The following is a 115,343-nucleotide window of genomic DNA, read 5'->3' as shown; positions in this document are numbered from 1 at the left end:
TTCGGGCATCACCACGTCCAGCAGGGCCAGTTGCGGGCGCTCCTTTTCCACCGCGGCCTCGGCGCCCTTGGCGTCGGTCAGGGTCACGCAGGAGTGGGCGCTGCCCTTGAGGGCCTCGGTCATGAAGCGGATGTCTGCGGGAGAGTCGTCAACAATCAGGATCTTTGCCATGGTCGTACCTTCCTTCTGAGGGGGAGATGGTGTGCCCGGGAACAGGAGCGCAGCGGCCATTCGCACGGGCGGGAAACGGGGTTTACGCTGCACTTAGGGGGCACTCATGTGCCCTGACCCTAGAGGCAGGCCCCGAACAGAACTCTTACAATCCGGAGAACCAAAACGCCTGTGCACACCGGTTGAAATGGTTCTTCCGGAAGTCCGGCCATTTCTGCAGGAGCGCCGCAGCAGGTCCGCGTCCTGGCCGTCCGCTTCCCCGCCGGGTCGGGAATGTCCCCAGACGTTCATAATTGACGCGCACGTAAACTTCGGCCTATGCTGAGGGCCGCTCTTCAACCTGTTGCGCTCCACGCCCCCCCGGCACGCTGCCTGCAGCCACGTCTCTCTGACACGGAGGTCCACCGATGCCCCTGAAAGAACTGTTCGACCTGAGCGGGAAAATCGCCCTTATCACCGGAGGCTCGCGCGGCCTGGGTCTGCAGATTGCCGAGGCGCTGGGCGAGTACGGCGCGACGGTGATCCTGACGGCCCGCAAACAGAACGAGCTGGACGAGGCGAAGGCCCACCTGGCCGATCTGGGCATCACGGCGCACGTCTACACCAACGACCTGAGCGATTTCGGCAGCATCGACGCCGCCGTCGAGCGGATGGTCTCGGAAGTCGGGCAGATCGACATCCTGGTGAACAATGCCGGAGCCACCTGGGGCGCGCCCACCGCCGAACACCCCCTGGACGCGTGGCTCAAGGTGATCAACGTCAACCTCAACGGCACCTTCCTGATCACCCAGAGCGTGCTCAAGCGCTGCATGCTGCCGCGTGGGGCGGGCCGCATCGTGAATGTCGCCAGCGTGGCCGGCCTCAAGGGCAACGACCCGCGCATGACCCCCACGGTGGCGTACAACACCTCCAAGGGCGGACTGGTGAACTTTACCCGTGCCCTGGCCGCCGAGATGGCAGACAAGGGCGTTACCGTCAACAGCATCTGCCCCGGCTACTTTCCCACCAAGATGACCAAGGGCACCATCGCCTACGGCGAGCAGTCCATCCTGGAGAACACGCCGATGCACCGCCTGGGCGGGGAACACGACCTCAAGGGTCTGGCCCTGCTACTCTCCAGCGACGCGAGCGCCTTCATGACCGGCCAGAACATCGCCGTGGACGGCGGCGTCACCGCCCTGTGAAGCCTGCCGAACTCAGCGCCCACCTGGGACAGCAGGTGGCCCTCTCCGAGTGGATCGAGATCACGCAGGAGCGCATCAACGCTTTTGCCGATGCCACTGGGGACCATCAGTTCATTCATGTGGACGCCGAGGGGGCGGCTGCCGGACCCTTCGGTGCTCCCATCGCCCACGGCTTCCTGACCCTTTCGCTGCTGGCCGGGGAGTTCTCGGTGCGGGGCGGGGCGGTCAGCATCGAGGGAGGGCGGATGACCGTGAACTACGGCCTGAACCGGGTGCGCTTCATCTCGCCGGTCCGGGTGGGCCGCCGCCTGCGCAACCGCGCCGTGCTGCAGTCCGCCGACCACGGGGAGGGCCACGTCCAGATCACGGTTCTGAACACCATCGAGATCGAGGGCGAGGAGCGGCCTGCCGCCACCGCCGAGAGCGTGTTCCGGGTCTACCTGTGACGGCCCTGTCCGCCACCTTTTCATGAAGACCGGTACCACCTACACCCTGGAGCGCGGCGCGGAGGTGCTCGGCACCCTGACCGTTGCCAGTACGGAGGGCTTCGCCGTCCAGGCCACATTCGATCCCACACCGGCTTTTGATTCCTACCGGCCCCTGTTCGACGAGGACGCCCGCTTTGCCCACCGGCTGGCCGCCGACCCGGACCCGGACCTGCTGGAACAGGCCGAGGCGGTCATGGAGCGCATCCTGGCCCTTGGCCTGATTCTGCGCCGGGACGGCGACCTCGGCCACCGCACCTTTCTGATCAGTATTGAGGACCAGACGGCCAGCTTCCGGCCCCTGACCCCCGAGGAGGAACCCCTATGACCGTATTCGACGTCTCCGACCGCTCGCGCGACCTGCGCGCCCGCCTGAGCTCCTTCATGGAGGAGCACATCTACCCCAACGAGGCGGAAGCGGCGCGGCAGATCAACGACGGCGACCGCTGGCATCACCTGCAGCTGATCGATGACCTCAAGCCCAGGGCGCGGGAGGCCGGGCTGTGGAACCTGTTTCTGCCGCCCGCCAGCGACCCGGACGGCACCTTCGGTCCGGGGCTGAGCAACCTGGAATACGCTCCGCTGTGCGAGATCATGGGCCGGGTATGGTGGGCGCCGGAGGTCTTCAACTGCGCCGCGCCCGACACCGGCAACATGGAGGTGCTTGCCCGTTACGGCACCCCCGAGCAGCAGGAGCAGTGGCTGATTCCGCTGCTGAACGGAGAGATCCGCAGCGCCTTTTCCATGACCGAGCCGGATGTGGCGAGCAGCGACGCGACCAACATCGAGTCCAGCATTGTGCGTGACGGCGACGACTACGTCATCAACGGCGAGAAATGGTGGACCTCGGGAGCGGGCGATCCCCGCTGCGCCATCAGCATCTTCATGGGCAAGACCGACCCGAATGCCGAGCGCCACCTGCAGCAGAGCATGATCCTCGTTCCCCTGGACGCGCCGGGCGTGACCAAGGAGCGCATGCTCACCGTCTTCGGTTACGACGACGCGCCGCACGGCCACGCCCAGATGACCTTCAAGGACGTGCGCGTGCCGGCGTCAAGTCTGCTGCTGGGCGAGGGCCGGGGATTTGAGATCGCCCAGGGCCGCCTGGGGCCGGGCCGCATCCACCACTGCATGCGCCTGATTGGACAGGCCGAGCGGGCGCTGGAACTGATGGTGGCGCGTGCCTCTGAGCGTGTGGCCTTTGGAAAACCGCTCTCGGCACACCAGCATGTCCGCGAACTGATTGCGCAGAGCCGCATGGAAATCGACCAGGCCCGCTTGCTCACCATGAACGCCGCGCACATGATGGACACGGTGGGCAACAAGGAGGCGCGCGGTCAGATCGCCGCCATCAAGGTGGTTGCGCCCAATATGGCGCTGGCCGTTATCGACCGTGCCATTCAGGTCTTCGGCGGCGCGGGCGTCAGCCAGGACACCCCGCTGGCGATGATGTACGCCCAGGCCCGCACCCTGCGTCTGGCCGATGGCCCGGACATCGTTCACATCGGTACGGTGGCGAAAGAAGAGCTGCGCCGTCAGGGCGAGGCGGCGCGTGGGCGCGAAAGCGTGTTCTCGGCCCCCAGGTGAGCTGAGCCCGGGCCGCCGTCTGAGAGGGAGCCGAGCCCCCTCGGACGGGCGGCCCGCCTTGCTCCTGACCGCAGAGCCGGCACCCAACGGCCGGCATCCTTTGCCCTCTCCCCACCACGAGGAACTCCATGGAAATCAAGAACAAGATCATCGTTGTTACCGGTTCCGCCTCCGGCATCGGGCTGGCCCTCGCCACGCGCTTTGTGCAGGAGGGGGCCACCGTGATCGCCTCGGACCGCAATGCCGAGGTGGGTGCCCAGAAGGCCGCCGAGATCGGCGCACGATTTGTGGCCGCCGATGTGGGCCAGGAAAAAGACATTCAGGCCCTGATTGACAATGTGCTGGCCGCCGAGGGACAGATTGACCTGTTCTGTTCCAATGCGGGCATCGCCATCGGTGAGGGGCCCGAAACGCCGGACCGGCAGTGGGACCTGATTCACCGCGTCAATGTGATGTCGCACGTCTGGGCGGCCCGGCACCTGCTGCCGCACATGCTCGAGCGTGGCGAGGGCCACCTGCTGAACACCGCCTCGGCGGCGGGCCTGCTCACCGAACTGCACTCCGCGCCCTATGCCGTGACCAAGCACGCCGCACTCGCCTTTGCCGAGTGGCTGGCAATCACCTACGGCGACCGGGGCATCAAGGTCGCGTGCCTGTGTCCGGAAGGCGTCTGGACCCCCATGATCCAGAACGCGCCCATCCTGCAGCAGACTGCCGTGACCACCGACGTGCTCGTCGAGGAGACGCTCAAGGTGCTGCGCGCCGACGGTTTCCTGATCACCACCCACGACACCACCCTCAAGGGCTTTCAGACCAAGGCGCGCGATTACGGCGAGTGGATCAGCAAGATGCGCCACCTGCGCACCAAGGCGATGGCGCTGCTCGGCCACGGAACGGCCTTTGAAGGTACGGCCCCCCGCACGGAGGGCCACCCTTGACCCGTCCGGAAACTTCTGCTGTCCGTCCCGGCGAGGAGCTGCCGCTGGACCGGCTGCGTGAGGTCGTGCGCGGGCGGATAGCGGGCGACCCGCAGACCCTGGAAGTGCAGCAGTTTCCGGGCGGGTTTTCCAACCTGACCTATCTGCTCCGGATGGGCGAGCACGAGTACGTGCTGCGCCGCGCACCCCTGGGGCCGGTGGCAAAGGGAGCGCACGACATGGCCCGCGAGTACCATCTGCTGGAGAAAATCCATCCGGTGCTGGCGGTGGCCCCCGAGCCGCTGCTGCTCGTCGAGGATCCGGAGGTGCTGGGATCGCCCTTCTACCTGATGGAGCGGCGGCGCGGCGTGATCGTGCGGACGAGGATTCCCGCCGAGTACGCGGCGCGGCCCGGCGCTCCCCGCGAGATGTCGCAGGCGCTGGCCGACACGCTGGCGGACCTGCACGCGGTGGATATTGACGCGGCGGGCCTGCGGTCCATCGGCAAGCCCGAGGGCTTCAATGCCCGGCAGGTGGGCGGCTGGGCCGGACGCTGGCGGCGGGCGCGCGAGCTGCTGAAGGACTCGGGAGATCTGCCCCCGGCCGCCGAGCTGCGCGATGAACTGGTGATCGCGTGGCTGGAGGCCCACACCCCCGCGGAATCGGCCCACACCCTGGTCCACAACGATTTCAAGCTGGACAACCTGATGCTCGACCCCGCCGATCCCTCGAAGGTGGTGGCCCTGCTCGACTGGGAGATGACCACCGTGGGCGATCCGCTGGTGGACCTGGGCCTGACCCTGACGTACTGGACCATGCCCGAGCAGCCGGGCCGCGATCCGAACGAGGTGGGGGCCAGTTTTCCCGGATTTCTGAGCCGTGAGGAGCTGATCGCCCGCTACGCCGAACGCTCGGGCCGCGCCGTGACCGATGATGTGGTGCGGTGGTATGAAGTGCTGGGGCACTTCAAGCTGGCGGTTATCGTGATCCAGATTTTTGCGCGCTACCGTGCCGGGCAGACCAGCGATCCCCGCTTTGCTCCGCTGGCCGGGCAGGCCGAGTGGCTGATTCGTGAAGCGTGGCTCAGGATCTCGGCGCAGGCCACGCAGGGCGGGGGAGAGGTCGCGCCGCCGGATGGGCCGGGCCAGTGAGTGAGCTGATTCTGGTCCGCCACGGCCAGGCCACGCCCTTTGAAAAGGACACCGACCGCCTCTCGGACCTGGGTGAGCAGCAGGCCCGCGCGGTGGGCCTGGGTCTGGCCGCCGAGGATTTCCGGCCCACGCATGTGTTTCACGGTCCGCTGGTGCGTCAGCGCCGCACGGCGGAACTCGCGGCGGCGGCAGCGGAATTCACGGATTCCGGGGCTCCGCCGCCCTGGCCCGGCGCACAGGAAGAGAGGCGGCTGGCCGAGTACGACGGCGACGGTCTGATCCGGACCCTCGCGCCCCTCCTCGCGGCGCAGGACCGGGACTTTGCCGGTTCGGTCCGGACCTTTCAGGAACGGCGGGATGCGCCGGACCGCAACCGCTCGTTTCAGCTGATGCTGGAGGCCCTGGCGGGGGCGTGGCAGGCCGAGGCCGTCATCCATCCGGAGGTGGAGGGCTGGTCCGCCTTCCGCGCACGGGTACACGGCGCCCTGACCGACCTGCTGCGGCTGCCCTCCGGGTCGGCCGTGCTCGCCTTTACCAGCGGCGGCGTGATCGGGCTGATGGTGGCCCTGGCCCTGGACGCCCCGGACGCGGCGGCCCTGCGTCTGAACTGGCGGGTGCGCAACGGCAGCCTGACGCGCTTTACCTTCGGCGGCGGCCGCCTCAGCCTGGACTCGTTCAACGAGGTGTCGCACCTGCCGCCGGAGCTGCGCAGCTGGCGCTGAGGCCGGAGCCGGTGCCATCCTCCGGTTCCGCTCAGTCCAGCAGCCGCATCAGCGCCGTGAAGGTCCCCAGCGCATGGGGGTGCGCGGCGAACAGCAGTTCCGGGTGCCACTGCACGCCCACCACGCCGTCGCCTTCCAGACCCTCCACAAGTCCGTCGGGCGCGTGGGCGGTGGCGCGCAGGGCGGGCGCCACCCGGTCCACCGCCTGATGGTGAGAGGAATTGACCAGCGCCCGTTCTCCGCAGCCCCACGCTGCGTGCGTCTGCGCGAGCAGGCTGCCGGGCGTAAAGGTCACCTCATGGCCCAGGGTGCCCGCGTGCCCGCGCTGGGCATGGTCGGCCCAGGCCTGCGGGACCTCCGGCAGATGCTGGTGCAGCGTGCCGCCCTCCAGCACGTTGATCAGCTGGATGCCCCGGCAGATGCCCAGCACGGGCTTGCCGTACTCGCGGGCCGCGCGGTACAGCGCGGTCTCAAAGGCGTCGCGTTCCTCGTCCACCTCGCCCAGGCCGCGCCGGGGATGCTGACCGAAATGCCGGGGATGTACGTCCACCCCGCCCGAGAGCAGCACGGCGTCCACCCGCCCGGCATATTCCGCGGCCCGGTCGGGCAGCACCGGCAGCAGCAGGGGCAGACCGCCCACCCGTTCCACCGCCTCGGCGTAGCGGCGCGACAGGCCGTTGTGGGGACGGGCGGTGGGCTCGGCAAACTGCGAGGTGCTCAGGCCGATCAGCGGGCGGGCAGACATGACCCAAAGATAGCGGCGCAACAGCCCCGACGTTCCTTCCATGCCTTCCATGACACACTGAACGCACTGACAACTCCCTGGAGGTTTTTCCGATGACCCACCCCGCTGCGTCCCACTCTGCCGCTCCCCTGCCCGCCGACGGCGTGTATTTTCGCGCCTGCAACCTGTGCGAGGCCATCTGTGGCCTGCAGATTACCGTTCAGGGGGGCCGGGTCACCGATCTGCGCGGCGACCCCCTCGACCCCCTTAGTCACGGACACATCTGCCCCAAGGGTACGGCGCTGCCCGATCTGCACGCCGATCCGGACCGCCTGAAACGTCCGCTGCGGCGCGAGGGCGAGACCTGGACCGAGATGGACTGGAACGAGGCGCTGGATTACGTGGCCGCCCGGCTGCGCGAGGTCGGGGAGCAGCACGGTGCAGACGCCGTGGCGACCTTTCAGGGCAATCCCAGCGTTCACAACAGCGGCACCCTGCTCTCGGCGGGCAGCCTCCTGAAGGCCCTGGGCAGCCGCAACCGCTTCACAGCGACGAGCATCGACCAGCTGCCGCACCACTTTGCGGGCACGGAGATGTTCGGGCATCCCTTCCTGCTGCCCATTCCCGACATCGACCGCACCGACTTCATGCTGATCATGGGAGCCAACCCGCTGGCGAGCAACGGCAGCATCATGACCGCGCCGGGCGTGCAGGGGCGGCTGAAGGCCATCCGCGAACGCGGCGGCCGGGTGGTGCTGCTCGACCCGCGCCGCACCGAGAGTGCCGACCACGCCACCGAGTTCCACTTTATCCGTCCCGGCACCGACGCCTATTTTCTGCTGGGACTGCTGAACGTGATCTTTGCCGAGGGTCTGGAGCGGCTGGGGCATCTGGCGGACGTCACAGACGGACTGGACGCGGTCCGGAGCGCCGCCGCGCCCTTCTCGCCGGAACGGGTTGAGGAGCGCACCGGCGTTGCCGCCGAGACCCTCCGCGCGCTGGCCCGCGATTTCGCCGCCGCGCCGCGCGCCGTGGCGTACGGGCGCATCGGCCTGAGCATTCAGGAATTCGGTGGGCTGTGCCAGTGGCTGCTGAACGTGCTGAACACCGTGACCGGCCACCTGGATGCCGAGGGCGGCGCGATGTTCACCCGGCCCGCCTTCGACCTGCTCGCCCGCGCGAAGAGGGGCGAGGTCCACCACGGGCGCTACCGCTCGCGCGTGCGCGGCCTGCCCGAGTTCGACGGCGAACTGCCCAACGTCACCATGACCGAGGAGATGACCACGCCCGGCGAGGGCCAGATTCGCGCCCTGGTGACGGTGGCGGGCAATCCGGTGCTGTCCACCCCGGACGGCGCGGCGCTGGACCGGGCCCTGGCGGGCCTGGACTTCATGGTCAGCATCGACCCCTACCTCAACGAGACGACCCGGCACGCCCACGTGATCCTGCCGCCTGCCTTCGGGCTGGAAGTCTCACACTACGACGCGACTTTTCATCTGCTTGCGGTGCGCAACACGGCACGTTACTCGCGGCCCGTCTTTCCCATCGCCCCCGACCAGCGCTTCGATTACCAGATCTTCCTGGGCCTGACCGAACGCCTGACCGGCAAGGCGGGCACTGTGCCCGAACAGCGCCTGGACTTTGGCCTGCGGCACGGTCCCTACCGGACCAGTGTGGAGGAACTGGACGCCCAGCCGCACGGGGTGGACTACGGCCCGCTGCAACCGTGCTTCCCGGAGCGCCTGCTGACCGCGAGTGGACGGCTTAACCTCGCTCCGGCACCCATGCTTGCCGATCTGCCCCGGCTGACGGCGGCGCTGGAGACGGCTCCGCCCCCGCTGGCGCTGATCGGGCGGCGGCAACTCCGCAGCAACAATTCCTGGATGCACAACACGCCCCGGCTGATGCGCGGCCCCGCGCGCTGCACCCTGCAGCTGAATCCTGCAGATGCGGGCGAATTCGTGGACGGTCAGGTCGTGGAGGTCCGCTCGCGCGTGGGGACGGTGACCGTGCCGCTGGAGCTGACCGACACGGTGATGCCCGGCGTGGTCTGTCTGCCGCACGGCTTCGGGCATGGGCGTGCGGGCGTGCGTCTGGGGGTGGCGCAGCAGCACGCGGGGGTCAGCGTCAACGACCTGACCGACACGGCGCGCATCGACGCCCTGACCGGCAACGCCGCCGTCAACGGCACCCCGGTCACGCTGCATGCGGTGGCGGCCAGTGAGGCGGTGGGGGAAAGCGCCGCGGACTGAGCGGCCCCTGACCCGGGAACATGCGGGCGGCCCCGCAGGCCCCCCCGCGGCCCGGACCGCTGAGGTCAGCTCCTGGCCTCCTGGGTTGCCCAACCGTGCAGGAATATTTAACTGGTCCTCAGCCGCCTGAAATGGGGTGACGGCAGGCTGGGGGCGTGACCGTGCCCTCGCCCGTTCCATCGCCGCGCGTCGGGCCGGATAATTCCCTGTCCACCGGACCGCCCCTGTTTGCATCGTTCTTCATGGGCGGGTTTGAGTGCAGCACCCAGCGCAGACCCTCGGGGCGGCGCATCGACGTGATCGACGCGACCGCGCACGACCGCTTCGCCGTGCAGGATTACGCCCGCCTCACGGCCTCAGGGCTGCAGACCGCCCGCGACGGCCTGCGCTGGCATCTGATCGAGCGCGTGCCTGGGGAATACGACTTCACCTCCGCACTGAACCAGGCGGTGGCGGCGCGGGAGGCGGGCGTGCAGGTGATCTGGGACCTGCTGCACTACGGCTACCCCGATTTCATTGACCCCTTCGCCCCCGACTTTCCGGAGCAGTTCGCCCGCTATGCGGCGGCGGCGGCGCGTTTTCTGCGCGGACATACCGACGGCCCGCTGTGGATCTGTCCGGTGAACGAGATCTCCTTCCTGGCATGGGGAGCGGGGGACGTGGGGTACCTCAATCCCTTCGCGCAGGGACGTGGCCCGGCCCTCAAAGCGGCCCTGGTCCGCGCCGCCATCCTGGGCATGGACGCCGTGCGCGCCACCGACCCCCAGGCCCGTTTCCTGCACGCCGAGCCGCTGATCAACGTGGCCGTTCATCCCGAAGCCGCCGGCGAGGGGGGGGAGCGCCGCGCTGCCGAGCTGCACGCGGCGCAGTATGAGGTCCTGGACATGCTGCTGGGCCGTCTGCACCCGGAACTCGGCGGCGCGGAGCACTATGTGGACGTGGTGGGCCTGAACTACTACCCCCACAACCAGTGGTGGCACCACGACCAGACCGGCCACCGCACCCCGGTTCCGCCCGGCCACCGGGACCACCGCCCTCTGCGCGATCTGCTCGCCGACGTGCACGCCCGTTACGGCCGGCCGCTGCTGATTGCCGAGACCGGCACCGAGGACGAGGAGCGTGCGCCGTGGTTCGAGATGGTGACCCGCGAGACGCGGGCTGCCCGCGCCGCGGGGCTGCCGCTGCACGGCGTGTGCCTGTACCCGGTGGTCAACCACCCCGGCTGGGATGACGACCGCCACTGCCACAACGGACTGTGGGATTACGCCGATCCCCAGGGCCACCGTCCGGTGTACGCGCCGCTGGCCGACGCGCTGGCCCGCGCTCAGGAGGAGGATGGCCGGGGAGAGGGGGAGCGGCCTGCGCCCTCCGTGTCCTTCAGCGTGCCGGATCTGCTTGCCCGTGTGGCCCGCGCCGCTCCCACCATCGCCGCCGAGGCCGCTGCCTGTGACGCCGCGGGCACCTTCCCCGTCGCCTCATTCCGCGCCCTCAGTGACGCGGGCCTGCTGGCGGCTCCGGGCGCCCCCGGGCTGGAGGGTGAAACGCTGCTGACGGTGCTGCGGCGGGTGGGCCGCGCCAGCCTGCCGGTGGGGCGCGTCTATGAGGGGCATGTCAACGCCCTGCACCTGATCGCCCGGTTCGGCCGCGCCGCCCAGCGTGAGCGGGCAGCCCACGACGCCCGCCACGGGGAACTGTTTGGGGTGTGGAACACCGAGGAGGCCCCGGGGCTGCAGCTGGAGCCTGCGCCGGGTGGCTGGCGGCTGGTGGGCAACAAGACCTTCACTTCCGGCGCGGACGCCGTGACCCGGCCCCTGCTGCCCGCCGAACTGCCCGGGGGCGCGGGGCGCGTGATGGTCGTGCTGCCCGCGCCCGTGCCCCGTGAGCGCTTTGACCCGGCGTTCTGGCAACCGCTGGGTATGCGGCCCACCGTGAGCCTCCGCGCCGACCTGACCGGCCTGACGGTGGAGGCGGCGGACGTGATTGGGGAGGCCGGCGACTACTACCGGCAGCCCGAGTTCGGCGGCGGCGCGCTGCGTTTTCTGGCGGTGCAGCTTGGCGGCGCGGACGCCGTGCTGGAGGCGGCCCGGAGCGTGCTGCGGGGACTGGACCGCACGGGGGATGACGCGCAGCGCCTGCGCTTTGGCGCGGTGGCGGCCCGACTGGAAGCGGCGTGGCAGGTGGTGCTGAAGGCGCAGCGTGGGCTGACCAGCGCCGGGGACGCCGGGCAGACGCGGTCCCTGGCCTACGTGGCCTTGGCCCGCGAGCTGACGGAAGACGCCTGTTTGCTCGCCTGCGAGGCCACCGAACGTGCCGTGGGGGCACGCGGTCTGCTCGCTCCCCACCCGGCCGAGCGGTTGCTGCGCGACCTGCGCATGTACCTGCGCCAGCCCGCCCCGGACGCTGCCCGCCTGCAGCTGGGGGCCTACGTGCTGGACGCCCCCGACCTGCCCGACGCCGCTGTCAGCGTGTGGGATGGGGAGGCCGGATGGTAAGCCAGACATGGGCTACGGCCCCCCCACCGCTGGACCCCCGGACCCTGCCCGGGCCGGTGTGGGTGGTCGCGCCGCATCCCGATGACGAGGCGCTGGGCTGCGGCGCCCTGCTGTGTGCCCTGACCGATCTGGGGCAGGAGGTCTGGGCGCTGCTCCTCACCGACGGAGGCTTCTCGCACCCGGCCTCCCGGGCCTATCCGCGCCCGCGTCTGGGAGAGCTGCGCCTTCACGAGTGGCGGTCTGGCCTGGCCCAACTGGGCGTGCCGCCGGACCGCACCCGCGCCCTGGGTCTGCTCGATGGAGCCCTGTCGGGGTACGACCCGGTGGAGGTCCGGGAAGCGGTGGGGCGGGCCTTTGCCGCCGCCCCACCCGGCACCGTGCTGATGCCATGGAGCCGTGATCCACACCCCGACCACCGCGCGGCCTGGAAGCTGGTGGGGGCGGCGGTTTCCTCTGAGGCCCGGCGGCTCGCCTACACCGTGTGGCTGCCCGAGCGCGGCGGCCCCGCCGACTGGCCGGCTCCCAATGAGGCCACTCCGTGGAGGTTTGCGGTGGGAGCGGCCCGCTCCCGCAAGGCCGCCGCCGTTGCCGCCCACGCCACCCAGCTGGGCCTGATTACCGATGACCCGGCCGGGTTTACCCTCGCGCCCGGGATGGTGGAGCGGGCGCTGGACGGCCCGGAACTGTATTTCGAGGTCCTGCCCCCCACCAAGGAGATTCCATGACCCTACCCGAGAGCTATTTCGAGGATGTGTACGCGGCCAATGTCGACCCCTGGAACTTCAGAAGCAGCCCCTATGAGGCCGCCAAGTATGACCGCACCCTGGCGGCGCTGCCCCGGCTGCACTACGCACGCGCGCTGGAAGTCGGCTGCTCCATCGGCGTCCTAACGTCCCGGCTGGCGGCGCGGGCAGAAGAGTTGATCGCGGTGGACATGAGCGAGCGGGCGCTGGCGCAGGCGCGCCGGGAGAATGCCGACCGCCCCAACGTGACGTTCGAGCGCCGGCAGCTGCCCCACGACCTGCCGCGCGGTCCCTTCGATCTGATCGTGCTGTCCGAGGTGCTGTATTACCTCTCACCGGAGGATTTGGAGCGGGCGCTGGACGCGGTGCTGGCCCGGCTGGTGCCGGGGGGAACCCTGTTGCTGGTTCATTGGACGCCCCACGTTCACGATTATCCACAGACCGGGGACGCGGTGCATGCGGCGACCCTGGCGCGGGTGGGGCACGGATTGTGTCACCGGCATGCCGAGCGGCACGGCGACCGGCGGGAGGGCTACCGTCTGGACGTGTTCGAGCGCACGGCCCCGTGCCGGCTGGGAGACAGAGGGATGGGCCGCTCAGGCCGGTGAGCCCCTCTGGACCTCCACCGGCTCAGCGTCCGGCCGGGCGCCGACGTACAGCAGGGCCCGGATTCCCTCCAGTGCCTGCGCCACGGGCACGGGCGGGTACTGTCTCATCCACACACCTTCTTCAAGGCGGGCCGCGTGGGCGGCTTCCAGGGCCTGGCCCAGGGTGGGCGCCTGCAAGGCCCGGCACAGCCTCTCCGGTGTGGTCAGCCACAGGGCGCACAGGTCGCCGTTACAGATTCCGCGATACCGTGCCCTGAGGGCCGCCTCCGCGCGGGCCAGGGCCGCAACCTCCGCGCCGCCGGGCACGGTCCAGGCGTCCGGGCCGCAGCGCCACTCCGCGAGCTGGGTGGACAGGCCCACCGGGACCCGGCCGGTCAGGCGGGCACTGGTATGGACCCTCGCGTGGGGCGTGTGGCGCAGCGTCAGGTCCGCGCGGCGCAGCGCCTGCACCAGCGCCACGTCCTCCAGACACGCTACGTCCGGAATGCCGCCTACGGCGCGGTAGGCCCGCACGCTCAGCGCCAGACTGGCCCCGAAGTGCTGCCAGTGGTTGGGCCAGGGATCGGCGGGGTCGGGATTCAGGCGGGCGGTGAGTTCGCAGGCGGCCAGCCGGTAGGCGTCGTCAAGCTGTTGCGTGTGGTGGATGATCGGGTCGGCAATTCCCCTGGGGTTCAGCAGAATACGTCCGGCGGCGGCGTCGGCCCCCGCCTGGATGGGGGCGAGGAGCTGCCACAGCCAGTCGGGTTCCGGACACGTGTCCGCATCGGTGCTGACGAGCACGCCGTCGTTGCCTGCCAGCACGGCGGCCCAGTCCATGGCCTGCCGGCGGGCCTCGACCACGCCTGCCCGTTCGGGTGGCAGGCACACCTCACGGACCCGCAGTTTCAGCCCAGCCGGCGTGGCCCGCCGGGCCTGCTGCGCAGTCTTGTCCCGGCAATTGTTTGCCAGCACCGCCACCGTGTAACCGCTCAGGGGCCGACCCCCGCCGTCCACTTGCTGTCCCAGCGCCCGCAGCGTCGCCCCGATTCGCTGCGCCTCATCGCGGGCAGGCAGGGCCACAACGACGTGGGAGAGATAACGGGGAAACATGGACACGGGGAATCAGCGTAGCGTTTGCCCACCGCCCCTCCACTGTGTTCGGGGGCATATTCTGGCCTTCCCAGAAAGTGGCTCTGCGTTTCATGAAAGCTTCATTCTGGGCAGAACATTGGCAAAAATTATGTGTGGATATGAACCGCGCCGGGTTAGTTTGAAGCGATCTCCTCGCCCACCTCAGCGCCCATCGGAGCGTTCGGGAAGCGATGTGACCATTCCAGATTCCGGGGGAAAATGTCATGTCCGAACTCTTGTCGTCCGTTCGCTCTGCCTGGGCCACTGCTCCCTCACTGATCGTGCTCGCACACCTGCGCTGGAACTTTGTGTTTCAGCGGCCCCAGCACCTGATGACCCACGCGGCGGCCGGGCGCGCCGTCTATTACATCGAAGAACCTGTTTTTGGCGACCATGACGACCACTGGGTTCGCCGTACCGAGCCCTCGGGGGTCATGGTCTGCACGCCGCACATCCGCGTGGGGCTGTCTCCCACCGAATCCCAGGCCCGCACGGCCCGGCTGTTAGGGGCGCTCGTCCGGGACGAGGGATTGGCGGCATATGACCTGTGGGTCTACACACCCATGGAATTGCCGGTTGCGGCGGGGTTAAGTCCGCGCCTGATCATCTACGACTGCATGGATGAACTCGCCAACTTCAAGGGCGCTCCCCCCGAACTGCGGGTGCGGGAGCAGGAGCTGTTTGCCCGTGCCGGAGTGGTCTTCACCGGCGGTCAGCGGCTCTACGAGGCCAAGGCCGAGCGGCATCCCAACGTGCATGCTTTTCCCTCCAGCGTCGACAAGGCCCACTTTGCGGCGGCGCGTGGGGGGCCGCAGGACCCGGCCGACCAGCGTGCCCTGCCGCGGCCCCGCCTGGGGTTTTACGGCGTGCTGGACGAACGCTTTGACATTGAGCTGCTGCGCGAAGTGGCCCGCCGCCGTCCGGAGTGGCAGTTTGTCATGCTGGGTCCGGTGGTCAAGATCGACCCGGCTGAGCTTCCCCGGGCCAAAAACATTCATTATCTGGGAATGAAAGCCTACGCCGATCTGCCCGCCTACCTGGCCCACTGGGACGTGGCGTTGATGCCGTTCGCGCGCAACGCCGCCACCGAGTTCATCAGCCCGACCAAGACGCCCGAGTATCTGGCGGCGGGTGTTTCGGTCGTTTCCACCGGTATCCGTGACGTGATTCGCCCCTACGGGGATCTGGGGCTGGCCCGCATTGCCGATGGCCCGGACGCCTTCGAGGCCGCCTGTGAGACTGCGCTGGCCGAGGCTGGAACGCCCGCCGCCGCCGGGCGACAGGACCGTGCCGACCGGTACCTGGAGGAGCTGTCCTGGGAGCGCACCTGGGCCGAGATGAGCGCCCTGATGGAAACGGCCGCCGAACGGATCCCCCCTGCGAGCCTCTCCGCCGCACCTGCCGCCGAGGCGCTGGCGGGTTCGCATGACTGATTCCGGCGCTGCTCGCTCCAAGGCGGGCTTCGACTATCTGATCGTCGGCGCGGGCTTCGCGGGCAGCGTGCTCGCCGAGCGCCTGGCCAGCGCCGGCAAGCGGGTGCTGATCGTGGACCGTCGGCCGCATATCGGCGGCAACGCCTACGACCGCTACGACGACGCGGGCGTGCTGATTCATCCCTACGGACCGCACATCTTCCACACCAACAGCCGCGAGGTCTTCGAGTACCTGTCGCGCTTCACGCAGTGGCGGCCGTACCAGCACCGGGTTCTGGCGAGCGTGGACGGTCAGGAACTCCCGATTCCCATCAACCTCGACACCGTCAACCGGCTGTACGGACTGAACCTCACGTCCTTTCAGGTCGAGGACTTCTTCGAGTCGGTGGCCGAGAAGGTGGAGGCGGTGCGCACCAGCGAGGACGTGGTGGTCAGCAAGGTCGGGCGCGACCTGTACAACAAATTTTTCCGGGGCTACACCCGCAAGCAGTGGGGGCTGGACCCCAGCGAACTCGACGCCAGCGTGACGGCGCGCGTGCCCACCCGCACCAACCGCGACGACCGCTACTTTGCCGATACCTATCAGGCCATGCCGCTGCACGGCTACACCCGCATGTTTGAGGAGATGCTCAGCCATCCCCACATCAAGGTGATGCTGAATACCGACTACCGCGAGATTCTGGAGCTGATTCCGCACGGTCACCTGATCTACACCGGCCCGGTGGACGCCTTCTTTGACTTTCAGTACGGCAAGCTGCCGTACCGCAGCCTGGAATTCCGCCACGAAACCCATGACCGCGCACAGTTTCAACCGGTGGGTACCGTGAACTATCCCAACGACTACGCCTACACCCGCATCAGCGAGTTCAAGCACATCACCGGCCAGCGCCACGAGCGCACCAGCGTGGTCTATGAATACCCGCAGGCGGAGGGGGACCCGTACTATCCGGTGCCGCGCCCCGAGAACGCCGAACTGTACAAAAAATACGAGGCGCTGGCCCGTGCCCGCCGGGACGTGACCTTCGTGGGCCGGCTGGCGACCTACCGGTACTACAACATGGATCAGGTGGTCGCGCAGGCGCTGGCGACCTTCCGGCGGCTGGAGCAGGAGCCTGCGCGGGTCTAGCGCTGGCGGGTGAAGAGCAACATGGAGGGGCCGCTCCGGACGAAGGAGCGGCCCCAGGTGCTGTGTTGCCCTGTGTCACAGCACTCGGGTTAACCCTGCATGCCTCCGGCCATCGCGGCGCGGGCCGCTTCCTGCAGGGGACGCCACGCCACCTTGCCCGTGGGGCCACGCGGCAGGCTGTCCACAAACTGGTAATCGCGCGGCACCTTGTAACTGGCCATCTCTCCGCGCGCCCACTGTTCGATCTCGGCGGCGGTGGCGCTGCTGCCCGGCTTGAGGACGATCAAGGCGCGGGCGCGTTCGCCGCTGCGGTCGTCGGGCACGCTGATCACACAGGCTTCCTGAACGGCGGGGTGGGCATGCAGGGCGTTTTCCACCTCGGCCGGCCAGACCTTCATGCCCGAGACATTCACCATGCGCTTGAGGCGGTCGGTGAAGAAGAAGTACCCTTCCTCGTCCATGTAGCCCAGATCGCCGCTGCGGAAGAACTTCTGCCCCTCAATCTCCAGGAAGGCCTCGGCGGTGTCCTCGGGGCGGTTCCAGTAGCCCTGCATCACCTGCGGTCCCCGGATCACGATCTCGCCGACCTGACCGGCGGGCAGTTCCTGGTGCGTGTCGAGGTCAATGATGCGCGAATCCACGTTGAACAGCGGCACCCCCAGGCACTGCAGTTTCTGACGGCCCTTGGGGTTGCTGTGCGACTGTGCCATCGTTTCCGAGAGGCCGTAGCCTTCCAGGTACAGGATGCCGGTGGAGTCCAGCAGTTTCTGGCCTACGGCCGCCGGCAGGCTGGCCCCGCCCCCGGTCACGTTGCGCAGGGACCGCAGGTCCGACGGATCGAAATTCGGCGAGGCCATCAGGTCAATGATGACGGTGGGCGTGTTGGTCCAGACGGTCACGCCGTGTTCGCGGATCAGCGTGCGGGCGGCGTCGCGGTCCCAGCGCGACATGATCACGATCTTTCCGCCGCCGGTCAGGCCCGAGAGCAGACTGTTGATAAAGCCCGTGACGTGGAAGAAGGGCAGCACGGCCAGGAACACGTCCTCCACGTTGCCGTCCACCCACACGCTGGAGCCGAACACGTTGGCCTGTACGCTGCGGTGGGTGTGCATGCAGCCCTTGGGCCGGCCTGTGGTGCCGCTGGTGTAGGGCATCACGCACAGGTCGTCCGCCGTCACGTCGGCGGCGGGCGCCGGGTCTGCCTTCAGGGCGTCTTCCAGGGTGACGTCTGTGCCCTGCAAGGTGGCCTCCACGTCCAGCCCCTCGGGCAGCGCGATTCCGGCAGCGTCGGCATCGGTGCCGCGCATGACGTTCGCGACGACCACGTGCTCCAGCCCGGCCTGCCGCGCCCGGTCATACAGTTCCGCGCCCACAAGGCCCACCCGGATTCCCGCGTCCTGCAGAAAGTAGGCGAGTTCCTGTGCCTGCAACATGGGGGCGAGCGGCACGATCACCGCGCCCAGCTGCCACGCCGCAAACGCGCTGATCGCCCACGCGGGGCTGTTCTGCATCCATACGAGCACGCGGTCGCCCTTGCCCACCCCCTGCGAGGCCAGGTGGCCGGCCAGGTGCGTGGCCTGGGTGTGCAGTTCGCGGTAGGTCAGGGCGCGCCCGTAATGCCACAGGGCAACCTTGTCCGGATAGCGTTCGGCACTCACGCGCAGGTTGTGCATCAGGCCGGTGCGGGGCAGGGTCAGCGTACGGGGCTTGAAGGGAGGCCAGTAGCGGCCTGTCGGGGCAGGGGAAGTGGAGCGGGGAGAGGTGGAACCGGTCACGTAGGGCCTCCTGTAAGGTGCGCCTCACGCCGCAGAGAAGGCGTGATGGACAGTGGGTTTAAGGTGCTTCGGAGTGTAGCAGGAGGCCGCGCGGGCGTGCGTGTTCCGCCGGCGCCGCCGCTGGGCGCGCCGTCCTGTGCCCCTCCCGTCTTAATCAATGCGCTTTTGCCGTGTACCACGCACTTGAGGGACGATGCGCGAAAAATACGTGTGGAACAGGGAATTTCTGAGCGTAAGCCCGTCGAGGGCGTGCTGGTGGGCATTCATCTGTTTCCTCCCCCTTCCCAAGCGCCTAACGATATGTCATGCTGCTCACCATGACGAAAAAGACGACGAAGGCACCCGCCAAGAAGCCTGCCGCCAAAGCGGCCCCCGCCAGCAAGGCGGCGTCCACCTCGAGCAACAAGGTCGCCAAGACCCAGCTCGTGGAAATGGTCGCTGACAAGACTGGCCTGACCAAGAAGCAGAGCGAGGAAGCGGTCAGCGCCATGCTGGAATCCGTGGTCAGCTCGATCAAGGGCGGCCAGAGCGTCGGCCTGCCCGGCCTGGGCACCCTGAGCGTCAAGCAGACCGCCGCCCGCACCGGCGTGCGCCCCGGCACCAGCGAGAAGATCCAGATTCCTGCCGGCAAGAAGGTGGCCTTCAAGGTCGCCAGCACCCTCAAGGGCACGCTCTAAACCTTTCTCCCTCAATTCAGGCGGGCGGCTTCCCTGGTGGAGCCGTCCGCCTGCCTGTGTCTGCCGTCCGGCGTCAGGTTAATCGTCGTCCTGTGCTCCTTCGGCCGTACTCAACCACTCACTCTCGCCGGGCAGCAGCGCGTAGTCACACAGGGCCAGAAAGGCGGCGTCCCCCGGCTGGGCGCTGACCCCCACGGTCAGCATGGTGTCGGGCGGCAACTGCCCCAGCACGTAGTTCACGGCGCTCTCGGGGGTCAGCTCGCGCGGCAGCAGGGTCAGGCGATCGGCTCCACGCAGCACCCGCAGGTCGGCCTGAAAAGGACCACCGTCCAGCCACGCGCGCAGCTCGCGTTCGGCCTGATCCAGCGCGAGTTCCAGTCTGTGCGGATGCGTCAGCCGCACCAGCAGCGGCAGTCCGGAGTGCCCGTCCAGCGTGACCTCCAGGCCCAGTTGCCCCAGTTGGCTGATGTGGGTGGCCGCCTGATGTGCCAGCCGCAGGCCATCCTCACGCAGGCGCTGCGTTTCGAGGGTCAGTCGCCGCCACGGAGCGTCCTCCAGACCGTCCTCGCCGATCACCACTGCGCCGTGACGCAGGATCTGCCACGAGGTGAAGGCGGCCGGAACAGACAGCAGCTCGGTCTCGTCCAGGCCCGTGACCGGTATCAGCTCGGCCTGCGCGAGCAGCTGGGACAGACCGGCGGCGGCCCGGGCCTGCTCCGGGGTGGGGTCGGCGCGGCTCAGCGTGGCCTGTGGATTGATAAAGGCGTAGATCATGCGCCCAGGGTAGGGGAGAGCGGGCGGCGGGAATGGACGTTCACCCCCAGGGCCGCCCTCCCAATGGTTCCTGCCACCGTGTCCCCAGCCGCTGCGTCCGGTGGTCAGGGGCCGACCCTCCAGCGCAGGCCCGCGACCACGTCGAGCAGCAAGCTCAGCCCCCCTGCCAGCCCCAGCCCCCACAGCAGAGCCGCAAAGTAGTCGAACACGCTCGCCCCCCAGGTGGGATTCGCCACATACTGCGTGGAGAAGCCTGAGACGACGGTAACCGAGGTCACGGCCAGGAACACCGCCGTCCCCAGCCCCCGGCGGGCCCACCGCAGGCCCCCCGCAGACCAGCGGGCCGGCGGCGCCATGCTGATCAGCAGCATGAAGCCCAGCAGCGTTGCCGTCAGCAGCAGCGGCAGCCACAGGGCCGGGAAGGTGGCGAGCAGGGCGCTCAATCCCAGCAGCCCGGCGACTGGGAGCGCGGGCCACCACGGCACGGAAGGCAGCACAGGCCGATCTGCGGCAACCGGCGCCGGGGGTGGTGCGGCAGGTGCCCAGTCCTCCAGGGACTTCAGGTCCAGGTCCAGCCGGAAGCCCTTCAACCGCTGTTCAGCGGCCTCGGCCCGTGCGGTGGCCCTGCCATATTGCCTGGTGGCCTGCTCGATCTCTTTCAGGGTGGTCGGCCGGCTGGCGAGCACCTGCGCGGCCCGGGGCAGCGGCCGGTACTTCGAGTACGGCTCGTCGAGCAGCACCTGGGTCAGGTGGAGGGCGGCCCTCAGCTCGGCCTTCAGTCCGGTCTCGCCGTCGCCCCACAGTTCGCTGGTAAAGGCACGCGGCGTCGGCTCGCCTGGATTGTGGAAGGTGCCCTCCAGCAGTTTTTCCAGCGCGGAGACCAGATTCTGGGCGTCGCTGTCCGCCACGTCGGGCGCGGTGACCCGCGTTAACCGGTCCCGGAGCCGCTCGAGCAGAACCAGCGCCTCGGTCCAGTCATGTTCGCGCTGTTTCAGGGCCGCGAGCGCCGCACGGACCTCGGCCAGTCCCTCGTGGTCTCCGGCGAGAATCCCGGCGGCCGCCGACGCCTGAGCGAGCAGTGCGTTCAGCTCGGTGAGCACCGGCTCCCGGAAGGCGTACCCGAAAGCGGCGGGAACCGTATCCTGCTCAATGTGGGTGCGGTAGGCGCGGACGCTGGCCACCACGTCCAGGCTGGTCAGCACCTGTTTGCGCAGCCAGTTGAGGCCCCAGCCCAGCGTGGCGAACAGGACCAGACACAGCCCGGCGAGCAGCGGCGATTCGCGCACCGACAGTGTGACCGGCACGGCGGCCCCTCCCGATTGAAAGGGAGAGCTGCCGCTGTAGCGGCCGGGGTGCTGCGGCGCGCTCCCGAGCCGGAGGTAGGCCCAGCCGCCCGCCACGTCCTGCACGCGGACGGTCAGCAGACGGGGGTCGTCGGTCCGGACCAGCGCGAACCGCACCTCCGTTTCCCCCACCGGAGCAGGCCCCTGGGGTTCCTGGCGGGTGATCCAGCCCAGGGCCCACGCCAGGCGCCCAGCGGGGTCACGGGGAGGGCGGCCTTTCAGCGTCGGCGGCGCGCCGTGAAGCTGGGCTGGGGAGAGCCACGCGGGAGACAGCTGTGTGCTTCCCACGTGGGCACTGAGGTTGAGGACCGGGGCCGCGACGCTGCGCGCGCCGGTCAGCGGGGTCCACTGGGCGGGGGTGGGCACCGTTCCGGAAGCCCGGGCGGTGGTCACCAGAAACAGCCGGGACGGAAGATCGGCGGCGCATAACCCGGTCTGGGCCAGCCGCAGCCGCAGTGGCCGGGCCACTCCCGGGGGGGCGGCGTCCAGGGCCGTGTCCGCCGGAGCCGAGAAGGACATGGTGACCTCGCTGGCATACGCGAGCTGCGCCCGCACGGTGATGGGCGTGCCCGGCGTGGTGTTGCGGACCATGCCCAGCGTCAGCACCCTCTGAGCCGCGGGGCGCGCGCACAGGTGTTCGCGCTGTTGCCGGAACACATCCCCGAAGCTGCCGTCCGGCGGCAGAAGTGCGTAGCTGACCGGCGGCGGGGGGGCGGGCGCGGTCTGTGCGGCACTCCACGCCCCACTGCACAGCAGGCACATCACCCAGAATCGAAGGTTCATCTGCCGACCTCCCAGCGTCTGCGAGGGTGCTCAGTCCGGCCATTCCAGCGTTTTAAAGCTCTGCAGGTAGCGGAAGTCGCGCATCAGGCCTCCGGGGAATGGGGCCCTTCCGCGACCATCCTTCAGGGCTCCCTGAAGTGGTCGGCCAGCGTGGTCGTGGCCCGGGCCAGCAGCGTCACGTCCGTTCCCACCGCGACGAAGGTGTAGCCCCAGTCCAGGTAGATGTGGGCCTGCGCCGGGTCGGTGGAGAGGATGCCCGCCGCCTTGCCCGACGTGCGGATGCGGGTGCCCGCGTCGCGGATGGCGCGTTGCACGTCCGGATGGCCGGGGTTGCCCAGCTGACCGAACGACGCCGCGAGGTCGGCTGGACCGATGAAAATTCCGTCCACGCCGTCCACCGCCGCGATTTCATCGAGCGTTGCCAGCCCGGCGACCGATTCGATCTGCAGCATCAGACAGACGCCGTCGTCGGCATGCTGCAGATACGCCGTGTCCCGCCCAAAGCCGCTTGCCCGCGCCAGGGCCGCCCCCACTCCCCGGACGCCATGGGGTGGATAGCGGGTGGCGGCGACGAGTTCCCGGGCCTGCGCCGCTGTCTCTACCATCGGAATCAGCAGGTTGCGGGCACCGATGTCCAGCAGCTGCTTGATCCTGACGGTGTCGCCGACCGGCGGACGCACCCACGGGGTTACCGGAAAGGCAGCGAGCACCTGCAGATGCTCCAGGGTGCTGCGCAGGTCGTTGGGGGCATGTTCGCCGTCGATCATCAGCCAGTCGAAGCCCGCCCCAGCACACACCGAGGCGCTGTAGGGATCGGCCAGGGCCAGCCACAGGCCATACAGGGGCTCGCCGCTTTGCAGGGTGGTCTTGAAGGAAGTCTCAGCCATGACTTTGCTCCCCCCGGGCATGGCCGGCGAACCGGCACGAGAAGGTGCCCAGCGGGCCGTAATCGAAGGTGAACACGTCGCCGCTGGCGATGTCGACCGGGCGGGTGAACGATCCGGCAAGCACCAGCTCCCCGGCCTTCAGAAACTCGCCGTGGGGCGCGAGACGGTTGGCCAGCCACGCGATGCCGTTGGCCGGATGACCCAGCACGCCCGCCGCCACCCCGGTTTCCTCGATCACGCCGTTGCGGATGCACAGCGCCGCCGCCCAGCGCAGGTCCAGGGCGTCGGGCTTCACGGCGCTGCCCCCCACGATGACCCCCGCATTGGCCGCGTTGTCGCTGATGGTGTCGAAGACCCGGCGCGGCTTGCCCGTGGCCGCGCTGACCCGCTGGATGCGGGCGTCGATGATCTCGGCGGCGGGCGTTACGTACTCGGTGGCCCGCAGCACGTCGAAGAGGGTCACATGCGGGCCGCGCAGGTCACTGCGCAGCAGAAAAGCAAGTTCCACCTCCACCTTCGGAGCCACGAAATCCGACAGCGGGATGTCTCCGTTCGGCTCGTAGAACATGCTGTCCAGCAGCGTGCCGTAGTCGGGTTCAGTGATCTGCGAGGCGAGCTGCATGGCCCGCGAGGTCAATCCGATCTTGTGGCCGCGCACCCGCCGCCCCGCCTTGAGCTTGTGGTCCACCCACGCGCGCTGCACCGCGTAGGCGTCGGCGAAGGTCATGCCGGGATAGCGTTCGGACAGCGGGGCGATCTGCTGGCCGCTGGCCTCGGCGTGTTCCAGCTGGGCGGCCAGAGCGCCCAGGTCGTTGTCGGGAATGGTGCGTGGAGGGCGCGGTTCGTGTTCGGTCATGGAGCCTCAGAAGTGGAGGAAGTGGGGGTGACGGTCACCGGCACCGGCAGAGGAAAATTGATCATGTACCCGCCCCGGCCGGGATCGTGGCCGGCACACTGGGTCCGGCCCGCCGAGTCGGTGGCGCGGGCAAGCAGGGTCACGGGGCCGGGGCGCGGGGGCACATCCCAGGAGTAGTGCCAGCGCCGCCACACGCCGGTCTCGGCCGGGTCCAGAAAATCGGCGTCGGCCCAGCTCTCGCTGCCGTCGGCGCTGACTTCCACCCGCGTCACCACGCCCTCACCGGTCCAGGCCGCGCCCGTGACCTCACAGTGGCTGCCGGCGACCACCGCGTCGTGCGGTGCGGGGCGGGCGATCTGGGCCTTGACCAGCATGGTGCTCAGGGGAACCAGCTGCGGCGGAAGGTCGTCCGTCTGCTGCCAGTACGCGTAGTCCACCGTCTGAAAAAAGCCCTGAAAGGGCCGGTCGGTGATCTGCACGGTGGTCAGCCACTTCACGGCGGCCATGCCGTACCACCCCGGCACCACGGCCCGCAGCGGAAAGCCGTGGTCGGGGGCGAGGGGCTGACCGTTCATGGCGTAGGCGAGCAGCACATCCTCTGTGGCCTTCGCAAGCGGCAGGCTGCGGGCGTAGTGGATGTCGCCGGGCGTGCGTCCCGGATCGGTCAGGGTGCCGCAGTCCGCGCCTTGCAGCACGACTTCCAGGGAGCCGGATTCCACTCCGGCGTGTTGCAGCACGTCCCGCAGCAGCACGCCGGTCCACTGCGCGGTGCCCACCGCCCCCAGGTCCCACTGCACGCCGGGCATCCGGGGCGAGAGGTGAACGCGCCCGTTGCCCGCGCACTCCATGGTGGTGGTGACGGTGGTTTCCGGCAGGGCCCGGAGGTCATCCAGGGACAGCTTCAGGGGGGACATGACCCGTCCGCGCACGGTCAGCCGCCAGCTCTCGGCCTGCAGCGTGGGCACCGGAAAGTGGCTGCGCTGGTAAAACTGCCCGTTCGCGGTAATGCGTTCGCCCAGAGCATGAAACGGGGTTTCCAGGTTGGAAGGAGAGACCTGACGGATGATCAGGCCGGCGGACCGGGCCGGAGAATGGGACATGAAGCCTCCTGGGATTTAAAACCGTGTGGCGTTCATCAGATCACATGAACCGGGATGCCCGTCAACTCTCCGGCCACCGGCGTCACCGTGCCGCCGTCAAAGGCTTCCATCTCGGACGCTTCCTCGAACCAGCTGCGCGGAGTTCGGGCTCCCCACAGGGTCTGTCGCCGGGGGTCGTCGCGCAGCCAGCGAATCGGCTCGAAGTCGGGGTCCACCGTGATGTAGTCGCTGGTATACAGCTCGATGCGGTGGCCGTCCGGGTCACGGATGTACAGGAAGAATGCATTGGAGACGCCGTGTCGCCCCGGCCCCCGCTCGATGCGCTCAGGCTGGCGTGCGCCCGCGAGGATGTCGCAGGTCCGCAGGATGGACATGGCGTCGGGCATCCAGTACGCCCAGTGGTGCAGGCGGGGGCCGGGGCCGTTGGTGAGGGCCAGATCGTGAACGCCGCCCCGGCGCTGAATCCACGCCGCCCAGTAGCGTTCCTGCTCGTCGACCGTGTATTCCGACAGCCGGAAACCCAGGCGGTCCATATACCAGCGCATGGTCTTTTCCACGTCGGGCACCATCACGTTCACGTGGTCGACCCGCTGCAGCCCCGGCCCCCGGTGCAGGTGAAAGTCCTGCAGCAGCCACGGGTATTTCTGGCTGACGTGGTAGAAGGCCACCGGCACGCCAAAGGGGTCCTGCATGCGCAGCAGGCGCGGGCGGTCGAGTTCCTCCTCCCAGCGGTAGGGCAGCCCCTCGGTCTCGGCCAGAGCCACCAGCGCGTCCAGATCGGCCTCGCCGTTCACGCGGTAGGCCAGGTGGCGCACGGCAGAGCTTCCCTCCTCGACCAGCTTCAGGGTCCACTCGCGGTCCTCGACGCCGCGCAAGTACAGCGCCCCCGGTTCCTCGTGCAGCACGTTCATGCCCAGCAGGTCCACGTAGAACTCGCGGCTGGCGTCCAGATTCTTCACCGTGAAGACGGCGTGGGCGATGCGGATGATGTTGGGCCGGGAGCGGCGCTCAGTCATCTGCCGCCACCGCCTCGCGCCGGTCCTCGCGTTCCAGGAAGGCGTGGATGCGGTCCACATACGGCTGCTTGTCGAACACCTCGTACAGCGCGGAGTGCATGCGTACCGGATCGCCGAAGAAGTAGCGCTCGTAGAGGGTCTGCCGGCCCGCGAAGCTGCTCATGGACATGTCCCACGCCAGGCGGAACAGCTTCAGGCGTTCCTCCGCCGTGGCGCGGCCCGCCTGCAGGTACTTGGCAATCTGCTCGCCCAGCGGTCCCTCGCGGTCGGCCTTGCTCGGCATCATGATGATGCCCGAGGCGCCCAGCAACTGCAGCAGCTCCGGCAGGCGGGCGTGGTTGGCCGGATAGTAGTTGCGCGCGGCGTCCAGGGGGCCCCGGGCCGGGGTCATCACACCGTACTCGTTGGGCTCGGCGCCCTCGCGGGCCGCGGCCTCCAGACCCTTCATGATCTCGAGCATCACGATGATCTCGGCAACCTTGCTCTGAACGTGCTGGAACTGCCCGCTGCCAATCGCGTCCACGATGCTCTGGGCGGTGCCCAGGAAGGCTTCCGTCTTGGCGATCTTGAGGTTGACCACCTGATATGCCATGTGCAGCACGGCGTCGGTCCGGGCGTAGGCCTTGTTCGCGAGTTCCACGTCGTACAGCAGGAAGACACGTTCCCACGGCACGAGCACGTCGTCGAAGATCACGAAAGCGTCCTGCTCGTCGAAGCGGCTGGCGAGGGGATGGTCCTCGGGGTCGCGGCCCACGTCGATGGGTTCGCGGCACTGGAAGCTCAGGCCCGGCGTGTTGGTGGGAATGCCGAAGCCCATCGCGTATTTGCTCTTGTCGGCGTTTTCCTTGAGGACCGTGGACGGAAACACCAGAATCTCGTCGGCAATCGGCAGGGTCGCCATCATCCGCGCGCCGCGCACCACGACGCCCGCGTCGGTTTCCTCCACCACGCCCAGCGCGATGTAGGGGTCAGGCATCTCGGAGGCCTGTTTGGCGCGGTTGACCTGTGGATTGGTCAGGGCGTGCGTCAGGCACAGATCATTGTCGCGCACGTGCTCGTAGTAGCGGCGCATGTTGGCGGCGAAGTCGCGCTCCCCGCTGCCGGGGCGGCTGGCATCGCACTGGCCGAAGTACTCGGCGCCCATCCCCGCCGCCATCACGTTGGCGTTCATGTAGTCCGGCGCGCGGCCCAGGAAGCCCAGCGAGTAATTGGCCCGGATGCGGTGGGCCTCGCCGATGCGCCTGAGGTCCTCCTTGCTGCGCGGCACCATGAAGCTGATGGCGTGGCGCTCGCCGCCTTCTTCGTAGGTCAGGGCGTCGCGCAGGTCCGGCTGGTGTTGCAGGTCGTACAACCCCGCCAGCGAGGCGCACATGTTGCGGGTCGAGGGATGCGTGGTGGGATCGGTGATGCGTTCACCGTCGATGTAAAGGGTGGGCGGGTTCTTCTGAAGGCGGTCCAGGAACTGCTGTCCGGTGATGGCGGCCATATCTACTGCTCCTTTCCGGCGAGGCCGGTGTAGCCCGAGTCCACGAAAATCCCGCCCTGACGCTGCTCGGTGATGTCATTCGGGTCGCCGTGGATGTCTTCAACCCCCGCTGCATACGCCTCGGCGTCGTCCTGCGGCGTGTAGCCCAGCACGTCCCAGCCCTCGGGGGACATCCAGCGCCGGGTGTTGCCGCTGATGCCCGCCACGATCAGGAAGCCCACGTCGGGGACGGTGACGGCGCGGGCAAACAGCTGCGCGGCGTCACGGGGCGAGAGCCACGTGGAAAGGTGCCGGGCGTCCTTGGGCTGCGGCTGAAACGAGCAGATGCGCACGCCCACAAACTCCATGCCGGAGCGTTCCCAGTACATCCGGCCCAGCGCCTCGCCGTACACCTTGCTCACGCCGTAGTAGGTGTCCGGGCGCACAGGCACGCTGGGGGAGATGGTTTCCGAGCGCGGATAGAAGCCGACGGTGTGGATGCTGGAGGCAAACGCGACGCGCTGCACTCCGGCCTGCCGCGCCGCTTCCAGCACGTGGTAGGTGCCGTCCACGTTCACGTCGCGGATCATCTCGTAGCTGTGTTCGTTGGCGATGCCGCCCAGGTGAATGACGGCGTCTACGCCGTCCATCGCCCGCCGGACCTCTTCAAACTTGGTCAGGTCGGCGTAGGCAATTTCCTCGCCCGCGGCGGCCTCGCCCAGATCGCGGGTGTCGCTCAGGCGCAGGGTGGGAAAGGCCTCGCCCAGGTGGTCGCGCAGGAGCCCGCGCAGGGCCGAGCCGACCTCTCCAGCGGCCCCGGTGATCAGCAGACGGCCGGAGGTCATTCCGCCAGCCTCCCGTCTGCCCGGTCCCGCTGGGGTTGCGGCTGACCCACGCCCAGCCGGGCGGTCTTGTGTGTGCCCAGGCTGATGGCGATGTTCTTCGTCTCCATGTAGAAGTCAAAGCTGTAATCGCCGCCGTCGCGGCCGATGCCGCTGTTCTTCACGCCGCCGAAGGGGGTGGGCAGGTGCCGCACGTTCTCGGAATTGACCCAGATCATGCCCGCCTCCAGCCCCTGAGCAAAGCGGTGGGCACGGGTCAGGTCATTGGTCCACAGGTAGCCGGCCAGACCGTACTGCACATCATTCGCCAGGGCCAGGGCGTCGGCTTCATCGTCAAACGGGATGGCGGTCAGCACCGGCCCGAAGATCTCCTCCTGTGCGATGCGCATGTCGTTGCGGGCGGCGGTGAACAGCGTGGGAGAGACGAAATTGCCCTCCTGACCGACGCGCTCGCCCCCGGCGGCGATGGTGGCCCCGTCCTCTTTTGCCTGACCGAAGTAGCCCATGACCTTCTCGAAATGGCGCGGGTGGACGAGGGGGCCGACCTCGGTTTCGGGATTCAGCGGATCGCCCACGCGGATGTTTCTCGCCCGCTCGGCAATCCGGGCAGTGAACTCGTCATAGATGCCCTGCTGGATCAGCACGCGGCTGGAACTGGTGCAGCGCTCGCCGTTCAGGCTGTAGATCATGAACACCACGGCGTCCAGGGCCTTTTCCAGATCGGCGTCGTCGAAGACCACCACTGGATTCTTGCCGCCCAGCTCGAAATGCACGCGCTTGAGGGTGTCGGCCCCCTGACGCATGATGTGGCTGCCGGTGGTCGTCTCGCCCACGAAGGCGACGGCCCGGATCAGCGGGTGTTCGGTCAGCGATTTGCCCGCGCTCTCGCCGAAGCCGTGGACCAGATTGTGGACCCCCTTGGGCAGCCCTGCCTCGTCCATGATCTCGGCGAGCACCGTGGCCGTGACCGGACTCCACTCGGCGGGTTTGTGGACCACCGTGCACCCGGCGGCGAGGGCCGGCGCGATTTTCCAGGTGGACAGCATGAATGGCGTGTTCCACGGGGTAATCACACCCACCGGCCCGATGGGCTGGCGCAGGGTGTAGTTGATGAAGCCGGGCGCGGGCAGGCTGTGGCCGTCCGCTGCCGAGGGGGCGCGGTCGGCGAAGAAGCGGAAGTTCTCGGCTCCGCGCGTGGCCGCCGACTTCATGAACCGGATGGCCTGCCCGGTGTCCATGCTTTCCAGCACGGCGATTTCCTGGGCGCGGGCCTCGATCAGGTCGGCAATCCGGTGCAGGATCTTCTTGCGCTCGTGTCCGCCCACCTCGCGCCAGGTCTGAAAAGCGTCGTGGGCGGCGCGGGCGGCGCGGTCAATGTCCGTGGCGTCTCCGCTCGCCACCGCCGTGAGCAGCGAGTTGTCCACGGGCGAGTGCGTCTCAAAGGTCTCGGCGCCGTGCGAGTCTGTCCACTGTCCGCCGATGAAATGCTGCAGACCCCCTTCCAGGCGGCTCTTGCGAAGCTGCGCGGCGAGGTCATGGTTGGGATGGGAGGCCGTCTGGGTCATATCCACTCCTTGATGGGCGTGTGCAGGGGCGTCACCGTCCGTCCCACTCGCCTTCCCTGCTCTCCTGTCCGGTGATCGGCTCGGCTTCCTCGTCCTCTTCCACGATGTCGTTGATCAGGGTGCCCAGGCCCTCCACCTCCAGCCGCATCACGTCTCCAGGATGCACGTGCGAGATGCCCTTGGGCGTGCCGGTCAGGATCACGTCGTCCTTCTGCAGGGTCATGAAGCGCGAGATGTGCTCGATCAGCTCGGGAATGCTGAAAATCATGTCGCGGGTGCTGCCTTCCTGACGCAGTTCGCCGTTCACATGGGCCGTGAGTTTCAGGTCATGGGGATCGGCCACCTCGTCGGCGGTGACGTAGTACGGCCCCAGCGGCCCGAAGGTGTCCCAGCCCTTGCCGCGCATGGGGGGGCGGAAGGTGTTGGTCACGTAATCACGCACCACCAGATCGTTGCCGATGGTGTAGCCGCCCACGTAATCCATGGCGTCTTTCGCCTTGACGCGCCGGGCGTCGCGCCCGATGATCACGCCGAGCTCGACCTCGTAGTGCATGAACTGCGCGCCGCGCGGATAGATCACGCTGCCCCGGTGCGGCAGCAGGGTGGTGTTCGGCTTCCAGAACAGCGCGGGTTCCTTGGGCTGGGTCAGGCCCAGTTCTCCAGCGTGGTCGTTGTAGTTCAGGGCCAGGGCGATGACCTTGGGCGGCTCGACGGGCAGCAGGAACTGAACGTCGTCGGGCGCGTGCGCGACTCCGGCGGCGTCGATCAGCTGGCCGTCGCTGAGGTGACCGTTCAGGCGGCGGCCTCCGGCAATAAAGCGGGCATATTTCATGGGGTCTCCGGCGGGATGGAAGGAACTTGAACTGTGAACGGTCCTCAGCATAGAACGCCGTCCGGCCCATGTCTTGTGCGCTGTGTGAATCTGGAAGTGCAAAGTTGTAGATTGCTCCAGATGCCCACACTTGGTGAGTTGAGGGTCCGGCTCGGACTGGACGTTGGCTCAGACGCCGCCCGGTCGTTCCGGGAGGTGGAAGAGGCTGAGGGGCTGGGGCCGGATCTGCCGCATACCGCGGTGCGGGGGGCAGCGCAGGCGCTGCTTGCGCTGGAGGCGCTGCGGGCGCCGGGCGTGGAATTCCTGCTGACGGCGCTGCGCGAAGCCGCCCTCTCGGCCACCCCTGAGCGCGAGCTGGTGCGGCTGGCGGCACGCTGGACCGGCGGCTTTGCCGAGATCCGCGCGAGCTGGGGCGATCCGGTGGCCTCTGCGGGCAAGGCCCGGGGAAGCTCCCACACCCTGCGGCTGGAACACGCCGGCCGGCATGTCGGCACGCTGGAGCTGGCCATGCCGGAGGAGTGGCAGGCCCTCGCTCCGGTGCTCGCCGAGTACGCGCTGCTTGCCCGGCTGAGGTCGGCGGCAGCGGGGGCGGCGCGGCGCCGGGTGGGAGAACGGATGCTCGACGCCCTGCTCGCCGGACAGCCGCCCCAGGAGCGTGGCCCCGCCGTGCTGGGAGGCGAGCCCTTCGCGCTGGCGGTGGCGACCCTGCCCCCCCTCCACGGTCCCCACGACACCCCGTCCCCCGATCCCCAGGCCCTGGATCTGCTTGCCGCCGTGGGCGAGGGCTACTTCAGCGAGCGGCGGCTGGCTGGCCATTCCACGGTGCTCGAGGGCCGGGCGGTGTGGCTGTGGACCACCCTGGACCTGCCGCGCGAGGCCCGCGAACTGCATCTGGCCCTGACGGCCTCCACCGCGCTGGACGTGCGCCTGGGCGTCAGTGGCCGCCATCCCGGCGGCGGAGCGGGCCTGGTGGGACAGGTCCAGGGCGCCTTCGGGGAGGCGCGGCAGGCCCTGCTTGCTACCCGACAGGCGCGCGGCCACACGGTCTTTCACGAGATGGACGCTCTACACGCGCTGCTCTCGGATGGGGCGCTGGCGGCGCTGGCGGCTCAGGTGAACTCGCAGCTCGCGGCGCTGGAAGACGGCGGCCGGATCAAGGCCACGCTGCGGGCCTATCTGGACCACCGGGGCCCCCTCTCGGAGCTGGCCACGCGGCTGGACATCCACGTCAACACCCTGCGCTACCGCCTGCGCCGGGCCGAGGAGGTCCTGGGCGGCCGATTGAGCGACCCGGCGCTGCTCGCCCGGCTGTATCTGGCCTTCCGGGCCGAGGCAGAGGGAAGCTGAGCGGCGCAGGGGTACGGTCTGCTGCGCCGCGTTCTGCTAGCATCCTCCCACCCACAACCCAGCGGTATCCCCGTCATCCTATGGAGGTTTCACCATGCAACGCACCCTGAAGTCCCGTCTTGTCCTGACCGCCCTGCTCGCCGCCTCGTCCCTGGCCCTTGCCGAGGTCCGTGTGGGCGTAATCGTCTCGGGCACCGGTCCCGCCGCCAGCCTGGGCATCCCCGAGCGCAACACCGTGGCGCTGCTGCCCCAGACCATTGCCGGCCAGAAGATCGTGTACACCATTCTCGACGACGCCTCGGACACCACCGCCGCCGTCACGGCCGCCCGCAAGCTGATCCAGGACAACAAGGTGGACGTGATCGTGGGAACCACCACCACACCCGCCTCGCTCGCGATGATCGATGTGGTGTCGGAAGCCAAGGTGCCGATGATCAGCCTGGCCGCCTCCGAGGCCATCATCAAGCCGGTGGACGCCAAACGTCAGTGGGTGTTCAAGACCCCGCAGACCGACGCCCTGATGGCGGCCGCGATTGCCCAACACATGCAGCAGAACAAGATCAAGACCGTGGGCTACATCGGCTTCAACGACGCCTACGGTGAGGGCTGGCTCGCCGAACTCAAGAAGAATGCCGCCGCCCGCGGCATCAAGGTCGTGGCCGAGGAGCGTTATGGCCGCAGCGACACCAGCGTGACCGGCCAGATTCTGAAAATCGTGGCTGCCAAGCCCGACGCCGTTCTGGTCGGGGCGTCCGGGGTGCCGGCCGTGCTGCCGCAGAAGACCCTCAACGACCGGGGCTACACCGGCAAGATCTATCAGACCCACGGGGTTGCCAACGCCGACTTCCTGCGGGTGGGCGGCAAGGATGTGGAGGGCGCAATCCTGCCCGCCGGCCCCGTGCTCGTCGCCAGCCAGTTGCCCGAGACCAGCCCCAACAAGAAAGTGGGCCTGAACTATGCCAGCCAGTACGAGGCAAAATACGGCAAGGACAGCGTCTCCACCTTCGGGGCGCACATGTGGGACGCCGGACTGCTGCTGCAAAAGGCAATTCCGGCGGCCCTGAAGAACGCCCAGCCGGGGACCCCCGCGTTCCGCAGCGCCCTGCGTGACGCGCTGGAAGGCACCCGCAACGTGATCGGCGCGCACGGCATCTTCAACATGTCGGCCACCGACCACCTGGGCCTGGATGCCCGCAGCCGCGTGATGGTGCAGGTGGTGGACGGCTCATGGAAGCTGCTGAAGTAGGTTGAAGGAGCGGCCCCAAACGAGAAGGCCCCCCAGTTTCTTCTGGGGGGCCTTCCTTGGGTTGTGGTCAGCGGCTGAAATCCATCCGGTGCTTACTTGCCGCCGCCGATCCCCACGCCCACACCGACACCGACGCCCACACCGACGCCCACGCTGACGCCGATGCCCGCGCCGCCCTGGTCACTCGAGCCGGAGGCCGTGCCGCCTGCGCTCCCGGAAGCTCCAGCCGAGGTGGTTCCACCCGCGCCGGTCGCCGTTCCCGCGCTGCTGGCGCTGCCTGCGGCGGAAGAGGAGGTGCTGACGCTTCCGGTCCCGGTGCCCGCGCCGTTTGCCGTGCCGCCCAGCAGGACATTGATCAGGGCTTCGCTGCGGTTGTTGGCCCGGACCTGCAGGCGATCGAGGCTGACCGTATTGCGGGCATCCACGGCGAGGTTCTGGGTGAGGCTGTAGGTGGCGCGCTGGCCGTTCTGGAGGGTGACGAGCACGGAGGTGGCCTGGGCGGCGCTGACGTTGCCCTTCCACTGCCCGCTGGCGTCGAAGCTGCCGACCACCTGTCCGTTGGCACCCAGCAGGGTCACCGACTTGCCCGACAGGGCGCGGGTGGCCGTCGCCTGAGCCTGCACCTCGGTGCGGATGGTCTGGGTCAGGGTCAGCGACTGGCCGCCGTCGGCGACGAGCACGCTGTCCAGGCTGGCCGTGGCCTGGGCCTGCAGGCTTCCCGACAGGTCGTAGGTGCGCTTCATGCCGTTGCGGAAGGTGACCTGCGCCCGGGTCGCGGCGCGGCTGGTGCCCTGGAACACGAACTGTCCGGTGCTGTTGGCCGTACCGACCACGCGGCCCTGGGCATCCAGCAGCACCACGGCGCTGACGCTAACCTGCGAGCTGGAGCTGGCGGCGGTGCCCACCGCACTCGCTGAGGCGGTGGCTGTACTGGTGGCGGAGGTGGTGGCGCTTCCTGCGTGCGCGGCGCCGAGCAGAAGGGTGGTCAGGGTCAGAAGACGGGTCATTGTTTTGGTCATGGAATTATCCTTTCCGGTCTGAGAACGCCGACCGGTGCTTGAACTCTGGAAAGGGGTTTTAGCATGTAGAAAACTGATTTTCTTTTATAAAGCGGGGGGCTGCTGTGGGGCTTGGCCTCATTGGAAGCGCACAGAAAACCCTTCCTGATCAGATGCTCTTCAGGAATGCCTGATTTCAGCAGGCGAAGCTCAAAAAGGACACAAAACCGTCCGGGGTGGGGTGCGTCTGTGGCGGGGGGCACCGCCCGTCCATTGAGAAGGAGAAGACGGGCAGCGGCCCACCGTGGGGTTGACGGTGGACCGCTGCTCTGTGTATGCGCCGGCACGGCAAGCTTCGGCGTTGGGTGGAGCGTGCTGGCCTAGCCTCCCAGGTAACTGGCGGTCAGGTCCGGATTCTGGGCCAGCTCTCTGGCCGGCCCGCTGAGCTTGACTTCACCGGTTTCCAGCACGTAGCCGCCGTCGCTGATGGCGAGGCTGGCGCGGGCATTCTGCTCGACGAGCAGGACCGTCACGCCCTCTTCCTGCAACCGGCGCACGATGCGCAGGATATCGCGCACGATCAGCGGCGCGAGGCCCAGCGAGGGTTCGTCGAGCAGCAGCAGCCGGGGCCGGCCCATTAGGGCTCGGCCGATGGCAAGCATCTGCTGCTCGCCGCCCGACAGCGTTCCCGCGAGCTGCCGGCGCCGTTCCAGCAGGCGCGGAAAGCGTTCGTAAACCTGATCCAGGTCACGCCGCCACGGCTGGCGGCGGCGGCTGTAGGCTCCCAGGGTCAGATTGTCGGCCACGCTCATGGAGGCGAACAGGTCGCGCCGTTCGGGCACCAGGCTGATGCCGCGGGCCACGCGGGCCTCGAGCGACACGCCCCGCAGGCTCTGGCCCTCGTACAGCAGCTCGCCGCTGCTCGGCAGGATGCCCATCACCGAGTTCATCAGGGTGGTCTTGCCCGCTCCGTTGGCCCCGATCACGCTGACGATGTGGCCGACCGGCACGTCCAGCGAAACACCGCTCAGCGCCTCCACGCTGCCGTAGCGGGTGTGCAGGTCGCGGACCTGCAGCAGCGGCTCGGGGGTGGGGACGGCCGCGGAGGCGGTACGGGAAGGCGCGGTCATGCGGCCCCCTCCTCGTCCATATCCACGCCCAGGTAGGCCTCGCGCACGTCGGCGTTGCCCTGCACCTGCTGTGGGGTGCCCTCGGCCAGCTTCTCGCCGTAGTTCATGACCACCAGCCGGTCCACCAACGTCATCACCAGTTCCATGTCATGTTCAACGAGCAAAATGGTCACTCCCTCGTCCCGCAGCCGCCGCAGCAGCGCCACGAGTTCCATCTTCTCGCCGTAGCGCAGCCCGGCGGCGGGTTCGTCGAGCAGCAACAACGCCGGATCGGCCACCAGCGCCCGGGCGATTTCCAGGATGCGCTGCTGTCCGAGGGCCAGCCCTCCGGCGGGCGCGAAGGCCTGATCACCCAGACCGACCCGCGCCAGCTGGCGCAGCGCCTCGTGCTGCAGGGCGGCCTCTTCCCGGCGTTCCAGATGCAGCATGCTGCGGATGATTCCGGCCCGTCCCCGGGCGTAGCCGCCCATCATGGTGTTTTCCAGCAGGGTGAGGTCGGGCAGCACCTTGACATGCTGAAAGGTGCGGCTCAGGCCCAGTCGGTGAATATGTCCGGCGCTGCGGCGGCTGATGTCCTGACCCAGGAAGCTGACCCGGCCGGAAGTCGCCGGATTCACGCCGGTGATCAGGTTGAACATGGTGCTCTTGCCCGCTCCGTTGGGCCCGATCAGGCCCAGGATCTCCCCGGCCCTGAGCTCAAAGGACACGTCCCCCACCGCCCGCAGGCCGCCAAACTGCTTGACCGCGTGCTGCACGCTCAACAGCGGCGTCCCCGGCTGGGGCTTGGACCGGGAACCCAGCCGCTCGCGTTCCGGCAGGACGCGCATCTGCTCCTGCGGCAGCAGCAGTTCCACCAGCGGCCACAGCCCGCGCCGCGCGAACTGCAGCACCACGATCACCAGCGCCCCGAATACGATGACCTCGAAGTTGCCCTGCTGACCGAGCAGGCCGGGCAGAATGTCGCGCAGCTGCTCGCGGATCTGGGTGATCAGTCCCGCGCCCAGGACCCCGCCCCAGACGTGTTGCGAACCGCCCACCACTGCCATGAACAGGTATTCGATGCCCGCCTGCAGGCTGAAGGGCGTGGGGTTGACGAAGCGCTGGCTGTGCGCGTACAGCCAGCCGGCCAGCGCCGCCATCAGGGCCGAGAGCACGAACACCTGCACCCGCAGGCCGAAGATGGGGACCCCGAAGGCCTCGGCCACCAGCGGTCCGCCGCGCAGCGCCCGCATGGCCCGCCCGACCCGGCTGGACAGCAGGAACTGCGCGCCCAGCGCCACCAGCCCCAGGCACACCAGCGCCAGATACGCGAACGAGCGCGGTGAAGTCAGGGCCAGCCCGAAGACAGAAATGGGTGGAATGTCGGTCAGACCGGTGAAACCGCCCAGGGCCGGGGTGTTGCCGAACACGTAGAACAGGCTGATGCCCCACGCGATCGTGGCCAGCGGCAGGTAATGACCCTGCATGCGCAGCGTGAGCAGGCCCAGCAGCCACGCGATCACGCCGGTAACGAGCAGCGAGACCGGCAGCGACAGCCACGGATTCCAGCCCATCTGCGCCGTCAGTATGGCGGTGGTGTACGCGCCGACCCCCATGAAGGCCGCCTGCCCGAAACTGGTCAGGCCCAGGATGCCGGTCAGCAGCACCAGCCCGGTCACCACGATGGAGAAGATCAGGATGTTGGTGAGCAGCGTGACCTGAAACAGCGGCAGCAGCAGCGGCAGCGACAGCGCGATCAGCGCGGCGGCCACGCCCAGGCCCAGGCGCAGCGCGGAGCGCCGGTTGGTTGGCGCGCTCATTCCTCGTCCTCCGGAATGTGGCGGGTGGTCAGCGAGCGCCACAGCAGGACCGGCAGGATCAGCGTGAACACGATGACCTCCTTCCACGCCGAGAGACTGAAGGACGCGAAGCTCTCGATCAGCCCGACGAGCACCGCGCCCGCCGCCGCCAGCGGGTAGCTGACCAGTCCGCCGATGATCGCGCCGACAAATCCCTTGAGGCCGATCAGAAAGCCGCTGTCATAGGTCACGGCGACGCTGGGGCCGATCAGGACGCCGCCCAGCGCGCCGATCAACGCGGCCAGCGTGAAGGTCAGCCGGCCCGCCGAGGACGGACTGATGCCGACCAGCCGGGCGCCCAGCCGGTTCACGGCGGTGGCCCGCAGCGCCTTGCCCGGCATGGTGCGCTCGAAGAAGAAATACAGCCCGAGCATGAGCAGCGCCGAGGCCGCGATCACCAGCAGGCTCTGGCGGCTCAGGGTGACCTGCCCCAGCGCGAGCTGGCCCTCGAAGAAGGCCGGCGTGCGCGATCCTTCCGGGCCGAAGAACACCAGTGCCAGCCCGGTCAGCAGCAGGTGCAGCGCCACCGAGGCGATCAGCAGCACGAGCACCGTGGCGTTCTGCAGCGGCTGGTACACCACCCGGTACAGCAGCGGCCCCAGCGCCGTGACCAGACCCAGGGTCAGCACCACCTGAACCCACAGCGCCGGCTTCAGGGGCGCGAGCCAGCCGGTGAGCGCCCACAGGCCCGCGCCCAGCAGCGCTGCGCCGCCCAGCGTGGTCAGCCCGCGCCGCGCCTGTCCGCCGCGGACCAGCCCCGCTGCCTCCATCACCGCCGCGACCGCCAGCAGAACGAGCAGCAGCCACAGCGTGCCCGGCGTGCGCCCCAGTTGCAAGGAAGCCAGCGTCAGGGTGCCGAACACCACGAACTCGCCCTGAGGAATGAAGATCACGCGGGTCACGGCGAAGACGAGCACCAGCGCCAGCGCGAGCAGTGCGTACACTGCTCCGTTGGTCAGACCGTCTGCTGCCAGGATCGGGAAGATGGTGGGGTCAAAAATCTGCATTTGGCCGCCAGGTGGCCCGTACGGGCCTGTCCAACACACTCTTGATTGTCATTGTCTGCCACCATACGGAGTTTCGGTCAGGGGAACAAGACGGGCGGGCCGGGGGGAACCCGACAGCAAGCGCGAAACCCCGGTTCCGGGAAGGGCCTGGCCTGTATCCCGCTCAGGCGATCTTGAGGGCCCCTTCTGGAACCGGGGTGGGCCGGGGGCGGGGGTTGGGGTTGGGGGTAACGACACCCCCTATGGCCGACAGTATGCTTTCCCAATGAAAGTCCTGGTCACCGGTGGAGCCGGTTACATCGGCAGCACCACCTGCTCTGCGCTGGAGGAGGCCGGGCACGTGCCCGTCGTGCTGGATTCACTGGTCAGCGGCCCGGAGGTCTTCACGCGGGGCCGCATTTTTTACCGGGGGGACATGGCGGACGGCGCACTGGTCCGGCGCATCTTCGCCGAGCATCCCGACATCGGGGCGACCATTCACTTCGCCGCGCGTATCGTGGTCTCCGAGTCGGTGCAGGAACCTGCCCTGTATTACCGGCAGAACGTGGTGGGCAGCCTGGAACTTTTCGAGACCCTGCTGGAACTGGGGGCGGGCCGCGTGATCTTCAGCTCCAGCGCCGCCATCTACGACAGCCCCGAGGATTTCGTGGTGAGCGAGGACAGCCCGCTGCGCCCGCTGAGTCCCTATGCCCGCAGCAAATGGATGACCGAGCTGATGCTCGAGGACCTGTGCCGGGCGAGCGAGGACCGCTCCAACGGTCTGCGGGCCATCGCCCTGCGTTATTTCAATCCCATCGGCAGCGATCCCAAGCTCAGGAGCGGGCCGTACGTCCCCGATCCGTCGCACGTGCTGGGCCGGCTGATGTCCGCGGCGCGCGGACGTGCGCCGGAGTTTCAGATCACCGGCACGGATTACCCCTCGCGGGATGGCAGTGGGCTGCGCGATTACATTCACGTCTGGGACCTGGCACTCGCACATGTCGCGGCGGTCGAGCAGTTTGATGAGGCCTTTGCGCGGGCCGCCGCGACCGGGGAGCCGTCGCCCTTTCTCGCCATCAATGTGGGCACCGGACGGGGAGTCACGGTGCGCGAACTCGTTGACGCCTTTCAGGCCCTGTCACCCACGCCCGTGCAGGTCCGGGAAGCCGGCCGCCGTCCCGGCGACAGTGCCGGAGCGTGCGCTGAGATCACGCGCGCACGCCAGTACCTGGGGTGGTCTCCCCGGCTGGGGGTGTCCGAGGCCATCGCCACGGCCCTGGCCTGGGAGGAAGTCCGGGCGCAGCGGCTGGATTCCACGGCGCCCCCCTCCGCATGAGCGGGCAGTCATACAGGGTTCTGACACGGACCCCGGAGCACCCTATGTTAAGGCGTGATCGTTTCCGTTCTCTGCTGGGCTGCCCGGCCCACCTCGCCCCCATGTTGATGCCTGGAAGCGGATCCACCATTCCTATCGGTCACCCGCCGGTCTTCATGGCCGGAATGTTCGGGCAGGTCCACCGTTGAGCATGCGGGCCATCCTGGATTTCAGCTCTCCCGTTCGCTCGGCGTCCCGTGAGCGGCGCCGGCTCAACTGGCTGGCCGTCGCCGTGGATCTGGGGCTCCTGCTGCTCTTGGGCGTGCTGTTCTGGTGGGCGTTGGGCTTTGTCCAGATTGGAGGGGCCGAGCGGTTGAGGCTGGTGCGGGTGTGGCTGATCATCGGCGTGTTCAGCGGGCTGCTTAGCCGCTCTCACTTTCAGCGGACCCTGCTGCAGCGGCGGCAGGCCAGCCTGTACATTCCGGTGTGGGCCTTTTTCATCGCGGCCCTGACCTTCATGGCTCTGGGCTGGACAGCTGCGCTGCCGCTGCTGCTCTCGCTGCACACGGTCTGGCTGATCCTGATTGCCGTGGCGCTGTGGTTCCTTCACCGTATGGATCCGCCGCTGTGCCTGGGCGTCCTGTCCGGCGCTCCGGCCGTGCCCGACAACGCAGGCCCCCAGCTGTTTCATCCCCGGCTGCGGTATGTCCTGATCTCGCCGCACCAGCCGGGCACCCTGTCCCAGGTGGACGGCATTCTGCTGAACACCGACGTTTACCTGCAGCCAGACCAGCAGCGGCTGATCGAGCATGCCCGCGTGACCAAACTGCCGGTGTGGTCCAAGAACCTGCTGGATGAGGAACTCAGCGGCAAGGTCTCCCTGGACCTCGTACACCGCGACTGGTTGGACGAGACGACCTTCTATTCCAGCTACATGCTCGTCAAGCGTGGCCTGGACGTGGCGCTGACGCTCGTGCTGCTGCCGGTGCTGCTGCCGCTGATGGGCCTGGTGGCGCTGGTGGTGCTGTTCAACAGCGGGCGGCCCATCCTGTTCTGGCAGGAACGGGTCGGTAAGGATGGAGTTCCTTTCCGCATTGTCAAGTTCCGCACCATGACCCGTGATTCCGAGCGCTCAGGCCCGGCCTTCGCCCAGCACGGGGACCTGCGCGTGACCCCGGTGGGGGCCTTTCTGCGCAAGTTCCGGCTGGATGAACTGCCCCAGTTCTGGAACGTCCTGACCGGAGACATGAGCATCATCGGCCCGCGGCCCGAGCAGTGGGCGTTCGCGGCGGATTTCGAGGAGAGCATTCCGCTGTACGCCACGCGGCACTGGGTGCGGCCCGGCATTACCGGCTGGGCACAGGTCAACCAGGGGTACGCGGCAGACGTAGGTCAGACGGTCGAGAAACTGCGCTATGACTTCTATTACGTCAAGCACCTGTCACTGCAGCTGGACCTGCTCATCGTCTTCAAGACCATCCAGACCATCCTGACCGGGTTCGGCGCGCGGTAGGTACCGGGCGATTCTGAAGATTTCAGTCTTCTAGGAGGAGGACTGAAATCTTTTTTGTGTTTCCCTGGTCCAGAAGATAAAGGCCAGTGCCTGAAGGCCCTCCTCGGTTCTGCAGAAACGGGTGTGCGGTTAAATCTGACACGCGACTGGATCAAGAAGGTTTTCTCCGTTCCAAACGTCTTGTGGGCCTGACTTTGCAGCGCACGGCGGCGAACATTAACGGGCCAATACGTGCGACTTCTGTCAGAAACAATCTTTAATCTGAGTCTCAAGTTCCGCACCCCAAGCGCATGGCCGCTCCTGTGACCGGAACCGGACGCCCTCATCCCCTCGCTTCTCGATAAAGGCAAACCCCCTGTGAAGGGGCGACGCAAAGCCACGGGACTTCAGCCCCCTTGCGGGGTACAGAAGTCAGCCGGGTCTCCGAAGGAAGTCCAACATGAAAAACCGTGTTTTTATGGCCTGTGCCCTGTCGTTGCTGCTGGCCTCCTGCTCCCAGAACACCACCCCCCGCCTGCCGGACACCATGACGGCCCCCGCCGCCGGGATGCCCGAGGCCACGGACACCGCAATGACCGGTGAGGAAGGACTGGCCACCGAGGGCGTCGCCCAGAGCGCGGCCGACCGTCTGGCCGCGCTGGCCGCTCCCGGCACCGTGGCTGGCGGTGGGACCGGCACCACCGTGCGTCCCGATGGAACGCTGCTGGTCGGAAACCAGGCGATGTTCCCGATGGGCTTTTACCACGTGTCCTGGGCCGGCAACGCCCAGAAGCGCCTGCGTGACCTGAATGCCATCGCCAACCTGGGCTTCAACACCGTGAACATGACCATGTTCGACCCGGAAATGGACCTGGGCGGCTTTACCAAGGTGCTGGACACGGCCCAGGCCCGCGGCATGAAGGTCATCGTCGAGGACTACAACGCCACGTCCATCGCGGCGCTCAAGAGCCACCCGGCCACCCTGGGCTGGATGATTGCGGACGACTGCAACAACCGCGTCACCCCGCAGGAACTGGAAAAACGCCACCGCATGACCAAGGCGCTCGACCCAGATCACCTGACCTACACGAGCATGGCGATCAGCTTTGCCAACAGCCACAGCGACTACTTCGGCCGGGCCGACGCGGTGGGCAACCAGTCCTACCCGATCGACGGCGGAGATCCCATCAGCGTGGTGTACCCGGTGATGCAGAAGCTGGTGAGCGAGGCGGCCCAGAAGGGCACCCTGCCCATCGCCAACTTGCAGAGCTTCCGCTGGGAGAACGGCCGGTATCCCACGGCCCAGGAACTCAACAGCATGACCAATCAGGCGCTCGCCGCCGGGGTCAAGGGCATCCTGTACTACACCTACCTCGACACCACCAACGACATGGCCAAGTACACCCAGCTCAACGGCGAACTGCGCAAGCTGGCCCGGGAAGTCAAGCTGCTCGCCCCGGTGCTGCTCAACGGTGAGCGTCAGAGTGTGGCGGTGCCCGGCGTCGGCGGACGGGTCAAGGCCACCGTGTGGACTTACCAGGGCCACCGGTACCTGCAGGTCCTGAACCTGAACGACAAGGCGGCGCAGAACATCACCCTGAATCTGCCGTCCGGAACGGCCCTGAAGCCCCTGTTCGCCGGACGTCCCGCCGGACTCAAGCTCCAGGCCGGCAAGGTCAGCGGCACCCTGAGCACCCTCTCGACCCACTGGTACGAGCTGAACTGAAGTTCCCCGCCCCCCTGCCGCGCCCGGCCAGTTCATGCTGGCCGGGCCGCGCTGTCTGGCATGGGGCCTGGCCCGGCTGTCCAGCTTGAACGAACGTTTGTTGGGAGCCGCCTTACACTACAGGCATGACTTCCAATTCAGAACGTGGCGCCGCGGCACGCGCCTTCCGGACCCGCGCCGTTCATGCCGGTCACAGCCCCGACCCCACGACCGGCGCGCACGTCACGCCCATCTACGCCACGAGCACCTTCGCTTACGGCAGCGCCGAACGCGGGCAGCGGTTGTTCGCGGGTGAGGAGAGCGGATATTTCTATTCGCGTCTGACGAACCCCACGGTGCGCGCTTTCGAGGAAAAGCTGGCCGACCTGGAAGGGACTGAGGACGCTGTGGCCTTTGCCAGCGGTATGGGAGCGGTCTCGGCCATCGCCCTGACGTTGCTCAAGCCGGGCGACGAGGTGGTGTTCCTGGCGCCGCTGTACGGCGGCACCGAGGGCTTCTTGCTGGAAGTGGCCCACAAGTTCGGGGTGACGGTTCATGAGGCCCTCGACGAAACGGATCTGGAGGCGAAGGTGTCGGCGCGGACCCGTCTGGTGTGGTTGGAAACCCCCACCAATCCCCGGCTGGGCATTCTGGATCTGGCCCGTGTGGCCTGCGCCGCACAGGGAGTGGGCGCGCTCACGGTGGTTGACAACACCTTCAGCACGCCCTACCTGACCCGGCCGGCCGAACACGGCATCGATCTGGTGATGCACAGCGCCACCAAGTACCTTGGCGGGCACGGCGACGCCATCGGCGGCATTGTTGCTGGTTCGGCAGAGCTGCTGGGCGAACTGCGCGGCCTGGGCCTGCGGCACGTGGGGGCCTCGCTGGGACCGTTCGAGGCCTACCTGTTCCTGCGCGGCATGAAGACCCTGCCGCTGCGCATGGACGCCCACTGCGCCGGGGCGCAGGCGCTGGCAGAGGCCCTGAAGGGCCACCCCGCTGTGGAAGCGGTGTACTACCCGGGCCTGAGCGACCATCCCGGCCACGAGGTGGCCCGGCGGCAGATGCGGGCCTTCGGCGGCCTGGTGAGCCTGGACCTGGGCACGTCGGAGGCTGCCATGTCCTTCCTGAACAGCCTGAAGCTGTTCACCCAGGCGGTCAGCCTGGGAGACGTGGAGAGCCTGACGTGCCACCCGGCAAGCACCACCCACGCGCTGCTGGGGGAAGAAACCCTGCTGCGTCAGGGCGTGACGCCGGGACTGGTGCGGCTCAGCGTGGGCATCGAGGAACCCGGCGACCTGGTCGAGGATGTTCTGTCGGCCCTGGAAAAGGTCCGCATCAAGCAGCCGGGCTGACAGGCAGTCGGGATTGGCAACGGGGTCACACATTGGTGTGGGACCCCGTTGCTGTGGGGTGGCTGTCTACCGACAAGATGAAAGGTTTCCACTGCTCAGAGGAAAGCGGGAGGTGGTCAGCGAACCATGGGCCGGGTCAGGCACAGCTGCTGCACCGGCTGGGTCAGCCACGGTGTCCACAACGGGGTCGGTCGGGAAGCCGACACCCCAAACCCTTCATTGGTGTACAGGCCGAGCGCCGCCTGATTCCGGTCGGTGGTGGACAACTGGACGCCCGCAACCCCCCGGTCGGCCAGCTGGTGCAGAAAGGTTCGCAGCAGGTTCCGGCCCAGTCCCAGTCCACGGGCGTTCGGCAGCAGGTTGAGGTGCAGGTGGGCGGGAAACTCGCGTTCCGGAGCATGGGGCGAGGGATACAGCAGCGTGCGTGTCAGGTACGGCAGGCCCGACAACGGACGCCGGTAGCGCTGCGAGAGCGCGCCGGGCAGCACCGTGCGTGCCAGATCCCGCAGCAGCGCGTGCCGGTACTCGGCCTCATCCACCGAACCGAGGATGTAGCCGACCACCTCTGATCCCACCTGGGCTACGAAGGAGACATTGTGGTCCAGGTGCAGGTATGGACGGACCCACAGGTCGGCAAACAGCTGCTGGTCCGGGAAGTACGCCCGGGCACTGTCTCCAAAAAAGCCGGTCAGGTAGGCGATTTCGCCCAGCCGCGCCTCGTCGCTGGGCTGGGCCGGGCGGATCAGCGGGCGGCCCGGCCCGGAGCCCTCGCCGCTCCTCGGTGCCGGTGGTCCGCCCCCGGCCATCCCGTTACCGTGCGCCGCGCAGATCGGTGACGCGCCGCAGCTTGCCGCCCTCGCTGCGGGGCAAAGTGCCGGGAACGCACAATTCGCAGCGCACGGTCACGCCGACCTGCACCTTGATCTGACGCTCGATTTCCTGACGCAGCGTGAGCGCCCCGGGCTCGGCCTCGATCTGCAGGGTCAACTCGTCCATCAGTCCCGTGCGGGTCAGGGTGACGTGGTAGTGCGGGCTGGCCTGTCCCAGTCCGACGAGCACGGCTTCGAGCTGGGTGGGGTAGACGTTGACACCCCGCAGGATGATCAGGTCGTCGCTGCGGCCCCGGATGATGTCCATGCGCCGCACCGTGCGGCCGGTGCTGTTGTCGCCGGGCAGCAGCCGGGTGATGTCGCCGGTCCAGTAACGCAGGATCGGCAGCGCCGTGCGCGTCATGCTGCTCAGGATCAGCACCCCCCACTCGCCGTCGGGCAGCGCCTCCCCCGTGTCGGGGTCCACGATCTCGGGGTAGAAGTGGTCCTCCCACAGGTAGCTGCCGTGTTGCTCGGCTGCGTCCTCGTTGCTCACGCCGGGGCCGATGATCTCTGAGAGGCCGTAGATGTTGGTGGCGACCACCCCCAGGCGCTTCTGGACCTCCGCGCGGGTCTTCTCGGCCCACGGCTCGGCGCCCAGCACGGCATATTTCAGCGGAATCTCATCCGGACTCAGTCCCTGGCGTTCCAGCGCCTCGGCGAGTACCAGCGCGTAGCTGGGCGTACAGGCGATCACCTCGGGCTGCAGGTCCTGAATCAGACTGACCTGCCGCTCGGTGCCGCCGCCCGAGACCGGTACGGTGCACAGGCCCAGCCGCGCCGCGCCGCCGTGGGTGCCCAGCCCCCCGGTGAACAGACCGTAGCCGTAAGCGTTGTGGAACACCATGCCGGGCCGCGCTCCCGCCGCATACAGGCTGCGTGCCACCACCTCGCCAAAGACTTCTAGGTCGTGGTCGTCGTATCCCACCACCGTCGGCTTGCCCCCGGTGCCGCTGCTCGCATGAATGCGCCGGAGCTTCTCGCGGGGCGTGGCGATCAGGCCCAGCGGATAGTGTTCGCGCAGGTCACTCTTGCGGGTAAAGGGAAAACGGGACAGGTCGTCCAGTGAGCGCAGATCATCGGGTTTTAAACCTGCCGCCTCAAACTTCTCGCGGTAGGCGGGAACGTGTGCATACTGTCGGGCGACCATGTCCTGAAGCTGGCGCAGTTGCAGGGCGCGCAGTTCGGGCACGGGCATTGCTTCGCGGTCGGGCTGAAACAAGGGAAAACCTCCTGGGATATGCCGGCAGTCTAGCGGTCCGGTGGCGCAGGACAGCCACAGGGAAGGGCGTGACCACCTTCCCGCGTCACGCCCTTCCGCACCATCTCTGGTGAACGCTGCCCCTCAGGCCCCGTGCAGCACGTACCCGTCGGCCAGCGCACGGTATTCGTCCACCTGCTGCGCCTGCCAGTCCGCGTCCTGTCCCAGCTCCTCGGCCATGATCTCGGCGGTCCGGGGCGCGGCGGCGGCGCTGGCGCGGGCATTCAGAAGCAGGGCGCGGGTGCGGCGGGCCAGCACATCCTCCACCGTGCGGGCCTGCTCGTTTTGAACGGCCCAGCGCACCTCCGCCTCCATGTAGGGCAGGTCGGGATGCAGCCGGACCGACGCGCCCGGCAGGGCCTGGATCCGCTCGGCGTCGGTGCCGTAGACCTTCCAGTGGTCGGGCAGGTTCTCGGTGGTGGCGCCGTGCAGTTTCAATCCGGCCGTCAGACTCAGCCGGGCGGGCAGGCCCGCGAGTTCGGCGGCGCGGTTCACGGTATCCTCGCCCATGCGGCGGTAGGTGGTCCACTTGCCACCGGTCAGCGTGATCATCCCGCCTTCAGAGATACGGATGATGTGGTCGCGTGACAGCGCCTTGGTGTCGGTGCCCTCCGCGGCCTTGACCAGGGGACGCAGGCCCGCGTAGACGCTGAGCACGTCGGCGCGGGTCGGGGCCGGGTCCAGGTACTGCGCCGCCGTTTTCAGGATGAATTCTACTTCCTCGGGCAGGGCGCGCGGTTCCCAGCTCACGTCGGGCACCGGCGTATCCGTCGTGCCGATCACCACATGGTCGTGCCACGGCACGGCGAACAGCACCCGTCCGTCATCGGTACGGGGGATCATCAGGGCGCTGTCTCCGGGCAAAAAGCGGCGGTCCACCACCACATGCACACCCTGGCTGGGCGAGAGCATGGATTTCACCGCCGGATTTTCCATGCGGCGCAGGTTGTCCACGAAGATGCCCGTGGCGTTTACCACGACTCGGGCACGGACCTCATGGCTCTGACCGCTTTCCTCGTCCCGGAAACGGGCTCCCATGACCTTGCCGTCCTCCACGATCAGCCCGGTCACGGGGGCGTGGTTCAGGGCCACCCCGCCGTGGTCCTGCAGTGTCCGCAGCAGCGTGATCGCCAGGCGCGCGTCATCGAACTGCCCGTCGAAATACAGGATGCCGCCGCCCAGGCCGCTGGTCTTGAGGGTCGGAATCTGCTTCAGGGCCTGGGCCCGGTTGATGAAGCCGCTGGCTTTCAGGTTCAGCTTGCCGGCCAGCAGGTCATACATCTTCAGGCCGATGCCGTAGAACGGTGCGGACCACCACTTATAGGCCGCGATCAGAAAGCCCAGGTCGCGCACCAGATGCGGCGCGTTCTTCTTCAGCAGCCCTCGCTCGTGCAGCGCCTCGCGCACCAGAGACACGTTGCCCTGCGCCAGATAGCGCACGCCGCCGTGAACCAGCTTGGTGCTGCGGCTGCTGGTGCCCTTGGCGTAATCGTGGGATTCCAGCAGCAGCACGCGGTAGCCGCGCGTGGCCGCCTCGACTGCCGTGCCCAGCCCCGAGGCCCCTCCCCCGATGACCAGCAGATCCCAGAGGTGCGGCTGGGTGGCGGCGGAAAGGTTCTGGGAACGGCTGGAGTGTGCAGAGTGGGTCATGAAGGCATTCCTTTTCGGAGAGGGATGGGGGGACGCAGCGCAACGCTGATCATATGTTCACTCTAGATGAACAGATGGTCAGCGGGATGAATTACACAGACAGGTGGGTGCGGGGCCGGGGCGCACGGCGGGCGTTGTGACCGCCTGCCCGCCGCTGCGGAGTCCGCAGGCGGCCGCTCACGTCAACGGAGCCGGAGCGTCGGCCTCTTCCCAGTGGCGTGAGCGCTCGACTGCCTTCTTCCACTTCCCGAGGCGGGCCTGGCGCTGGTCGTCGTCCATCCGGGGCTCGAAGCGGTGGTCCTCCTGCCACTGCGCGGCGATTTCCTGCGGGTCGGTCCAGTAGCCCACCGCCAGACCCGCCAGATACGCGGCCCCCAGCGCCGTGGTCTCGGTGATCCTGGGGCGCACCACCGGCACGCCAAGCACATCCGCTTGGAACTGCATCATCAGGTTGTTGGTGCTCGCTCCTCCGTCCACCCGCAGCTCCTTGAGGGTGACGCCGCTGTCTCTTTCCATGGCGTGGACGAGCTCAGCACTCTGGAACGCGATGGCCTCCAGCGCGGCGCGGGCGATGTGGGCGCCGGTGGTGCCGCGCGTCATGCCCACGATGGTTCCGCGGGCGTAGCTGTCCCAGTACGGTGCGCCGAGGCCCACGAAGCCCGGGACCAGATACACCCCGCCGCTGTCGGGAACGCTGGTGGCGAGCGCCTCGACCTCCTCGCTGCTGCGGATGATGCCCAGACCGTCGCGCAGCCACTGCACCACCGCTCCCGCCACGAACACGCCGCCCTCGAGCGCGTAGGTCCGGCGGTCGCCAAACTGCCACGCCACGGTGGTGAGCAGGCGGTTCTGGCTGGGCACCGCTTCACCGGCGGTGTTCATCAGCAGAAAGCAGCCGGTGCCGTAGGTGTTCTTGGCCATGCCCCGCTCCAGACAGGCCTGCCCGAAGGTGGCGGCCTGCTGGTCGCCGGCCATTCCGGCGATGGGAATGCGGGCGCCGAGCAGCCCCTCGGCGGTTTCGCCGTAGATCTCGCTCGACGCGCGCACCTGCGGCAGCAGGACACGGGGCACGTCCAGCAGCGCGAGCAGTTCATCGTCCCAGTCGCCGGTATGGATGTTGTAGAGCATGGTGCGCGAGGCGTTGGTGGCGTCGGTGATGTGACATTCGCCGCCGGTGAGGTTGTAGACCAGCCACGAATCCACCGTGCCAAAAGCCAGCTCTCCGCGCTCGGCCCGCTCGCGTGCGCCCTCCACGTTGTCCAGCAGCCACTTGACCTTGGTGCCCGAGAAGTATGCGTCAAGAACCAGGCCCGTTTTTCCCTGGACCAGCCCTTCTTTCCCGGCGGCCCGCAGCTGGTCGCACAGCCCCGCCGTGCGGCGGTCCTGCCACACCACCGCGTTGTGGATCGGCTTGCCGCTCTGGCGGTCCCAGATCACCACCGTCTCGCGCTGGTTGGTAATGCCGATGGCGGCGATGTCCCTCGCCCGGAGTCGCGCCTGCGTGATGGCTTCCTGCGCCACGCCGAGTTGGGTGCTCCAGATTTCCTGGGCGTCGTGCTCCACCAGACCCGGGCGCGGAAAGATCTGCCGGAATTCCTTCTGGGCCTGGGCCCGGATGTTTCCTGCGTGGTCGAACACGATGGCGCGGCTGGATGTGGTGCCCTGGTCAAGGGCGAGAATGTACTGATCAGGCATACGAACTCCTTAGGCAAACCGGCTCGAGGGGGGCGGAAAGGCGTGCGGGCGGGGCCTTGCAGGTAGGGGCAGCTTAGCCCGTTGCTTCAGATTCTGGCGCCTACAGGGACGCGGCCCTGCTGCACGGCCCTGGCGTGGTCCACGCGCCCCGGTCCCCAGGCCAGCCCCATGCCCAATGTTTCCAGGTGAACCCCCTGTCCTGCACGCCGGGAGCGTGGCAGCTGCTTGGAGCTGACCGCCCACAGGGCTAAGATGAACCGCCATGGGCGATGATTCAGACGCTCCTGCCGCCACGGCCGCTGCCCGCCACGACCTTCAGGCCGTGCAGGTGGCCCGGCTGTACTACGTGCAGGGCCTCACCACCGACGCGATTGCCGGGGAGCTGGGTCTGTCGCGTCCCAAGGTCTCCCGCCTGCTCTCGCACGCCCGCCGCCGCGGTCTGGTCGAAATCCGCATCCACGATCCCGAGGGTCAGGCCCAGGAACTCGAAGCGCGTCTGCAGGCCCGGTATCCCTTTTTAAGGGTGCAGGTGGTCGGGGTGCCGCAGGCGAGCAGCGAGGAGCTGTGGCTGGAGCGCACCGCCGCGGCCGCCGCCAGCGTGCTGGGCAGCCTGCTGCGTCCGGGCATGTGCGTGGGCGTGGCCTGGGGCAACACCATGAACGCCGTGAGCCACGCCCTGATTCCCCGTCCGGTGCCGGACGTTACCTTTGTGCAGCTCAACGGCTCGGCCAACGCCGCTGATTTCATGAGCGGCTTCGTGACCGATACCATCGTGCGGTTTGCCCGCAATTTCACGGCCGGCGCGCAACTGTTTCCGGTACCCACCTTCTTCGACGACCCGGCCACGAAGGAGGCCATGTGGCGTGAGCGCAGCGTCCGGCACGTTCTGGACCTGCAGGCGCGCGCGGACCTGCTGATCTACTCGGTGGGCAGCGTCGCGGCCTCCATTCCCAGCCACGTCTACAGCGCCGGCTACCTGGACGCCGACGATCTGGCCGCGCTGGGTGTCGAGGGCGCGGTCGGCGACATCGCCACCGTCTTTTACCGCGCCGATGGCAGCGACGCGGGACTGACCCTCAACGCCCGCGCCAGCGGCCCACCCCTGACGCAGATCCGGCAGGCCCGCGAATCGCTGTGTGTGGTCAGCGGGCTGGGCAAGGTGGCCGCCCTGCACGCCGCCCTGGAAGGTCAGCTGATGCGCCGCCTGATCGTGGACGAGGTCACGGCGCAGGCTGTGCTGGAGCGTGTCGGCCCGGCCGCCGGTTGAGGCCACCCCACTCCTGGCCCCACCCGCGCCGCGCTGGCTTCAGGGGTATTCGCCCAGCGCCATGAGCGGCTGATCCCGCAGGCGATAGACCGCGACCTCCAGTGGAGCGAGTTCTCCCGTGACCTGTGCGCCGGTTACCCGCAGCGCGCCGGGCCGGCCGCTCACGCTGCGCCATTCGTCCGGGCGGCCGGGCAGGGGAAGATTCACCTTCTGACGCTCGCGCCGGCTGTTGTTCAGGGCAAGCAGGTAATGGCCGCCCGTGCCCTGAAACAGCACCACCACCGGCTGCTTGCCGTTGCCCGAGGACAGTTCGGTGCGCCGGCTCTCCAGCAGGGCAGGCGACAGCAGGGCAACCTCACGCGCCAGGGCCTGCGCCTCTCCCCACAGCCGGGGTTCACGGTTGAGGTCCACTTCCTGCGAGCGGTAGGCGTAATACAGGATGCCCTTGACCCCGGCCATCACCGCCTGGTACGTCATGTTGCGCAGCTCGGCGGGGTTGGGCAGCGGCTTGCCCTTGCCCCAGGAAAACGTCTGCAGATTGGCGATAGGCACGCTGCGCTGGGCCAGGGCACTCTGCACGGCGGAGCGCATCACCCGGTAGGTCACGTTGATGTCGTCGTTGCCGACCGGATAGCTCTGGTTGCCCACCAGATCCGAGGTGCCGAAGTACGGCGTTTCCGGGCGGTTGTACCCCACCGAAAGGCTGATGTAGGTCAGCTTGTCCGGCGCCAGCTTTTTCGTGCTGAGGTTGCGTTTTGTAACCTCGGCCGGCGACACCAGGGCGTTGCTGTCGTCGGCCAGTTTGAAACCCAGCACGGCAGGGTGGGATTTGATGGCATTGATGGTGTTCGTCTTCAGGCCGTAGCTCAGGATGTACACGCCGCACTGCTGGGCCAAGTCCAGGAAATTCCGGTAGGTGGCGACGTCCTCGTCGTTGATCGGCTCGGTTGCCATCAGGTTGAAGCCGCTCGCGCCGAGCTTGCACACGTCCGCCCGCCGCTGGGCGATGGTGCCCCCCGTGGCCCAGGAGATGTGGTAGAAGCCCAGCGGAAACAGAGGGCGGCCGTCCACCGTCACGGTGCCGTCGGCGCGGTGGCTGGCATTTACCACATTGTTCCGGAGCAGTGTGGGGTCCGGGGCGAGCAGGGTCACCGGCAGGGGCCGGGGCAGAGGATCGGTGGTGGGGGCGCACCCTGTCAGCAGGCAGGTAAGCAGCGCGAGAGACAGCAAGTTGAGCACGATGCGGTACTTTAGAAGGGCTTAATGAGAAACTCCTCATGGCCCCCGCGAAGAGGAGGGCGAGGTCACTTCCCAAGCCCAGTTCAACAGAAGAATGCTGCGTCAGCGCCGGTTCTGCCCTCAGCGCAGCAGCAGGTGCAGACGCTGGCGCTCGGCATCCGAGGCCAGGTAGAACCACGCGCCGTTCAGCTTGCGGTTCACGCCCTGGACATGCACCGCCCGTTGATGGTCGAGCATGTAGCTGTGAACAGCGCGTAGCCGCACCACCTCTGAGGGAGAGAAGTTGGTGCGCAGGTACGCGCTGAGCTGGTCCAGCAGGGCCTGCAGTTCACTGGTCGAGAGGTGCCCCAGCGCCCCCATCAGGTTGCGGATGACCTCCTGCTGGCGGGCGTTGCGGCCCAGGTCTCCCTGCGGATCATCCTTGCGCATGCGGGCGTAGGCCAGCGCCTGCTCGCCGTTCAGGGTCATGTGGCCCGGCGCGAAGGTTGAGCCGTCGAGCTGAAAGCTGAACTTTGGCTGCACGGTCACGCCGCCGACCAGATTGATGGCCTCCCGGAATCCTCCCAAGCTGATCTCCACGTACTTGTCCATGGGAATGCCCAGGAACCGTTCGACCGCCTCGGTCTGAAGTCTGGCCCCGCCGTAGGCGTAGGCCGCATTGATCTTGACCAGACCATGTTCGGGCAGGTCCACGCGGGTGTCGCGCGGAATGCTCAGCAGGGTCAGCTGCTGCGCCACCGGATCGAAGGTCAGGACCAGCAGCACGTCGCCGCGCCCGCTGCCCAGCGTTTCCTGATCGTTGGCGATCAGCAGCAGGTGCAGTTTGGCGGAGGTCTCCAGCCGTTTCAGGAAGCTGGCAGGGGCCACGGGGGGACGGCGGGTTGCCGGGGGCGGGCCAGATCGCGGGGCCGCCCCCGGTACAGACGCCGGCGCCGGAGCCGTGGACGTGGGAGCAGCGGCGGCTGGCCGGGTCGGCGTGGCCTGGGCCTGCGCCGGGGGCGGTGACCCGGCCGGGCGCGCCCTGACCGGAGCGGAAGTCACGGCCGGACTGGGGGTGGCCGGCGACGCTGTCTCCAGTGACGGTGTGGTCTCCGGTGGCGTTGTGTTCGGTGCCGGGGCAGGGGAGACGGCAGGCTCGGGTGGCGTCGGGGTCGGCGCCGGCGTTTCCCCGTCCCCTGTCGGCGCTCCCCCCTGCGGCAGGTTCTCAGGCGGCTTGTAGCGGCCCAACGAGACCGGACGGTTCTGGTCGGGGGGCGGCAATTGCTGGAACACCGGATCGTCCAGAACCCCCGCCGGTACGGGAAATCCGTCGCCGTCGAGTTCCTTGTAGACCTCCTGCCCCAGACCCTGCACCTGCTGGTGGGTGCGGTACAGGTCCAGCGCGAGTCCCCCGGCCAGCAGGAGGCCGAGCGACACCAGCCCGTTCAGCCAGATCCTGCGCACGGTCGGCACTATAGCGGCGCTCCGGGCCCGCTCCAATCCCCTGGAGGGTGGGCTGCGCCGGGGCGCTGCACAGACAGGGGCCGGTGACTGAACTGTCAGGCCCGCGCAGTATGGTGCGGGAGCTGAACGGTGTGGTCCGGCATGTCCGGTGGCCGCGCCGCCGCACAGTCCGTCGGTCCCTGTCCACCCCGCCCCCTGGAGGCTCCTTGCCCGTACGCTCAACTTCCACGCCGGACACCGCCGCAGAGGCGGGTGTGCCCGCCGCCCGCATCGGCCTGCGGGCGGGTGTGCTGTGGACCTTTGGGGGCCAGGTCGTGTACTCGGCGGCGCAGTGGGCCATGGTGGCGCTGCTGGCGCGTCTGGGCAGCCGGGAGGACGTGGGCATCTACGCTCTGGGCCTGGCCGTGACTGCCCCGCTGTTCCTGGCCCTGGGACTGCAGCTGCGCAGCGTGCAGGCCACCGACGCCCAGGAAAGTCACCCGTTTGCCCACTATTTCAGCCTGCGTGTGCTGAGCATGCTGCTCGCCCTGGGCCTGAGCGCGGCGCTGGCCCTCGCGTATCCGCACGCGGCGTGGGCCATCGTGTGGCTGGGGGTGGCCAAGGCGCTCGAAGGCCTCAGCGACGTGATCTACGGCCTGATGCAGCACCGCGAGCGCCTGGATCTGGTGTCGCGCTCGACGTTGCAGCGCGGCGTGCTGGGGCTGGCGCTGCTGGGCGGTCTGTTCGCCGCAACCGGCAGCGTCGTGTGGGGCACCTTCGGCGTGGCGGTCGCCGGGGGACTGGTGCTGGCGTTCTACGACCTGCCCCGGGCGCGTCGCCTGACCCAGGGTGCGGCGTGGTGGACCCGACGGGTGCCCGCCGCGCTGCCCCGGCTGGCGTGGCCGCTGGGAGCGGTCGTCGGGCTGGTCTCGCTGGGCAGCGCCCTGCCCCGGCTGTTCATCGAACGTGAACTGGGCAGTGGACCGCTGGGGGTGTATTCGGCGCTGGCCTACGTCACGGTGGCGGGCAGCGTGGTGATCGTGGCGCTGGGCACCGCCCTGACCACCCGTCTGTCGCAGCTGTTCGCGGCGGGACAGCGGCGGGCCTTCGTGCGCCTGACGCTGGTGCTGACCGCCGCCGCCGCCGCCGTGGGGGGAGCCCTGGTGCTGCTGGCTGCGCTGGCCGGCGAGCCGCTGCTGCGCGCATTGTACGGTCCGGCCTATGCGGGCCAGAATGGGGTGTTTCTGTGGCTTAACCTCAGCGGGGCGCTGAGCTACCTGGCCTCGTGCGCGGGCTTTGCCGTCACGGCGGCGCGGCGCTTCCGCCAGCAGTTGCCGCTGTTCGTGGTGGTCACGGGCGTGCTGGTCCTGGCGTGCTGGTGGCTGATTCCCGCCCACGGTCTGCTGGGGGCCGCGTGGGCCGCGCTGATCGCCGCCGCCGCGCAGTTGCTGGGCAGCTGGGCTATCGTGGCGCGGGCCTTGCAGCGCGGGCCCGAGCCTCAGGCCGCTCCGGTTCAGGTTCCCTCCGCCCCCGACCCTCAGATTCAAGGAGACGCATGACCCCACCCCCCACCCCGGACCGCTCCCCTTCCAGCCGGCCGCTGCGGGTGCTGCACCTGGCCGGGACCCTGGACCGGGGCGGCATCGAAACGTGGCTGGTCAACCTGCTCGCCCAGCTGCCCCGTGGGGAGGTGGCGATGGACGTGATGGTCGTTTCTCCCGACGCGCGTCCGGGCGAGTACGCGGATCGGGTGCGCGGCCTGGGCGCGACGCTGCTCGTGGCCCCCGCCACCGGTAACCCGCTCGCCTTCGCTGCGTTCTTTGTGCGGGCGCTGCGGAGCCACGGCCCCTATGACGTGGTTCACAGCCACATCCACCACTTCGGTGGGCTGGCGCTGCTGCTCGCGCGCCTGTCCGGGGTGCCGGTGCGGGTCGCCACCAGCCACCTGGATTCCCGCCGCGCCGACATGGCGGCGACCGGGGGCCGTTACGCTTACCTCAGCGCCATGCGCGCCGCCCTCGGCGCCGGAATTACCCACCGCCACGCAGTGAGTCCCGAGGCGGCCGCGGCGCTGTACGGCCCCGACTGGCAGGCGCTGGGCGCACAGGTCGTGACGCTGGGGGTGGACCTGCAGGCCGTGCGCCATCCCGGGGACCTCACGGACCTGCGAACCGAGCTGGGGTTGACGCCGGGCGTGCCGGTCTTCGGGCATGTGGGCCAGTTCCGGCCCCAGAAGAACCACCTGTTCCTGCTGGAGGCGTTTGCGGCCTACCTGGAGCGCCACGGTCCCGCCCACCTCCTGCTGGTCGGAGACGGCCCCGAGCGGGCGGCCATCGAGGAGCGGGTGGCGGCGCTGGGGCTGGCGGGGCGGGTCCGGTTGCTCGGATCGCGCCCGGACGTTGCCCGGCTGCTGTGGATCATGGACGCCTTCGTCTTTCCCTCGCACTTCGAGGGCCTGAGTCTGGCGCTGGTCGAGGCCCAGGCGGCGGGCCTGCCGCGCGTGATCTCGGCGGGTGTCTACCACGACGCCCGCATGCAGGATGCCGGCCTGCAGGTGCTGCCGCTGACCGCCCCGCCAGCGGTCTGGGCCGACGCCCTGGCCCAGGCGGCCTCGCGCGGCCGTGAGGTGCCGGATCACCTGGAATTTGACATCGTGCAGGAGGCCCGCAAGCTGGGTGACTTCTACCTCGCCGCTGCGGGGGAGACCGCTTGAGTCTGCCGTTGCCCGCCGGTTCCAGTCGCTTGCGGCGCTCCGCTTCTGACCCGGCCGCCGCGCCGCTGAGAACCGCTCCCCTGCTTCAGCGGGCGGTGACGTGGCTGCTGGGCGCCTACGTGTTCTCGCAGTTTTTCGGGCTGCCGGTGCTGGCCGCCGGACCGTCGTGGGCGCTGTGGCAGGCTCCCGCTGACCTGCTGCTGTGGGCGGCGCTCGCCTGCGCGGCCCTGTACCACCGCCGGGTCGGCGCCGATCAGCAGGCGGTGTGGCGCGGTCTGCAATGGCTCGGGGCACTGTCGCTGGCGTCGTTTGCGCTGCTGTTCGTGATGCGTGACGGACATCTGGGGGTGGCCGTGCCCTTCGGGCTGTTCCAGCTGTTCAAGCTGGGGCAGATCCTGGGGGTGTTCTGGATGGTCTCGCGCCTGAAACTGGGTGAGGAACTGCTGGAGCGCTGGGGGCAGCTTGCTGTGATCTCCTTCGTCCTGATGGTCGTCGGCGTGGCCTGGACCTACTTTTCTCCGGCGCTGCCGCAACTGCTCGGCGGCGTGCTGCCGCGTGGGGCGGGCGTGGCCGGTCCCTGGGAGTCGTTCTACCTGCACAACGAGAAGGGGCTGGGGACCGTCGGCTACAACCATGCCCATGTGGCCGCGATGGTCTTGCTGCAGGCCGCGCTGGCCATGATCCTGCGCCCGCAGCGGCCTCCGCAGTGGCTGCTGGCGGCGGCGCTGATCGCGTGCTTTCTGTCCGGGGCCCGCGCCGGACTGGCGGGGTGTCTGCTGTTCGTGGTGCTCGAGGGCCTGAGAATGCCGGTGCGCTCCGGGCTGGCGCTGGGCGCGCTGGGGGTGGCCGGAGTGGTGGCCCTGCCCGCGCTGCAGGGTGACCTCAGCGGGCTGCTCGCCCGGCAATCTACCCTGCTGGACGCCGGAGACGTGGGCAACCTCGCGGGCCGCGCGGACATCTGGCGGGTGTACCTCGACGCCCTGCTCAGAGATCCGTTCCGGCTGCTGATCGGCAGCGGCTTCGGCTCGGGCATCGCGAACAACGGGGCCAACGCGCACATCCTGCCGCTGCAGGTGATCTATGAGACCGGCGTGGCGGGCTTCACCGCCCTGCTGCTGTTCTTCGGCCTGCTGATCGCGCGCCTGCGGGCGCTGCGGACCCGGCGCGCGGGCGTGGCCCTGAATCTGCTTGCCGCGCTGTGGCTCACGGCGGCCACCACCGACACCTTCTATCCCACCCCGGCCTTCGGCGCGTTCCTGCCGCTGCTCGCGCTGACGCTGGCCGTCGCGCTGGTGGGCCGCGCCCCCGCTGCGGGGGCGGTTTCCCCGCCACAGGAGGCTTTACCGTGAGGGTCAGTGTCGTTCTGGAACAGCGCTTCATACACACCCCGGACGGGTCCACCTACGACAACGGGCACGCCACCTATGACCACTGGCGGCGGTACCTAAGCGTGTTCGAGGAAGTGCAGGTGGTGGGCCGCTCGCAGGCCGTCACGGAGGTTCCGGCCGGATTCCGGCGGGTGGACGGGCCGGGCGTGCGCTTCCTGCCGGTGCCGTACTACCAGGGCCCGCTGGGCCTGCTGCGGCGCCTGACCGGCGTCAGCGCGGCCCTGTGGCGGGGTCTGGAGCCGGGCGAGGCCGTGATCGTGCGGCTCTCCGGGGTGCTCGTTCACCTGGCGGCCGCGCTGCGCTGGTTCCGGGGTCACCCCTTTGCCGCCGAGGTCATCAACGATCCCTACCTGGGCTACGGCCCGGACGGCACCCGCCACCCCCTGCGCCCGCTGTTCCGCACGCTGCTCACGGAACTGACCCGGCTGCACTGCCGTCAGGCCGTGGCCGTGCAGTACGTCACACGCGAGGCGCTGCAGCGCCGGTACCCGCCGGCCGCGGGCGTGGCAAGCTTCGGGGTCTCGGACGTGCATCTGCCGCCGGAGGCCTTCGCTGACGCGCCGCGCGTCTATCAGGGTCGGGCGCGCCACACGGTGCTGGTGGGCTCGCTGGAACAGCGTCACAAGGGCGTGGACCTGGCGGTGCGGGCCCTGGCCGTACTGCGCGCCGCCGGGCACGACCTGCGGCTGAAGGTGGTCGGGGACGGGCCGCTGCGTCCGGGCCTGGAGGCCCTGGCCCAGGAACTAGGGGTGGCGCAGGCCTGCGAGTTCGCCGGTCAGCGCAGCACCCCGGCCGAGGTCCGCCGCGATCTGGCGGGCGCCGAGCTGTTTCTGATTCCCTCGCGCACCGAGGGTCTGCCGCGTGCGCTGCTCGAGGCGATGGCCCAGGGGCTGCCCGCCGTGGGTTCGGCGGTGGGCGGCATTCCCGAACTGCTGCTCCCAGACACCCTTGCTCCGCCCGGCGACGTGGACGAGCTGGTGCGGGCCTGGGGGGCACTGGCGAGCAACCCCGCACAGCTCAGTGCCCACAGCGGGCGTAACCTGGCGCTGGCCCGGACCTACGCCGACGCCACCCTGGATGAGCAGCGCGCCGGGTTCCTGCGCAGCGTGCGCGCCCACAGCCGGCCCCAGTCCCCTTTTCCCCCTGCAAGGACGTCATGAAAATTCTGTACACCACCACCACCCCCATCGCGGCCCTGGCCTTCTTCGCTCCCCAGCTCGCGCACCTGCGCGCCCAGGGCCATGAGGTTCATCTGGTCACGCCCCCCGAGCCCGCCGATCTGGTGGCCCGCGCGCAGCAGATCGGCGGCGCGTCGTACCACCCCCTGCCCATGGCCCGTGAGATTTCTCCGCGCCGCGACCTGAAGGCGCTGGCCGGCATGGTGCGAATCCTGCTGCAGGTGCGCCCCGACATCGTGAACTTCTCGACCCCCAAGGCCGGGTTGCTGGGCGGCCTGGCCAGCGTGCTGACCGGCGTGCCGCTGCGGGTCTACTTCATCCACGGACTGCGCAGCGAGACGGCGGCCACCGGCGCGCTGGCCCGGCTGCGCCCGCTGCTGCGGGTGATCGAGCGCCTGACCTGTGCGTGTGCCCATGAGGTGCTGTGCGTCAGCGAGTCCAACCGGGAGGAGGCCGTGGCGCTGGGGCTGGTTCCGGCGCACAAGATCCGGGTGCTGGGGGCCGGCAGCCCGGCAGGCCTGGAGGTGGACCGGTACGCACACCCCGACGCCGCCGCCGTGGCGCGCGCCCGCGCCGAGCTGGGATTGCCCGAGGGTACCCCGGTGGTGGGCTTCGTGGGCCGCCTCGCGCCGCAGAAGGGGACCGAGGAACTCCTGCTCGCGTGGGCACAGGTGCACCGGGAACATCCACAAGCCCGCCTGCTGCTGGTGGGCACCCCGGACCCGGCCAATCCACTGTCCGGTCCGGCGGAGCGCGCCTACCGCGAAGCGCAGGGGCTGGTGCAGGTGGACTTCGAGGCCGACATGAGCCGCCTGTACCCGCTGATGAGCGTGCTCACCCTGCCCAGCCGTCATGAGGGCCTGGGCATGGTGGTGCTGGAGGCAGCGGCGGCGGGCGTACCCAGCGTCCTGACCGACGCTCCGGGAGTGCGTGACGCGGGCGTTCCCGGCGTGACCGGACTGCAGGTGCCCACCGGCGACGTGTCCGCCCTGGCCGCCGCCTTGGACACGCTGCTGTCCGACCCGGAGCAGACCCGTCAGCTGGGCGATCAGGCGCACACATGGGTGCGCGAACACTTCGAACAGGCTCACCTGTGGGCGCTGTGGGACGGGTTTTACACGGCGGCGTGGAACAAGCGTCAGAAGAGCGGAGGGAGCCGGGTCAGGAGAAACGTTCTGTTGCTCGCTGCCGGAATGCTGCTGGCAGGGTGGGCGGCCCGTCGGCGCTAGCGGCTAGCGGCCCTGCAGGGAACAGGCCGGGAAGAGCAATTCTTCCCGGCCTGTTTTACGCCCGTATTCCTGGCAGACCCGTGGCGCGGTCCATGCAGGCTCAGACCGGCCACTGCATCAGTCCGGCGCCTGGGCGTGCAGCACGGCCTCGGCCGCCAGTCCGTAGACCGGATGGTACGGAGCGGTCCAGATCAGCGCCCAGCCCCCGGCCTCGGCCTCGCCCCGGCGGATGGCCCGCCACGCCTCGCTGGGTGTGAGCCAGGCCGCGTAGCGCAGGTTGGCGATGGACAGCCAGCCGGTGTCGCGGTAGGTTCCAATCACCTGCTGGGCGGCTGAGTCCCAGGGAATCAGCACGGGCACCGAGTTCTCGGCGCGCGGCCCGAGTTCCGCGGCGAGCGAGGCGTACTGCAGCGAGGCGCGCAGATCGCTGTAGTGGGCGGGAGGCAACTGCTCTGCCCGTGAGGCATTCAGCGCCGCGTGGTACGCCTGCTGCCGGGCGCGGCCGCTGAGGGCCGCGTCTCCATCCTGCGTCATGGCGTCCAGCATCTCCAGCGTCAGCTGCCACTGGTGGTTCCAGGCCTGCGGCACGGCCACGTCCAGCAGGGGCAGCACCCGGAAGGTTCCGCTGCACAACGCGGCGGCCTCGGCCAGATACGGCAGCGGTGCAGGAAGGTGCCATACCTGATCGAAGGTGCCCAGCACGCTGGAGGGCAGCGTGGTGGCCACGACCAGGGCGCGCTCGCCCCGGCGACGCCGCATCAGCAACTCATTGGCCTGTTGCCCCAGGTGGACCGGACACAGGCTGGTGGACAGCAGCGTGGCCCCCTCCACCAGTCCGGCCAGACGTGCGGCGCTGGCCCGGGACGGCAGGACCACCAGGATGTCTCCCTGCTGCTGCGCGAGTTCGCGGGCCACGCCGGGCAGGGTAAGGCGCCGGGACACCGGCTGGACATCCAGCGCCAGGGGGGTGCGTGGGGGCCGCGTGGGGGTCGCTGCGCCGATGTCGGCGGGCGGCCACGGCAGGGGCTGGAAGGCGGCGGGCCACGCGCGCTCGACTCCCGGCAGCCCGATCACGGTCCAGCCGAAGACGCTGGCCGCGTCCTGGAGCAGTTGCGTGACCACATTCAGCCGGGCCTGCGGCAGGCTGTGCAGGCCGTCAATCAGCAGCGGCCGGGACAGCAGCTCGGGCAGCCGGGGCAGGTTCCACGACCACACAGCACTGAGGGTGGCGATCAGCTGCTCAGTGGATTCAACCGTGCCGGGCAGACCCCGCTCGGTCAGAAAGGTGGTCAGGCCCCAGCGGCTGCCCCAGCTGGTGCCGGCCCAGGTGACCGGTCCCTGGCCCAGGCATTCCAGCCCGGCCTGCCAGCGTTCGGTGTCGGGCAGGGCTGGCAGGATCCACAGGCCCGGCGCGAGGGCAGAGTCGGTGGAGGCGGGCTGGAGCTGAGCCTCCGGCTGCTCCGCGAGCAGGTAGCCGGCGAGCCCCCGGATGAACATTTCCCGCTCGGAGGCCGTCCACTGCGGCAGGGCGGGCGCCGGGCCCAGCTCGGCGTGCGCGCGGGCCAGCAGACCGTCCGGCAACGGCTGGTTCAGGACCTTCAGGGCGTCCGCGTGGTCCAGCAGGCCGCCGCTGCGGGCCAGCAACGCCCGCGCGAGCTCTGGTTCCCCCAGGGCCTGGGCCAGCGCCGCGCTCCGCAGCGGATCATGTCCGGTCAGGTCATCCAGGCGGGCCACCCGTGCAAACAGCGGGGCCAGGGACAGGGGAGCAGGCGTCAAGAGCCGGCCTCCAGGCCGCCCGCCCGGCTGCTGCCCGGTGCGGTGGAAGCGGTCAGGGGGTATGCCCACGTATGCCGCCTCATCCCCGGCTCCCCACGCTGCGGGGCGGCTGGGGTTCCTGGCCGAGCGACGCGTAGGTGTACTCGCTCTGTCCACTGGTCTCGCGGAACCGGTTGAGCACCAGGCCCAGGACCGGAACACCCAGACGCCCGGTGTCCTCGATCACCCGGCGGATCTGCGCGTGTGAGGTCTGTGGATCGGTGACGACCACCAAGCCGTCCAGATGACTGGCCAGCACCAGCGTGTCAGCGATCTTGAGCACCGGGGGCGTGTCCACCAGCACCACATCGTAATCGCGGCTGCGGGTGCGGACGGTCAATTCCAGCATGGGCGTGTTCAGGGTGGAGGTCTGCACGGTGAGCAGATCGATGCCATCGGCCACTCCGGTCCGCAGCTGATGTTCGCCCATCTGATGCGTCTGGGCTTCGCGGCCCCGGGACGCCGCCAGCCACAGGTTTTCCTGCCGGCGACGGAAAATGTCGGCGTCCACCACCAGGACCCGCATGCCGTGTTCGGCCATGGTGTAGGCCAGTCCGGCGGTGACGGTGCTCTTGCCCTCGCCTACCTGCCCGCTGGACACCACGATGATCGGCGAGGAGGGCAGGTTGCCCAGGCTGGACATCACGCCGACCCGCACGAATTCCATCTGTTCCCGGAACAGACCGTGCCGGATGGCCTGAATCACGCGGGTGGGATCGGCGCTGCGAAAGGGCAGGGGCGGCAGAGTCCCCAGCACCGGCAGCCCAAAACTGCGCAGGTCCTCCAGCCCCCGGATGCGCTGCTTCATCTGATCGAGCGCGAACGCCAGCAGAGTCCCGAAGAACACACAGGCGGCGAAACTCAGCAGGGTGTCGCGCAGGGGCCGCGGGGCGGCCGGGTCGGTCGGCGGCGTCGCGGAGGCCAGCGCGTTCAGGGTTCCGCTGACGGTCTGCTCCAGCACCTCCACCTGCTGCAGCCGCTCGACGATGTCCAGCCGCAGCTGCTCCAGGGTGCGCAGATCCAGCGCGTTGCCTCCGCGGGCGATGCGGGCCGTCAGGTCGGCGCGCTGGGTCACCAGGTTCTGGCGGGCGCGGGTGATGCCGGTCAGGGCGCGCTGCCGGTCCCACTCCAGCAGCGACGCCGAGAAGCTGTTGGCAGCCGCCTGCGCAAGCTGGGGGGTGGCGGCCAGCGCACTGATCTCGTAGACGCCCACGAAGTCCTGGTTGACATCGGTGCTCAGGCGCACCAGTTCGCGCCGCCCGGTTCTCGCTTCCAGCTGCAGACCCTCCACGAAGGCGCGCCGGGCCGGACTGTCGGGCACGGCCGCCTGCAGGCGGCTCACCGCGCCGTCCACCACGGCGGGGCTGCGCATGGCCCGGGCGACCACGCCGGGCGGCAGTTGCGGCGCCGTGACCAGCGTGTTGTTGATCACGCTGTTGCCGCCGCTGGTGGGCAGGGCCGAGAGACTCGCCGTGGCCTGATACACCGCGGGCCGCGTGCTGGAGTAGAAATAGACGAGGGTGGACACGGCCAGCGCCACGATCAGGATGGGCAGCGCCGCACGCCTCAGTACCCGGAGGAGAGAAGAGAGGTCAAGGTCTTGGGGCCGGTCAACAGTCATGAATGTCCTTTTTCTGGAGTCGCGCGGGTCTGCACAGCAGGTGCTGCGCCGCCTTCAGGAGTCCCTGCCAGACTCTACCGCTCCGGGTTTGCCGGGTGGATCATTGTATGACTGCGTGGGGTGGTCAAAATCCGTTTTTGCCGGCAGCGGGCCGGTGTCATCCCCCACTTCCTAAAGGCCTCGCCTCATCTTTGTTTCTGGGCCCGTCGTTTCTGGGTCCGTCTGCGGCCCTGCAGTCTTACCGGCCCTGCTGCCGGCGGCGCAATTTGGTCTGGTACATTCGCTGATCGCTCAGGCGCAGCAGATCGCCGGCGGTTCGGGCGTCGTGGGGATACACCGAGCTGCCCATGCTGGCGCTGGCCGCCTTAAACCCCTGGTGGCGCATCTGGTCTTGCGTCTGCTCCAGCAGGCCGCGCAGAATCGGCAGCTCCTGCGGCTCGGTGCTTACCACGGCGAACTCATCGCCGCCGATGCGGTATGCCAGGCCAATAGGGGCGAAGGCCGCCGCAAGCGCTCTGGCAAAGCACTGCAAGAACCGGTCTCCCTGTTCATGGCCGTGTGTATCGTTGATGGCCTTCAGCCCATCAAGGTCGAAGGAAATGACCGAAAAAGACCGGTCATGCTTGATGGCCTCGTTCAACGTCTGTTCCAGCGTCTGTTCAAAAGCCCAGCGGTTGCCCAGGCCGGTCAGGTTGTCGGTCAGGGCCATGCGCTGCATGTGGGACGCAGTACGTTCGGCTTCCTCGCGGGCCAGCTCCAGATCACGGGTGCGCTCGACGAGAAGTTGCTCAAACACCGTCAGAACATGATTGGCTTCCTCCTGCGCCAGCGGCATGTTCTCCTCTGAAAAATCCCCATCCGGGGAATCGGGCGTCAGCAGGATGGGCACGGCAATCTCGACCACGTCCGGATCAAAGTGGCTGCCCGTCTGCTTGCGAATCTCGTTCACGGCGTCCTGTGGGGTCCAGGCGGCTTTATAGGGACGGGCCTGGGTTAGGGCGTCGAACACGTCGGCAATGGCCACGATGCGGCCCACCAGCGGAATCTGGGTGGCGTGCAGGCCGCGCGGATATCCGGTGCCGTCCCAGCGCTCGTGGTGGGTCAGGGCGATTTCCTCGGCCATCCGCAGCAGTTCCGAGCGTCCCCCTGACAGAATGCGCGCGCCGATCAGCGTGTGGGTCTGCATGTGGGCAAACTCCGCTGTATCGAGCTTGCCTGCCTTGAGCAGCACGCTGTCGGGAATACCGATCTTGCCCACGTCATGCAGCCGCGCCGCAATGCCCAGCACGGCGGCGCGGTTTTCCGGCCAGCCCAGGGCCAGGGCGATGCGGGCCGCCGTCCGGCCCACCCGCCGGGTATGCTCTCCTGTGGTGTCGTCGCGGTATTCGGCGGCCATGGCCAGGCGCGTGACCACTTCCTGCTGCGCGCGGGCGAGTTCGGCAGTGCGCTGCCGCACGCGGTGTTCGGCCCGCTCACGTCCCTCCTGCTCCAGTTCGGTGCGCATGCGGTAAATCTCGGTGTCGTGCCGGGCCCGCTCGACCTCGAACTGAATACTGAGGTTGCGGGTCTGGCGGTCACGTTCGGCGTTGAACAGCTCGCGTTCTATGTGCGTGAGTTCACGGCTGTGTTTCAGGGCCAATATGGGCTGGCCCTGACGCTCGAACAACTCGGCCAGCGCTTCGTTGGCCGCCGCCTCTTCCTTGGGAGACTGAATGCTGACCGAGAGTTCCAGACTGGTTCCGAGTTCCCTCTGGGCCGCTTCCAGGTCACCTTCGGTCAGGTGCAGGCGGCCCAGCTGCAGGCGGGCTTCCAGTTCGCCCTGTTTTGCCCCGATCTCTATGGCGATGTTCAGGGCCGCCTGCAGGACCTCACGCGCCTGTTCAGGCTCATGCATTTTCTGATACAGGGTTCCCAGACTGTCCAGGGCGTGCATCTCACCAACTTGAAACTGGATCTGTCGGCTTAGGTCCAGGGTCGCTTGAAGATATTCCTGAGCCCGCTCGAATTGTCCGGCATCCAGACAGAACCCGCCGAGGTTAAGGCTGGCGAGTGCCTGGGTGCGTCCCTCATGGGTCGCAATGGCTGCTTGATACGCCGCCTCCATGACCTCGATGGCCAGCTCGATATCCCCGTTCATGCTGTGAACGTGGGCCAGATTGTGCAGAATGGGTGTTTCTACTTTGGGATCGGCGGGCTGAGTCTTATACAACGTGTATGCCTGGGTCAGACTCTTGATGGCGTCCCCGTATTGTCCCAACCACATCTGAACTCCACCAATATTGGTCAAACAGTGAATCTGCCCGGTGGCATTTCCCTCTTGCTCCCGCAACTGCAGGGCCCGGTGCATCAGTTGCAGGGCTTCTGCTGCCTGCCCCTGGTGGTGCTTGACAACAGCCAGATGATTCAGGGCCGTGGCATGGATAGAGATTGCTGAAGGGATGTCGGCGGCCAACGCCACCGCGCTCTGCAATTCCCTGGACGCGTCATCGAACTGGCCCAGGTCAATGCAGGCCTTGCCGGCCAGACTCCGGGCCTCAGCCTCCTGAGCCGCCAGCCCCAGACTGCTGCAGGTATTGGCAGAAGTCTGGAACACCTCCAGGGCTTCCTGAATCTGTACGTTGGCCTGAAGGGCGCGGCCCAGCAACAGCTGGCTGGTGCTGTGCTGTGCGGCGTCCAGTTCGGCGCTCAGTCCACAGCAGGTCTGGGCCAGGGCCAGGGCCTGTGCCGGATCAACAGTCAACAGTTCTGGAATGGCCCGTTGAAGGGCCTCCAGCTGGGTCAGAGGCGCCTTCATCGGTGGGGGTGAAACGGGGTGGTGGCTGATGGTCACCGCCTTTGAGCCTCAATCGTCCTGGTCGGCGTTCAAAAACTGCACCAGATCCAGGCGGCCTTTGCCCAGTTTGTCCTTGAAGGGTTTGTTGTCCGCGATTTCGTTGATCTCTTTGGTGTTCTTGAGCAGCTGCTCGATCACCTTGTCGGCCTTGTCTTTGTCTTTCTTCCCCGTCTTGTTCAGGTTCTTGCTCAGCTCCAGGGCCAGTCCGCCGGTCACCATCGGAGCGGCCATGGACGTGCCACTCCACGCGGCCATGCGGCCTTCCGGAGCCGGTGCATAAACCTGTTCACCGGGGGCCACGATGTCCAGCTCCTTGGCATAGTTGGAGAAGGTGGATTTAACGTCATTCAGGTTCACGCTGCCCACGCTGACGCCCCACTCCTTGTCCATTCTGGCCGCTGGATAGGTGATTCTGTCCTTATTGTCGTTCCCGGCAGACGACACCACAACCACTCCGGCCTTGGAGGCCTTCTTGATGGCGTTGCCGATCACCTTCGATTCCTCGGTGCTGCCCAGACTCAGGTTGATGAGCTGGGCCCCCTGAGCCACCGCCCACTCGATGGCCTGCGCCACCATGATCACGTCACCCGAACCGTCTGGTCCCAGCACCCGCAGGGGCATGATCTTCACGCCCGGCGCCACCTGCAGGATGATTCCGGTGATGTTGGTGCCGTGGCCGTAACCGCCCACGCCGAAGCTACCTTCTTCCTGTGGAATGCCGTCATCCGCGTAGAAATCGCGCCAGGTGGACGGATCGGTAAAGGCCTCGGTAAAGGCAGGGTGCACGAGGTCCACGCCCGTGTCGATGACGGCCACGGTTACGCCTGCGCCGAGCTGTGGAGCCTGAAGCTGGGCCTGCTGCAGACCGATCTTCTGCCACAGCGCGGTGTTTTCTGGGATGGGAGCGAACTGACCGCCGGCCCACATCGTGGCCTTGCCACCTGCCCACATCGTGGCTTTTCCGCCGGCCCACATCGTGGCCTTGCCGCCCATGGTCGCGGTCATGATGCCGCCCCCACTGAAGACATCACGGTTCGGCTCGATGAACACCGTGCGTCCACCCAGGGCGCGCAGGTTCTGGGCACCAAGTTTTTGGTTAAAGCCGATCAGGGCCACGCAGTTGTCGCTGTCATCCGCCGCGCAGCCGGAAGTCTTCCACTCCAGGACCTCGCCGCCGACGGCCTTGGCCAGCGCCTGCGCGGTGTCACCGGGCTCCAGCTGCACCGAGGCGATGTGGGCGAACCGTGCGGCAGCGGGCGCCTGAGCGGTAGGTGAGGTGCTGGAGCAGGCGCTCAGCAGGGCGAGGGACAGCAGGCTGACGGCAGAAATCTTGGACATCTGTGGCACGCTCCTTAAAAATATGGCAATACGAATATGGCCGATCCTGACCAGCATGCTTTTTGACGTCTGACAAAACACGCACGCTTTCTGATGCAGCCTTCATGAAGGCGTTATGAAGGCTGTGATCTGGTGCGGAATTTTTCTGAGATGACTGGCAGACCGCTCTGAGGTGCGGGCATGGACATCCGGCATGGGCCTCAGGAGGAGGGGTGGCGGCTGGCGAGCAAACGCACGGTCAGCAGCAGCCCGAAGGCCACGACCACCATCACGGTCGAGAGGACCAGGGCGGGCGCAAGGTCGCTTTCCAGGGCGGAGTAGATGGCCAGCGTGACGGTCCGGGTCTGGCCCTGCAGGGAGCCGGCAAACAGAATGGTGGCGCCGAATTCGCCCAGGGCCCGTGCCCAGCAAAGGACCAGCCCCTCGAGCAGGAAGGGAAAGGCCAGGGGCCATGTGACCAGCCAGAACGCGGCCCAGCGTGACGCTCCGTCGGTGAGGGCAGCGGCCTCCACATCGCGGTCCACCGCCAGAAAACCAGCCTTGGCCGCCCGGACATAGAACGGCGCGCTGGTAAACAGCTGGGCGAGCACCACCGCCAGGGGACTGAACGCCACGCTGATGCCCGCGAGTTCCAGCGGCGCTCCCAGCAGGCCCGTGCGCCCGAAGGTCAGCAGCAACCCTACCCCCGCCACCACGGGCGGCAGCACCACCGGCAGGTCCAGCAGGGTATCGAGCACAGTGCTGCCCGGAAACCGGTAGCGGGCGAGCAGAAAGGCCACCGGTGTGCCCAGGGCCACCGTCAGGGCCAGGGTGGTCAGGGTGGTGACCAGGCTGACCCTTAGGGCGTCAAGCACTGCCGGGCTGGCCAGGGTGGGCAGCAGGGTGGGGGTCAGCCCCCGGGCCAGCAGCGCGGCGGTGGGCAAGACCAGAAACAGGACGAGCAGCACCGAAAGGGCCACGAGCAGCACGGGGGGCCGGGCTGGCCGGGAGAGGGGCGGACTCGTTGGGGGCGTACGGACGATCATGGGGCTCCGGGCGTGGCTGCCAGGGAACCGCGTTCCGTCAGGGCAGGCAGAGCAGACGGGAACCGGGGCCGCACGGATGAGCGGGACATCAGCGGCACGTCATTGAGGGCTGAGAAAGCCCCATTTGCGCATGATCTTCTGCCCCTGTGCCGAGAGGACGTACTGGACGAAGGACCGGGCGGCCTGGGGACTGCCCGCCCGGTCCACCACACCAATGGGATAGGCCGCAGTCTGGTTGAAGCGGCTGGGCAGGGGAACCACGCGGACACTCTCCTTGAGGGCGGGGGTCACGTCGGTGCTGTAGACCACGGCGGCGTCGGCCTCGCCAAGCTGGACCTTGAGGGCCACCTGCCGCACGTTGGGTTCCTGGGACACGACGTTCTTGAGAAACAGGGCCGAGAAATCCGGCCCGTAGGTGCCCGCGCGGTCTATGGCCGCGAGCATACGCCGGGTGTATTCCCCGGCCGGCACCGCCGCGTCCGCAATCACCAGCTTCAGGCCGGGCCGGACCAGATCGGCCAGGGTTCCCACGCGCGGGCTGTTCTTCGGGGCGATGACCGTGAGCCGGTTGCGTACAAAATTCTGCCCCGGGCCAATCAGGCCAGCCTGCACCAGCGGAGTGAACTGGGCACTGTTGGCGCTGGCGAACACATCTGCCCGGGCGCCGTTTTGCAGCTGGGTTCGCAGGGTCTGCGAGCCGGCAAACTGAAAGGTGGTGGTATGGCCGGTTCTGGCGTCGAAGGCCCGGCCCAGTTCGCTGAAGGCGTCGGTCAGTGAGGCGGCCGCAAAGACGGTCAGGCGCTCGGCGCCGGCGACCGAGGAGACAGAAAGGGCGCAGAGCAGCAGCGCGCCCAGGGCGGATTTGAGTGGGGGAGGGGTCAAGGGGAACTCCTTGGTGGGGGATGGGGGCCTGGGCGGCACCCGTTTCAGGCGGTGGTCTGCCACAGCTCTCCGGCGTGGCGCGGATCGTACCCGCCCAGAGCGGCGAGTTCGGCGTGAAAGGCGGGCAGCCGGGCGCCCCCCAGCAGGGCCTGCACCCCCGGATGCTCCAGATGCTCGGCGGGAAGTGCGAGATCAAAGCGTTCGTGGTGAAGCGGCACGAAGTCCAGACCCCATGCCCGGGCGGCGGCGCGCGGTCCCGGCCCGGCGTCGGCCTCGCCGCGCGCCACACTCTGGGCCAGGGCCAGGTGCGAGGCGTGGGTGCGGTCGTAGCCCGGCAAGGCCCGGCGGGCCGCTGCGTCCAGTCCGGCCGTCTCCAGCCACGCATCGAGCAGCAGCCGGCTGCCGGCCCCGACGTTGCGGTTGGCCAGACGGATGCCGGGGCGTGCGAGGTCGGCCGGTGCGCGCAGCCGCCGGGGATTGCCCGCCGCCACGATCAACCCCTGTTCCCAGGTCCACAGCGTGAACAGGTGAACCGTGCGCCCGCGCAGCTCGCGCTCCACCCAGGGCCGGTTGTGGTCGCCGCTGGCGGGGTCGTGCAGGTGAATGCCTGCCGCGTGGGCCTCGCCCCGGGCCACGGCACGCAGGGCGTCCAGGCTGGGCAGGTCGTGCCACAGCACCCGTGCCGACGGCGCGAGTCGGGCCGCATGGGGAATCAGCAGGCCCAGCGACGGATCGCAGCCCGCCACCACGGCGCTGCGGCGCAGCACGGTGGGATCGGTCAGGAGGTCCACCTGGAGCGCACCGTCCTCTTGGTCGCTGCGGCCCACGCCATCGGCAGACCGGGTCAGGGCTCCCTCACCGCTCAGGGGCAGGGCGAGCAGCTGTTCCCCCACGTAGGCCAGCTGTACCCGCGTGGGAAAGGACGCCGGAACCGTCAGCGCCCGTGCGGGCAACGGCGGAGTGGGCAACTGGAACAGGTCCTCGACCCGGCAGGACAGGGCGTGTGCCAGGCGCAGGGCCACGGCGGTGCTCGGCACCGAGACGCCGGCTTCGATGGCATGCAGGGCCTGCCGGGTAATTCCGGCCCGCTGTGCCAGATCTCCGGGCCGCTCGCCGGACTGTTCGCGCACCGCCCGGACCCTGGAAAGCACACTCGGCGGCGCAGGGGACATATCCAGAGCGTAAAGCGGGATGGACGCCCCGTCAACCGCGCTTGACGTTTCTCTGCTGACTGGGACGTTGTGCAGGACCGCCGGGTGTCTATTCCAGCGTTCCTCCCACCCGGGGCCGGGGAAAGTCCACCGTGACCTGCAGCCTGTTGGGGATGGCCGGCCCGAAGCGGAGGCTAGCTTCATGAATCCGGGCCCCGTGGCTGACGATGGTCAGCTCCAGTCCATGCCCCTCGTCCCGACGCGACCTGAACTCCAATCCTAAACTCAACAACAATCAGCCAGTGCCCCTGCGCGGCAAGGAAGCATCTGTTCAGCGGACCGGGGGCCAGGGACTCCTGGCCCGTTTTCGTGTCTGAGGGTGGCCGTGATGGAATCATGGTGAATGAGGACGCAGATCACGGCTTCGTCACCTTTTCTTGAGCCGGCGCTGAGTTGGTGAACTGCCCGACCTTTGCGCCGTGGCCCCGCCGCCCAAATGGAACGATGTCATACCTACAGGTCGGTGAGGTCCAGTGACGCCTTCCGGGTCGGGCCGGGTCGTTCCGCCGGGGCGCCGCAGCACCGGGGCCCACATGCCCGCGGTCGAGCGCGGAGTGGTCGGGGCGCTGGGAGTCTTTCTCCTCACGGCGGGCCTGCGCGGCGGTTCGGCGTGGCAGCGGCTGGTGCTGGGCGGCCTGGGCGCGGGACTGACTGCGGTGGCGGTCACGGGCAGCAGCCCGGTCGCGACTGCCTTCAAGGTCCGGCAGAACGAGGACGGCGATGTGCTGGTCGGCGACGCCGTGACCGTGGGCAAACCCGCAGACGAGCTGTATGCCATATGGCGCGACTTTGCCGGCCTGCCGAGGCTGATGAAGCACCTGAAGCGGGTGGAGGTGCTCGACGAGCGCCGCTCGCGCTGGACCGTTCAGGCCCCCGCCGGGTATGCGGGCGGTGAGGTGAGCTGGGAGGCCGAGATGACGGCCGATCAGCCGGGCCGCCGCATCGCGTGGCGTTCCCTGCCCGGCGCGGCGGTCGAGAACAGCGGCGAGGTGCTGTTTCGCCCCGCCCCCGGGGACCGCGGCACCGAGGTGATCGTGCGCCTTACGTACCGTCCGCCGGGCGGCAGCGTCGGCGCCCTGGTGGCACGCATCGCCGGGCAGGAGCCGTCGCAGCAGCTGCGCGACGACCTGATGCGCTTCAAACGCGAACAGGAACTCGGGTTTCATCCCACCACGCAGGGGCAGAGCAGCGGGCGGGCCGGGTCCTCCGGTCAGAACGCAGGCCGGGGAGGCCAGGCATGAGGGCGGTCTTATGGCAGGGCACCAACCACATCGGCGTTGAAACGGTTCCCGATCCCACGCTGCTGCTGCAGAGCGACGTCATTGTGCGCGTCACGTCCACGGCCATCTGCGGCTCGGACCTGCACCTGCTCGACGGCTACATCCCGAGCATGGAAAAGGGCGACATTCTGGGCCACGAATTCATGGGCGAGATCGTCGAGGTCGGGCGCGATGTCAGCAAGGTGAAGGTGGGCGACCGCGTGATCATGCCCTTCAACCTCGCCTGCGGGGTGTGCGAGCCATGCCAGCGCGGCCTGTTCAGCGCCTGCGACAACTCCAACCCGAACCACCGCATGGCCGAGGCGCTGTACGGCGCGACCAGTGCCAGCGGCCTGTTCGGGTACTCGCACCTGTTCGGCGGCTATGCGGGCGGACAGGCCCAGTTCGTGCGGGTGCCGTTTGCCGACGTGAGCTGCTTTCCGATCCAGTCGGACCTGCGCGACGATCAGGTGCTGTTTCTCACCGATATCTTCCCGACCGGATATCAGGCCGCCGAGAACTGCGGAATTCAGCCGGGCCGTGACGTGGTGGCCGTGTTCGGCGCCGGGCCGGTGGGGCAGTTCGCCGCCCGCAGCGCCCAGATGCTCGGGGCCGCCCACGTGATCGTGATTGACCGGGTGCCCGAGCGTCTGGCCCTGGCCGAGGCCGCGGGCATGCAGACCATCAACTACGAGCGTGAGGACGTTCTCGTGGCCCTGCATGAGGCCACCGGTGGACGCGGCCCCGACCACACCATTGACGCGGTGGGTCTGGAGGCCCACGGCCACGGTCCCGGGGCGCTGCTGGATACCGCCGAGCAGAAGCTGCGCCTGAGTTTTGACCGCATCACCGCGCTGCGCTGGGCGATCCTGAGCTGTGCCAAGGGAGGCACCGTCAGCATGCCGGGCGTGTACGGCGGACTGGTGGACAAGTTGCCCCTCGGGTCCGCCTTCGGCAAGGGGCTGACCCTCAAGATGGGCCAGACCCACACCCACCGCTACGTGCGCCCGCTGCTGTCGCGCATCGAGGGCGGCGAAATCGACCCGAGTTTCGTCATCACGCACCGCGCCCCGCTGAGCCAGGCTCCGGACCTATACAAGACCTTCCGCGACAAGAAGGACGGCTGTATCAAAGTGGTCCTCGACCCCTGGGCCTGAGCCGGGCTGGACCGTGCCGCGCCGTTCTCCGCCGGGGACGGCGCGGCCGTTGGTTCCTGTCCTGGTGTGGGGCAATCCTGGTGTGAAGTCCCGGTCAAGTGGGCCTAACCCCTCGTCCCGCACGGGACCCTTAGCCTGGAGGGCATGGCGCCTTACCGTGGAGTGATTCTGGATCTGGACGGCACGCTGGTGGACAGCAACGATGCCCATGCCCGCGCGTGGGTGCGCGCCTTTATGGACGGGGGCTTCACGCTGCATTTTGATGAGGTGCGCCCGCTGATCGGCATGGGGGGGGGACCAGCTGGTTCCCCGGCTGACCGGCGTGGAGGCGGGCACCCCGCAGTACGAGCGCCTCAGCCAGGGTTGGCAGGACCATTTTCAGCGGGGAGAGCTGCCGAATGTGCGCCCGCAGCCGGGGGCACGCGAGCTGGTCGAGGCCCTGCGCCGCAAGGGGCTGAAGCTGATCGTGGGGACCTCGGGAGAAGAGAGCGTCGTCCAGAGTCTGCTGGACCGCGCGGACGTGGCCGACCTGTTGCCCGAGCGCACCACCGCCTCCGACGAGGAGGACTCCAAGCCGGCCCCCGACATCGTGCGGGCCGCGCTGAACAAACTGGGCCTGTCGCCCGGTGAGGTCCTGATGGTGGGCGACACGCCCTACGACATCGAGAGTGCGCGCCGCAGCGGGGTGGACACGCTCGCCCTGCGCTGCGGCGGCGATTCACGGCTGGAGGAAGCGGTGGCAGTCTACGACCATCCGCTGGACTGGCTGACCCATCTGGAAGACCTGCCGCTGGGCTGACCGTGTGCCGCACCGGGGTCTCCGCTGGACTTGGGCCTCTGCGGGACCGGGCCCTTCCCGGTCTGAGGCCGCGTTGAGCCGCCCTTTAGATGATCAACCGCCCGTTCGCCGGATCTCCACAATACGGGCCATGCGAGTTCCCAAACGTCTGCTTCTGGCCACCGCCGTCCTGGCCCTCGCCCTGCGGCGGCAGGCCACCCCCGCCTACGATCTGGCGGAGAAGAGCGTGCTGATCACCGGGGGCTCGCGCGGGCTGGGACTGGCGCTGGCCGCCGAGTTTCTGGCGCGTGGAGCCCGGGTCACCCTGATGGCCCGCACCGCCGCCGACCTGGACTGGGCCGCCGCTCGGCTGGCGGCGGGCGACCGGGTGCAGACCGTCACCGGTGACGTGACCCGTGAGGCTGACCTGCACCGAGCTGTAGCAGAGGCGGTTCGGTCTCACGGCCGCCTGGACGTGCTCGTGAACAACGCGGGCCTGATCCAGACCGGACCGCTGGCAAACATCACCGAGGCGGACTTCCGCGACATCATGGAGGTCAATGCCTTCGCGCCGCTGCGTCTGACCCGCGCCGCACTGCCCGAACTGCGCCGTCGCCGGGGCCGGGTGCTGATGGTGTCCTCGGTGGGGGGTAAGGTGGCCGTGCCCCACCTCGCCTCCTACAGCTTCAGCAAATTTGCCCTGACCGGTCTGGGACAGGCGTTCCGCGCCGAACTGGCCCGCGAGGGTGTCACGGTCACGACGGTGTGTCCGACGGTGGTGCGCACCGGCAGTCCCCGGCAGGCCCAGGTCAAGGGCCAGCACCGGCGGGAATACGCCCTGTTCGCCACCGTGGACAACCTGCCGTTTCTGTCCCTGGACGCCGAGGTGGCCGCCCGGCGTATGGTGGACGCCGTGGTGCGCGGCGACGCCGAGGCCATGATCGGGGGGCCGGCGTGGCTGCTGAAGCACGCCCAGGCGCTCGCCCCGCAGCTCACCGCCGACGTGCTGGCGCTGGGCAACCGTCTGCTCCCTGCCGCTACACCCGGTGACCGGGCTGTGCCGGGCCGTGCCGCGGAGGGGCTGCTCACCCGCTCCAACCCCATCAAGCGGGAGGCCGAGCGCGAATTCAACGAGCTGGGCCTCCCGGCGACGCCCCCGGCCCAGGACGGAAAAGACCCCAGCAAAAGTTAGGCGGCGTGGGGTGGCCGTGGGCCCCGCACGCCGGCAGCGTCGTGTTTACTCTCCGGCCGTGTCCGGGGGCAGGAATCCCAGGTCCAGCCCGGGCAGAGCGCTCAGGAAGCCGCGCAGCAGGTCAACGGCTTCTTCCAGGTCCCGCTCGTCGAGGACCTCGACCGGGCTGTGGGTGTAGCGGTTGACCACCGAGACGGCCCCCGCCGCAACCCCGCCGCCCAGGTACTGCAGCGCACCCGCATCGGTGCCGATGCCGCGCAGAAGTTCCGGCTGCACGCTGAGGTTCTGTTGCCGGGCCACCTCCATCAGGCCGCGCCGGACCGCCGGGTGGGCCAGGGTGGAATTGTCCATGATCTTGACCGTGGGGCCGGCGCCCAGGCACAGGTGCGCCGTTCCGAGTTCGGGGGTGTCGTCCGCCGCCGTCATGTCCAGGGCCAGGGCCACATCGGCCTGCAGGTGACGCGCCAGCGCCTGAACGCCGCGCAGGCCCACCTCCTCCTGCACCGAGAAGACCGCCACCAGCGTCACGGGCGGGGGCGCGTCGCGGTAGCCCTCCAGCACGGTGAGCAGCGCCGCGCACCCGGCCCGGTCGTCCAGGGCGTGCGCGGTGTAGCGCCCGCTGCCGCGGCCGAGTTCCTCCAGGCTGCCCACGAAGCCGGCAGGGTCGCCCATCTGCACGCCCATCTCGGCGGCCTGCTGTGCGCTGCGCGCTCCGATGTCCACGTACAGCTGCGTCGTGGGCACCAGGGCCGAGCGGTCGGCGTCGGTGAGCAGGTGGGCGCTTCGGGTGCCGATCACACCCAGCAGACGCTGGTTTTCGGTGCGGACCCACAGCCGCTGGGCGAGCAGGATGCGGTCGTCCATGCCGCCCACCTTCTCCAGCCGCAGAAATCCGTTCGGATCAATCTGCCGGACCCGGAACCCGATCTCGTCCATGTGGGCCGAGATGACGCAGCGCCGCGCGCCGGGCTGGGCCGCGTGGCGGGTGGCCACCACGTTGCCGAAGGCGTCCACGCTCAGCTCGTCGGCCAGGGGCCGGGCCGCCTCCACGATCAGGCGCACCACGTCCTCCTCGGAACCGCTGGGGCCGGTGGCCTCGACCAGACGGCGCAGGTGGGCGATGAGGACCGAGTCCTGTGGTTCAGGAGCGGCGGCTTTGGAGGTCTTGGTCTTTCGGGAAGCGGCCATGTCGCGGCCCATTCTGGCGGATTCGGCCCGGTCGGTGTCCAGGATGTGCGGTGTTTCCTGGAGGGTGCCCTCCATTCAGGCCGCGGGTACGTCCGGCACGGCGTGCAGGAGTGGAAAAAATCGTCCACACCTCCTACAGTGATGTGGACTCATTTTCAAAGTCCTGCAGGAGATTCCCATGACCACAGGTGCCGTTTTCAGCTCCGTCCGCCGCGCCGCTTCCGGGTCCCGGCCCTTCCGGTCAGATCCGCCCGCGGTCCCCGGCCGGGAAGGGCGGCGGCCCCCCGCGCCGCGCACGCTGGCCGGACAGGTCCTGTTGCCCTCGGGCGCGTGGCTGGCGGGCCGCGTGGCCTTCACGGACCGCATTGACCACATCACGCCCGATCCCGAGGCACCCACGGACCGGCTGATTCTGCCGGGTTTTATCGACGCCCATGTCCACGGCGGCGGCGGCGCAGACACCATGGACGGCGCGGCCGCAGTCCGGCGGGTGGCCCGGTTTCATGCCCTGCACGGCACCACCACGCTGCTGCCCACCACCATCACGCACCCCTGGGACGCGGTGATCGGGGCGTTGCGCGGCGTCCGCGAGATCATGGACGAGGGCGTGCCGGGCGGAGCCGACGTGCCGGGCGCCCATCTGGAAGGCCCGTTCATCAGTCCGGGGCGGCTGGGGGCCCAGCCCGCGTGTCCCCTGTCGCCGCTGCCCCACCTGATCGCCGAAGTGATCGCCCTCGGCGTGGTGCGGGCCGTGACCCTGGCCCCGGAGCTGCCCGGGGCGCTGGACGCGGCGCTGGCGCTGGCGGCCCAGGGCGTGCGCATCGGTATCGGGCACACGCGGGCAGACGCCCCGACCGTCACGGCCTTCTTGCAGGCCCTGCAGGCAGCGGGCGCCACGAGCTGTGCCACGCACCTGTTCAACGCGATGGGCGGCATCGAGGGCCGGACCCCCGGTGTGCCCGGCGCCCTGCTCGCCGACCCCCACGCCTTCATGGAGATCATCCTGGACGGAATCCACGTGGACCCCACCGCCTTTTTGCTTGCCCGCGCCGCCGCCCCGGAGCGCGTGACCCTGGTCTCGGACGCCATGCGTGCCACCGGTCTGGGCGACGGCGAGAGCGAACTGGGCGGCCAGACCGTGATGGTCCGCGGGGGCCGCGCGACCCTGGCCGACGGAACCATCGCGGGCAGCGTGCTGACCCTGGACGTGGCCCTGCGCAACGCCGTGCAGGCGGGCGTGCCGCTTCCCGAGGCCAGCCGCATGCTGAGCGCGGTGCCCGCCCGCTCGCTGGGCCTGAGCGACCGGGGCGTGCTGGAGCCGCAGCGGCGCGCCGATATGGTGGTCCTCGACGCCGACCTGGGTGTCCGGGCCGTGTATGTCGGCGGGCGGCCCATGCCCCTGCCGGAGTGTCACGCATGAACCCCGCTCCCTCGGCCGCCAACCCCCTGATGCTGCGCGAGGCCCGCGAGGCCCCGGAGGTGATCACCCGGCAGCTGGCCCACAACGCCGGAGCGGCCCAGGAACTGGCCCACACCCTGCGCGAACGCCGCCCTCCCTACGCCGTGACCCTGGCGCGCGGCAGCAGCGACCACGCCTGCACGGTGTTGAAGTACGCGCTGGAAACCCAGCTGTCGTTGCCGGTCGCCTCGCTGGGACCCAGCGTTCATACCCTCTACGGCACCCGGCTGGACCTGAGCGGGGCGCTGGTCATTGCGGTGTCCCAGTCCGGGGCCAGCCCGGACGTGGTGGAAAACGTGCACATGGCGCGCGAGGCCGGCGCGTTGACGGTCGCGCTGGTGAATGTGGAGGACAGTGATCTGGCGCAGACGGCCGAGTTCGTATTGCCGCTGCGCTGCGGCGAGGAGCGGGCGGTGGCGGCCACCAAGAGTTACCTCGCCAGTCTGACGGCCCTGCTGCCCGTGATCGCCCACCTCAACCCACACGGCGGCCTGATGGACGCCCTGCACGGTCTGCCCGAGGCCCTGCGCCGCACCCTGGAACTGGAGGACGCCGCCCGTGCGCTGGCGGGCCGCTACGCCTTTGCCCAGAACCTGCTTGTGCTCGCGCGTGGGCTGCACTACGGGGTGGCGCAGGAGGCGGCCCTCAAGCTCAAGGAAACCTGCGGCATCCACGCCGAGGCCTACAGCGCCGCCGAATTCAGCCACGGTCCCAAGCGCCTGCTTGCCGAGGGCCTGCCGCTCCTGGGCTTCGCTCCGGCCGATGCGGCGGAGGCAGCCACCCAGGCGGCTTACGCCGACCTGCGCGCGGCGGGAGCCGACCTGCGGACCCTGGGGCCGGCGGCGGGCAGCACCCTGACCACCCCCCCCACCGGCCACGCCCTGACCGACCCGGTGCCCAGCGCCCTGGCGTTCTACCTGTTTGCCGGCCACCTGGCCCTGGGCCGGGGGCTGGACCCCGACGCCCCGCCCCTGCTGAGCAAGGTCACACGGACGCGCTGAACACGGACGCGCTGCACCCGGACGCGCTGCACCCGGATGCGCGGGGCCTGGATGCACTGGGCCGCCCACGGCAGCGAACATGGCGGCCCCTCATGTTCGGGACGCTACCCTGCGTTCGTGATCCGGCTGCTGTGTGTCCGTCTGTGTTTCGTGTTCCCTCCGTTGTGAAGCGGCAGCCCCCCACCTCCGTCCGGCCGGAGTCCGCGTGAGGCCGGGTGACCTGTGGCGGCTGGCCGCGCTGGGCCTGCTGCGCCGGCCGGTGCGCGCCGCCCTGACCGCGCTGGGGCTGGCGGTGGCCCTGGGCAGCATGGTGGTCTTTCTGGCGCTGGGCGAGGGCCTGCGTGGAGTCTTCTCCGATGTGTTCGGCAGCGTGGGCCCCGACCTGCAGGTGACGCGGACGGTGGGATCGGCCCCCAACTTGTTGCCGCGCGCCGACCTGGACCCGGCGGTGCTGGACGACTTGCGCGCCGTCTCCGGGGAACTGGGCCTGAAGACCCTGCTGCCGGTGGCGGTCAGCCTGCGCCAGTCTCTGGACCCGGCCCAGAGTGCGGTGTTCTACGGCCTGCCGGCCGCTTCGGGTATCGGGGCGGTGTTCACGGGGGTACGTATTCAGCGCGGGCGCCTGCTGGGCCCGGGGGATGAGGGGCAGGACGTGGCGGTGCTGGGTGCCCGCGCCGCCCAGAACCTGGGGCTGACCGTGGGAGACACTCTGGCCGTCAACCGCCGCAGCCGCGCCCGCGTGGTGGGCATTCTGCAGGCCGGAAACACCCTGACCGATACCTTCACCTTTCTGCCGCTGGACAGCGTGCAGCGTGCCTTCGGAGCGGGAGATCAATTGTCGCTCGTGGCGGTCAGTCTGCGCCGCCCCGCCGAGGCCGGGCAGGTCGCCGCCGTCCTGAACGCGCGTCTGGGACCACAGGGCCTGACGGTCAGCACCCGCGCAGAGCTGCTGGGAACGGTGGGCAAGGTGCTGCGCAGCGCGGACGTGCTCAGCGGGGCGCTGTCGGTGATCGCGCTGCTCGTGGGTGGGCTGTCGGTGGTGAACACGGTGATGATGGGTGTGTTCGAGCGCACCCGCGAATTCGGGACGCTGCGGGCCATCGGGGCGCGCCCGGCCTTCGTGCGGGCGCTGGTCCTGACCGAGACGCTGCTGCTCTCCGCGGCCGCAGGGGTGGCCGGCCTGGGCCTGAGCCTGCTGGGGGTCCGGGCCGTCAATGTATACACCCGGCATCTGGCGGGCATTGACGCGGCGGCCCTGACCCCCCGCCTGGCGTTGCTGGCCCTGGTGGTCGCCCTGGCCCTGGGCCTGCTGGCCGGCGTGTTTCCGGCCCACAACGCCGGTCGCCGGTCGGTCACGGCCGCCCTGGACCGGCCGTAAATGGTCGGGCATGGAGCCCGGACCCGGGGGGCTGCGGCGTGGGGCCGGGTCGCGCTGGCCGCGCTGCCGCTGGTCGGCGCGGCCTGGGTCTGGGGCCGGGTGATGGGGATTCACCACCTGGGCTTCGTGCTGGGCCTTCAGGTGCTGCTGATGTGGTGGGCGCTGTACCTGCTGCACACGGCCCGCCCGGGCCTGAGGGGAGGGTGGTTCCATGTTCACGGGTGGGAGGACGCGCTGTATCAGCGCCTGGGCGTGCGTGCCTTCGGGACGCTGCTGCGTACCGTGGGCTGGGAGCGGGTGCGGCAGCGCGCCCGGGGCTTTGACGGTACCCGGGCGTCCCTGCGCCGGCTCGAACACTCCACCCGCGAGGCGGAATACAGCCACCTGCTGCTTGCGCTGGTCTGCGTGGCCCTGAGCGGGGGGTTTGCCGGGTGGGGGGCCCCCGATACGGCCGGCTGGCTGCTGCTGACGACCGTGCCGGTGCATCTGTACCCGGCTCTGCTGCAGCGCAGTGTGCGCGGGCGGCTTCAACGGGCCGGAATCAGTCCATGAGGGCGGCGCGTGTGACGGGCCGGCCGGTGCGGGCCAGCTGCTCGAGCAGCGCGGCGGCCTCGGCGGGGGCGTCGTGCGCGCGCATCGCGCGTCCCAGTTCGCCCGCCCGCACGCGCTGAGGACTGTTCCCGAGCACGGCGAGCACCGCCCGGCGAAGGCGTTCGGGGGTGGGGCGGCTGGTCTTGAGGTTCAGCCCCGTGCCGGCGTGGGCCACCCGCGCGGCAACCTCGGTCTTGTCCTCGGAGCGGCCGGCCGCCACCACCGGAACGCCGTGGGCCAGCGCCGCCTGTACGCCGCCGTAGCCCCCGTTGGTCACGTACACGGAGACGTGTGGCAGCACGGCGTCAAAGGGCACGAAGGCTGCCGCGTGGGCATTGGCCGGCAGCGTGTCCAGCACCCGGCGCTCGCGTACGCCCGCGGCGATGACCTGCACCTGTTCGTGGGCCAGGGCCCGCAGCGTCGGCACGATGAGTTCACGCGCGTCGGTGGCCAGGGTGCCCTGCGTGACGAGCACCACCGGCCGCCCGCCGGAGACGATCTCCGGCCACCACGGCGGCAGGGCGGCGTGTGCGGGGGCCGGCGGCGTGAGGGGTCCGATGAAATGCAGCTGGGGGGGCAGGTCACTCTGTGGGTACTCGAACTGCGGCACGGTCGGCTGCAGCATCAGGTGGGGCGAGACCGGCGGAGCAAAGGCGCGGGGGGGCAGGTTCAGCCGCCGGCAGACCGCGTTCAGGTCCCGGGTGGCGCCCCCGAAGATCAGCGACTGCGCCGCCCAGTGCAGCGCCCGGTTGCGTCCGCGTCCCCAGGTGGTGGCCGAGGGAGCCAGCCCCAGGCCGAAGGGCGCGGTGTCGCGGCTCTGGATGCCCAGCGGCAGCACGCCGAGCAGGGCGCACGGCGGCCCCCCCTGCTCGGCATGCAGCAGCGCAGCCACCAGCGTCTGGTCGGCCAGCACGGCGTCGGCGGGCCAGCGGGCCTGCAGGTCGCGCAGGTCCTGCACCCCTGCCTCGATCTGTCCGATGAAGATCTGCCGGATGTCGAAGTGCAGCTGGCGCAGGCCGCGCCGCTCGTCGCGGCCGGGAAAGCTCGCGCCAAAGGCGGCGTCGTCGAAGTCGCGGGCATGTACAAACGGCTCCAGCCGGGCGCCGGTCGCCTGTACCTGCGCGGCGTACTTGGCCCCGGTGTACCAGCGGACGGTGTGTCCGCGCCGCACGAGTTCGCGGGCAATGGGCAGCAGCGGCAGCACGTGGCCGGCGATGGGTTGTGAGGCGATCAGAATGCGGGACAGGCCAGACCTCGGGGCATGGGGGAAGAATGCCGGCCTGTCACCACTGCCACAGGCGGGAGGCAGTCTACCGTCCGCGCCTCACAGCCACTGCATGGTGAAGGCCCGCGCGAGCAGCGGTGCGCTGGCCGGCGAGAGCAGGCTCCGGACCAGCTCCTCGCGCGCGCGCTGCGTCCGGGCCCCCACCGGCCGGCCGGCCGACATGTTCAGCTCGGCCTGCCGGGCGGCAACCCGCGCCGAACGCAGCCGGGCGGGGCCAAAGCGGTTCAGCGCGCCGCTGCTCCGTTGCGGACCGTCCAGCGCCTGCACAAGCAGTGGGGCCAGCGCGGCGGCGTCCAGCCAGCCCAGATTCATGCCCTGTCCTCCGATGGGGCTGACCACGTGCGCGGCGTCTCCAATCAGGACGCTGCGCCCCACCACCATTTGGGGCACGCGGTGACGGCGGACCTCAAAGGCGCTGAGCATCTGACACTCGGCGGCCGGCACATACAGCCCCGTTCGTGCCAGAACTGTCGCGCTCAGGTCCCTGGCTGTGGCCTCCGTGTGCAAGGTGGAACCTGTGTGGACCACCCAGCGCCGGCCACCGCGCGGCAGGGGAAAGGACTCGACCACCCCGCCCGCCGTGAGCGACACCAGCGCCGTAGTGTTCAGCGGCGTGGTGTCGGGGAAATCCCCCATCAGGTACTTGTCGGGATAGACCTTGCCCGGAAAGGCCAGCCCCAGCGCTTCACGCACGCGGCTGCGCCAGCCGTCGGCCCCCACCACGAAGCGGGCGGTGAATTCGCGGCGCGCTCCGTTCTCAGCGGCCACCACGCGTACCTGTGTGCCGTGCTCGTGCAACTCCTGCACCTCGACCCCCGGGCAGTACGCGCCGGGTGCGAGTTCGGCAAGCCGCCGCCGCAGCACTGCCTCGGTGTCCCGCTGCGGCAGCGACAGGACAAAGGGATGGTGCGCCGCCGCGCCCGATTCCAGCGTGGCGAAGTCCAGTTCGCCCAGCACCCCCCTTTCCCCAGTGACCAGTCCGCGCAGAATGGGGAGACCGGCGTCCAGCATGGGCCGGGCCAGGCCCACGTCTCCGAATGCCGCCAGGGCAGGTGGATGGATGCCGATGGCGCGGGAATGGCCGCCGGGCCGGGAGCGGCTTTCCAGAACCTGCACGGCCACGCCGCGCGCCGTGAGCAGACACCCCAGAAACAGCCCCACCGGTCCGCCGCCCACGATCAGCACGTCAGGCACGCGCGGGGGCCCCAGTATCTGAGAGCGCAGTGGCCGCGTCGTACAGCAGCAGGTTGCGGTACGGCGGCAGGGTCTGCACCTGCCAGCCGGGAGGAGCCAGCGCCGCCAGCTCGGGAGCCGTAAAGCTGCGCCGGATGGAGCGCAGCCCGTCGACACCGATAAAAGAACCGCGAAACAGCGGCGCGACCCCCACCCGGAAGGCCGCGTAGGCCAGCGGGCTGCGCTGGATGTCACTGTGAACGGCCAGCCCACCGCCCCGCCCCTCCGCGTCCCGGCACAGCGCCTCGCTGTCGAGCAGCACGGTCCTGAGTTCCGCGTCGGTCAGGTGGTGAAGCAGATGGTTGGAGGTCACAAGATCGAAGCTGTGGCCCTGGCGCACCAGATCGCCGCTCAGCGCCTGCCGGAAGGTCAGGCCCGAGACGGGTGGCTGCGCGGCCGCATATGCAATGGCCCGCGCGTCGGCGTCGATGGCGGTGATTCTCAGGGTAAAGCCGTCACGTGCCGCCCAGCGTGCCAGCGCCCGCGGCACGTCGCCGCCGCCGCAGCCGATGTCCAGCAGGCGGTGGGGCCGGTCCCGGGACAGGCGGGGGCGCAGGTGCTGCCGGTATACCCGCCCCCAGCCTGCCACCAAGGAGTTGACCGATCCGAACTGCGCGTACGTCCGGCGCAGTCCGTCCAGATCGCAGGCCGGGTCGTCCATCAGCTCGCTGAGCTGCGTGTCGCGGCGCTGCAGGGACAGCCAGCTCATCAGGCTCCGGCGAGGGCAGGAAGGTCACGCGGCGTTCCGGCGGGCACGGCCACGCCCAGCTTGGTCATCAGGCCGGTTTCCACCGTCAGGCCGGGTCCGAAGGCCATCGCACACACCCGTTCGCCGTCCCCGGCCTGTTCCAGCAGGTCGCGCAGGATGAACAGCACGGTGGCGCTGCTCATGTTGCCGTGCTGCCGCAGCACCTCGCGCGAGGGCCGCAGCTGGTCGTCGCTGAGGTTGAGGCTGCCCTGCACCTTGTCCAGGATGCTGCGCCCCCCCGGGTGAATGGCCCAGCGCTCCACCCCGGCATGTCCGGCCTCGGCCAGCGCCGGATCGCGCGCGAGCAGCGGCGACAGTGCGCCCTCGATGTGCGACTCGATGATGGACGGCACGTAGGTGCTGAGCACCATGTCATACCCCTGGTCCCCGATGGTCCAGGCCATCTCGGCCTCGCCCACCCCGACCGGCGTGAGGGTGGTTTCAAAATGGTCTAGGCGCAGCGCCCGCGCTCCGGGGGCCGGGGGGCGCGCACTCACCACGGCGGCGGCGCAGCCATCGGCGAACACCGAGTTGGCAATGATGGTGTCCGGATCGGCCGAGGAATGCATGTGCAGGGTACACAGCTCGGCGCTGATCACGAGGACGGTGGCGTCCGCGTTGGCCTCACAGAAGGCCTGCGCCATCTTCAGGGCCGGGAAGGCGGCGTAACAGCCCATGAACCCCACGTGAAAACGTGCCACGTCCGCACCGAGGTTCAGCGCCCGCACCACCGCATAGTCGGGCCCCGGCGCGAAGAATCCCGTGCAGGACACGGTGATGACGTGGGTGATGTCGTTCGCCTGAAGGCCGCTGCTCTCCAGCACCCGGCGGGCCGCCTCCACGTACAGCCGGGTGGCCTCGGCAGTATACACCACGTTGCGCGTGCCGGTACTGGGGGTCAGCATGCGGCCGCTGGCCGGGTCATAGAACAGGCCCGGTTCCTCGTCGGCCTCCCGCATAAAGTCCTGAACCACGCTGTACCGCTGGTCAATGCCCGAAGCATTGAAGGCCGCCCCCGTCAGGCGCTGGCCCAGCCGGTCCAGTTCGGGCTGGGCCTTGATGACGTCGCGGATGCGCGACTGCGGATACACGTGGTCAGGAAGCGCCACGGCGACGTCGTGCAGGAAAACGGACATGGTTCACTGTAGAGGCTGGATCTGACGGCATGTGGGGATTTATGACAAGAAACGGGCAATGAAGCCCCCGTGAACAGGACATCCGTCCCAGACGCGCGTGACGGGCAGTCCGGACAGGGAAGGGCAAGCACGCCGCCGCTGGCCCACATCTGGGGACAGCGGGCCGGTGCGGGTTGCCCGGTCCCCGAAGGAGAAGCAGGCTGCAATGATGAATGGTCGGTCCGGATGACGGAGCGGGGTCTGCGGGTGTAGCGTCACCGGGACAGCATTTTGCCCACCTGCATCTTCCGCGCTCCCGAGGAGGCACGCCATGGAATACCGTCATCTGGGCCGCACCGGCCTGAAAGTCCGCCCCCTGTGCCTGGGCACCATGAACTTCGGTCCCGAGACCAGCGAGCAGGACAGCCACGCGATCATGGACGCGGCGCTGGACCGGGGCGTCAACTTCTTCGATACCGCCAACGTGTATGGCCGCCAGCCCGGCGAGGGCGTGACCGAGCAGATCGTGGGCCGCTGGCTGGACAGAAATCCCGGTCACCGCGACTGCATCGTGCTCGCGACCAAGGTGTACGGCAAGATGGGTGACGGGCCCAATGACCAGCGGCTCTCGGCCTACCACATCCGCCGGGCGTGCGAGGACAGCCTGCGCCGCCTGAAGACCGACCACATCGACCTGTACCAGATGCACCACATCGACCGGTTCACCCCCTGGGAGGAGATCTGGCAGGCCATGGAACAGCTGGTGCGCGAGGGCAAGGTGCTGTACGTGGGAAGCAGCAACTTCGCGGGCTGGAACATCGCCCAGGCCAACACGCTCGCCGCGGGGCGCCACTTCATGGGTCTGGTCTCGGAGCAGAGCCTGTACAACCTGTCGGCGCGCACCATCGAGCTGGAAGTCATTCCAGCGTGTCAGGCGCTGGGGCTGGGCGTGATTCCCTGGAGTCCGCTGGGTGGGGGACTGCTCGGCGGAGTGCTGAAGAAGGTGCAGGAGGGCCGCCGCGCCACTGAGAACATGCAAAAACAGATTGAAAAGCACCGCCCCCAGCTGGAGCAGTACGAGGCGCTGTGCGGTGAGCTGGGTGAGTCACCCGCAGATGTGGCGCTGGCGTGGTTGCTGCGTCAGCCTGCCGTGACGGCCCCGATCATCGGGCCGCGCACCGCCGGGCAACTCGACGGAGCGCTCCGGGCGCTCGACATCCAGCTGACCGGTGACACCCTGAAACGGCTGGACGAGATCTGGCCCGGACCCGGTGGTCAGGCTCCGGAGGCCTACGCATGGTAGCGGCGCCACAGGGTCCGGTCGTCCTGACCGGTGCAGCGGGCCGGGCCGGTCGGGCAACCCTCCAGCATCTGCTTGAACATGGGTATGAGGTCATTGCGGTGGATACCCAGTCCATCCCCAGACCGAACGGCAATTTTCCCGGTTCTCTGAAGGACGCCCTGCGCGCCGATCTGACCGATCTGGGCCAGACGCTGGAAGTCATGCACGGCGCGGGCAGCGTGATTCACCTGGCGAACATTCCCGCGCCCGGCCTGCAGGCCGCGCATCACACCTTTGTGCAGAACGTGACCATGAACCACAGCGTTTTTACGGCGGCGACCATGCTCGGCTTGCAGCGGGTTGTGTGGGCATCCAGTGAGACGACGCTGGGCCTGCCGTTTGACGTCCCGCCCCGCTACGCCCCGGTGGACGAGGCACACTATCCCCATCCGGAATCGTCGTATGCCCTGAGCAAGGTGCTGACCGAGACGATGGCGCAGGACTTTGCGCGCCGTTCGGGGATTCCCTTCGTGGCCCTGCGTTTCTCCAACATCCTGGGTCCAGGAGAGTACCGCCGCTTTCCCGAGCTGGCGTGGCCCGACCCGCACGCGCGCAAGTGGAACCTGTGGGGCTACATCGACGAGCGGGACGCCGCGCTGGCCTGCCGCCTGGCGATGGAGGCCCCGCTGTCCGGGGCAAGCAGTTTCATCATCGCCGCCGCCGACACCGTGATGCCGGTGCCCTCGCGCACGTTGATGGAACAGGTTTTTCCGGAGGTGCCGCTGCGGGAACCGCTGGATGGTTTCCAGACCCTGCTGGGCATTGACCATGCGCGGCGGCATCTCGGGTTTGAGCCGCAGCACCGCTGGCGTGACACGCTGGGTGGGGAGGGCGCAGAGGAGGGCTCAGGCGCCCAGGGAAGAGAGCCATGAAGGTCTTGTTTATCGGCGGAACGGGCATCATCAGTTCGGCATGTTCGGAGCGGGCCCTGGCGCAGGGCATGAACCTGTACCTGCTGAACCGCGGAGAATCTTCCCGGTTGGTGCCGGCTGGAGCCACGGTGCTCCGCGGCGACATCCGCGACCCGAGCAGTGCGGCGCGGGCCCTGGGCGACCTGAAGTTCGATGTGGTGGTGAACTGGGTGGCCTTCACCCCCGAGCACATCGAGACGGATCTGGAAGTGTTCCGGGACCGCACCCGGCAATACATTTTTATCAGCTCGGCCTCTGCGTACCAGAAGCCGCTGGGCCACCTGCCCATCACCGAATCCACCCCCCTGCACAACCCCTTCTGGGGGTACTCACGGGATAAGATCGCCTGCGAGAACCGCCTGATGCGCGCCTACCGTGAGGACGGTTTTCCGGTGACCATCGTGCGGCCCTCACACACCTATGACGCCACCCTGCTGCCGATGGACGGCGGCTATACCGTGGTGGACCGCATGCGCCGGGGCAAGCCGGTGATTGTCCACGGAGACGGCACCTCGCTGTGGACCCTGACCCACCACCGCGACTTTGCGGTGGGCTTCGTGGGGTTGCTGGGCCGATCCGCCGTGATTGGCGAGGCCGTGCAGATCACGTCCGACGAACTGCTCACCTGGAACCAGATCTTTGAACTCGTTGCCGGAGCGGCCGGAGTCACGCCACAGCTCGTGCATGTGCCCTCGGATGTGATCGCCGCCTTCGGACCGGACTGGGGCGCGGGCCTGCTCGGGGACAAGTCCTACAGCGTGGTCTTCGACAACACCAAGATCAAGCGGCTGGTGCCCGGGTACGTGGCACGTATTCCCTTCTCGCAGGGCGTCCACGAGATTCTGGCGTGGTATGACGCCGATCCGGCGCGGAGGGTGGTGGATCCGGAACTGGACCGGTTGATGGATGACATCATCGAGCAGAGCCAGCGGGTCCGCCCTGGGAGGACGACGGCAAGGGGCGAGTGACGCTCCGCCTCAGCCGTCCAGGGCCTGACTGGCCAGATCGCGGAACTTCAGCAGCTCCTTGCTTTTGGGAAACGCCTTGAGTCCCCGGGCCGTCAGCTCCAGCGTCCGGGTGTAGTACCCGGCCTGCAGCCACGCCTCGAAGGCCTCCTGGCGGTACAGGTAATACAGGGTGGGCACGCCCAGATTCACGGCGCGGTCAAACTGCTCGGCGGCCAGTTTGACGCTGCCCAGCCGCAGGTTGGCCTTCGCCAATCCCCACCACGCATAGGGATCGCCGGGCCGCGCCCGCACCGCCTCCTCACCGTCCCGCCGGGCATGCTGCCAGTTGGCCGTGACATTGAAGTTCTCGCCCATCGCTGCCCGCACCTGCGCCTCCTGGGCGGGCGGATAGGCCACCAGATATTCGCCGTTGTAGAAGTGCCACAGCTCTGTGAGCTCCGCCTCGCTCAGGCTCAGGGAGGGACCGCGCAAGGGATCGCTGGTCAGGAAGCGTCCGCCGCTGTAACCGTAAACAGTGCGGAAATGCGCGACATTGCTGCCCGCCCGCAACCGCTGCTGGACCACCACGGGGAACCCGCGGGACACCAGTTCACGCAACACCTGAGGGTCGCCCGCATACCGAATGACGCTGCGCAGCCCAAACCGCCCCAGGTAGGCGGCGAGTTCCAGGCTGGTCACCTGCGGATCACCGGGATAGTCCTTCAGGGCGCTGGCTGCGCTGGCCTGCGTGACGCGCGTACCGTAGTACCCCAGCACCGTCAGCGCCGTCACGGGCGCGCAGTTGTCCGGCCCCTGGTACTCGTGGCGGATGGCCTTGAGGGTCACGCTGGCGGGCAGGGCGCTCGCCGCTCCGCCCAGGACGGAACACGCCAGCCACACACGGGAGAGGACTCGGAACATACGGCATTGTCGCGGAAGCGGGGCGGGCGTGGTGACGGCGGAACGGCCACAGGCTTGAGCCAGTATTCAGGCATGCCACAGAGGTTGAACGGGCGGGCCCGGAGCCGGGCTGTGGACCGCCTCAGACCACGACGGCCTCGGCCTCGCCCAGCCGCTCCACGAATGCCGCCCCGGTGGTGGCACGCACCTCCTCCAGCGTCGCGCCGGGCATCAGTTCGGTCAGGGTCAGTCGGCCATCCAGGAACTCGAAGACCGCCCGGTCGGTGATCACCATCCCGACCCGTCCGCGCGCGGTGAGGGGCAGCGTGCATTCGGGCACCAGCTTGGGCGTGCCGTCGGGGTCGGTGTGCTGCATGGTCACGATCAGGCGCCGCGCCCCGCTCGCAAGGTCCATCGCGCCGCCCACGCCCAGCAGCGGTTTTCCGGGCACGGCCCAGTTCGCCAGGTTGCCGGCCTCGTCCACCTGCAGCCCGCCCATGACCGCCACGTCCACATGCCCTCCCCGGATCATGCCGAAGCTGTGGGCGCTGTCAAAGTAGCTTGCGCCGGGCAGCGCTGTGACCGGAATCTTGCCCGCATTCACCGGGTAGTCCAGGGCGCCGCCGTCCTCGGGCGCGGGACCGACGCCCAGCATGCCGTTCTCGGTGTGCAGGTTGACGCGGTGTTCGGGGGTGATCAGGTCGGCGACCAGCGTGGGAATGCCGATGCCGAGGTTCACCACGTCGCCGGGACGCAGTTCCTGCAGGGCGCGGCGGGCCATGTTCAGCCGCGCCGGGTCTACCCGCTTGGCTCCGCCGCGCACGTCCGCGCTGCTGCCCAGATCGTCCAGGGTGAGGTGGGCCTGCACCAGATAATCCACGTACAGCCCCGGCGTGTGCACCGCCTCCGGCGGAATCTCGCCGACCTCCACGATCTCTTCGACCTCGGCGATCACGAGGTCGGCGGCGGTGGCCATCGCGGGATTGAAGTTCTGCTCGGTCAGGCGGTACTGCAGGTTGCCCGCGCGGTCGGCGCGCCACGCCCGGATCAGGGCCACGTCGCCGCGCAGGGCGGGCACAAAGACCATTTCCTGTCCGTTCAACACGCGCACGTCGGCGTTCCCAGCGATCACGGTGCCGGCGGCGGTGGGGGTGTAGAAGCCGCCGATGCCCGCGCCGCCCGCCCGCAGCGCCTCGGCCAGCGTGCCCTGGGGAATCAGCTGGACTTCCAGAGAGCCGTCCTGCGCCGCCGCCACCGCCTCACGGTTGGAGGTGAAGAACGAGCCGATGGCCTTTTTCAGCTGCCCGTTGCGCAGCAGGCGGCCCCCGCTCAGGCCCGCCTCTCCCACGTTGTTGCCGACGAAGGTCAGCCCGCGCACCTCCGTCTCGGCCAGGGCATGAACCAGATGCACCGGGTTGCCGGTCATGCCGAAGCCCCCGACGAGCAGGGTCTGCCCGGACCGGACCAGCGCGGCGGCGTCCTGCGCCGTGATGACCGGAACCGGTTTCACGCCTCCACCCGCTCCAGAATGGCCGCCTCACCCTGCCCAACCCCGATGCACAGCGTCAGCAGGCCGTAGCGTGCATTGCGGCGCCGCAGCTCGTGCGTCATCGCCACGGCCAGCCGCGCGCCGCTCATGCCCAGCGGATGCCCCAGCGCGATGGCCCCGCCGTTCACATTGACCTTCTCCGGATCCAGCCCCAGTTCACGGATGACCGCCAGCGCCTGCGCGGCGAAGGCCTCGTTGAGTTCGATCAGGTCCAGATCGGCCACGCTCAGGCCGGTGCGCTCCAGCACCTTGCGGGTCGCCGGAATGGGTCCCAGGCCCATCACGCGGGGGTCCACGCCCGCCGCCGCCGCCCCCACCCAGCGCGCCAGCGGCGTCATGCCCAGCTCGCGGGCCCGGCCCGCGCTCATCAGGACCAGCGCCGCCGCGCCGTCATTCAGGCCCGAGGCGTTGCCCGCCGTGACGCTGCCGCCCTTGCGGAACACGGGTTTCAGGCCCGTCAGCTGCTCCGCGCTGGTGTCCAGCGTGAAGGTGTCGCCGTCGCGGGTGTAGCGGGGATGCTCGTCGGTGTCGAACACGGTCACGCCCTTGCGCCCCTTGATCTCGACGGGAACGATCTGGTCCCGGAAGTGCCCGGCATTCAGCGCCGCCACCGCCCGCCGCTGCGATTCCAGCGCGAAGGCGTCCTGGTCCTCACGGGTGATCTCGCCGCCCGCGTAGGCCCCGTCACGGCTGCGCTCCACAATGTTTTCGGCGGTTTCGCCCATCGCTTCCAGCGGAAACAGCTCCTGCATGGCGGGGTTCGGAAAGCGCCAGCCCAGCGTCGTGTCGTAGGCGGTGACGTTTCCGTTGGCAAAGGCCTGCGCGCCCTTGGGCATCACCATGGGGGCGCGGGTCATGCTTTCCACCCCACCCGCCACATACACATCACCGTCACCGTTGCGAATGGCGCGGGCCGCCGTGTTCAGCGCGCTCAGGCCCGAGGCACACAGCCGGTTGACGGTCAGCCCGGCCACCGTCTCGGGCAGGCCGGCGAGCAGCGCGGCCATGCGCGCCACGTTGCGGTTGTCCTCACCCGCCTGATTGGCGCAGCCCAGAATCACCTCCTCGATGTGGGCGGGGTCCACGCCGGCACGCGCCACCGCCGCCTTGACCGCCACGGCGGCGAGGTCGTCGGGGCGGATCGAGGACAGAGAGCCGCGAATCGCGCCCACCGCCGTCCGCACGGCGGAGACGATCACCACATCGTGGTCCTGAAGTTCGGAGGCGCTCAATGCTGGGCGGTGTGCTGGAGATTGCTGGGTCATATTCTGGAACTCCTGGGCACTTCCCGGTTCAGCCGGGGAAGGGCGTGGGGTGGGGACGATGGTTGAGGGTCAGGGCAAACGGTCGGCCCAGTCTAGCCGGGCAGACGCGTGGGGCGTCCGGTCCGCAGCCGCCTGCCCGGCAGCCGCGCCCCGCGCCCTCCCGACCCGGCAGCGCATACCGGCGAAGAGCACCTAGAATCCCGGGATTCTAGATGCTCCTTCTGGACGCGTCGGATGGGGAAATGCCCGGCCACAACCGTTCGGGCGCCGTTCCCGGCATTCGGGCGGGCGAGAAATCAGGGAAGGGCCGACCTCAGCGCGTCTGCGGAAAACCCAGGTCCACCCGGCTGCCCGCCGGATCGGGCCAGCGCGAGGTGACCACCTTGCTGCGGGTAAAGAACTTGACGCCCTCAGGACCGTACATGTGGGTGTCTCCAAACAGGCTGGCCTTCCAGCCGCCGAAGCTGTAATAGGCAACCGGAACGGGAATGGGCACGTTGATGCCCACCATCCCGACTTCCACGTCGAACTGGAACTGCCGGGCCGCGCCGCCGTCGCGGGTGAAGATGGCCGTGCCGTTGCCGTACTCGTTGTCGTTGATGAGCTTGAGGCCCTCGGCGTAGCTGCCGGCGCGCACCACGCACAGCACCGGGCCAAAGATCTCGTCGTCGTAGGCGTTCATGCCGGGTTTCACGTCGTCGAGCAGCGAGACTCCCAGGAAGAAACCGTCGCCCTCGAACTGGGCCTCGCGCCCGTCCACCACCACCCGCGCTCCCTGTTCCTGCGCGGAGGCGACATAGCCCGCCACCCGGTCCCGGTGTTCGCGGGTGATCAGCGGCCCCATCTCGTTGCCGGCCACGTCCCCGGGGCCGATCTTGAGGGCGGAAATACGTTCCTCGATGGCGCTGATGAGTTTGTCGCCCGCGTCCCCCACCGCCACGAGCACGCTGATCGCCATGCAGCGCTCGCCGGCCGAGCCGTAGGCGGCCGACACGGCGGCGTCGGCCGCCATGCCGATGTCCGCGTCGGGCAGCACGAGCATGTGGTTCTTGGCTCCGCCCAGCGCCTGTACCCGCTTGCCGTGCGACGTTCCTTTCTCGTAAATGTACTGTGCGATCGGTGTGGAACCGACGAAGCTCACGGCGGCGATGCCGGGATGTTCCAGCAGGGCGTCCACCGCTTCCTTGTCCCCATGGACGACGCTCAGCACGCCGTCGGGCAGACCCGCTTCCTTCAGGAGTTCGGCCAGGAAGAGGGCGGCCGAGGGGTCCTTCTCGCTGGGCTTGAGGATGAAGGCGTTGCCGCAGGCCAGGGCGTTGGCGAGCATCCACAGCGGCACCATCGCCGGAAAGTTAAACGGTGTGATGCCCGCCACCACGCCCAGCGGTTGTTGGATGGAATACACGTCCACCCCGGTGCTGACACCCTCGGAGTAGCCGCCGCGCAGCAAGTTGGGAATACCGCAGGCGTATTCCACGTTCTCCAGTCCGCGCGCGATCTCGCCCAGCGCGTCGCTGTGCACCTTGCCGTGTTCGCGGGTGATGATGCGGGCGAGGTCATCGCGCCGCGCCGACAGCAGTTCGCGGAACCGGAACATCACCGCCGAGCGCGTGCTCAGCGAGCTGGAGCGCCACCTGCGGGCGGCGGCGGTGGCGACCTGTACCACGGCGTCCACCTCGGCCCGGCTGGCCAGGGGCACCTGCGCCTGAACCTGCCCGGTGGCCGGGTTGTAGACGGGGGCGCTGCGGCCGGACTGACCCTCTGCGGGGGCGTTGTTCAGCCAGTGGGTGAGGGTCTGGGTTTTTTCGGCGGTGGATGTCATGGGGCCTCCGGATGGGGAAAGGGGTGGGTGGGGGTCTGGCCGGGAACAGCCCGTCGGGTGGGCTGCCCCGCGTCAGCGGGCGGACGCCCCGGAGAGCTGCGGTCCAGGGTTGCGGCGCGCGCCTGGGGCTTTCGGTGGGCCGGAGTCCTCAGTCCGCCGCCACCGCTGCGGCAATCGTCTGGTCCACCAGCGCCAGGGCCTCCTCGTACACGTCCAGTCCGGCGTCCAGTTCCTCTTTGGTGACCACCAGCGGCGGGCAGACCCACAGGAAATTGAAGCGGCTGTAGGCATAGACGTGCCGGCTTCTTAGGTGCGCGGCGAGCTGTCCCATCTCCGGTGACGTACCGCCGAACGGGGCCAGCGGCTCCTTGGTCGCTTTGTCGCGCACCAGTTCCAGCACCGAGAACAGGCCCTTGTAGCGCACGTCGCCCACGCAGGCGTACCGGGCCTTCATGGCTTCCAGCCGCTGCCCCAGGTACGCCCCCAGTTCCAGCGCGTTTGCGAACAGTCCCTCATCCTCGTAGATCGCCAGGTTTTCCACGGCGGCGGCGCAGCACACCGGATGGCCGCTGTAGGTCAGGCCACCCCACAGCATATGGGTGTCGAAGTAGGCGGCGATTTCCCGGGACACAATCACCGCGCCCAGCGGCATGTATCCGCTCGTCAGCCCCTTGGCGCAGGTCACGATGTCGGGCTTGATGCCGTAGTGCTGGGTGGCCAGCCACTTGCCGGTGCGCCCGAAACCGCTCATCACCTCGTCGGTGATCAGGAGGATGCCGTACCGGTCGCACAGCGCCCGCAGTTTGGGGTAATAGTCGTCGGGCGGTACCAGCAGGCCGTTGCTGCCGGTGATGCCCTCGACCAGAATCGCGGCGATGGAATCCGGCCCCTCCATCTGGATGACTTCCTCGATGTGCGATACGCACTCGCGCCCGCACGAATCCGGCGTCTTGCCAAAGGGGCAGCGGTAGCAGTACGGGTCGAACACGCGCACCACGCCCGGCACCCCAGGTTCCACCGGCCAGCGCCGGGGATCGCCCGAGGCAGTCATGCTGCCCATGGTCGCGCCGTGGTACGAGCGGTAACGGGTGATGATCTTGTCGCGGCCCGTGACGAGGCGGGCGATCTTGATGGCGTTCTCGTTGGCCTCCGAGCCGCCCAGCGTGAAGAAGGTCTTGCCCAGCCCGGTCACCTCCGAGAGCTTTTGGCCCAGCTGTCCGCGCGGCTCGGTGGCAAAGCTCGGTCCGGCAAAGCACATCTGATCCACCTGCTTCTTGATGGCTTCCAGCATGCGCGGGTGCTGGTGGCCGATGTTCAGGTTGATCAGCTGGCTGGAGAAGTCGAGCCAGGTGTTGCCGTCGCCGTCATAGAAATGGCTGCCCTTTCCACCGGTCATCACGGGCGGCAGCGCCCCGCCCTGCACCGACCATGAGAACATGGTGTAGTCGCGGTTCTGCTGGGCGATGTCGTGCGCGGAGGCGACGGGCGGGCGCGGTTCGGTGCTGGTCATGGGTGGACCTCCGGGAAAACGGGAAAAAACGGTGCGAGTTGTGGACGCACTGTATTGTCCGCCTCCTGCCGGGTGGACTCAAGAGACAGGGTGTCCAATCCACCGCTTCCGGTTCTCCAGTCCGAACCACGCGGCCTCAGAGCAGCGGGTGAGGTTCAGTGTGCCAGTGATGCCTTTCTGCAGATTCACCGACCCGTCCGGCGCGTCCGGCTTCACGGCGTCCGGTCAACAGATGCCGCATTCGGCCTCCGCCGCCTCGTCCTGGGGCTGCGTGGTCCGTCCCGGCCCGCGACCCTGCCGCGGGTGTGCGTGCTGATCGCGGAGGTGGAGGGCGTGGCGGTGGACCGGTGAATCAGAGGGGAACGGCGAATTCCGTCAGGGGGTGCCTGTGCCCACCATGTCCAGCGCCAGCAGCAGGCCCAGCTGTCGCCGGGGATCGCTCAGGTCGCCCAGCATGGCGCGCAACTGCTCCAGGCGGTAGTACACCGTCTGCCGGCGCACTCCCAGCCGGCGGGCGGCTCCGGCCACGTTGAAGTTGCATTCCAGCAGCGCCCCCAGGGTCCCGAGCAGGGTCAGGCGCGGGCGCGCCGGCAGGGCCAGCAATGTGCCCAGCTGCGCGGTCAAGAAGTCGCCGCTGCGCCCCGTTTCATACAGGGCCTCCAGCAGCGGAGCCAGCGATGACGCCGCCGCGTGGACCGGGGGCCGCAGAATCCGGGCGTGGGCGGCGCGGGTCAGCTCGGCAAAACTCACCTCCTGCCGGAAGACGATCAGCGGAAAGTTGCAGTGGTGGGCGGCCGACAGTGCGGCGGGCGGCACCGCCCTCACCTCGCGGACCAGTTCCAGCGCCAGCCCCTGCGCGCCGCCCACGGCCAGAGAACGGATGTATGCCGCTGCCTCGGCCTCGCCCGCCGCCATCAGCGGGACGCCGGTGCTGAGCAGCAGCTCGCCGCCGCTCAGGAACCGGGCCGCGTCGGCAATTTCCGAGACGTGGACCCAGGTTACCGGCTGGGTCAGACGGTCCTGACCGCTGCAGACCTCTGCGCCCGCGAACGCCGGAAGGGTCAGCAGATCGGCGAGGCTAGGCAGCATGCTGAGGCCGGGAAGGAGGGGCGGGGACGGGCAAGGTCACGGGAACTCCTGGCGAAGGGAGGAGGGGCAGGGGAGGGCAGACAGCGGAGGGGCCGGGCGGCACTCAGCGCCGGCTGACCAGCCACTGGATCGTCCGGCTCGTCAGGCGGTCAAGTGCCTGCACGCTCAGGAGCAGGTGTTCCTCCTCGGTGTCTTCGATGCTGTTGTGGCTGATGCCGCGCAGGCTCTGCACGAACAGCATGACCGTCGGAATGCCCGCACGGGCCACCTCTGCCGCGTCGTGCAGCGGGCCGCTGGGCAACAGGTGGCTTTGCGGCACGATATCCAGGATCGCGGCGTCGGCGGCCTCAATCAGCTCGGGATGAAAGGGAATGGGCTCGATGTTCCACAGGTCCCCGAAGGTCACGCTGCAGCCGCCGTCCTCGGCAAAGCGGCGCGCGGCTTCCTGCGCTTCCCACCACATGGCGGCCAGATGTTCGGCGTTCAGGTGCCGCTGGTCCAGCGTGACCTCACAGGTCTCCACAACGCTGGTCACGATGCCCGGAAGCGTCTTGCAGCTGCCGATGGTACATACCCCGCCGTGCCGCTCGGCGATGGCGTAGATCTCCTGTGCAAGCTGTCCGGCGGCCCGGAAGGCGTCGCGCCGCACGTTCATGGGCGTGCTGCCCGAGTGGGCCGCCTGACCGTGAAAGGTAATGGTGTGCCGCTCGACCCCGAAGGTGCCCAGCACCGCCCCCAGGGGCAGCCCCAGGCCCTCGAGCACCGGCCCCTGCTCGATGTGCAGTTCCAGGTAGGCCCCTGCGTTTTTCAGTTCATCGCGGGCCTGCGGAGCGTCGGCGAGCGTGATGCCCACACGGGCCAGGGCGTCTTCCAGGCCCACTCCGTCACGGTCCCTGAGTTTGCGCATCTCGGCAAGGTCGATGTTGCCCCCCGCCGCGCTCGAACCGTACAGGCTGCGGCCAAAGCGCGCGCCCTCCTCGTCGGCCCAGTCCACCAGCCGCACCGTCACGGGGGGGCGGCCCTGTTCGCTCAGGCGGCGCAGCACTTCCAGGCCCGCCAGGGTGTTCAGGCAGCCGTCCAGCCAGCCGCCGTTGGGCACGCTGTCGATGTGCCCGCCGATCAGCAGTTCCTGTTCCGAGTCGCCCCGCAGGGTCGCCCACAGGTTGCCCGCCGCGTCGGTGTGGACCTCCACAGGCAATTCGGCCAGCTTCTCCTTGAGAAAGTCGCGCGCCCTCACCCAGGTGTCGGTGAAGGCCACCCGCTGCGCACCGTGCTCGTCACCGGTCAGCTCACGCAGGGCCTTGAGTTCCTGGACCGTCCGTTCGGGATCTAGAGGCATGATCCACCTTACCCAAAAAGCGGTCTGTGGGCTTCAGGGAACGGTTATTCCGCCAGCCAGCCGCGCACCGCCGCTTTGAGGAAGGCCAGTTCCTCGGGCAGGCCGGCGGGACTGCCCGCGCGGTGACCCCACACCGAGGGAATAGGCCGCAACTCGCCGCGCCGCAGCTGAGTGAGCTCGGCGGCGTTGTCGGCCACCCGGAAATACAGGTCGGTCTCGCCGGGCATCAGCAGCACCCGCGCCTCAATGGCCCCCAGCGCCGCGGCGAGGTCGCCGCCGTAGCGGTCATTGGCGCTGATGTCTCCGTGGAACCACGTGAGCGCCTGGGCATACAGATTCGCCGCGTCGCGGGCCGCAAAACTGGCTTCCCAGTCGGTCTGCAGATAGGTGTCCAGATCGGGTGCGCCCAGGACGGTGCGAAACAGCTCCTGGCGGTAAAAGTCCTGGCTCAGGCCCCAGCCGGCATAGATGTGACCGAACGCTCTGAGCGAGGCGTGCGGCACCGCGCTGAACTGGCCACCTCCGACATACTCCGGCGCAGCCTCCAGCGTTCGCAGCAGCCCGGACAGGAACACCCGGTTGTGTGGGGCGGTGCGGGCGCTGCCGCACACGACGATGGCCCGCTCGACCCGATCGGGAAAAAGCGCCGCCCAGTGATACGCCTGCATGGCGCCCATCGAGAAGCCGTAAACGGCCGCGAGGTGCGTGACCCCGAAGACCTCGCGCAGCAGCCGCTCCTGCGCGAGCACGTTGTCGCGCACGGTCACCACCCCCGGGTACTCCGGCGTGTCTGCTGCCCCCGACGACACGCCGTTGGAGAACATGTCGGGAATGACGATGAACCACCGCTCCGGGTCTAGCACCCCGTCCGGGCCGATCAGCCAGCTCTGGCCCGCGTGCGTGGCCGTGTAGCTGCACGGATACACGATCACGTTGTCGCGCGCCTCGTTCAGGGTGCCGTGCGTCTGCCATGCCAGCCGGGCGCTGCGGATCACGCCGCCCCGTTCGGCGGGCCAGTCGCCCAGCTCGAACACCCCTTCCTGCACGGGCCAGGAGCTCATGCGGCCCGCCCGAGCGGAACGGAGGAGGGGAGCCGGGGTCCGGAGAAGATCAGGGGCATGCCGCCCACCTTACGCCTCCGTTCCCCTGAGCTCCCTGGGTCTGGGCTTACCTCGCCTTCTTGCCAGTGGCTGCCTCCCACACGCTGTAGTTCACGGCCCCGGCGCTGGGGGCGCTTTTCAGGATGCCCAGGTCCATGAGCAGCTTCACGTTGGCGTCGTAGGTGACCCGGTCGAGCAGTCCCGCGTTGCCCTTGAGGGTCTGTCCGGCGCGGTATAGCTTGGCGACCTCGGCCATCTGCCAGGTCTGGTGGCCGCTGGCGCTGGCGCGGGTGCCTGAGCCCTTGCAGGTGTTGCCGCAGTTCACCAGCACGATCTGCACGGCCTCCTTCTGGTTCGCCACGGCGTAGTTCCAGCCCCTGAGGGTCGCGCGTATCAGCTTGGCGGCCACCTGTTGCCCGCTCAGGCCGCTGTTCTTGAAGTTCTTGCTGTCCAGCGTCCGTTGGGTGGTGAACATCAGGTCCTCGAGCAGGTTGATACCGAAATCACTGACATTGAAGATCTTGAGCCGATCCAGCGGATAGCCCAGCCCCACGATCTGGTCGACCTCGTTGTAGGTCATGGCACTCACCAGATCGACCTTGTCGGGAAAGACCAGGCTGGGGTCGAAGGGGTACGTCACCGCCTGCACGCTGGGGTTGGCCACCGTGCTGTCCAGGCTGGTGCTCAGGCCGTACTTCTTGAGCAGGGCCACTGCCGGGTACTCGTTGCCGCTGGGCCACACCCCGATGCGCTTGCCCGCGAACTGCTTGGGATCGGTGAGGTTGCTGGATTTCAGGGCGACCAGGGTATAGCCGCTCTTCTGGAACAGCTGGGCGATGTGCACCACCGGCAATCCCTGCTGGCGGGCGGTGAGTAGGTCGGTGATCCAGGTGGTCCCGAAGTCGGCTGCGCCCGTCGCCACCGTCTGGATCGGCGACTGGTCCCCAATGGGCAGCAGCGTCACGTCCAGGCCCTCGGCCTTGTAAAAGCCCTTGGCCTGGGCCACAAAGAAGCCCGCGAACTGCGCCTGTGGAAACCACTTGAGCTGCACCTTCACCGGCACATTGGCGGCGCCCGCCGTCGCCAGGGCAGAGGCGGCGAGGACGGCAGACAGGGCGGACAGGACGCTTCTATTCATGGATTCCTCCGGGCGCGCAGGGCGCAGTGGGTGACGGTGAGAGGAGCATCGGTGCACGGGAGACGGAGGGGCCGTTGAGGAGTGAAATAAGGCGGCGCTCAGCGCCGGCGGGCATGCCAGCCCGTGAAGCGCGCCTCGAGCCAGCTGACCGCGCCGTAGAACGCGATGCCCAGCACCGAGGCGATCACGATGGCGGCCCACACGATGTCCAGGTTGAAGCGCCCAGCCTCGATCTGGATGCGGAAGCCCAGCCCCTGGCCGGTGGTGCCGAAGAATTCGCCGACGATGGCGCCGATGAGGGCCAGCGTGCTGCCGATCTTGAGGGCATTGAACAGGAAGGGCAGGGCGCTGGGCACCCGCACCAGCCGGAACGAGGCGGCAGGCGTGACCGCGTAGGTCCGCATCAGGTCCAGCAGCAGGGGACTGGCACTCTGCAGGCCGCGCACCACGTTCACCACCACCGGAAAGAACACCGTGATGCCCACGATGATCGCCTTGCTCGTCCACTCCAGGCCGAAGGCTTTCACAATGACCGGGGCCAGCGCCACGATGGGAATGCTGGAAAATAGCCCCGCGTACGGCAGCGCTCCGCGTTCCAGAAAGGGAAAACGCACCGCCGCCAGCGCGACCAGAATTCCGGCCCCCGCGCCGAACAGGTACCCGACGAGCGCCTCCTGCACGAAGGTCACGCGGGCGTCTCCCAGCAGCACCGCGCGCGAGGTCGCCAGGGCGGTGAGCACCCGCGTCGGCGTGGGAATCAGGCCGGGCGGCACTCCGTAGGCGCGCAGCAGCGCCTCCACTGCAATCAAGGTGAGCAGCGCGGCAAGCAGCGCCGGAACCAGGCCGGCGGTGCGGCGGGCGATTCGGGCCAGGCCGGAGATTCCGCCCGCCAGCCCCACAACGAGCAGGACCACGCTCAGGCCCCGGCGCTCCGGGGGTACGCTGTCCAGAGCAAACCCCCAGACCGTCCACACGGCGCTCAGCAGCAGGGCCACGCCCAGCCCGAGCGTCAGCCAGCCGCCCAGGCCGGGCCATCTGCCCGCCGGCCCCCGCCCTAGCGTGACTGCCCGGCCTGCCACGGTGTCACCCACCTTTCCACCATGCCCAGCACGGCCACCAGCGCGATCCCCAGGCCCGCGCCGTACAGCATGATCACCCACAGCGCCAGCGTGTCGGACGCCCGCGAGTTCTCGGCGAGCATTTTGCCCAGCCCGGAGAAGCTGATGGTGCTGATCTCGGCCACAATCGAGCCAATCAGGGCGGCGGTGGCGCCCACCTTCAGCGACGTGAACAGAAACGGCACGCTGGCGGGCAGCCGCAGCGTCCAGAAGGTTTGCCAGCCCGAGGCACGGTAGGTGGTGAGCAGGTCTTCCTGCATGGGGTCGGGGCTGCGCAGGCCCGCCGCCACGCCCACCGCCACCGGAAAGAAGGCGATGTACGCGGCGATCAGCGCCTTGGGCAACCAGCCCTGCACGCCGTACTGCCCCAGCACCACCGCCAGCATCGGCGCGAGCGCGATCACCGGTACGGTCTGCGAGGCGATCAGCCACGGCAGGGTCACGCGTTCGAAGGCGCGGCTGGCGACCAGGGCCACGGCCAGTCCCACCCCCAGCACCACGGCGATCAGCAACCCCACCAGCGTCTCGCCCGCCGTGACCAGCGTGTTGTACGGCATGCTGGTGGGGGCCAGCGGCGGCACGCTCATGGCGCGCAGGCTGTTTCCCAGCTGCGCCGGGGCAGGCAGCACCGGATTACGCAGCCGGGTGGCGCACGACAGGGCCGTCTGGCAGTCCAGTACCGCTCCGCTGTCCAGGGTGCGCTGCGCCGCGCCCACGTTCACGGCGAGCATCAGGGGCCAGTACAGCAGCGCGGCGAGCAGCGCCACGAGCAGCATCGGACCCAGGCTGCCGGCCATCGGGGAAGGGCGCGCACGCACGCTAGCCGGCTCCATCAAATCCGTGGCCCCGGCGCAGCAGTTCGCGCACCTGGGTCGCCAGCTCAAAAAAGCGTGGGGTCTCGCGGGTCTCCAGGTTGCGCGGATACGGCAGGTCGATGTCGACAACCCCCTCGATCTTGCCGGGCCGCGCGGTCATCACGACCACCCGGGTGCTGAGAAAAACGGCCTCGCCGATGCCGTGGGTCACGAACACCACCGTCTTGCCGGTTTCCTGCCATAGCCGCAGCAGTTCGCCGTTGAGGTGTTCACGCGTGATCTCGTCCAGCGCACCGAAGGGCTCGTCCATCAGCAGCAGCCCTGGATCGAAGGCCAGGGCGCGGGCAATACTCACCCGCTGCTGCATCCCGCCGGAAAGTTGCCACGGGTAACGGCCCGCAAAACCCTCCAGCCCAACGAGTCTCAGCATCTCGTGGGCGCGGTCCTGTCTCTGGGCCTTCGGGGTGTTCATCACGTCCAGCGGCAGCAGCACGTTGTTCAGCACGGTGCGCCATTCCAGCAGGGCCGGAGCCTGGAAGACGTAGCCGTAGGCTCGGGCCTGCCGCGCCTGCGCGGGCGTCTGGCCGCCCACCAGCAGTTCGCCGCTCGTCGGTGTGATCAGGTCGGCCATCAGCCGCAGCAGCGTGGTCTTGCCGCAGCCGCTGGGTCCGATCAGGCTGACGAACTCGCCGTGTGCGATGTCCAGGTTGGCGTCCTGTAGGGCCACCGTGTCGCCTCCGGTTCCTCGGAAGACCATGCTCAGATTCCTGAGGTGCACGGCAGGCTGCACCGCGTCTTGCACGGCCGGGGACAGCGAGGGGGCTGTCAACCCCGCTCCCGTTCCCGGCGCGCACCTTCGTTCGCCCCGTCGGCCACGCGCGGCGGACGGCGCAGCAGTTGCCCGCGCCCGGGGTCGCCCACGAATTCCCCGTCTCGCACGGCGATCTGGCCGCGCACCGTTACCACGCGGGGCCGCCCCTCAATCTCGAAGCCCTCGAAGCCGCTGTAATCGTTGTTGACGTGCGAGGTTGCCGCGCTGACCGTGCCGCGGTAACCCGGGTCGTAGATCACCAGATCGGCGTCCGAGCCGACCTGCACCGCGCCCTTCTTGGGATACAGCCCGAAGATCTGCGCGGCGCGGGTGCTCGCCGCGTCCACGAAGCGGTTCAGGCTCAGCCCGCCGCGGCACACGCCGTAGGTGTACAGCAGGTTCACGCGGTCCTCGATGGCCGGGATGCCGTTGGGAATCAGGGTGAAATTGCCGTCGCCCATTCGCTTCTGCTCCACGTCGAAGGGGCAGTGGTCGGTCGCCACCGTGTCGATGTCCCCGTTCTTCAGGGCCTTCCACAGCGCCGCCTGATTGGCCCTGTCGCGCAGCGGCGGGCTCATCACGTATTTCGCTCCCTCCACGCCGGGCCGCTCGGCAAAGGTCCTGTCCAGCAGAAAATGTGGAATCACCGATTCGATGTGCAGCTTCACGCCGCGCTGCCGGGCGTCGAGCGCCGCCTTCAGGGCCCGGGCATTGGACAGGTGGACCACGTAGCCCTCCGCGCCGGTCATCTCCAGAAAGGTGGCGAAGTGGGCGGTGCCGTCGGCCTCGACCTGCTCGGGGCGGCTGGGTTCGTGCCACTCGGGGCCGGTCTTGCCCTCGGCCAGCAACTGGGCCTGCAACTGCGAGACCAGCTCGGCATTCTCGCAGTGGGCCGTGACCACCACGCCCAGTTCTCGGGCCAGCTTCAGCGTGTTGAACAGCGCCGCGTCCTCGATTCCGAACGCGTCCTTGTAGGCCAGGAACACCTTGAAGGAGGTCATCCCGCCGGAGACCAGTTCGCGCAGCGTCTGCTCGGTCTCCCCGTCCCAGCGCGTCACCCCGATATGAAAGGTGTAGTCGCATGCGCTGTGGCCGTGCGCCTTGTCGGTCCAGGTCTGCCACCCGCTCCTCAGCGTTTCGCTGGCGGCGGGGGCGAGCATCTCGATGAAGGTGGTCGTGCCGCCGATCAGCGCGGCCTGCGAGGCGGTCGCGTGGGTGTCCTTGGCAAAGGTGCCCATGAACGGCAGATGCACGTGGACGTGCGGGTCGATGAAGCCGGGGAAGACGTACTGGCCCGACGCGTCGATGACCTCCGCACCGTCGGGCACGTCCAGCTCCTCCCCGATCTGCGTGATGGTCTCGCCCTCGATGAGGATGTCCGCCGTGTACCGTTGGTCCGAAGTGACGATCTCGCCGTTCTGGATGAGCAGTGCCATGGGTCTGACCTCGCGGGATGGAAGGTGGGGGAGGGGCGCTGGCCGGGGGGGAGGTCAGTGGATCTCGATGCCCTGCTCCTTGCGGTAGGCCATCATCGCCTCCCAGCTGCTGGCGATCTCGGGACGCCGGGCAGTGAGCTGATCCCAGCTGACGTGCTCCTGGGTGCTGGGCACACTGACCATCTCTATGCAGCCGTCCACCGGACAGACGTTGGCGCACAGCGCGCAGCCCACGCAGTCGGGTTCGCGCACCACGGGCGTGGGGCGGGTGTCGGCCACCGCCCGGCCATTGACGCGCGGGTCGTAGCCGGGATTGACCCGCACGCCGCCCGGGGCCACCAGATCAATGCACTGGTGCGCCGTGTCGTTGCAGGCCACGTAACACAGGTTGCACTGGATGCACCGGTCCGGGTCGATGCGCGCGACCGCCTGATAGCCCAGATCCAGCTGACCGAAGGTGCTCACCTGCGGCAGCGCCCGCCCGGTGAGGTCGGGAAGCGCCGCAAAGCCCTTGTCGTCCATCCAGTTGCTCAGGCCGTCGATCATGTCCTCCACGATGCGGTAGCCGTGGTGCATGGCGGCGGTGCAGACCTGCACGGCCCCCGCGCCGAGCAGGAGGAACTCGGCGGCGTCGCGCCAGGTCTGGATGCCGCCCATGCCACACACCGGCACGCCGCTCCTGAGCACGCCCTCGTCGGTCAGCAGCTCGGTGAGCATGTTCAGCGCAATCGGCTTGACCGCGGGCCCCGCGTAGCCGCCGTGGGTGCCGCGCCCGCCGATGCTGGGGGTGATCTGCAGGGTGTCGAGGTCCACGCTCATGACCGAGTTGATGGTGTTGATCAGGGACAGGGCGTGTGCTCCGCCCGCGATGGCGGCGTGTGCCGAATCGGTGATGTGCGTGACATTGGGCGTGAGCTTGACAATCACCGGCAACCGGGTGATGGACGTGACCCAGTGGGTGTTCAGCTCGCACATCTCGGGCACCTGCCCCACCGCCGCGCCCATGCCGCGCTCGCTCATGCCCTGCGGACAGCCGTAGTTCAGCTCGATGCCGTCGGCGCCGGTGTCCTCGATCATCATGACGATCTCGCGCCACGCCTCGGGGCTGGCGTCCACCATCGCCGAGACGATCACGGCGCGGTCGGGCCACAGCCGCTTGATCTCGGCGATCTCGCGCAGGTTCACGTCCAGCGGGCGGTCGCTGATGAGTTCGACATTGTTGATGGCGAGCAGCCGCTGCCCCCCCACGCTCAGACCGGCGTAGCGGTTGCTGATGTTCAGCACCGGCGCGCCGATGGTCTTCCACACCGCTCCGCCCCAGCCGTGCTCGAAGGCGCGGTGAATCTGGGCGCCGCTGTTGGTGGGCGGCGCGGAGGCCAGCCAGAACGGATTGGGCGCGCGGATACCGGCAAAATGGACAGACAGGTCAGCCATGGGCGGCCTCCAGGGTGGATGAAAGCAGGCGGTGGATGGCGGCGGCGGCGTACTTGCCGTCCTGCACGGCCATCACGGTGCTGGCGGTGCCGCGGGCGCGCACGCAGTCGCCGCCGGCATACACGCGGGGCATGCTGGTCTGCATGGCGCCGTCCACGGCGATGTACCCGCCCGTGACCTCCAGCCCGAGTTCCACGGCCAGCGCGGGTTTCTCCTGGCCGATGGCCGAGATCACGGCGTCGCAGGGAACCACGAATTCGCTGCCGGGTAGCGGCCGCGGACCGGGCCGTCCGCCCGCATCCGGCGGGCCGAGCACCATTCGCACGCACTCCACGCCGGTCACGCGCCCGCCCCCCGAGAGCACCCGCACCGGCTGGGTCAGGAAGCGGTACCCAATGCCCTCCGAGAGCGCAAATTCATATTCGTGGCGGTACGCCGTCATCTCGGCCTCGGTGCGGCGGTACAGCATGGTGACTGATGCGCCGCGCCGCCGGGCTACCGTGGCCGCGTCCACGGCGGTGTTGCCCGCGCCAATTACCACGACGTTCTGCGCGTCGGGCAGCACTTCCGGGCGAATCTTGCTGTCCTCGATGTACCGCAGGCCGTCCAGCAGATGCTCCTCGCCCGGAATGCCCATCGCGGGCACCGCGCCCAGCCCCAGCCCCAGAAACACGGCGTCGTATTCGCTGAGCAGGACGTCCAGCCCGGCCCGGTCCGTCAGTTCATGTCCGGTCTGCACGTCCACGCCCAGTTCCCGCACCGCGTCCACCTCGCGCAGCGCCACCTCTACCGGTTCGCGCAGCACGATGATGCCGTAGGTGCTCAGGCCGCCGCCCAGCTCCCGCTTTTCGAGCAGCGTGACCGTGTGGCCCAGCTGGGCAAGCTCGGCGCTGACGCTCAGGCCGGCCGGGCCGCTGCCCACCACCGCCACTCTGCGTCCGCTGGGCGGCCCCGGCCTGAACAGCTGCACGCCGCGTTCCTGCACGTGGTCTACCGCATGCCGCTGCAGCCGCCCGATGGCGATGGGCTTTTCCTCGCTGTTCAGCACGCAGGCCCCCTCGCACAGCTCCTCGACGGGACACACCCGCGCACAGGTGCCGCCCAGGAAATTGGCCTCCAGAATGGTGCGCGCCGATCCGCGCAGGTTGCCCGTGGCGATCTTGCGGATAAAGGTGGGAATGTCGATGTGGGTGGGGCAGGCCTGCACGCACGGTGCGTCGTAGCAGTACAGGCAGCGGTGCGCCTCGGCGCTGGCCTCATGGGGGCCAAAAGGGGGCAGTAATTCCTGCAGTGCGCGGCTTGCGGCTGGGACGTCGGTCACAACGGGGCTCCTTCGCAGAGGGGTGCCCATCGGCGGACGCGGCGTGCATCCAGCCGGCAGGCGGGGCGGGCCGGTCCGATCCCTCACAGGAGACGTTTAACCGAATGAGAAGTATATTACGGTATTTTCATTATTACTTCAAGCAATACGGCCGAAAAGCACCATTCTGTTATGCAATTCGCCCCGAGTTTCCAGGACAGCTTGGGTTTCCAGGGCAGATGGTGCCGGGACAGACCGGTGGGTGGAACCCCTGCACTCCCGAGCCGAAAATTGGGTTTGACGGGGCCCATCTGGCCTCCTAAGCTGGAAAGACCGACAGCGTTCCCCACCACGTTTTGACGCTCCCGCCGGGGCCGGAAGACATTCGAGGTCGTCGGGAGCCCGCCGCACCCCGAGGTCCGCAGCGCTTCCACCGCCCCCCTTTTCCCGGAGGCCACATGCCCAGACCCCTCACCCTGTTTACCGGCCAGTGGGCCGATCTGCCCCTCGAAGAGCTGGCGCCGCTGGCGCGCGAGATGGGCTACGACGGCCTGGAACTCGCCTGCTGGGGCGACCATTTCGATGTGCGGGTCGCCCTGGAGGACGACGGGTACGTGGAGCGCAGACGCGAGCTGCTGGCCCGTCACGGCCTGAGCGTTCACGCCATCAGCAACCACCTCGTCGGGCAGGCGGTGTGCGATCCCATCGACGAACGCCACCGCGAGATCGTGCCCGCCCACGTCTGGGGCGACGGCGACCCCGAGGGCGTCCGCCAGCGGGCCGCCCGGGAAATGATGAACACGGCGCGCGCCGCCGCAAAATTTGGCGTGGGGGTGGTGAACGGGTTCACCGGCTCCTCCATCTGGCACAGTCTGTACGCCTTTCCGCCCACCCCGCAGGCGTACTGGGAGCGCGGGTTTCAGGACTTTGCCGATCGCTGGCGGCCCATCCTGGACGTGTTCGGGGAGGTGGAGGTCAACTTCGCCCTGGAGGTCCATCCCACCGAGATCGCCTTTGACCTCGCCACGGCCCGGCGGGCGCTGGAGGCCGCCGCGCACCCGCGTTTCGGCTTCAACTACGATCCCAGCCACCTCGCGTATCAGGGGGTGGACTACGTGAAGTTCATCCGTGACTTCGGCGACCGGATTTTCCACGTTCACATGAAAGACGTGTGGTGGGGCCACGGCAACGGCGATGTGGGCGTGTTCGGGGGGCACACCTCATTCGGCGATGCCCGGCGCTTCTGGGATTTTCGCAGCGTTGGGCGCGGCGACGTGCAGTTCGAGGAGGTCATCGCGGCCCTGAACGACGTGGGCTACGCGGGCCCCCTGAGCGTCGAGTGGGAGGACGCCCGCATGGACCGCGTGCGCGGCGCGGCGGAGAGCGCCGCCTTCGTGCGCCGGCTGGATTTCGAGCCGGCCGCCGCCGCCTTCGATGCCGCCTTCGCGCGGGAGCGCTAGGTGTCTCGGCTGCGCATGGGCATGGTCGGGGGCGGGGAAGGGGCCTTTATCGGGGCGGTCCACCGCATGGCCGCCGCCCTGGACGGCCAGATTGATCTGGTGGCGGGGGCGCTGTCGGGCACGCCCGAAAAATCACGCCGCTCCGGTGCGGCGCTGGGACTGGCTCCGCAGCGCAGCTACCCCACCTGGCAGACCATGGTGGAGGGTGAACTGGCCCGGCCGCCGGGCGAGCGCATTCATTTCGTCTCGGTGGTCACGCCCAACGACCTGCATTACCCGGTTGCCCGGGCCTTCGCTGAGGCGGGCATCCACGTGGTCTGCGACAAGCCCCTAGTCCACACCAGCGAGCAGGCCAGCGACCTGATGGCCGTGGTGCAGCGCTCGGGCGTGGTCTTTGCCGTGACCTACAACTACAGCGGCTACCCGATGGTGCGCGAGGCGCGGCACCTGGTCCGCGACGGCCGGCTGGGCCAGGTGCGTAAGGTGATCGTGGAGTACAACCAGGGCTGGCTCGCCACCCGGCTGGAGGAGACGGGCAACAAGCAGGCCGGCTGGCGCACCGATCCGGCCCGCAGCGGTCTGGCGGGGGCGGTGGGCGACATCGGTTCCCACGCCGAGCATCTGGCCGCCACCGTCACCGGCCTGGAACTGGAGGCGATCTGCGCCGACCTGACGACCTTCGTGCCGGGCCGGCAGCTCGACGACGACGCGAACATGCTGCTGCGCTACGCCGGCGGGGCGCGCGGCGTGCTGTGGTGTTCGCAGATCGGGATCGGCGCGGAGAATGATCTGCGGCTGCGCGTCTTCGGCACGCGCGGCAGCTTGTGCTGGCGGCAGGAGGAACCCAACACTCTGGAAGTGCAGTTTCTGGACGCGCCGCTGCAGATGTTGCGGCGGGGCAACCCGTACCTCAGCGCCGCTGCCCAGGCCGCGTCGCGCCTGCCCAGCGGCCACCCCGAGGCCTTCATCGAGGCCTTCGCCAACGTGTACCGCGGCGTGGCCGAGGCCATTCGCGCCCGGCTGGAGGGCCGCGCCCCCGATCCACTGATCGCCGACTTTCCCACGCTGGAGGAAGGTGCGCGCGGCGTGCAGTTCATCGAGCGGGTGGTCGAGAGCGGGCGCAGCGAGGTCAAATGGACCCCGGCCCGCTGGTCTTCTCCCGCCGCAGCGCCGCCGCAGTCTGCCCAGAAAGCCTGAGCTTATTTCTGCTTTGTGGCTTCTTGGGGGACGCGCGGCCCTCGCGCCCACTTAACTACAGAGGGCCTTGACTGCTGAAGCTCCTCTGGAGGCGTGGAGGTGGGGGCCGGCGAAGCGCTGCAGCCGCGTCTAAGGGAGCCATATGAGGCACTTGCAACACCACGGGCTGGGCGTCGTCCTGCTGGCGGGCATCGGCTGGATCCACTTCAAGGACATTCCGGACAAGCTGAACGAGACGGCCTACCTGGGCTGGCTGTACATCCTGCTGGTGGCCGGGTGCGCGGCGGCGGGGGCGTGGCTGCTCAGCTCACACTGGAAAAACGGGTACGCCCTGGGCCTGCTGATCTCGGGGGGCGATCGTGGCCTACACCCTGACGCGCACGGTGGGGCTGCCCCATGCGCACAGCGATATCGGCAACTGGGCCGAATCTGCCGGCGTCCTCTCCCTGTTGGTGGAAGCCGCCTTCGTGGTGCTGACGGTGGTCCAGCTGCGCCTCCCCGCCAGTGGCCCCACGCTGTCTCTGGCCCCCTCGGGCACCCAGTCACGCTGATCACCGCCGTGCCTTCCCTTCCCCGGCGAGTACTCGCCGGGGAAGTTTTTTGCGGGTATGCCGGTGTTGCCGGCCACGCCGGGGCGGGCCCGTGCGGCCTTCAGTTGAGGCGGATGTGGGGGGGAGCGTCGCCGGCCGTCACGTCATGGTGAAGCAGTTCGGTCAGGGCCTGGGCCTCCATGGGGCGGGCAAAGTGATAGCCCTGAGCGAAATCGCAGCCGAAGCTTCTCACGAGTTCCAGCTGACCGGATGATTCGATGCCCTCGGCGACCACCTGCAGGTCCAGCGTGCGGGCGATGCCCACGATCGCCTCGACTAGGGCCACGGCGTACTGCGGCGCGCGGCGCGGAGTGGCGAGATCCCGGATGAACGAGCGGTCGATCTTGATGCTGTTGATGGGCAGATCGCGCAGGTACGACAGCGAGGAATACCCGGTGCCAAAGTCATCGATGGCGATGCTCACGCCCAGCTGCCGCAGGTCGTGCAGCGCCGCGCGCACGGTGCTGGGCTGCTGCATCACCGCGCCCTCGGTGAGTTCCAGTTCCAGGGCGCTGGCCGGCAGGCCGCTGCGCAGCAGCGCGTTCTTGACCTGGGGCACAAAGCTGGGCTGCAGAAACTGGACCGGGGAGACGTTCACCGTGACGACCAGCGGCTGTCCCAGCAGGTCGCGCCAGCGCCGGGCCTGGGCGCAGGCGGTGTCGAGTACCCAGCCGCCCACCTGAATGATCTGGCCGCTCGACTCGGCCATGGCGATGAAGGTGCCGGGGGACACCGCCCCGAACTCGGGGTGGGTCCAGCGCAGCAGCACCTCGGCCTTGTGTACCTCGCCGGACGGCAGGTGGAAGATGGGCTGATAGACCACGCTCAGCTGCCCGCGCTGCAGCGCGAACTGGAACTCGCGCTCCAGCACCTTGCGCCGCTCCAGCTCGGCGTCGAGCGCTCCGTCGAAGCGGCGCACCCCGTTCTTGCCGCTGCTCTTGACGTGGTACATCGCCGCGTCGGCGTGGCGCAGCACCGCCTCGCTGTCCTGGGCGTCCTCGGGAAAGGCGCTCAGGCCGATGCTGGCGGTGAGCTGGACCTGCTGTCCGCGCACCAGAAACGGGCGGTTCACGCTCTCGAGGATGTGGTGGGCCAGGGCCAGGGCCCGTTGCGGTGGGGTGCCCCGGAAGATCATCACGAACTCGTCGCCGCTGATGCGCGCCGCGAGGTCGCCGCCGTTCAGAAACAGCTCCAGTCGGCCCGCAAATTCGCGCAGGGCGTCGTCGCCGGCACTGTGGCCGAGCGTGTCGTTGACCAGTTTGAAGCCGTCCACATCAATGAACAGCAGAGAGAAGGCCTCGTGCCTGCTGGTCAGAAGGTCCAGTTCTTCCTCGAAGCGCTGGCGGCTGGGCAGACCAGTCAGGAGGTCTGTGTGAACCATGCGCTGCAGGGTCTCGGCGCGCGCCTGGGCACCCGACAGCAGGTCCTTGTAGCCGATGAAGACATAGGTCAGGCACAGCAGGGTCAGGTTGGCGAGAATCAGCTCGGTGAGCGCAAAGATGACGCCCACCGACTCGCCGGTCCACACATGGCCCGCGGCGTAGACCACGGCGCACAGCACCATCCCCCCAAAAAAGGCCACGACGATGCTGCGCGCCGCGCGCAGGTTGGGAACGAACAGCGACAGGACATACACCGCCGGAATCCAGAAAAAAGACTCGGTCATCTCGGTCTGTACCGAGAGGCCGGCGGGCAGAAAGAACAGCAGATAGATCAGCTTGCACAGAAAGAAACCGCCCGAGAGCAGCACCAGCCCGGTGACCACCGCCGCTGTGGCATTGCGCCAGCGCCACAACGCGAACTCCAGGGCGCAGACGCCGGCGATCAGCAGCGGATAGGCCAGCCGGTCGAAGGGGGTGGACTGCCCGCTGACCGGGTCCAGCACCAGCCCGATGGCAAAGGCCAGCCCAGCGATCGGAATGGTCATCAGCAGGGTGCGGCGCCACCGGCCGCCCAGGTCGGGAAAGCCGGTCAGCGGGGGCGGGGAGGTCTGCATGTCCGGGTTACAGCCTAACAGCCCATTCCCACCAATTCCTGACGGTCTGGGGAGCCGTTCTGTACGCGGCTGCAGTCCGGGGAACGGTGGGCCCCGGCCGATCCCCTTTTGCCTGCGTCATTGTCCAGATGGACCCAGGTCAACCTGAAAGATCTCGGCCAGGGGTTTGCGGCTCAGCTTCGGCACGTGGGCGTCCGGGGCGGGGTAGCCCACCGGCATCACGATCAGCGGCTCCTCGTTGCGGGGGCGGCCCAGCAGTTCGCTCAGGTACCCCATCGGGTTGGGCGTATGGGTCAGGGTGGTCAGACCTGCGTGATGGATGGCGGCCAGGAACAGCCCCACGGCCATCGAGACACTTTCCACGGTGTAGTAGTTCTTGTAGGTCGTGCCGTCGTTCCGCAGCCCGTATTTCTCGCGGAACACCACCACCACCCAGGGAGCGTCCGTGAGGTGCTCCTTGACGTAGTCGGTGCCCAGCGCGGCGAGCGCCGAGCGCCACTCGTCGGTCATGCGCGCGGTATAGGTCCTGTATTCCTCGGCCTCCACCGCCTCACGGATGCGAGCCTTGAGGTCAGGGTCCTGCACCGCGACAAAGCGCCAGGGCTGGCGGTGGGCGCCGCTGGGCGCGGTGCCGGCGCTGAGGACTGCCCACTCGATCACCTCGCGCGGGACCGCGTCCCGGCTGAAGTGCCGGGTGGTGCGGCGGGTCTGCATCTCCTCGTAGAACGCCCGGGCCCGGGCCAGCGTCTCATCCGGAGAGCGCCGGGTGAAGGTCAGCGGCTCGAACTGCGGTTCCGGGAAGCCGGGATAGACCTCCTGAAAGGTGGGATGGTCCCGGCTTCCCTGCGGTGCCGTGGACCCGGAAGGTACGTCGGGACGGTCCATGCCCTAGGATAGCCGCCTCCCACTCAGGGAACCACTGCATGTGCTGTCTCAAATTGTGCTCCCATGGGACGGACAGCAAGGGGTGAGGGTCATGGGTGCGGTCTGGGCTGGTTGCATTCGGGGAGCAGAAGAGGGATGCGGAAAGCCCCAAGTCGGAGCTGTACGACTCCAGCTGTACGACTCCAGATGACTCCAGCCTCAAAAGAAATCCGCCCGCCGGGAGAGGCGGGCAGACTTCTGGATGGTGGAGACGGAGGGAGTCGAACCCTCGTCCGATGTTGCTTGAGTGGGCTTCTACGAGCGTAGTTCTCAATTTAGGTTTCAACGCTGGGCCGCCTGAGAACGGGCTGCCTTCGCGTCAAGTCTCTAAGTTTCGCCCGGTGCGCCGAGACAACGCACAGAACTAGCCATCTTTTGTGTCAGCTCGCGCAGCGCCAATGGCCGGGCTATGCGGTCGCTGGGCTGGGATTAAGCAGCCAGTGCGAAAGAATCGCTGTTGTTGCCAGTTAAAGGCTTGGTCGGATGATTTACGAGGCCAACGACCATCCTCGGCTCGCCACGTCACTGTCCACGAACACCGTCGAAACCGGGGCGTCCCCATGTGACCCCGGTATCTTAGCACCTTGGTGGAGCCGGGGACTGTGGTGGAGTTTTTAGGAAGATTTCCGGTCTCCATCATTCCTTCATGCCTGTGAGAACAACGCCGTCAATGGGGGCGCATTCCGGCACCTCTGGATTGCGCTTCTGCGGCGCCACGCTGATGCCCTGCACCGGTTGATGAACCTTGCTACGCGGGGCCGGGGCCGGACAGCTTCTTCCAGACCTCCACGGCTTTCAGGGTTCCCAGCCCCAGACGCTGCGCGACGGCGGCAGGATCTCCGGTCTGTTCCAGAATGCGCAGGCCGGCCGTGTTGCGCAGGGCCCGCCACGCCCGGTAGGGCACATTGGCCCGCGTGCACAGCCGGAACAGGGCGGCGCGCAGCTGGTGATCGGTCTGGAAGTCGAACAGCGGTCCCGTGGCCGCGAACAGATCGGTGTGCCCACGCTCCTGCCCGTATTCGCGCAGGGCTGCGTAGACCTGCGTGTCGGCCTCCAGATGGCGGCCCCGCACGTCCAGGTGGCCCGCGTGGGTATTGACTGCCTCCCAGCGCAGCGTCACCGTTTCCGGCCCGGTCAGTCCGACGTGCGCGCCCAGCAGCACCAGCAGCCGTTCGGTCACGTCACCATGTGCCAGGAGACGGGCGATCTCCGGCCCGGTATACAGGTCGCGGTGTTCCTCGGGTCGGTTGCTTGGCAGCTTCAGGCCCTCATAGGGATTGGGGCCGGGATGCTCCCCGCGCGCCATCAGGATGCCGTACAGCGTGCGCACCCGGGTCATGTGGTTGTGAACGGTGGCGGGCGTTCCCCGGTCCTGCAGATGGGTCTGATACGCCAGGGCGTCTGCCCGCGTGGCGTTCAGGACCGAGCGGGTCTCTTCGGCGCACCAGCGCAGAAAGACCCGCAGACTGGACAAGTAGTTCTTGCGGGTCAGCCCCCCCGCCTGACCGGGCAGCTCGGCACTCAGCAGATCGAGGAAAGCCTCATACTCCCGCCGTTCCAGATGGCGGCGCAGGGCGGAGGGAGCATTGTCAAACATCCTCTGCATCTTCAGAATATATACAAAATCGTCAACACTGTCTATCTCTGTTAATCGCAGCGTAGCTTTGCATAGATTGACTTGATGGAAGGGTGTCCCGACAGCGTCTGTCATCCCCGATGCTCAACAGATCTCTGGGAACCTCTGCTGTTATCACTTATCCGCTATCCGCCGTGAGTGTCTGAATGGCTTTCGCCACACGTCGGGCACGGGTCTCAGGGTTCTTGGTGCCTTCCACCGACAACACATGCTGGCGTTGCTGGCTGTACGAGAGGCGTTCAAAACGCTCCAGTGCGGCTGGCGTACCATCCAGCGCGGCCTGCAAATCGTCCGGCACCGTGACCTCACGGGGTTCAGTGTCCAGGTGCAGGGTGACGCTCACCTGGTCCCCGGCCTGAACGCCTGCGCCCTGGCGGTGTTCGGCGCTGACCGGCAGCATGTATCGGCCGCCCATGACCGCCACAGTGCTGCGGTACGTGTAGCCGTTCAGGATCACCGTCACGGCCGGTTTTTTCCCCGCGCCGAGTTCCGCCACGATATGTGGAGGAACTTCGATGCCGGTGGCCGCCTTGCGCTCCTGTTTCAGGACCGTCTCGAACGTGGGCATGGGTCTGTTGGTAGTGCTCCAAGAATCCCGTCAAGCGGCGAAGAGAGACCTCGCCGACGCGACCAGTTTATCCCAGGGATAGGCGTAGCCC

95 protein-coding genes, 1 other RNA gene and 1 riboswitch (1 of these 97 running past the window's edge) are annotated in these 115,343 nt (G+C 68.6%); of the genes, 40 read left to right on the top strand and 56 right to left on the bottom strand.

Annotation, left to right across the window (positions count from 1 at the left end; genetic code table 11):
- Positions 1-171, bottom strand: partial view of a response regulator gene (locus IEY21_RS02030; protein WP_188900828.1) — the beginning only. 189 nt of this gene lie to the left of the window's left edge; 171 of the gene's 360 nt are visible here — the first part of the coding sequence; its start codon is at positions 169-171; the stop codon falls past the left edge of the window.
- Positions 172-578: 407 nt separating this feature from the next.
- On the opposite strand from IEY21_RS02030, the gene IEY21_RS02025 reads away from it, so the two are divergent.
- The 7 genes from IEY21_RS02025 (at position 579) to IEY21_RS01995 (ending at position 6,217) form a co-directional block, all read left to right on the top strand.
- Positions 579-1,355: an SDR family oxidoreductase gene (locus tag IEY21_RS02025; RefSeq protein WP_188900827.1), complete on the top strand. Its 777-nt coding sequence runs from the start codon at positions 579-581 to the stop codon at positions 1,353-1,355.
- Positions 1,352-1,801 (top strand): MaoC family dehydratase, encoded by a 450-nt coding sequence (locus IEY21_RS02020; protein WP_188900825.1) that lies wholly within the window; start codon positions 1,352-1,354, stop codon positions 1,799-1,801. The genes IEY21_RS02025 and IEY21_RS02020 overlap by 4 nt, the downstream gene beginning before the upstream one ends.
- A 22-nt stretch (positions 1,802-1,823) precedes the next feature.
- Positions 1,824-2,168, top strand: a complete 345-nt coding sequence (locus IEY21_RS02015; protein ID WP_188900823.1) for a hypothetical protein — start codon at positions 1,824-1,826, stop codon at positions 2,166-2,168.
- Positions 2,165-3,427, top strand: coding sequence for an acyl-CoA dehydrogenase family protein (locus IEY21_RS02010; RefSeq protein WP_188900821.1), 1,263 nt, complete (start codon positions 2,165-2,167; stop codon positions 3,425-3,427). The genes IEY21_RS02015 and IEY21_RS02010 overlap by 4 nt, the downstream gene beginning before the upstream one ends.
- Positions 3,428-3,555: 128 nt before the next feature.
- Positions 3,556-4,365 (top strand): SDR family oxidoreductase, encoded by an 810-nt coding sequence (locus IEY21_RS02005; protein ID WP_188900819.1) that lies wholly within the window; start codon positions 3,556-3,558, stop codon positions 4,363-4,365.
- A complete protein-coding gene (locus tag IEY21_RS02000; RefSeq protein WP_188900817.1) occupies positions 4,362-5,495 on the top strand; it encodes a phosphotransferase family protein in 1,134 nt (377 codons plus the stop codon). The genes IEY21_RS02005 and IEY21_RS02000 overlap by 4 nt, the downstream gene beginning before the upstream one ends.
- Positions 5,492-6,217: a histidine phosphatase family protein gene (locus tag IEY21_RS01995; RefSeq protein WP_188900815.1), complete on the top strand. Its 726-nt coding sequence runs from the start codon at positions 5,492-5,494 to the stop codon at positions 6,215-6,217. The genes IEY21_RS02000 and IEY21_RS01995 overlap by 4 nt, the downstream gene beginning before the upstream one ends.
- A gap of 31 nt (positions 6,218-6,248) precedes the next feature.
- Here the strand turns inward: IEY21_RS01995 and IEY21_RS01990 are convergent, their stop codons facing one another.
- On the bottom strand, positions 6,249-6,962 hold the full coding sequence (locus IEY21_RS01990) for a gamma-glutamyl-gamma-aminobutyrate hydrolase family protein (RefSeq protein ID WP_188900813.1): 714 nt from the start codon (positions 6,960-6,962) through the stop codon (positions 6,249-6,251).
- A 92-nt stretch (positions 6,963-7,054) separates the two neighbouring features.
- Between IEY21_RS01990 and IEY21_RS01985 the strand changes: the two genes are divergently transcribed.
- The 4 genes from IEY21_RS01985 to IEY21_RS01970 all read left to right on the top strand — a co-directional run bounded on the left by IEY21_RS01985 (position 7,055) and on the right by IEY21_RS01970 (position 13,036).
- Positions 7,055-9,193, top strand: coding sequence for a molybdopterin-dependent oxidoreductase (locus IEY21_RS01985; RefSeq protein ID WP_188900811.1), 2,139 nt, complete (start codon positions 7,055-7,057; stop codon positions 9,191-9,193).
- Positions 9,194-9,435: 242 nt separating this feature from the next.
- Entirely contained in the window at positions 9,436-11,685 is a 2,250-nt protein-coding gene (locus IEY21_RS01980; protein ID WP_188900808.1) for an acyl-CoA dehydrogenase family protein, read from the top strand.
- Positions 11,679-12,410: a PIG-L deacetylase family protein gene (locus tag IEY21_RS01975; protein ID WP_188900806.1), complete on the top strand. Its 732-nt coding sequence runs from the start codon at positions 11,679-11,681 to the stop codon at positions 12,408-12,410. The genes IEY21_RS01980 and IEY21_RS01975 overlap by 7 nt, the downstream gene beginning before the upstream one ends.
- Positions 12,407-13,036, top strand: a complete 630-nt coding sequence (locus IEY21_RS01970; RefSeq protein WP_188900804.1) for a class I SAM-dependent DNA methyltransferase — start codon at positions 12,407-12,409, stop codon at positions 13,034-13,036. Before IEY21_RS01975 ends, IEY21_RS01970 begins: the two co-directional genes overlap by 4 nt.
- Here IEY21_RS01970 and IEY21_RS01965 read toward each other — a convergent pair.
- Positions 13,025-14,125, bottom strand: a complete 1,101-nt coding sequence (locus tag IEY21_RS01965; protein WP_188901021.1) for a glycosyltransferase family 2 protein — start codon at positions 14,123-14,125, stop codon at positions 13,025-13,027. The two genes, IEY21_RS01970 and IEY21_RS01965, sit on opposite strands and share 12 nt — an antisense overlap.
- Before the next feature lie 245 nt (positions 14,126-14,370).
- Between IEY21_RS01965 and IEY21_RS01960 the strand changes: the two genes are divergently transcribed.
- Together IEY21_RS01960 and glf are read left to right on the top strand one after the other, a co-directional pair.
- Positions 14,371-15,579: a glycosyltransferase family 1 protein gene (locus IEY21_RS01960; protein WP_229752791.1), complete on the top strand. Its 1,209-nt coding sequence runs from the start codon at positions 14,371-14,373 to the stop codon at positions 15,577-15,579.
- Positions 15,572-16,705 carry a UDP-galactopyranose mutase gene (gene glf, locus IEY21_RS01955; RefSeq protein WP_188900802.1) on the top strand — a complete coding sequence of 378 codons (1,134 nt, stop codon included), beginning with the start codon at positions 15,572-15,574 and terminating at the stop codon, positions 16,703-16,705. Before IEY21_RS01960 ends, glf begins: the two co-directional genes overlap by 8 nt.
- Before the next feature lie 89 nt (positions 16,706-16,794).
- Here the strand turns inward: glf and IEY21_RS01950 are convergent, their stop codons facing one another.
- Entirely contained in the window at positions 16,795-18,480 is a 1,686-nt protein-coding gene (locus IEY21_RS01950; protein WP_188900800.1) for a long-chain-fatty-acid--CoA ligase, read from the bottom strand.
- A 305-nt stretch (positions 18,481-18,785) separates the two neighbouring features.
- Between IEY21_RS01950 and IEY21_RS01945 the strand changes: the two genes are divergently transcribed.
- Positions 18,786-19,157 (top strand): HU family DNA-binding protein, encoded by a 372-nt coding sequence (locus tag IEY21_RS01945; protein WP_188900798.1) that lies wholly within the window; start codon positions 18,786-18,788, stop codon positions 19,155-19,157.
- Positions 19,158-19,235: 78 nt separating this feature from the next.
- Here IEY21_RS01945 and IEY21_RS01940 read toward each other — a convergent pair whose 3' ends face one another.
- The 10 genes from IEY21_RS01940 to IEY21_RS01895 form a co-directional block, all read right to left on the bottom strand.
- Positions 19,236-19,931, bottom strand: coding sequence for an HAD family hydrolase (locus tag IEY21_RS01940; protein ID WP_188900797.1), 696 nt, complete (start codon positions 19,929-19,931; stop codon positions 19,236-19,238).
- Between the two features lie 104 nt (positions 19,932-20,035).
- Entirely contained in the window at positions 20,036-22,057 is a 2,022-nt protein-coding gene (locus tag IEY21_RS01935; protein ID WP_188900795.1) for a DarP family protein, read from the bottom strand.
- A 122-nt stretch (positions 22,058-22,179) separates the two neighbouring features.
- On the bottom strand, positions 22,180-22,944 hold the full coding sequence (locus tag IEY21_RS01930; protein ID WP_188900793.1) for an aldolase/citrate lyase family protein: 765 nt from the start codon (positions 22,942-22,944) through the stop codon (positions 22,180-22,182).
- Positions 22,937-23,800 (bottom strand): 2-oxo-hept-4-ene-1,7-dioate hydratase, encoded by an 864-nt coding sequence (hpaH, locus tag IEY21_RS01925; RefSeq protein ID WP_188900791.1) that lies wholly within the window; start codon positions 23,798-23,800, stop codon positions 22,937-22,939. Before hpaH ends, IEY21_RS01930 begins: the two co-directional genes overlap by 8 nt.
- Positions 23,797-24,900, bottom strand: a complete 1,104-nt coding sequence (locus IEY21_RS01920; RefSeq protein ID WP_188900789.1) for a sulfite oxidase — start codon at positions 24,898-24,900, stop codon at positions 23,797-23,799. Before IEY21_RS01920 ends, hpaH begins: the two co-directional genes overlap by 4 nt.
- A 35-nt stretch (positions 24,901-24,935) precedes the next feature.
- Positions 24,936-25,916: a 3,4-dihydroxyphenylacetate 2,3-dioxygenase gene (gene hpaD, locus IEY21_RS01915; protein WP_188900787.1), complete on the bottom strand. Its 981-nt coding sequence runs from the start codon at positions 25,914-25,916 to the stop codon at positions 24,936-24,938.
- A complete protein-coding gene (gene hpaB / locus IEY21_RS01910) occupies positions 25,909-27,402 on the bottom strand; it encodes a 4-hydroxyphenylacetate 3-monooxygenase, oxygenase component (RefSeq protein ID WP_188900785.1) in 1,494 nt (497 codons plus the stop codon). Before hpaB ends, hpaD begins: the two co-directional genes overlap by 8 nt.
- Positions 27,403-27,404: 2 nt before the next feature.
- Complete coding sequence (locus tag IEY21_RS01905) at positions 27,405-28,226, bottom strand: NAD-dependent epimerase/dehydratase family protein (RefSeq protein WP_188900783.1); 822 nt, start codon at positions 28,224-28,226, stop codon at positions 27,405-27,407.
- The gene (gene hpaE / locus IEY21_RS01900; RefSeq protein WP_188900781.1) at positions 28,223-29,788 is read right to left on the bottom strand and encodes a 5-carboxymethyl-2-hydroxymuconate semialdehyde dehydrogenase; all 1,566 of its coding nucleotides are present in this window, start codon (positions 29,786-29,788) and stop codon (positions 28,223-28,225) included. The genes IEY21_RS01905 and hpaE overlap by 4 nt, the downstream gene beginning before the upstream one ends.
- 31 nt (positions 29,789-29,819) lie before the next feature.
- Positions 29,820-30,620 carry a fumarylacetoacetate hydrolase family protein gene (locus IEY21_RS01895; RefSeq protein ID WP_188900779.1) on the bottom strand — a complete coding sequence of 267 codons (801 nt, stop codon included), beginning with the start codon at positions 30,618-30,620 and terminating at the stop codon, positions 29,820-29,822.
- A 120-nt stretch (positions 30,621-30,740) separates the two neighbouring features.
- Here IEY21_RS01895 and IEY21_RS01890 point away from each other — a divergent pair, with 120 nt between their 5' ends.
- Positions 30,741-31,967, top strand: coding sequence for a PucR family transcriptional regulator (locus tag IEY21_RS01890; RefSeq protein ID WP_188900777.1), 1,227 nt, complete (start codon positions 30,741-30,743; stop codon positions 31,965-31,967).
- Between the two features lie 94 nt (positions 31,968-32,061).
- Positions 32,062-33,213 carry an ABC transporter substrate-binding protein gene (locus IEY21_RS01885; protein WP_188900775.1) on the top strand — a complete coding sequence of 384 codons (1,152 nt, stop codon included), beginning with the start codon at positions 32,062-32,064 and terminating at the stop codon, positions 33,211-33,213.
- A gap of 92 nt (positions 33,214-33,305) precedes the next feature.
- Here the strand turns inward: IEY21_RS01885 and IEY21_RS01880 are convergent, their stop codons facing one another.
- The 4 genes from IEY21_RS01880 to IEY21_RS01865 all read right to left on the bottom strand — a co-directional run bounded on the left by IEY21_RS01880 (position 33,306) and on the right by IEY21_RS01865 (position 38,186).
- Entirely contained in the window at positions 33,306-34,232 is a 927-nt protein-coding gene (locus IEY21_RS01880; protein WP_188900773.1) for a hypothetical protein, read from the bottom strand.
- Between the two features lie 359 nt (positions 34,233-34,591).
- Entirely contained in the window at positions 34,592-35,341 is a 750-nt protein-coding gene (locus IEY21_RS01875; RefSeq protein ID WP_188900771.1) for an ABC transporter ATP-binding protein, read from the bottom strand.
- Positions 35,338-37,140, bottom strand: coding sequence for a branched-chain amino acid ABC transporter ATP-binding protein/permease (locus IEY21_RS01870; RefSeq protein WP_188900769.1), 1,803 nt, complete (start codon positions 37,138-37,140; stop codon positions 35,338-35,340). Before IEY21_RS01870 ends, IEY21_RS01875 begins: the two co-directional genes overlap by 4 nt.
- Positions 37,137-38,186 (bottom strand): branched-chain amino acid ABC transporter permease, encoded by a 1,050-nt coding sequence (locus tag IEY21_RS01865; protein ID WP_188900767.1) that lies wholly within the window; start codon positions 38,184-38,186, stop codon positions 37,137-37,139. Before IEY21_RS01865 ends, IEY21_RS01870 begins: the two co-directional genes overlap by 4 nt.
- Positions 38,187-38,451: 265 nt before the next feature.
- Between IEY21_RS01865 and galE the strand changes: the two genes are divergently transcribed.
- The 4 genes from galE (at position 38,452) to IEY21_RS01845 (ending at position 44,035) form a co-directional block, all read left to right on the top strand.
- The gene (gene galE / locus IEY21_RS01860) at positions 38,452-39,501 is read left to right on the top strand and encodes a UDP-glucose 4-epimerase GalE (protein ID WP_188900765.1); all 1,050 of its coding nucleotides are present in this window, start codon (positions 38,452-38,454) and stop codon (positions 39,499-39,501) included.
- Between the two features lie 190 nt (positions 39,502-39,691).
- The gene (locus IEY21_RS16790; protein WP_229752790.1) at positions 39,692-40,993 is read left to right on the top strand and encodes a sugar transferase; all 1,302 of its coding nucleotides are present in this window, start codon (positions 39,692-39,694) and stop codon (positions 40,991-40,993) included.
- A 335-nt stretch (positions 40,994-41,328) separates the two neighbouring features.
- A riboswitch (cyclic di-GMP riboswitch) is annotated at positions 41,329-41,421 on the top strand.
- Between the two features lie 11 nt (positions 41,422-41,432).
- Entirely contained in the window at positions 41,433-42,698 is a 1,266-nt protein-coding gene (locus IEY21_RS01850) for a hypothetical protein (RefSeq protein WP_188900763.1), read from the top strand.
- 125 nt (positions 42,699-42,823) lie between these two features.
- On the top strand, positions 42,824-44,035 hold the full coding sequence (locus IEY21_RS01845; protein ID WP_188900761.1) for a trans-sulfuration enzyme family protein: 1,212 nt from the start codon (positions 42,824-42,826) through the stop codon (positions 44,033-44,035).
- A 116-nt stretch (positions 44,036-44,151) separates the two neighbouring features.
- On the opposite strand, the gene IEY21_RS01840 is transcribed toward IEY21_RS01845, so the two are convergent.
- The 4 genes from IEY21_RS01840 to glpK form a co-directional block, all read right to left on the bottom strand.
- Positions 44,152-44,841: a GNAT family N-acetyltransferase gene (locus IEY21_RS01840; protein ID WP_188900759.1), complete on the bottom strand. Its 690-nt coding sequence runs from the start codon at positions 44,839-44,841 to the stop codon at positions 44,152-44,154.
- 4 nt (positions 44,842-44,845) lie between these two features.
- The gene (gene paaK / locus IEY21_RS01835; protein WP_188900757.1) at positions 44,846-46,126 is read right to left on the bottom strand and encodes a phenylacetate--CoA ligase PaaK; all 1,281 of its coding nucleotides are present in this window, start codon (positions 46,124-46,126) and stop codon (positions 44,846-44,848) included.
- 123 nt (positions 46,127-46,249) lie between these two features.
- Positions 46,250-47,815 (bottom strand): glycerol-3-phosphate dehydrogenase/oxidase, encoded by a 1,566-nt coding sequence (locus IEY21_RS01830; RefSeq protein WP_188900755.1) that lies wholly within the window; start codon positions 47,813-47,815, stop codon positions 46,250-46,252.
- A gap of 177 nt (positions 47,816-47,992) precedes the next feature.
- A complete protein-coding gene (gene glpK / locus IEY21_RS01825) occupies positions 47,993-49,510 on the bottom strand; it encodes a glycerol kinase GlpK (protein ID WP_188900753.1) in 1,518 nt (505 codons plus the stop codon).
- A 262-nt stretch (positions 49,511-49,772) separates the two neighbouring features.
- Here glpK and IEY21_RS01820 point away from each other — a divergent pair, with 262 nt between their 5' ends.
- Complete coding sequence (locus IEY21_RS01820; protein ID WP_188900751.1) at positions 49,773-50,777, top strand: sugar-binding transcriptional regulator; 1,005 nt, start codon at positions 49,773-49,775, stop codon at positions 50,775-50,777.
- A 39-nt stretch (positions 50,778-50,816) separates the two neighbouring features.
- Here IEY21_RS01820 and IEY21_RS01815 read toward each other — a convergent pair whose 3' ends face one another.
- Both IEY21_RS01815 and IEY21_RS01810 read right to left on the bottom strand, forming a co-directional pair.
- Positions 50,817-52,016 (bottom strand): hypothetical protein, encoded by a 1,200-nt coding sequence (locus tag IEY21_RS01815; protein ID WP_188900749.1) that lies wholly within the window; start codon positions 52,014-52,016, stop codon positions 50,817-50,819.
- Positions 52,017-52,136: 120 nt separating this feature from the next.
- Positions 52,137-53,459: an LCP family protein gene (locus IEY21_RS01810; protein ID WP_229752789.1), complete on the bottom strand. Its 1,323-nt coding sequence runs from the start codon at positions 53,457-53,459 to the stop codon at positions 52,137-52,139.
- Between the two features lie 206 nt (positions 53,460-53,665).
- Here IEY21_RS01810 and IEY21_RS01805 point away from each other — a divergent pair, with 206 nt between their 5' ends.
- Genes IEY21_RS01805 through IEY21_RS01785 form a run of 5 tightly spaced genes read left to right on the top strand, consistent with a single transcriptional unit; the run spans position 53,666 to position 59,946 of the window.
- Positions 53,666-54,997: a lipopolysaccharide biosynthesis protein gene (locus tag IEY21_RS01805; RefSeq protein WP_229752788.1), complete on the top strand. Its 1,332-nt coding sequence runs from the start codon at positions 53,666-53,668 to the stop codon at positions 54,995-54,997.
- Positions 54,994-56,151 (top strand): glycosyltransferase, encoded by a 1,158-nt coding sequence (locus IEY21_RS01800; RefSeq protein ID WP_188900747.1) that lies wholly within the window; start codon positions 54,994-54,996, stop codon positions 56,149-56,151. Before IEY21_RS01805 ends, IEY21_RS01800 begins: the two co-directional genes overlap by 4 nt.
- Positions 56,148-57,500 (top strand): O-antigen ligase family protein, encoded by a 1,353-nt coding sequence (locus IEY21_RS01795; RefSeq protein WP_229752786.1) that lies wholly within the window; start codon positions 56,148-56,150, stop codon positions 57,498-57,500. The genes IEY21_RS01800 and IEY21_RS01795 overlap by 4 nt, the downstream gene beginning before the upstream one ends.
- A complete protein-coding gene (locus IEY21_RS01790) occupies positions 57,497-58,699 on the top strand; it encodes a glycosyltransferase (RefSeq protein ID WP_188900745.1) in 1,203 nt (400 codons plus the stop codon). Before IEY21_RS01795 ends, IEY21_RS01790 begins: the two co-directional genes overlap by 4 nt.
- Positions 58,696-59,946: a glycosyltransferase family 4 protein gene (locus IEY21_RS01785; RefSeq protein WP_188900743.1), complete on the top strand. Its 1,251-nt coding sequence runs from the start codon at positions 58,696-58,698 to the stop codon at positions 59,944-59,946. Before IEY21_RS01790 ends, IEY21_RS01785 begins: the two co-directional genes overlap by 4 nt.
- Positions 59,947-60,063: 117 nt before the next feature.
- Here the strand turns inward: IEY21_RS01785 and IEY21_RS01780 are convergent, their stop codons facing one another.
- From IEY21_RS01780 to IEY21_RS01750, 7 genes are all read right to left on the bottom strand, one after another.
- Positions 60,064-61,722 carry a hypothetical protein gene (locus IEY21_RS01780; RefSeq protein WP_188900741.1) on the bottom strand — a complete coding sequence of 553 codons (1,659 nt, stop codon included), beginning with the start codon at positions 61,720-61,722 and terminating at the stop codon, positions 60,064-60,066.
- Positions 61,723-61,801: 79 nt separating this feature from the next.
- On the bottom strand, positions 61,802-63,382 hold the full coding sequence (locus IEY21_RS01775; protein ID WP_188900739.1) for a P-loop NTPase: 1,581 nt from the start codon (positions 63,380-63,382) through the stop codon (positions 61,802-61,804).
- A 238-nt stretch (positions 63,383-63,620) separates the two neighbouring features.
- The gene (locus tag IEY21_RS01770) at positions 63,621-66,176 is read right to left on the bottom strand and encodes an HD domain-containing phosphohydrolase (protein ID WP_188900737.1); all 2,556 of its coding nucleotides are present in this window, start codon (positions 66,174-66,176) and stop codon (positions 63,621-63,623) included.
- Between the two features lie 48 nt (positions 66,177-66,224).
- Positions 66,225-67,553, bottom strand: coding sequence for a S8 family peptidase (locus IEY21_RS01765; protein ID WP_188900735.1), 1,329 nt, complete (start codon positions 67,551-67,553; stop codon positions 66,225-66,227).
- Between the two features lie 200 nt (positions 67,554-67,753).
- Positions 67,754-68,578 (bottom strand): ABC transporter permease, encoded by an 825-nt coding sequence (locus IEY21_RS01760; RefSeq protein WP_188900732.1) that lies wholly within the window; start codon positions 68,576-68,578, stop codon positions 67,754-67,756.
- A 99-nt stretch (positions 68,579-68,677) separates the two neighbouring features.
- Complete coding sequence (gene modA / locus IEY21_RS01755; RefSeq protein ID WP_308424808.1) at positions 68,678-69,460, bottom strand: molybdate ABC transporter substrate-binding protein; 783 nt, start codon at positions 69,458-69,460, stop codon at positions 68,678-68,680.
- Between the two features lie 44 nt (positions 69,461-69,504).
- Entirely contained in the window at positions 69,505-70,632 is a 1,128-nt protein-coding gene (locus tag IEY21_RS01750; protein ID WP_188900730.1) for an XRE family transcriptional regulator, read from the bottom strand.
- A 572-nt stretch (positions 70,633-71,204) separates the two neighbouring features.
- On the opposite strand from IEY21_RS01750, the gene IEY21_RS01745 reads away from it, so the two are divergent.
- From IEY21_RS01745 to IEY21_RS01730, 4 genes are all read left to right on the top strand, one after another.
- Complete coding sequence (locus tag IEY21_RS01745) at positions 71,205-71,912, top strand: SRPBCC family protein (RefSeq protein ID WP_188900728.1); 708 nt, start codon at positions 71,205-71,207, stop codon at positions 71,910-71,912.
- Positions 71,909-73,087: a zinc-dependent alcohol dehydrogenase gene (locus IEY21_RS01740; RefSeq protein ID WP_188900726.1), complete on the top strand. Its 1,179-nt coding sequence runs from the start codon at positions 71,909-71,911 to the stop codon at positions 73,085-73,087. The genes IEY21_RS01745 and IEY21_RS01740 overlap by 4 nt, the downstream gene beginning before the upstream one ends.
- 322 nt (positions 73,088-73,409) lie before the next feature.
- Entirely contained in the window at positions 73,410-73,886 is a 477-nt protein-coding gene (locus IEY21_RS01735) for an HAD family hydrolase (protein ID WP_229752785.1), read from the top strand.
- 130 nt (positions 73,887-74,016) lie between these two features.
- A complete protein-coding gene (locus IEY21_RS01730; RefSeq protein ID WP_188900724.1) occupies positions 74,017-75,057 on the top strand; it encodes an SDR family NAD(P)-dependent oxidoreductase in 1,041 nt (346 codons plus the stop codon).
- Between the two features lie 45 nt (positions 75,058-75,102).
- On the opposite strand, the gene IEY21_RS01725 is transcribed toward IEY21_RS01730, so the two are convergent.
- Positions 75,103-76,320 (bottom strand): M42 family metallopeptidase, encoded by a 1,218-nt coding sequence (locus IEY21_RS01725; protein WP_229752784.1) that lies wholly within the window; start codon positions 76,318-76,320, stop codon positions 75,103-75,105.
- Between the two features lie 103 nt (positions 76,321-76,423).
- Between IEY21_RS01725 and IEY21_RS01720 the strand changes: the two genes are divergently transcribed.
- The 4 genes from IEY21_RS01720 to IEY21_RS01705 all read left to right on the top strand — a co-directional run bounded on the left by IEY21_RS01720 (position 76,424) and on the right by IEY21_RS01705 (position 80,635).
- Positions 76,424-77,665, top strand: a complete 1,242-nt coding sequence (locus tag IEY21_RS01720) for an N-acetylglucosamine-6-phosphate deacetylase (RefSeq protein ID WP_188900722.1) — start codon at positions 76,424-76,426, stop codon at positions 77,663-77,665.
- Positions 77,662-78,705: an SIS domain-containing protein gene (locus tag IEY21_RS01715; protein WP_188900715.1), complete on the top strand. Its 1,044-nt coding sequence runs from the start codon at positions 77,662-77,664 to the stop codon at positions 78,703-78,705. Before IEY21_RS01720 ends, IEY21_RS01715 begins: the two co-directional genes overlap by 4 nt.
- A 205-nt stretch (positions 78,706-78,910) precedes the next feature.
- A complete protein-coding gene (locus tag IEY21_RS01710; protein WP_188900713.1) occupies positions 78,911-80,083 on the top strand; it encodes an ABC transporter permease in 1,173 nt (390 codons plus the stop codon).
- Entirely contained in the window at positions 80,084-80,635 is a 552-nt protein-coding gene (locus IEY21_RS01705) for a glycosyl-4,4'-diaponeurosporenoate acyltransferase CrtO family protein (protein ID WP_188900710.1), read from the top strand.
- Here IEY21_RS01705 and IEY21_RS01700 read toward each other — a convergent pair.
- From IEY21_RS01700 to IEY21_RS01685, 4 genes are all read right to left on the bottom strand, one after another.
- Positions 80,625-81,878 (bottom strand): glycosyltransferase, encoded by a 1,254-nt coding sequence (locus IEY21_RS01700; RefSeq protein WP_229752782.1) that lies wholly within the window; start codon positions 81,876-81,878, stop codon positions 80,625-80,627. The two genes, IEY21_RS01705 and IEY21_RS01700, sit on opposite strands and share 11 nt — an antisense overlap.
- Before the next feature lie 120 nt (positions 81,879-81,998).
- Positions 81,999-83,153: an FAD-dependent oxidoreductase gene (locus tag IEY21_RS01695; protein ID WP_188900708.1), complete on the bottom strand. Its 1,155-nt coding sequence runs from the start codon at positions 83,151-83,153 to the stop codon at positions 81,999-82,001.
- Entirely contained in the window at positions 83,146-83,901 is a 756-nt protein-coding gene (locus IEY21_RS01690; protein ID WP_188900706.1) for a class I SAM-dependent methyltransferase, read from the bottom strand. Before IEY21_RS01690 ends, IEY21_RS01695 begins: the two co-directional genes overlap by 8 nt.
- Positions 83,901-85,076, bottom strand: a complete 1,176-nt coding sequence (locus IEY21_RS01685) for a type III polyketide synthase (RefSeq protein ID WP_188900704.1) — start codon at positions 85,074-85,076, stop codon at positions 83,901-83,903. Before IEY21_RS01685 ends, IEY21_RS01690 begins: the two co-directional genes overlap by 1 nt.
- 310 nt (positions 85,077-85,386) lie before the next feature.
- Here IEY21_RS01685 and IEY21_RS01680 point away from each other — a divergent pair, with 310 nt between their 5' ends.
- The 3 genes from IEY21_RS01680 to IEY21_RS01670 are packed head-to-tail and all read left to right on the top strand — an operon-like array spanning position 85,387 to position 88,276.
- A complete protein-coding gene (locus IEY21_RS01680; protein ID WP_188900702.1) occupies positions 85,387-86,358 on the top strand; it encodes an aldo/keto reductase in 972 nt (323 codons plus the stop codon).
- A complete protein-coding gene (locus IEY21_RS01675) occupies positions 86,352-87,269 on the top strand; it encodes an NAD-dependent epimerase/dehydratase family protein (protein WP_188900700.1) in 918 nt (305 codons plus the stop codon). Before IEY21_RS01680 ends, IEY21_RS01675 begins: the two co-directional genes overlap by 7 nt.
- Positions 87,266-88,276, top strand: coding sequence for an SDR family oxidoreductase (locus IEY21_RS01670; protein WP_188900698.1), 1,011 nt, complete (start codon positions 87,266-87,268; stop codon positions 88,274-88,276). The genes IEY21_RS01675 and IEY21_RS01670 overlap by 4 nt, the downstream gene beginning before the upstream one ends.
- A 9-nt stretch (positions 88,277-88,285) precedes the next feature.
- On the opposite strand, the gene IEY21_RS01665 is transcribed toward IEY21_RS01670, so the two are convergent.
- The 15 genes from IEY21_RS01665 to IEY21_RS01595 form a co-directional block, all read right to left on the bottom strand.
- On the bottom strand, positions 88,286-89,176 hold the full coding sequence (locus tag IEY21_RS01665) for a C39 family peptidase (protein WP_188900696.1): 891 nt from the start codon (positions 89,174-89,176) through the stop codon (positions 88,286-88,288).
- 121 nt (positions 89,177-89,297) lie between these two features.
- Entirely contained in the window at positions 89,298-90,665 is a 1,368-nt protein-coding gene (locus IEY21_RS01660) for a 3-oxoacid CoA-transferase (RefSeq protein ID WP_188900694.1), read from the bottom strand.
- Positions 90,662-91,969, bottom strand: coding sequence for a thiolase family protein (locus IEY21_RS01655; RefSeq protein WP_188900692.1), 1,308 nt, complete (start codon positions 91,967-91,969; stop codon positions 90,662-90,664). The genes IEY21_RS01660 and IEY21_RS01655 overlap by 4 nt, the downstream gene beginning before the upstream one ends.
- Positions 91,970-92,282: 313 nt before the next feature.
- A complete protein-coding gene (locus IEY21_RS01650; protein ID WP_188900690.1) occupies positions 92,283-93,791 on the bottom strand; it encodes a CoA-acylating methylmalonate-semialdehyde dehydrogenase in 1,509 nt (502 codons plus the stop codon).
- Between the two features lie 148 nt (positions 93,792-93,939).
- Positions 93,940-95,301, bottom strand: a complete 1,362-nt coding sequence (locus IEY21_RS01645) for an aminotransferase class III-fold pyridoxal phosphate-dependent enzyme (protein WP_188900688.1) — start codon at positions 95,299-95,301, stop codon at positions 93,940-93,942.
- 375 nt (positions 95,302-95,676) lie between these two features.
- Positions 95,677-96,390 carry a PucR family transcriptional regulator gene (locus IEY21_RS01640; RefSeq protein ID WP_188900686.1) on the bottom strand — a complete coding sequence of 238 codons (714 nt, stop codon included), beginning with the start codon at positions 96,388-96,390 and terminating at the stop codon, positions 95,677-95,679.
- A gap of 103 nt (positions 96,391-96,493) precedes the next feature.
- Positions 96,494-97,729: a hydantoinase/carbamoylase family amidase gene (locus tag IEY21_RS01635; RefSeq protein ID WP_188900684.1), complete on the bottom strand. Its 1,236-nt coding sequence runs from the start codon at positions 97,727-97,729 to the stop codon at positions 96,494-96,496.
- Between the two features lie 44 nt (positions 97,730-97,773).
- Positions 97,774-98,790, bottom strand: coding sequence for an alpha/beta fold hydrolase (locus tag IEY21_RS01630; protein ID WP_188900666.1), 1,017 nt, complete (start codon positions 98,788-98,790; stop codon positions 97,774-97,776).
- A gap of 106 nt (positions 98,791-98,896) precedes the next feature.
- Entirely contained in the window at positions 98,897-99,967 is a 1,071-nt protein-coding gene (locus tag IEY21_RS01625) for an ABC transporter substrate-binding protein (RefSeq protein ID WP_188900664.1), read from the bottom strand.
- A gap of 98 nt (positions 99,968-100,065) precedes the next feature.
- The gene (locus IEY21_RS01620; RefSeq protein WP_229752780.1) at positions 100,066-101,058 is read right to left on the bottom strand and encodes an ABC transporter permease; all 993 of its coding nucleotides are present in this window, start codon (positions 101,056-101,058) and stop codon (positions 100,066-100,068) included.
- A complete protein-coding gene (locus tag IEY21_RS01615; protein WP_229752779.1) occupies positions 101,022-101,903 on the bottom strand; it encodes an ABC transporter permease in 882 nt (293 codons plus the stop codon). The genes IEY21_RS01620 and IEY21_RS01615 overlap by 37 nt, the downstream gene beginning before the upstream one ends.
- A 1-nt stretch (position 101,904) precedes the next feature.
- Entirely contained in the window at positions 101,905-102,657 is a 753-nt protein-coding gene (locus IEY21_RS01610) for an ABC transporter ATP-binding protein (protein WP_188900662.1), read from the bottom strand.
- A gap of 68 nt (positions 102,658-102,725) precedes the next feature.
- Complete coding sequence (gene hydA, locus IEY21_RS01605; RefSeq protein WP_188900660.1) at positions 102,726-104,147, bottom strand: dihydropyrimidinase; 1,422 nt, start codon at positions 104,145-104,147, stop codon at positions 102,726-102,728.
- A gap of 54 nt (positions 104,148-104,201) precedes the next feature.
- Positions 104,202-105,581 carry an NAD-dependent dihydropyrimidine dehydrogenase subunit PreA gene (gene preA, locus IEY21_RS01600; protein WP_188900658.1) on the bottom strand — a complete coding sequence of 460 codons (1,380 nt, stop codon included), beginning with the start codon at positions 105,579-105,581 and terminating at the stop codon, positions 104,202-104,204.
- The gene (locus tag IEY21_RS01595; protein WP_229752777.1) at positions 105,574-106,902 is read right to left on the bottom strand and encodes an NAD(P)-dependent oxidoreductase; all 1,329 of its coding nucleotides are present in this window, start codon (positions 106,900-106,902) and stop codon (positions 105,574-105,576) included. The genes preA and IEY21_RS01595 overlap by 8 nt, the downstream gene beginning before the upstream one ends.
- Before the next feature lie 437 nt (positions 106,903-107,339).
- Here IEY21_RS01595 and IEY21_RS01590 point away from each other — a divergent pair, with 437 nt between their 5' ends.
- The 3 genes from IEY21_RS01590 to IEY21_RS01580 all read left to right on the top strand — a co-directional run bounded on the left by IEY21_RS01590 (position 107,340) and on the right by IEY21_RS01580 (position 110,089).
- A complete protein-coding gene (locus tag IEY21_RS01590; RefSeq protein ID WP_188900654.1) occupies positions 107,340-108,341 on the top strand; it encodes a sugar phosphate isomerase/epimerase family protein in 1,002 nt (333 codons plus the stop codon).
- Entirely contained in the window at positions 108,342-109,538 is a 1,197-nt protein-coding gene (locus tag IEY21_RS01585) for a Gfo/Idh/MocA family protein (protein ID WP_229752775.1), read from the top strand.
- Between the two features lie 359 nt (positions 109,539-109,897).
- A complete protein-coding gene (locus IEY21_RS01580) occupies positions 109,898-110,089 on the top strand; it encodes a hypothetical protein (RefSeq protein WP_188900652.1) in 192 nt (63 codons plus the stop codon).
- Positions 110,090-110,189: 100 nt separating this feature from the next.
- Here the strand turns inward: IEY21_RS01580 and IEY21_RS01575 are convergent, their stop codons facing one another.
- The 5 genes from IEY21_RS01575 to IEY21_RS01555 form a co-directional block, all read right to left on the bottom strand.
- The gene (locus tag IEY21_RS01575) at positions 110,190-112,124 is read right to left on the bottom strand and encodes a putative bifunctional diguanylate cyclase/phosphodiesterase (protein ID WP_188900650.1); all 1,935 of its coding nucleotides are present in this window, start codon (positions 112,122-112,124) and stop codon (positions 110,190-110,192) included.
- 117 nt (positions 112,125-112,241) lie between these two features.
- Positions 112,242-113,009 carry a nitroreductase family protein gene (locus tag IEY21_RS01570; protein WP_188900649.1) on the bottom strand — a complete coding sequence of 256 codons (768 nt, stop codon included), beginning with the start codon at positions 113,007-113,009 and terminating at the stop codon, positions 112,242-112,244.
- Positions 113,010-113,251: 242 nt separating this feature from the next.
- Positions 113,252-113,608: a transfer-messenger RNA gene (gene ssrA / locus IEY21_RS01565) on the bottom strand.
- A 188-nt stretch (positions 113,609-113,796) separates the two neighbouring features.
- Positions 113,797-114,654 carry a tyrosine-type recombinase/integrase gene (locus IEY21_RS01560; protein ID WP_188900648.1) on the bottom strand — a complete coding sequence of 286 codons (858 nt, stop codon included), beginning with the start codon at positions 114,652-114,654 and terminating at the stop codon, positions 113,797-113,799.
- A 148-nt stretch (positions 114,655-114,802) separates the two neighbouring features.
- Positions 114,803-115,252 (bottom strand): YdeI/OmpD-associated family protein, encoded by a 450-nt coding sequence (locus tag IEY21_RS01555; RefSeq protein ID WP_188900647.1) that lies wholly within the window; start codon positions 115,250-115,252, stop codon positions 114,803-114,805.
- Positions 115,253-115,343 lie beyond the last annotated feature (91 nt).

This window comes from Deinococcus aerophilus (assembly GCF_014647075.1).
GTDB lineage: Bacteria > Deinococcota > Deinococci > Deinococcales > Deinococcaceae > Deinococcus > Deinococcus aerophilus.
Note: the sequence above shows the minus strand (reverse complement) of the source record. Positions and strands in the feature narration are given on the sequence as shown.

Coding starts and splice junctions, on each gene's coding strand:
- IEY21_RS02025 (WP_188900827.1), top strand. CDS start 579: ATGCCCCTGAAAGAACTGTTCGACCTGAGCGGGAAAATCGCCCTTATC.
- IEY21_RS02015 (WP_188900823.1), top strand. CDS start 1,824: ATGAAGACCGGTACCACCTACACCCTGGAGCGCGGCGCGGAGGTGCTC.
- IEY21_RS02010 (WP_188900821.1), top strand. CDS start 2,165: ATGACCGTATTCGACGTCTCCGACCGCTCGCGCGACCTGCGCGCCCGC.
- IEY21_RS02005 (WP_188900819.1), top strand. CDS start 3,556: ATGGAAATCAAGAACAAGATCATCGTTGTTACCGGTTCCGCCTCCGGC.
- IEY21_RS01990 (WP_188900813.1), bottom strand. CDS start 6,962: ATGTCTGCCCGCCCGCTGATCGGCCTGAGCACCTCGCAGTTTGCCGAG.
- IEY21_RS01985 (WP_188900811.1), top strand. CDS start 7,055: ATGACCCACCCCGCTGCGTCCCACTCTGCCGCTCCCCTGCCCGCCGAC.
- IEY21_RS01980 (WP_188900808.1), top strand. CDS start 9,436: ATGGGCGGGTTTGAGTGCAGCACCCAGCGCAGACCCTCGGGGCGGCGC.
- IEY21_RS01975 (WP_188900806.1), top strand. CDS start 11,679: ATGGTAAGCCAGACATGGGCTACGGCCCCCCCACCGCTGGACCCCCGG.
- IEY21_RS01970 (WP_188900804.1), top strand. CDS start 12,407: ATGACCCTACCCGAGAGCTATTTCGAGGATGTGTACGCGGCCAATGTC.
- IEY21_RS01965 (WP_188901021.1), bottom strand. CDS start 14,125: ATGTTTCCCCGTTATCTCTCCCACGTCGTTGTGGCCCTGCCTGCCCGC.
- IEY21_RS01960 (WP_229752791.1), top strand. CDS start 14,371: ATGTCCGAACTCTTGTCGTCCGTTCGCTCTGCCTGGGCCACTGCTCCC.
- glf (WP_188900802.1), top strand. CDS start 15,572: ATGACTGATTCCGGCGCTGCTCGCTCCAAGGCGGGCTTCGACTATCTG.
- IEY21_RS01945 (WP_188900798.1), top strand. CDS start 18,786: ATGCTGCTCACCATGACGAAAAAGACGACGAAGGCACCCGCCAAGAAG.
- IEY21_RS01940 (WP_188900797.1), bottom strand. CDS start 19,931: ATGATCTACGCCTTTATCAATCCACAGGCCACGCTGAGCCGCGCCGAC.
- IEY21_RS01935 (WP_188900795.1), bottom strand. CDS start 22,057: ATGAACCTTCGATTCTGGGTGATGTGCCTGCTGTGCAGTGGGGCGTGG.
- IEY21_RS01930 (WP_188900793.1), bottom strand. CDS start 22,944: ATGGCTGAGACTTCCTTCAAGACCACCCTGCAAAGCGGCGAGCCCCTG.
- hpaH (WP_188900791.1), bottom strand. CDS start 23,800: ATGACCGAACACGAACCGCGCCCTCCACGCACCATTCCCGACAACGAC.
- IEY21_RS01920 (WP_188900789.1), bottom strand. CDS start 24,900: ATGTCCCATTCTCCGGCCCGGTCCGCCGGCCTGATCATCCGTCAGGTC.
- hpaD (WP_188900787.1), bottom strand. CDS start 25,916: ATGACTGAGCGCCGCTCCCGGCCCAACATCATCCGCATCGCCCACGCC.
- hpaB (WP_188900785.1), bottom strand. CDS start 27,402: ATGGCCGCCATCACCGGACAGCAGTTCCTGGACCGCCTTCAGAAGAAC.
- IEY21_RS01905 (WP_188900783.1), bottom strand. CDS start 28,226: ATGACCTCCGGCCGTCTGCTGATCACCGGGGCCGCTGGAGAGGTCGGC.
- hpaE (WP_188900781.1), bottom strand. CDS start 29,788: ATGACCCAGACGGCCTCCCATCCCAACCATGACCTCGCCGCGCAGCTT.
- IEY21_RS01895 (WP_188900779.1), bottom strand. CDS start 30,620: ATGAAATATGCCCGCTTTATTGCCGGAGGCCGCCGCCTGAACGGTCAC.
- IEY21_RS01890 (WP_188900777.1), top strand. CDS start 30,741: ATGCCCACACTTGGTGAGTTGAGGGTCCGGCTCGGACTGGACGTTGGC.
- IEY21_RS01885 (WP_188900775.1), top strand. CDS start 32,062: ATGCAACGCACCCTGAAGTCCCGTCTTGTCCTGACCGCCCTGCTCGCC.
- IEY21_RS01880 (WP_188900773.1), bottom strand. CDS start 34,232: ATGACCAAAACAATGACCCGTCTTCTGACCCTGACCACCCTTCTGCTC.
- IEY21_RS01875 (WP_188900771.1), bottom strand. CDS start 35,341: ATGACCGCGCCTTCCCGTACCGCCTCCGCGGCCGTCCCCACCCCCGAG.
- IEY21_RS01870 (WP_188900769.1), bottom strand. CDS start 37,140: ATGAGCGCGCCAACCAACCGGCGCTCCGCGCTGCGCCTGGGCCTGGGC.
- IEY21_RS01865 (WP_188900767.1), bottom strand. CDS start 38,186: ATGCAGATTTTTGACCCCACCATCTTCCCGATCCTGGCAGCAGACGGT.
- galE (WP_188900765.1), top strand. CDS start 38,452: ATGAAAGTCCTGGTCACCGGTGGAGCCGGTTACATCGGCAGCACCACC.
- IEY21_RS16790 (WP_229752790.1), top strand. CDS start 39,692: ATGCGGGCCATCCTGGATTTCAGCTCTCCCGTTCGCTCGGCGTCCCGT.
- IEY21_RS01850 (WP_188900763.1), top strand. CDS start 41,433: ATGAAAAACCGTGTTTTTATGGCCTGTGCCCTGTCGTTGCTGCTGGCC.
- IEY21_RS01845 (WP_188900761.1), top strand. CDS start 42,824: ATGACTTCCAATTCAGAACGTGGCGCCGCGGCACGCGCCTTCCGGACC.
- IEY21_RS01840 (WP_188900759.1), bottom strand. CDS start 44,841: ATGGCCGGGGGCGGACCACCGGCACCGAGGAGCGGCGAGGGCTCCGGG.
- IEY21_RS01830 (WP_188900755.1), bottom strand. CDS start 47,815: ATGACCCACTCTGCACACTCCAGCCGTTCCCAGAACCTTTCCGCCGCC.
- glpK (WP_188900753.1), bottom strand. CDS start 49,510: ATGCCTGATCAGTACATTCTCGCCCTTGACCAGGGCACCACATCCAGC.
- IEY21_RS01820 (WP_188900751.1), top strand. CDS start 49,773: ATGGGCGATGATTCAGACGCTCCTGCCGCCACGGCCGCTGCCCGCCAC.
- IEY21_RS01800 (WP_188900747.1), top strand. CDS start 54,994: ATGACCCCACCCCCCACCCCGGACCGCTCCCCTTCCAGCCGGCCGCTG.
- IEY21_RS01785 (WP_188900743.1), top strand. CDS start 58,696: ATGAAAATTCTGTACACCACCACCACCCCCATCGCGGCCCTGGCCTTC.
- IEY21_RS01775 (WP_188900739.1), bottom strand. CDS start 63,382: ATGACTGTTGACCGGCCCCAAGACCTTGACCTCTCTTCTCTCCTCCGG.
- IEY21_RS01770 (WP_188900737.1), bottom strand. CDS start 66,176: ATGAAGGCGCCTCTGACCCAGCTGGAGGCCCTTCAACGGGCCATTCCA.
- IEY21_RS01765 (WP_188900735.1), bottom strand. CDS start 67,553: ATGTCCAAGATTTCTGCCGTCAGCCTGCTGTCCCTCGCCCTGCTGAGC.
- IEY21_RS01760 (WP_188900732.1), bottom strand. CDS start 68,578: ATGATCGTCCGTACGCCCCCAACGAGTCCGCCCCTCTCCCGGCCAGCC.
- IEY21_RS01750 (WP_188900730.1), bottom strand. CDS start 70,632: ATGTCCCCTGCGCCGCCGAGTGTGCTTTCCAGGGTCCGGGCGGTGCGC.
- IEY21_RS01745 (WP_188900728.1), top strand. CDS start 71,205: ATGCCCGCGGTCGAGCGCGGAGTGGTCGGGGCGCTGGGAGTCTTTCTC.
- IEY21_RS01740 (WP_188900726.1), top strand. CDS start 71,909: ATGAGGGCGGTCTTATGGCAGGGCACCAACCACATCGGCGTTGAAACG.
- IEY21_RS01730 (WP_188900724.1), top strand. CDS start 74,017: ATGCGAGTTCCCAAACGTCTGCTTCTGGCCACCGCCGTCCTGGCCCTC.
- IEY21_RS01725 (WP_229752784.1), bottom strand. CDS start 76,320: ATGGAGGGCACCCTCCAGGAAACACCGCACATCCTGGACACCGACCGG.
- IEY21_RS01720 (WP_188900722.1), top strand. CDS start 76,424: ATGACCACAGGTGCCGTTTTCAGCTCCGTCCGCCGCGCCGCTTCCGGG.
- IEY21_RS01715 (WP_188900715.1), top strand. CDS start 77,662: ATGAACCCCGCTCCCTCGGCCGCCAACCCCCTGATGCTGCGCGAGGCC.
- IEY21_RS01705 (WP_188900710.1), top strand. CDS start 80,084: ATGGTCGGGCATGGAGCCCGGACCCGGGGGGCTGCGGCGTGGGGCCGG.
- IEY21_RS01690 (WP_188900706.1), bottom strand. CDS start 83,901: ATGAGCTGGCTGTCCCTGCAGCGCCGCGACACGCAGCTCAGCGAGCTG.
- IEY21_RS01685 (WP_188900704.1), bottom strand. CDS start 85,076: ATGTCCGTTTTCCTGCACGACGTCGCCGTGGCGCTTCCTGACCACGTG.
- IEY21_RS01680 (WP_188900702.1), top strand. CDS start 85,387: ATGGAATACCGTCATCTGGGCCGCACCGGCCTGAAAGTCCGCCCCCTG.
- IEY21_RS01675 (WP_188900700.1), top strand. CDS start 86,352: ATGGTAGCGGCGCCACAGGGTCCGGTCGTCCTGACCGGTGCAGCGGGC.
- IEY21_RS01670 (WP_188900698.1), top strand. CDS start 87,266: ATGAAGGTCTTGTTTATCGGCGGAACGGGCATCATCAGTTCGGCATGT.
- IEY21_RS01665 (WP_188900696.1), bottom strand. CDS start 89,176: ATGTTCCGAGTCCTCTCCCGTGTGTGGCTGGCGTGTTCCGTCCTGGGC.
- IEY21_RS01655 (WP_188900692.1), bottom strand. CDS start 91,969: ATGACCCAGCAATCTCCAGCACACCGCCCAGCATTGAGCGCCTCCGAA.
- IEY21_RS01650 (WP_188900690.1), bottom strand. CDS start 93,791: ATGACATCCACCGCCGAAAAAACCCAGACCCTCACCCACTGGCTGAAC.
- IEY21_RS01645 (WP_188900688.1), bottom strand. CDS start 95,301: ATGACCAGCACCGAACCGCGCCCGCCCGTCGCCTCCGCGCACGACATC.
- IEY21_RS01640 (WP_188900686.1), bottom strand. CDS start 96,390: ATGCTGCCTAGCCTCGCCGATCTGCTGACCCTTCCGGCGTTCGCGGGC.
- IEY21_RS01635 (WP_188900684.1), bottom strand. CDS start 97,729: ATGCCTCTAGATCCCGAACGGACGGTCCAGGAACTCAAGGCCCTGCGT.
- IEY21_RS01630 (WP_188900666.1), bottom strand. CDS start 98,790: ATGAGCTCCTGGCCCGTGCAGGAAGGGGTGTTCGAGCTGGGCGACTGG.
- IEY21_RS01625 (WP_188900664.1), bottom strand. CDS start 99,967: ATGAATAGAAGCGTCCTGTCCGCCCTGTCTGCCGTCCTCGCCGCCTCT.
- IEY21_RS01610 (WP_188900662.1), bottom strand. CDS start 102,657: ATGGTCTTCCGAGGAACCGGAGGCGACACGGTGGCCCTACAGGACGCC.
- hydA (WP_188900660.1), bottom strand. CDS start 104,147: ATGGCACTGCTCATCCAGAACGGCGAGATCGTCACTTCGGACCAACGG.
- preA (WP_188900658.1), bottom strand. CDS start 105,581: ATGGCTGACCTGTCTGTCCATTTTGCCGGTATCCGCGCGCCCAATCCG.
- IEY21_RS01590 (WP_188900654.1), top strand. CDS start 107,340: ATGCCCAGACCCCTCACCCTGTTTACCGGCCAGTGGGCCGATCTGCCC.
- IEY21_RS01575 (WP_188900650.1), bottom strand. CDS start 112,124: ATGCAGACCTCCCCGCCCCCGCTGACCGGCTTTCCCGACCTGGGCGGC.
- IEY21_RS01570 (WP_188900649.1), bottom strand. CDS start 113,009: ATGGACCGTCCCGACGTACCTTCCGGGTCCACGGCACCGCAGGGAAGC.
- IEY21_RS01560 (WP_188900648.1), bottom strand. CDS start 114,654: ATGCAGAGGATGTTTGACAATGCTCCCTCCGCCCTGCGCCGCCATCTG.
- IEY21_RS01555 (WP_188900647.1), bottom strand. CDS start 115,252: ATGCCCACGTTCGAGACGGTCCTGAAACAGGAGCGCAAGGCGGCCACC.